General features: G+C 71.4%; 109 protein-coding genes (2 of these 109 only partly in view). 51 read left to right on the top strand and 58 right to left on the bottom strand.

What is annotated here, in order from left to right:
- The 3 genes in view from mftC to mftA are tightly spaced (each overlapping or abutting the next) and all read right to left on the bottom strand, a layout consistent with a single transcriptional unit that may run on beyond the window.
- Positions 1-537: the beginning of a mycofactocin radical SAM maturase gene (gene mftC, locus M8542_RS08560; RefSeq protein WP_257919487.1), read on the bottom strand. The gene continues 630 nt to the left of window position 1, outside the view; the window shows 537 of its 1,167 coding nt (coding positions 1-537); the start codon lies at positions 535-537; the stop codon falls past the left edge of the window.
- Complete coding sequence (mftB, locus tag M8542_RS08555; RefSeq protein WP_257919486.1) at positions 537-830, bottom strand: mycofactocin biosynthesis chaperone MftB; 294 nt, start codon at positions 828-830, stop codon at positions 537-539. Before mftB ends, mftC begins: the two co-directional genes overlap by 1 nt.
- Positions 820-939, bottom strand: a complete 120-nt coding sequence (gene mftA, locus M8542_RS08550; protein WP_257919485.1) for a mycofactocin precursor MftA — start codon at positions 937-939, stop codon at positions 820-822. The genes mftB and mftA overlap by 11 nt, the downstream gene beginning before the upstream one ends.
- Before the next feature lie 99 nt (positions 940-1,038).
- Here mftA and mftR point away from each other — a divergent pair, with 99 nt between their 5' ends.
- The gene (gene mftR / locus M8542_RS08545) at positions 1,039-1,674 is read left to right on the top strand and encodes a mycofactocin system transcriptional regulator MftR (protein ID WP_257919484.1); all 636 of its coding nucleotides are present in this window, start codon (positions 1,039-1,041) and stop codon (positions 1,672-1,674) included.
- Positions 1,675-1,678: 4 nt separating this feature from the next.
- Here the strand turns inward: mftR and M8542_RS08540 are convergent, their stop codons facing one another.
- Entirely contained in the window at positions 1,679-3,286 is a 1,608-nt protein-coding gene (locus tag M8542_RS08540; protein ID WP_257919483.1) for an APC family permease, read from the bottom strand.
- Between the two features lie 95 nt (positions 3,287-3,381).
- Here M8542_RS08540 and M8542_RS08535 point away from each other — a divergent pair, with 95 nt between their 5' ends.
- The gene (locus M8542_RS08535) at positions 3,382-3,765 is read left to right on the top strand and encodes a RidA family protein (RefSeq protein ID WP_257919482.1); all 384 of its coding nucleotides are present in this window, start codon (positions 3,382-3,384) and stop codon (positions 3,763-3,765) included.
- 9 nt (positions 3,766-3,774) lie between these two features.
- Here M8542_RS08535 and M8542_RS08530 read toward each other — a convergent pair whose 3' ends face one another.
- From M8542_RS08530 to M8542_RS08505, 6 genes are read right to left on the bottom strand one after another with little or no spacing between them, the layout of a single operon-like run.
- Complete coding sequence (locus M8542_RS08530) at positions 3,775-4,539, bottom strand: SDR family NAD(P)-dependent oxidoreductase (protein ID WP_257919481.1); 765 nt, start codon at positions 4,537-4,539, stop codon at positions 3,775-3,777.
- Positions 4,536-5,519: an ornithine carbamoyltransferase gene (locus M8542_RS50295; protein ID WP_257919480.1), complete on the bottom strand. Its 984-nt coding sequence runs from the start codon at positions 5,517-5,519 to the stop codon at positions 4,536-4,538. Before M8542_RS50295 ends, M8542_RS08530 begins: the two co-directional genes overlap by 4 nt.
- Positions 5,509-6,825 (bottom strand): APC family permease, encoded by a 1,317-nt coding sequence (locus M8542_RS08520; RefSeq protein ID WP_257919479.1) that lies wholly within the window; start codon positions 6,823-6,825, stop codon positions 5,509-5,511. The genes M8542_RS50295 and M8542_RS08520 overlap by 11 nt, the downstream gene beginning before the upstream one ends.
- 49 nt (positions 6,826-6,874) lie before the next feature.
- Positions 6,875-7,795 carry a methionyl-tRNA formyltransferase gene (locus M8542_RS08515; RefSeq protein WP_257919478.1) on the bottom strand — a complete coding sequence of 307 codons (921 nt, stop codon included), beginning with the start codon at positions 7,793-7,795 and terminating at the stop codon, positions 6,875-6,877.
- Entirely contained in the window at positions 7,792-9,039 is a 1,248-nt protein-coding gene (locus M8542_RS08510; RefSeq protein ID WP_257919477.1) for an argininosuccinate synthase, read from the bottom strand. Before M8542_RS08510 ends, M8542_RS08515 begins: the two co-directional genes overlap by 4 nt.
- Positions 9,036-9,713, bottom strand: a complete 678-nt coding sequence (locus M8542_RS08505; RefSeq protein ID WP_257919476.1) for a HalD/BesD family halogenase — start codon at positions 9,711-9,713, stop codon at positions 9,036-9,038. The genes M8542_RS08510 and M8542_RS08505 overlap by 4 nt, the downstream gene beginning before the upstream one ends.
- Before the next feature lie 238 nt (positions 9,714-9,951).
- Here M8542_RS08505 and M8542_RS08500 point away from each other — a divergent pair, with 238 nt between their 5' ends.
- Positions 9,952-10,134, top strand: coding sequence for a hypothetical protein (locus M8542_RS08500; RefSeq protein ID WP_257919475.1), 183 nt, complete (start codon positions 9,952-9,954; stop codon positions 10,132-10,134).
- A 16-nt stretch (positions 10,135-10,150) separates the two neighbouring features.
- Here M8542_RS08500 and M8542_RS08495 read toward each other — a convergent pair whose 3' ends face one another.
- Complete coding sequence (locus M8542_RS08495) at positions 10,151-10,708, bottom strand: DinB family protein (RefSeq protein WP_257919474.1); 558 nt, start codon at positions 10,706-10,708, stop codon at positions 10,151-10,153.
- A gap of 66 nt (positions 10,709-10,774) precedes the next feature.
- On the opposite strand from M8542_RS08495, the gene M8542_RS08490 reads away from it, so the two are divergent.
- On the top strand, positions 10,775-11,128 hold the full coding sequence (locus M8542_RS08490; RefSeq protein ID WP_257919473.1) for a hypothetical protein: 354 nt from the start codon (positions 10,775-10,777) through the stop codon (positions 11,126-11,128).
- Positions 11,129-11,135: 7 nt separating this feature from the next.
- On the opposite strand, the gene M8542_RS08485 is transcribed toward M8542_RS08490, so the two are convergent.
- Genes M8542_RS08485 through M8542_RS08470 form a run of 4 tightly spaced genes read right to left on the bottom strand, consistent with a single transcriptional unit; the run spans position 11,136 to position 13,927 of the window.
- Positions 11,136-11,552 (bottom strand): VOC family protein, encoded by a 417-nt coding sequence (locus M8542_RS08485; protein ID WP_257919472.1) that lies wholly within the window; start codon positions 11,550-11,552, stop codon positions 11,136-11,138.
- A 56-nt stretch (positions 11,553-11,608) separates the two neighbouring features.
- Complete coding sequence (locus M8542_RS08480) at positions 11,609-11,968, bottom strand: helix-turn-helix domain-containing protein (protein ID WP_257919727.1); 360 nt, start codon at positions 11,966-11,968, stop codon at positions 11,609-11,611.
- 52 nt (positions 11,969-12,020) lie between these two features.
- On the bottom strand, positions 12,021-13,010 hold the full coding sequence (locus tag M8542_RS08475) for an LLM class flavin-dependent oxidoreductase (protein ID WP_257919471.1): 990 nt from the start codon (positions 13,008-13,010) through the stop codon (positions 12,021-12,023).
- Between the two features lie 23 nt (positions 13,011-13,033).
- A complete protein-coding gene (locus tag M8542_RS08470; RefSeq protein WP_257919470.1) occupies positions 13,034-13,927 on the bottom strand; it encodes an SMP-30/gluconolactonase/LRE family protein in 894 nt (297 codons plus the stop codon).
- 103 nt (positions 13,928-14,030) lie between these two features.
- Here M8542_RS08470 and M8542_RS08465 point away from each other — a divergent pair, with 103 nt between their 5' ends.
- The 5 genes from M8542_RS08465 to M8542_RS08445 all read left to right on the top strand — a co-directional run bounded on the left by M8542_RS08465 (position 14,031) and on the right by M8542_RS08445 (position 19,898).
- Positions 14,031-14,708 carry a TetR/AcrR family transcriptional regulator gene (locus tag M8542_RS08465; RefSeq protein ID WP_257919469.1) on the top strand — a complete coding sequence of 226 codons (678 nt, stop codon included), beginning with the start codon at positions 14,031-14,033 and terminating at the stop codon, positions 14,706-14,708.
- A gap of 195 nt (positions 14,709-14,903) precedes the next feature.
- On the top strand, positions 14,904-16,349 hold the full coding sequence (locus M8542_RS08460) for an ArnT family glycosyltransferase (protein ID WP_257919468.1): 1,446 nt from the start codon (positions 14,904-14,906) through the stop codon (positions 16,347-16,349).
- A gap of 106 nt (positions 16,350-16,455) precedes the next feature.
- A complete protein-coding gene (locus M8542_RS08455; RefSeq protein ID WP_257919467.1) occupies positions 16,456-17,991 on the top strand; it encodes an alpha/beta fold hydrolase in 1,536 nt (511 codons plus the stop codon).
- Between the two features lie 102 nt (positions 17,992-18,093).
- Positions 18,094-19,239 (top strand): sensor histidine kinase, encoded by a 1,146-nt coding sequence (locus M8542_RS08450; protein WP_257919466.1) that lies wholly within the window; start codon positions 18,094-18,096, stop codon positions 19,237-19,239.
- Positions 19,236-19,898 carry a response regulator gene (locus M8542_RS08445; protein ID WP_257919465.1) on the top strand — a complete coding sequence of 221 codons (663 nt, stop codon included), beginning with the start codon at positions 19,236-19,238 and terminating at the stop codon, positions 19,896-19,898. Before M8542_RS08450 ends, M8542_RS08445 begins: the two co-directional genes overlap by 4 nt.
- A 313-nt stretch (positions 19,899-20,211) precedes the next feature.
- Here the strand turns inward: M8542_RS08445 and M8542_RS08440 are convergent, their stop codons facing one another.
- Entirely contained in the window at positions 20,212-20,739 is a 528-nt protein-coding gene (locus tag M8542_RS08440; protein ID WP_257919464.1) for a helix-turn-helix domain-containing protein, read from the bottom strand.
- Between the two features lie 59 nt (positions 20,740-20,798).
- Between M8542_RS08440 and M8542_RS08435 the strand changes: the two genes are divergently transcribed.
- Positions 20,799-21,704 carry an alpha/beta hydrolase family protein gene (locus M8542_RS08435; protein WP_257919463.1) on the top strand — a complete coding sequence of 302 codons (906 nt, stop codon included), beginning with the start codon at positions 20,799-20,801 and terminating at the stop codon, positions 21,702-21,704.
- Here M8542_RS08435 and M8542_RS08430 read toward each other — a convergent pair.
- The gene (locus M8542_RS08430) at positions 21,697-22,188 is read right to left on the bottom strand and encodes a hypothetical protein (protein WP_257919462.1); all 492 of its coding nucleotides are present in this window, start codon (positions 22,186-22,188) and stop codon (positions 21,697-21,699) included. The genes M8542_RS08435 and M8542_RS08430 overlap by 8 nt on opposite strands.
- Before the next feature lie 274 nt (positions 22,189-22,462).
- Between M8542_RS08430 and galE the strand changes: the two genes are divergently transcribed.
- Complete coding sequence (gene galE, locus M8542_RS08425; RefSeq protein WP_257919461.1) at positions 22,463-23,422, top strand: UDP-glucose 4-epimerase GalE; 960 nt, start codon at positions 22,463-22,465, stop codon at positions 23,420-23,422.
- A 31-nt stretch (positions 23,423-23,453) separates the two neighbouring features.
- Here the strand turns inward: galE and M8542_RS08420 are convergent, their stop codons facing one another.
- Positions 23,454-24,314, bottom strand: a complete 861-nt coding sequence (locus tag M8542_RS08420) for a LysR family transcriptional regulator (protein ID WP_257919460.1) — start codon at positions 24,312-24,314, stop codon at positions 23,454-23,456.
- Positions 24,315-24,413: 99 nt separating this feature from the next.
- Between M8542_RS08420 and M8542_RS08415 the strand changes: the two genes are divergently transcribed.
- On the top strand, positions 24,414-25,250 hold the full coding sequence (locus tag M8542_RS08415) for a TIGR03620 family F420-dependent LLM class oxidoreductase (protein WP_257919459.1): 837 nt from the start codon (positions 24,414-24,416) through the stop codon (positions 25,248-25,250).
- Here the strand turns inward: M8542_RS08415 and M8542_RS08410 are convergent.
- Positions 25,235-25,972: an SDR family oxidoreductase gene (locus tag M8542_RS08410; protein ID WP_257919458.1), complete on the bottom strand. Its 738-nt coding sequence runs from the start codon at positions 25,970-25,972 to the stop codon at positions 25,235-25,237. The two genes, M8542_RS08415 and M8542_RS08410, sit on opposite strands and share 16 nt — an antisense overlap.
- Positions 25,973-26,056: 84 nt before the next feature.
- Here M8542_RS08410 and M8542_RS08405 point away from each other — a divergent pair, with 84 nt between their 5' ends.
- From M8542_RS08405 to M8542_RS08375, 7 genes are all read left to right on the top strand, one after another.
- Positions 26,057-26,737: a GntR family transcriptional regulator gene (locus M8542_RS08405; RefSeq protein ID WP_257919457.1), complete on the top strand. Its 681-nt coding sequence runs from the start codon at positions 26,057-26,059 to the stop codon at positions 26,735-26,737.
- Between the two features lie 230 nt (positions 26,738-26,967).
- A complete protein-coding gene (locus M8542_RS08400) occupies positions 26,968-27,417 on the top strand; it encodes a MarR family transcriptional regulator (protein WP_257919456.1) in 450 nt (149 codons plus the stop codon).
- Positions 27,418-27,506: 89 nt separating this feature from the next.
- Positions 27,507-28,736 carry a cytochrome P450 gene (locus M8542_RS08395; protein WP_257919455.1) on the top strand — a complete coding sequence of 410 codons (1,230 nt, stop codon included), beginning with the start codon at positions 27,507-27,509 and terminating at the stop codon, positions 28,734-28,736.
- 26 nt (positions 28,737-28,762) lie between these two features.
- On the top strand, positions 28,763-28,954 hold the full coding sequence (locus tag M8542_RS08390) for a ferredoxin (protein ID WP_257919454.1): 192 nt from the start codon (positions 28,763-28,765) through the stop codon (positions 28,952-28,954).
- Entirely contained in the window at positions 28,951-30,126 is a 1,176-nt protein-coding gene (locus M8542_RS08385; protein WP_257919453.1) for an NAD(P)/FAD-dependent oxidoreductase, read from the top strand. The genes M8542_RS08390 and M8542_RS08385 overlap by 4 nt, the downstream gene beginning before the upstream one ends.
- Before the next feature lie 28 nt (positions 30,127-30,154).
- On the top strand, positions 30,155-30,826 hold the full coding sequence (locus M8542_RS08380) for a FadR/GntR family transcriptional regulator (RefSeq protein ID WP_257919452.1): 672 nt from the start codon (positions 30,155-30,157) through the stop codon (positions 30,824-30,826).
- On the top strand, positions 30,823-31,626 hold the full coding sequence (locus M8542_RS08375; RefSeq protein ID WP_257919451.1) for an ABC transporter ATP-binding protein: 804 nt from the start codon (positions 30,823-30,825) through the stop codon (positions 31,624-31,626). The genes M8542_RS08380 and M8542_RS08375 overlap by 4 nt, the downstream gene beginning before the upstream one ends.
- A 206-nt stretch (positions 31,627-31,832) precedes the next feature.
- Here the strand turns inward: M8542_RS08375 and M8542_RS08370 are convergent, their stop codons facing one another.
- A complete protein-coding gene (locus M8542_RS08370) occupies positions 31,833-33,491 on the bottom strand; it encodes a 2-isopropylmalate synthase (protein ID WP_257919450.1) in 1,659 nt (552 codons plus the stop codon).
- 162 nt (positions 33,492-33,653) lie between these two features.
- Between M8542_RS08370 and M8542_RS08365 the strand changes: the two genes are divergently transcribed.
- On the top strand, positions 33,654-34,628 hold the full coding sequence (locus tag M8542_RS08365) for a phosphotransferase family protein (RefSeq protein WP_257919449.1): 975 nt from the start codon (positions 33,654-33,656) through the stop codon (positions 34,626-34,628).
- Here the strand turns inward: M8542_RS08365 and M8542_RS08360 are convergent.
- Positions 34,625-35,518: an SDR family NAD(P)-dependent oxidoreductase gene (locus tag M8542_RS08360; protein WP_257919448.1), complete on the bottom strand. Its 894-nt coding sequence runs from the start codon at positions 35,516-35,518 to the stop codon at positions 34,625-34,627. The genes M8542_RS08365 and M8542_RS08360 overlap by 4 nt on opposite strands.
- Positions 35,519-35,620: 102 nt before the next feature.
- Here M8542_RS08360 and M8542_RS08355 point away from each other — a divergent pair, with 102 nt between their 5' ends.
- The gene (locus M8542_RS08355) at positions 35,621-36,289 is read left to right on the top strand and encodes a TetR/AcrR family transcriptional regulator (protein WP_257919447.1); all 669 of its coding nucleotides are present in this window, start codon (positions 35,621-35,623) and stop codon (positions 36,287-36,289) included.
- Between the two features lies 1 nt (position 36,290).
- Here the strand turns inward: M8542_RS08355 and M8542_RS08350 are convergent, their stop codons facing one another.
- The 8 genes from M8542_RS08350 to M8542_RS08315 all read right to left on the bottom strand — a co-directional run bounded on the left by M8542_RS08350 (position 36,291) and on the right by M8542_RS08315 (position 45,193).
- Positions 36,291-37,901 carry an amidohydrolase gene (locus M8542_RS08350; protein WP_257919446.1) on the bottom strand — a complete coding sequence of 537 codons (1,611 nt, stop codon included), beginning with the start codon at positions 37,899-37,901 and terminating at the stop codon, positions 36,291-36,293.
- Positions 37,898-38,944, bottom strand: coding sequence for an ABC transporter ATP-binding protein (locus M8542_RS08345; protein ID WP_257919445.1), 1,047 nt, complete (start codon positions 38,942-38,944; stop codon positions 37,898-37,900). The genes M8542_RS08350 and M8542_RS08345 overlap by 4 nt, the downstream gene beginning before the upstream one ends.
- Entirely contained in the window at positions 38,934-39,749 is an 816-nt protein-coding gene (locus M8542_RS08340) for an ABC transporter permease (RefSeq protein ID WP_257919444.1), read from the bottom strand. Before M8542_RS08340 ends, M8542_RS08345 begins: the two co-directional genes overlap by 11 nt.
- Positions 39,742-40,614, bottom strand: coding sequence for an ABC transporter permease (locus M8542_RS08335; protein WP_257919443.1), 873 nt, complete (start codon positions 40,612-40,614; stop codon positions 39,742-39,744). The genes M8542_RS08340 and M8542_RS08335 overlap by 8 nt, the downstream gene beginning before the upstream one ends.
- Positions 40,611-41,639: an extracellular solute-binding protein gene (locus M8542_RS08330; RefSeq protein ID WP_257919726.1), complete on the bottom strand. Its 1,029-nt coding sequence runs from the start codon at positions 41,637-41,639 to the stop codon at positions 40,611-40,613. Before M8542_RS08330 ends, M8542_RS08335 begins: the two co-directional genes overlap by 4 nt.
- A gap of 16 nt (positions 41,640-41,655) precedes the next feature.
- Entirely contained in the window at positions 41,656-42,963 is a 1,308-nt protein-coding gene (locus M8542_RS08325; protein WP_257919442.1) for an aminotransferase family protein, read from the bottom strand.
- 18 nt (positions 42,964-42,981) lie between these two features.
- Entirely contained in the window at positions 42,982-44,427 is a 1,446-nt protein-coding gene (locus tag M8542_RS08320) for an NAD-dependent succinate-semialdehyde dehydrogenase (protein WP_257919441.1), read from the bottom strand.
- A 214-nt stretch (positions 44,428-44,641) separates the two neighbouring features.
- Positions 44,642-45,193, bottom strand: coding sequence for a TetR/AcrR family transcriptional regulator (locus M8542_RS08315; RefSeq protein ID WP_257919440.1), 552 nt, complete (start codon positions 45,191-45,193; stop codon positions 44,642-44,644).
- Between the two features lie 223 nt (positions 45,194-45,416).
- Here M8542_RS08315 and M8542_RS08310 point away from each other — a divergent pair, with 223 nt between their 5' ends.
- Positions 45,417-45,890 (top strand): ArsR/SmtB family transcription factor, encoded by a 474-nt coding sequence (locus M8542_RS08310; protein WP_257919439.1) that lies wholly within the window; start codon positions 45,417-45,419, stop codon positions 45,888-45,890.
- A 160-nt stretch (positions 45,891-46,050) separates the two neighbouring features.
- Here M8542_RS08310 and M8542_RS08305 read toward each other — a convergent pair whose 3' ends face one another.
- From M8542_RS08305 to M8542_RS08290, 4 genes are all read right to left on the bottom strand, one after another.
- Entirely contained in the window at positions 46,051-47,253 is a 1,203-nt protein-coding gene (locus M8542_RS08305; protein ID WP_257919725.1) for a L,D-transpeptidase, read from the bottom strand.
- A 74-nt stretch (positions 47,254-47,327) separates the two neighbouring features.
- The gene (locus M8542_RS08300; protein ID WP_257919438.1) at positions 47,328-47,768 is read right to left on the bottom strand and encodes an SRPBCC family protein; all 441 of its coding nucleotides are present in this window, start codon (positions 47,766-47,768) and stop codon (positions 47,328-47,330) included.
- 87 nt (positions 47,769-47,855) lie between these two features.
- Positions 47,856-48,713, bottom strand: a complete 858-nt coding sequence (locus M8542_RS08295; protein ID WP_257919724.1) for a hypothetical protein — start codon at positions 48,711-48,713, stop codon at positions 47,856-47,858.
- Positions 48,714-48,777: 64 nt separating this feature from the next.
- Positions 48,778-50,955, bottom strand: coding sequence for an RICIN domain-containing protein (locus M8542_RS08290; RefSeq protein WP_257919437.1), 2,178 nt, complete (start codon positions 50,953-50,955; stop codon positions 48,778-48,780).
- A gap of 141 nt (positions 50,956-51,096) precedes the next feature.
- Here M8542_RS08290 and M8542_RS08285 point away from each other — a divergent pair, with 141 nt between their 5' ends.
- Positions 51,097-53,067 (top strand): glycoside hydrolase family 31 protein, encoded by a 1,971-nt coding sequence (locus tag M8542_RS08285; protein ID WP_257919436.1) that lies wholly within the window; start codon positions 51,097-51,099, stop codon positions 53,065-53,067.
- A 57-nt stretch (positions 53,068-53,124) separates the two neighbouring features.
- Here M8542_RS08285 and M8542_RS08280 read toward each other — a convergent pair whose 3' ends face one another.
- Genes M8542_RS08280 through M8542_RS08270 form a run of 3 tightly spaced genes read right to left on the bottom strand, consistent with a single transcriptional unit; the run spans position 53,125 to position 56,707 of the window.
- On the bottom strand, positions 53,125-53,478 hold the full coding sequence (locus M8542_RS08280) for a hypothetical protein (protein ID WP_257919435.1): 354 nt from the start codon (positions 53,476-53,478) through the stop codon (positions 53,125-53,127).
- Positions 53,479-53,514: 36 nt separating this feature from the next.
- Positions 53,515-55,767 (bottom strand): ATP-binding cassette domain-containing protein, encoded by a 2,253-nt coding sequence (locus tag M8542_RS08275; RefSeq protein ID WP_257919434.1) that lies wholly within the window; start codon positions 55,765-55,767, stop codon positions 53,515-53,517.
- 49 nt (positions 55,768-55,816) lie between these two features.
- On the bottom strand, positions 55,817-56,707 hold the full coding sequence (locus M8542_RS08270) for a LysR family transcriptional regulator (protein ID WP_257919433.1): 891 nt from the start codon (positions 56,705-56,707) through the stop codon (positions 55,817-55,819).
- Between the two features lie 73 nt (positions 56,708-56,780).
- Here M8542_RS08270 and M8542_RS08265 point away from each other — a divergent pair, with 73 nt between their 5' ends.
- The 6 genes from M8542_RS08265 (at position 56,781) to M8542_RS08240 (ending at position 62,188) form a co-directional block, all read left to right on the top strand.
- Positions 56,781-57,728: a DMT family transporter gene (locus tag M8542_RS08265; RefSeq protein ID WP_257919432.1), complete on the top strand. Its 948-nt coding sequence runs from the start codon at positions 56,781-56,783 to the stop codon at positions 57,726-57,728.
- Positions 57,729-57,937: 209 nt separating this feature from the next.
- Positions 57,938-58,729: a 3-methyl-L-tyrosine peroxygenase-related protein gene (locus M8542_RS08260; RefSeq protein ID WP_257919431.1), complete on the top strand. Its 792-nt coding sequence runs from the start codon at positions 57,938-57,940 to the stop codon at positions 58,727-58,729.
- A gap of 5 nt (positions 58,730-58,734) precedes the next feature.
- The gene (locus M8542_RS08255; RefSeq protein WP_257919430.1) at positions 58,735-59,046 is read left to right on the top strand and encodes a hypothetical protein; all 312 of its coding nucleotides are present in this window, start codon (positions 58,735-58,737) and stop codon (positions 59,044-59,046) included.
- A complete protein-coding gene (locus M8542_RS08250; RefSeq protein WP_257919429.1) occupies positions 59,039-60,520 on the top strand; it encodes a pyridoxal phosphate-dependent decarboxylase family protein in 1,482 nt (493 codons plus the stop codon). The genes M8542_RS08255 and M8542_RS08250 overlap by 8 nt, the downstream gene beginning before the upstream one ends.
- Positions 60,501-61,490 (top strand): cupin domain-containing protein, encoded by a 990-nt coding sequence (locus M8542_RS08245; protein WP_257919428.1) that lies wholly within the window; start codon positions 60,501-60,503, stop codon positions 61,488-61,490. Before M8542_RS08250 ends, M8542_RS08245 begins: the two co-directional genes overlap by 20 nt.
- Entirely contained in the window at positions 61,487-62,188 is a 702-nt protein-coding gene (locus M8542_RS08240; protein ID WP_257919427.1) for a type 1 glutamine amidotransferase domain-containing protein, read from the top strand. Before M8542_RS08245 ends, M8542_RS08240 begins: the two co-directional genes overlap by 4 nt.
- Before the next feature lie 46 nt (positions 62,189-62,234).
- On the opposite strand, the gene M8542_RS08235 is transcribed toward M8542_RS08240, so the two are convergent.
- Complete coding sequence (locus M8542_RS08235) at positions 62,235-63,026, bottom strand: DUF3592 domain-containing protein (RefSeq protein WP_257919426.1); 792 nt, start codon at positions 63,024-63,026, stop codon at positions 62,235-62,237.
- 20 nt (positions 63,027-63,046) lie between these two features.
- On the bottom strand, positions 63,047-67,882 hold the full coding sequence (locus M8542_RS08230; protein WP_257919425.1) for an RHS repeat-associated core domain-containing protein: 4,836 nt from the start codon (positions 67,880-67,882) through the stop codon (positions 63,047-63,049).
- Positions 67,883-68,438: 556 nt separating this feature from the next.
- On the opposite strand from M8542_RS08230, the gene M8542_RS08225 reads away from it, so the two are divergent.
- Both M8542_RS08225 and M8542_RS08220 read left to right on the top strand, forming a co-directional pair.
- Positions 68,439-69,497: a reverse transcriptase family protein gene (locus tag M8542_RS08225; protein WP_443640996.1), complete on the top strand. Its 1,059-nt coding sequence runs from the start codon at positions 68,439-68,441 to the stop codon at positions 69,495-69,497.
- Positions 69,498-69,926: 429 nt separating this feature from the next.
- The gene (locus M8542_RS08220; RefSeq protein WP_257919424.1) at positions 69,927-70,511 is read left to right on the top strand and encodes a hypothetical protein; all 585 of its coding nucleotides are present in this window, start codon (positions 69,927-69,929) and stop codon (positions 70,509-70,511) included.
- Between the two features lie 141 nt (positions 70,512-70,652).
- Here the strand turns inward: M8542_RS08220 and M8542_RS08215 are convergent, their stop codons facing one another.
- From M8542_RS08215 to M8542_RS08195, 5 genes are read right to left on the bottom strand one after another with little or no spacing between them, the layout of a single operon-like run.
- Positions 70,653-71,216 carry an alkaline shock response membrane anchor protein AmaP gene (locus tag M8542_RS08215; protein WP_257919423.1) on the bottom strand — a complete coding sequence of 188 codons (564 nt, stop codon included), beginning with the start codon at positions 71,214-71,216 and terminating at the stop codon, positions 70,653-70,655.
- On the bottom strand, positions 71,213-71,740 hold the full coding sequence (locus M8542_RS08210) for a DUF6286 domain-containing protein (RefSeq protein WP_257919422.1): 528 nt from the start codon (positions 71,738-71,740) through the stop codon (positions 71,213-71,215). The genes M8542_RS08215 and M8542_RS08210 overlap by 4 nt, the downstream gene beginning before the upstream one ends.
- Positions 71,737-72,114 carry an Asp23/Gls24 family envelope stress response protein gene (locus tag M8542_RS08205; protein WP_257919421.1) on the bottom strand — a complete coding sequence of 126 codons (378 nt, stop codon included), beginning with the start codon at positions 72,112-72,114 and terminating at the stop codon, positions 71,737-71,739. Before M8542_RS08205 ends, M8542_RS08210 begins: the two co-directional genes overlap by 4 nt.
- A gap of 6 nt (positions 72,115-72,120) precedes the next feature.
- Complete coding sequence (locus tag M8542_RS08200; protein WP_257919420.1) at positions 72,121-72,297, bottom strand: hypothetical protein; 177 nt, start codon at positions 72,295-72,297, stop codon at positions 72,121-72,123.
- A gap of 26 nt (positions 72,298-72,323) precedes the next feature.
- Positions 72,324-72,785: an Asp23/Gls24 family envelope stress response protein gene (locus M8542_RS08195; RefSeq protein ID WP_257919419.1), complete on the bottom strand. Its 462-nt coding sequence runs from the start codon at positions 72,783-72,785 to the stop codon at positions 72,324-72,326.
- A 795-nt stretch (positions 72,786-73,580) separates the two neighbouring features.
- Here M8542_RS08195 and M8542_RS08190 point away from each other — a divergent pair.
- From M8542_RS08190 to M8542_RS08170, 5 genes are all read left to right on the top strand, one after another.
- The gene (locus M8542_RS08190) at positions 73,581-73,967 is read left to right on the top strand and encodes a hypothetical protein (protein ID WP_257919418.1); all 387 of its coding nucleotides are present in this window, start codon (positions 73,581-73,583) and stop codon (positions 73,965-73,967) included.
- Positions 73,968-74,360: 393 nt separating this feature from the next.
- A complete protein-coding gene (locus M8542_RS08185) occupies positions 74,361-74,990 on the top strand; it encodes a TetR/AcrR family transcriptional regulator (protein WP_257919417.1) in 630 nt (209 codons plus the stop codon).
- 47 nt (positions 74,991-75,037) lie between these two features.
- Positions 75,038-75,589 carry a DinB family protein gene (locus tag M8542_RS08180; RefSeq protein WP_257919416.1) on the top strand — a complete coding sequence of 184 codons (552 nt, stop codon included), beginning with the start codon at positions 75,038-75,040 and terminating at the stop codon, positions 75,587-75,589.
- Entirely contained in the window at positions 75,586-76,665 is a 1,080-nt protein-coding gene (locus M8542_RS08175; protein ID WP_257919415.1) for a winged helix DNA-binding domain-containing protein, read from the top strand. The genes M8542_RS08180 and M8542_RS08175 overlap by 4 nt, the downstream gene beginning before the upstream one ends.
- A 67-nt stretch (positions 76,666-76,732) precedes the next feature.
- Positions 76,733-77,137, top strand: a complete 405-nt coding sequence (locus M8542_RS08170; protein ID WP_257919414.1) for a hypothetical protein — start codon at positions 76,733-76,735, stop codon at positions 77,135-77,137.
- 18 nt (positions 77,138-77,155) lie between these two features.
- Here M8542_RS08170 and M8542_RS08165 read toward each other — a convergent pair whose 3' ends face one another.
- The gene (locus tag M8542_RS08165; protein WP_257919413.1) at positions 77,156-78,112 is read right to left on the bottom strand and encodes a helix-turn-helix transcriptional regulator; all 957 of its coding nucleotides are present in this window, start codon (positions 78,110-78,112) and stop codon (positions 77,156-77,158) included.
- A gap of 100 nt (positions 78,113-78,212) precedes the next feature.
- Here M8542_RS08165 and M8542_RS08160 point away from each other — a divergent pair, with 100 nt between their 5' ends.
- From M8542_RS08160 to M8542_RS08150, 3 genes are read left to right on the top strand one after another with little or no spacing between them, the layout of a single operon-like run.
- A complete protein-coding gene (locus M8542_RS08160; RefSeq protein ID WP_257919412.1) occupies positions 78,213-78,671 on the top strand; it encodes a nucleoside deaminase in 459 nt (152 codons plus the stop codon).
- 37 nt (positions 78,672-78,708) lie between these two features.
- Entirely contained in the window at positions 78,709-79,671 is a 963-nt protein-coding gene (locus tag M8542_RS08155; RefSeq protein ID WP_257919411.1) for an isopenicillin N synthase family dioxygenase, read from the top strand.
- Positions 79,672-79,711: 40 nt separating this feature from the next.
- A complete protein-coding gene (locus tag M8542_RS08150; RefSeq protein ID WP_257919410.1) occupies positions 79,712-80,053 on the top strand; it encodes a S24/S26 family peptidase in 342 nt (113 codons plus the stop codon).
- Here the strand turns inward: M8542_RS08150 and M8542_RS08145 are convergent.
- Positions 80,050-81,312: a GGDEF domain-containing protein gene (locus M8542_RS08145; protein ID WP_257919409.1), complete on the bottom strand. Its 1,263-nt coding sequence runs from the start codon at positions 81,310-81,312 to the stop codon at positions 80,050-80,052. The genes M8542_RS08150 and M8542_RS08145 overlap by 4 nt on opposite strands.
- Positions 81,313-81,538: 226 nt before the next feature.
- Here M8542_RS08145 and M8542_RS08140 point away from each other — a divergent pair, with 226 nt between their 5' ends.
- Complete coding sequence (locus M8542_RS08140) at positions 81,539-82,498, top strand: chitinase (protein WP_257919408.1); 960 nt, start codon at positions 81,539-81,541, stop codon at positions 82,496-82,498.
- Between the two features lie 160 nt (positions 82,499-82,658).
- Entirely contained in the window at positions 82,659-84,029 is a 1,371-nt protein-coding gene (locus M8542_RS08135; RefSeq protein ID WP_257919407.1) for a purine-cytosine permease family protein, read from the top strand.
- On the opposite strand, the gene M8542_RS08130 is transcribed toward M8542_RS08135, so the two are convergent.
- From M8542_RS08130 to M8542_RS08075, 12 genes are all read right to left on the bottom strand, one after another.
- Positions 83,996-84,472, bottom strand: a complete 477-nt coding sequence (locus tag M8542_RS08130) for a hypothetical protein (protein WP_257919406.1) — start codon at positions 84,470-84,472, stop codon at positions 83,996-83,998. The genes M8542_RS08135 and M8542_RS08130 overlap by 34 nt on opposite strands.
- A 124-nt stretch (positions 84,473-84,596) precedes the next feature.
- Positions 84,597-86,378: a murein biosynthesis integral membrane protein MurJ gene (gene murJ / locus M8542_RS08125; RefSeq protein ID WP_257919405.1), complete on the bottom strand. Its 1,782-nt coding sequence runs from the start codon at positions 86,376-86,378 to the stop codon at positions 84,597-84,599.
- A 74-nt stretch (positions 86,379-86,452) separates the two neighbouring features.
- The gene (locus M8542_RS08120; RefSeq protein ID WP_257919404.1) at positions 86,453-86,710 is read right to left on the bottom strand and encodes a hypothetical protein; all 258 of its coding nucleotides are present in this window, start codon (positions 86,708-86,710) and stop codon (positions 86,453-86,455) included.
- Between the two features lie 339 nt (positions 86,711-87,049).
- Positions 87,050-87,655, bottom strand: coding sequence for a TetR/AcrR family transcriptional regulator (locus M8542_RS08115; RefSeq protein WP_257919403.1), 606 nt, complete (start codon positions 87,653-87,655; stop codon positions 87,050-87,052).
- Positions 87,652-88,488: an SDR family oxidoreductase gene (locus M8542_RS08110; protein WP_257919402.1), complete on the bottom strand. Its 837-nt coding sequence runs from the start codon at positions 88,486-88,488 to the stop codon at positions 87,652-87,654. Before M8542_RS08110 ends, M8542_RS08115 begins: the two co-directional genes overlap by 4 nt.
- A 10-nt stretch (positions 88,489-88,498) precedes the next feature.
- Entirely contained in the window at positions 88,499-89,656 is a 1,158-nt protein-coding gene (locus tag M8542_RS08105) for an acyl-CoA dehydrogenase family protein (protein ID WP_257919722.1), read from the bottom strand.
- A gap of 2 nt (positions 89,657-89,658) precedes the next feature.
- The gene (locus M8542_RS08100; protein ID WP_257919401.1) at positions 89,659-91,608 is read right to left on the bottom strand and encodes an acetyl/propionyl/methylcrotonyl-CoA carboxylase subunit alpha; all 1,950 of its coding nucleotides are present in this window, start codon (positions 91,606-91,608) and stop codon (positions 89,659-89,661) included.
- Between the two features lie 7 nt (positions 91,609-91,615).
- Entirely contained in the window at positions 91,616-93,214 is a 1,599-nt protein-coding gene (locus tag M8542_RS08095; RefSeq protein ID WP_257919400.1) for an acyl-CoA carboxylase subunit beta, read from the bottom strand.
- On the bottom strand, positions 93,211-94,359 hold the full coding sequence (locus tag M8542_RS08090) for an acyl-CoA dehydrogenase family protein (RefSeq protein WP_257919399.1): 1,149 nt from the start codon (positions 94,357-94,359) through the stop codon (positions 93,211-93,213). Before M8542_RS08090 ends, M8542_RS08095 begins: the two co-directional genes overlap by 4 nt.
- The gene (locus M8542_RS08085) at positions 94,356-96,044 is read right to left on the bottom strand and encodes an acyclic terpene utilization AtuA family protein (protein ID WP_257919398.1); all 1,689 of its coding nucleotides are present in this window, start codon (positions 96,042-96,044) and stop codon (positions 94,356-94,358) included. The genes M8542_RS08090 and M8542_RS08085 overlap by 4 nt, the downstream gene beginning before the upstream one ends.
- A complete protein-coding gene (locus M8542_RS08080; protein WP_257919397.1) occupies positions 96,041-96,832 on the bottom strand; it encodes a TIGR03084 family metal-binding protein in 792 nt (263 codons plus the stop codon). The genes M8542_RS08085 and M8542_RS08080 overlap by 4 nt, the downstream gene beginning before the upstream one ends.
- A 123-nt stretch (positions 96,833-96,955) precedes the next feature.
- Positions 96,956-100,246, bottom strand: a complete 3,291-nt coding sequence (locus M8542_RS08075) for an NACHT domain-containing protein (RefSeq protein ID WP_257919396.1) — start codon at positions 100,244-100,246, stop codon at positions 96,956-96,958.
- Between the two features lie 186 nt (positions 100,247-100,432).
- Here M8542_RS08075 and M8542_RS08070 point away from each other — a divergent pair, with 186 nt between their 5' ends.
- The 6 genes from M8542_RS08070 to M8542_RS08045 all read left to right on the top strand — a co-directional run bounded on the left by M8542_RS08070 (position 100,433) and on the right by M8542_RS08045 (position 107,572).
- Complete coding sequence (locus M8542_RS08070) at positions 100,433-100,774, top strand: hypothetical protein (protein WP_257919395.1); 342 nt, start codon at positions 100,433-100,435, stop codon at positions 100,772-100,774.
- A gap of 110 nt (positions 100,775-100,884) precedes the next feature.
- Positions 100,885-101,724, top strand: a complete 840-nt coding sequence (locus tag M8542_RS08065; RefSeq protein WP_257919394.1) for an enoyl-CoA hydratase-related protein — start codon at positions 100,885-100,887, stop codon at positions 101,722-101,724.
- Entirely contained in the window at positions 101,721-102,305 is a 585-nt protein-coding gene (locus tag M8542_RS08060) for an acetoacetate decarboxylase family protein (protein ID WP_257919393.1), read from the top strand. Before M8542_RS08065 ends, M8542_RS08060 begins: the two co-directional genes overlap by 4 nt.
- A gap of 226 nt (positions 102,306-102,531) precedes the next feature.
- Complete coding sequence (locus M8542_RS08055) at positions 102,532-105,483, top strand: ribonucleoside-diphosphate reductase subunit alpha (RefSeq protein ID WP_257919392.1); 2,952 nt, start codon at positions 102,532-102,534, stop codon at positions 105,481-105,483.
- A gap of 14 nt (positions 105,484-105,497) precedes the next feature.
- On the top strand, positions 105,498-106,571 hold the full coding sequence (locus M8542_RS08050; RefSeq protein ID WP_257919391.1) for a ribonucleotide-diphosphate reductase subunit beta: 1,074 nt from the start codon (positions 105,498-105,500) through the stop codon (positions 106,569-106,571).
- A 92-nt stretch (positions 106,572-106,663) separates the two neighbouring features.
- Positions 106,664-107,572, top strand: a complete 909-nt coding sequence (locus M8542_RS08045) for an alpha/beta hydrolase (RefSeq protein ID WP_257919390.1) — start codon at positions 106,664-106,666, stop codon at positions 107,570-107,572.
- Here M8542_RS08045 and M8542_RS08040 read toward each other — a convergent pair.
- Entirely contained in the window at positions 107,560-107,961 is a 402-nt protein-coding gene (locus M8542_RS08040) for a pyridoxamine 5'-phosphate oxidase family protein (protein WP_257919389.1), read from the bottom strand. The genes M8542_RS08045 and M8542_RS08040 overlap by 13 nt on opposite strands.
- A 73-nt stretch (positions 107,962-108,034) precedes the next feature.
- On the opposite strand from M8542_RS08040, the gene M8542_RS08035 reads away from it, so the two are divergent.
- The 4 genes from M8542_RS08035 to M8542_RS08020 all read left to right on the top strand — a co-directional run.
- Positions 108,035-108,970, top strand: a complete 936-nt coding sequence (locus tag M8542_RS08035; protein ID WP_257919388.1) for an AraC family transcriptional regulator — start codon at positions 108,035-108,037, stop codon at positions 108,968-108,970.
- A 256-nt stretch (positions 108,971-109,226) separates the two neighbouring features.
- A complete protein-coding gene (locus tag M8542_RS08030; protein ID WP_257919387.1) occupies positions 109,227-110,687 on the top strand; it encodes a cytochrome P450 in 1,461 nt (486 codons plus the stop codon).
- A 226-nt stretch (positions 110,688-110,913) separates the two neighbouring features.
- Positions 110,914-112,734, top strand: a complete 1,821-nt coding sequence (locus M8542_RS08025) for a putative bifunctional diguanylate cyclase/phosphodiesterase (RefSeq protein WP_257919721.1) — start codon at positions 110,914-110,916, stop codon at positions 112,732-112,734.
- A 242-nt stretch (positions 112,735-112,976) separates the two neighbouring features.
- Positions 112,977-113,230 carry the 5' portion of a peroxiredoxin gene (locus tag M8542_RS08020; protein ID WP_257919386.1) on the top strand. Its footprint extends 208 nt past the window's final position, so only the first 254 of its 462 coding nucleotides appear in the window; its start codon is at positions 112,977-112,979; its stop codon lies beyond the right edge, outside the window.

The following is a 113,230-nucleotide window of genomic DNA, read 5'->3' as shown; positions in this document are numbered from 1 at the left end:
GTAGCGGTCGGCGATGGCCTTGAACGCGTCGAGCTGGCCCGCGTTCTGCCGCGTGATCACCACGGAGATCTTGAAGTTCTCGAAGCCAGCGTCGGAAAGGTGCGCCATGGCGCGGATCGCGGTCGCGTAGGAGCCGGGGCCGCGGACGTGGTCGTTGACATCGGCGGTGGCGCCGTCCAGGGAGATCTGGACGTCGACGTAGTCACTGGCGGCCAGCCGGCGTGCCACCTCCGGGGTGATCTTGACGCCGTTGGTGGAGAACTTGACGCCGACGTGGTGCTCGGTGGCGTAGTCGACCAGGTCCCAGAAGTCCGGGCGGACGGTCGGTTCGCCGCCGCCGATGTTGACGTAGAAGACCTGCATGCGCTCGAACTCGTCGATCAGCGCCCGGCACTCCACAGTGGACAGCTCGCGCGGGTCGCGCCGTCCCGAGGACGACAGGCAGTGCACGCAGGACAGGTTGCAGGCGTAGGTCAGTTCCCAGGTCAGGCAGATGGGCGCGTCGAGCCCGTACTGGAATTCGTCCACAAGGGACATCACGGCCTCCTCGGCTGAATCATGTGCGAGCCGGCGAGGGCGGCCAGCGCCGCGCGGTACCGCGGCAGTTCGGCGGCGCCGACCCCGGCTTCGGCGCAGGCGGCCCGTGCGTCCGGCTGTTCGGCCAGCCCGCGGACGACGGCGAGGAGCGTCGGGCTCTTCAGGAAGGACAGCCGGCGGGTGCCGAAGTGGTAGAGCAGGGCACCGAACCGCTCGGGCCGGACGGCGACCCGGTCGTCCAGGCGCCAGGCGGCGTCCAGGTCGAACGGGCCGGCCGCCGGCTCAGTAGACACCGCACATTCCGTCGATCGAGACCTCTTCGACCAGCAGTTCTTCGGCCACCACGGCTTCGTCGGCGGCGGGCTCGGTACGATCGGACGGCTCGACAATTGCGTCGCTCATCGTGACTCCTTTGACACGTGGCGTATTCGGCACGGCGTGTCGAATATCGGCGAGAGTAACGGCACGCCGTGCCGGAAACAAGACGCGGAACGGGTGGTCATGACCGATCGGATCCCCTCGGCCGGCCGCCGCGGCCGGCCGCCGGGCACCAGCGCCCGCGAGCTGGAAGTCGTGGCGCTGCGCCTGTTCAGCGAGCGCGGCTTCCACCGGACGACGGTCGACGACATCGCCGCGGCCGCCGGGGTCAGCCGCCGGACGTTCTTCCGGTACTACGACGCGAAGTCCGACGTGCTGTGGAACGAGTTCGACAACGAGGTCCAGGCGTTGCAGAAGCTGCTCGCCGACGCCCCGGACGAGCTTCCCGTCCTCGACGCGGTGCGCGAAGCGGTGCTGGCGGCCAACCACTACCGGGCCGAGGACGTGCCGGAGCTGCGGATGCGCATGCACCTGATCAACACGGTCACGGAGCTCGGCGCGAGCGCGGTGGTCCACTACGACGCGTGGGAGCGGGCGATCAGCGCGTACGTCGGCCGGCGGACGGGCCAGCCCGCCGACTCGCTGTACCCGCTGGCGGTGGGCCGCTCGGTGCTGGCGGTCTGCCGGGCGGCCTACGAGCGCTGGTCCGCCCGCGCCGACGCCGACCTGACGGTGTACCTGGACGCGGCCCTGCGCGCGCTGGCCGCGGGCTTCACCGACGCTGTGTTCACGGACGAGCCGAAGCCACCGGTCTCCTGAGGCGTCAGGCCGCGGTCTCGGTCAGCACCGCCGCCTGGACCTCCTTCGCCGGCCGGGCCAGGCGGGTCGCCACCGTGAACACCGCCAAGCTGAACGCCACCACCACGGCCAGGTCGAGCCACTCCGGCAGGAGGTTCGTCGCGCCCTCGCCGTAGCGGCCCAGGTAGCCGATCGCCGTCAGGCCGAGCAGCCACGGCGGGATCCACAGCGCCGCGCGGACGTCGAGCGCGGGACGGCGGGCCTGCGGTGTCCGGGCGCGGGTCAGCAGGAACAGCGGCAGCCCCACCGTGATCACCAGCAACAGCTTCGCGATCACGTCGCAGCCCGACCAGTAGATGATCAGGTTCGCCGACACGAACGCGATCCTCGCGGTGAGGCCCGGCATCGGGAGCGCGTACGGCCGCGGGCGCCCGGGGTCGCGGTTCCGCAGCGCCATCAACGCCACCGGGGCGAACGCGTACATGATCGCCGTCGCCGAGGTCATCACGTTGACCAGGGACTGCCAGCTCGGGAACGGCAGGAACGCCGCCTCCCCCACCAGGAACGACAGGCCGACCGCCCACAGCGGCACGCCCGCGCGGTTCAGCTTGCCCAGCTGCCGCGGCAGCATGTCGTTGCGGCCCAAGGCATACGCCAGCCGGGCCGACGTCGCCGTGTACACCAGGCCCGTGCCCGCCGGGGAGATCACCGCGTCGGTGTAGAGCACGTAGACCAGCCAGCCCGCGCCGGCCAGGACCGCGAGTGTCGCATAGGGACCGAACGCGCCTTCGTGGATCGGGTCGCTCCAGCCGGTCGCCAGGTTCGCCGGGGCGACGCTGCCGATGAACGTGATCTCCAGCAGCGTGTAGAGGATCGCGCCCACCAGCATCGCCGTGATCACCGCGCGCGCGATGTCGCGCCGGGGGTGCCGGGCCTCGCCGCCGACCTGGATGGCCTGCTCGAACCCCAGCAACGCGAACACCACGCCGACCGGCAGCGCCGCGAACACGCCATGGGCGCCGTAGGGCGCGAACCCGCCGCCGGCGGTGAAGTTCGACAGGCGGAAGCTCAGCGGCAGCAGCACCGCGATCGTCAGCAACGGCACGGCCGTCTTCAGCAGCACGACGAACGTGTTGCTCTCCGAAACCAGCCGCACGCCGGCGACGTTGAGCACCGTGAACACCGCCATCAGGAACGTGGCCCAGCCGAACCCGCTCGCGGTCAGCGTCCCGTCGGCGTGCAGGAGGTCGAGGTGGCGTTTCACCCAATCGATGTTGTCGAGGTAGGTCAGGCTCGCCTCGACCTCGATCGGCGCGCTCGCCACCGCCTGGATCCAGCCCATCCAGCCGGCGGTGAACCCGGTCAGCGCGCCGAAGGCGAACGCGGGGAACCGCGCGGTGCCACCGGCGACCGGGTAGGCCGCGCCGAGCTCGGCGTGGACGAGCGCGAGCAGCGTCAGCATCCCCGCGGCGAGCACCCAGGAGATCAGCGACGCCGGGCCGGCGACCTGCGCCGCCTTCAGCGCGCCCAGCAGCCAGCCCGAGCCGATGATCGAGCCGAGTGACACGAACGTGAGCCCGTAGAAGCCGATCGTGCGCCGCAAGCCGTCTCGTGGTTCCGCCTGGATGCTCACTCTGGCCGCCTTTCTCCCTGCCCGTGCCCGATTCGGGTGAGCCGGGTTCCGCGCCGTACGCTGACCGCGTTGTCACCGTGTGAAAGGGAACGCTCGTGAGTGCCGAACTCCCGACCATCGACTGCCTGCCGACCGAGGACGGCGCCTACGCCGAGAGCGCCGCGGTCACGGGTGCCGCCCGGACGCTCTACATCAGCGGGCAGATTCCGACCGACCCGGACGGCTCGGCGCCCGCCGACTTCGGCCGGCAGTGCCGCAACGCGTGGGGCCGGGTGCTGGATGTGCTGGCGCGCAACGACATGCGGCCCGAGAACCTGGTCAAGGTGACCACGTTCCTGCGTGATCGCGACGACCGCGACGAGAACCGCCGGGTCCGCCAGGACGTGCTCGGGGCGCACCGCCCCGCCTTGACCGTGGTGGTCGTGGACCTCTACGAGGCCGACTGGCTGGTGGAGATCGAAGCCGTCGCGATGGCGTGACGGACGGGCTCATACCGTGCCGCCCCCGTCCACCGCGACCACCGCGCCGGTCATGAACGACGACCGCGGTCCGGCGAGGAACCCGATGACCGCGGCGATTTCGGCCGGCGTGCCGACCCGCAGCAGCGGCCGGTCGCCCGCCTCGCGCAGGAATTCGCGGTAGCCGACGCCGACCTGCCGGGCCTCGTCCTCGAGCAGCGGGGTCCGGACGTCGCCGGGCGCAACGCAGTTCACCCGGACGAGCGGTGCGTGGTCGAGGGCCATGGCCCGGGTCAGCTGGACCACACCGCCCTTGGCCGCGCAGTAGGCCGCGGCCGCGGCGCCGCCGCGCAGCCCCCACCCGGAGGCGACGTTCACGATCGCCCCGCCGCCGGCGCGGGTCATGTGCGGGATGGCGAGCCGGCAGGTCAGGAACACGGACGTGAGGTTGTCCGCGAGGCAGGCGTGCCAGTCGTCGTCGGACAGCTCCAGCACCGAGCCGCGCCGCACGCTGCCGGCCACGTTGCAGAGGATGTCGAGGCCGGCGAAGCGTTCGACGACTTCGCCGGCCATCCGGGTCACCGCCGCGGAGTCGTCCAGGCGGCACACGAACGCCTCGGCTTCGGCGTCCTGGTCGCGCAGCTGCTTGACGACGGCGGCGGCCGCGTCCTCGTCGCGGTCGACGACCGCCACCCGGGCGCCCTGGGCGGCCAGGTCTTCGCACACCGCGGCGCCGATCCCGCCGCCGCCCCCGGTGACCACCGCGACCCGGCCGCGGACGTCCCCGGTGGTCATCCCTCGCCCCGGGCCCGCTCGGAAAGCAGCCGCGCCAGCAACGCCTTCTGGACGTGCAGCCGGTTTTCGGCCTGCTGGAAGATCCGCGACCGCGGGCCGTCCTTGACGTCGGCGTCGACCTCCTCGCCGCGGTTGCTCGGCATGCAGTCCAGGAACACCGCGTCCGGCCCGGCGCGTTCCATCAGCTCCTCGGTGACGCGCCACCGCGCGGCCAGCCGCGTCCGCGCCTGCCACTCGTCCTGCCCCGCGAGCTCGAACGACTTCCAGCTCTGGACGTAGACGGCGTCGGCGCCGCTCACGGCGCCTTCGAGGTCGGTGCGCGAGACGATCTCCGCCCCGGTGCCGGCGGCGATCCGGGCGGCCTCTTCGGTGAACCGCCGGTCCAGCCCGAAGTGTTCCGGGTGGACGAACGTGAACCGCAGGCCCAGCAGCGCGCCCGCCAGCATCGAGGAGTGCAGCACGCCCGGCGTCTTCTGCCGCGACGAATACGCCCACGTGTAGACGACCCGGCGGCCCGCGAGGTCCGGGCCGAGCAGCTCGCGCAGGGTGAGCAGGTCGCCGAGGACCTGGCACGGGTGTTCGAGGTCGTCGAGCGCGTTGACGACCGGGATGTCCGCGGCGGCGGCCATGGCCTCGAGCCGGCGGTGGCCGCCGCCGTAGTCGTCCATGTCGTACCAGCGGACGACGAGCGCGTCGAGGTAGCGCGCCAGCACGCCGGCGGTGTCCTCGACGGTTTCGCGGTTGGCGAGCCGGAGCTCCTCCACGCCGTAGGTGTGGCTGTCGGCGCCCAGCTGGCTCGCGGCCACCTGGAACGACACCCGCGTGCGGGTGGAGGGCACGTTGAACAGCAGGCCCACGTTCTTGCCCGCCAGGTACCGGGTGGTGTCCTCGCCGGCCTTCATCCGCCGGGCCAGCTCGAGCACGGCGCCGATCCCGTCGGCGCCGAGGTCGGCCATCCCGAGCACGTCCTTACCGGGCACCGGTGTCCTCCTCGGGGATCGGCTCGGGCACCGCGACCACCGGGCGGGTGCGCCGGCGCAGCGCGAACTCGGCGACGAGTGCCACCACGAGCATGATCCCCGCGTACGCCACGCTCATCCCGAAGAACGGCAGCATCACGACCGTGACGGCGACGACGCCCATGGTCACGTACCGGATCGCGCCGGTGCGGATCAACCGCAGCGCCGAGACGAACGCGACGAGGAACACCAGCAGGAACGCCGCCGACGACGCCTTGATCAGCGCCGACTCGTTCGAATCCGTCAGCACGAGCAACGCCACGGCGACGCCGTACCCCGGGATGAGCGCCATCACGGCGTTCACCGGCACGCGCGACTTCGGCGAGACGTGCGCCAGCTTCGCCGGCAGGATTCCCTCGCGCGCCAGCGCGAAGATCACCCGGGACGTGCCGAGGCACCACGCGTTGGTGGTCAGCAGCATGAGCACGCCCGCGACGATCTTGCCGGTGCCGGCGATCTGCGGGCCGATGCCGATGGTGAGCAGCTGAACGAACCCCGTGAGCCCTTCCTCGCTGCCCAGCCCGGCCGGCAGCGAGACCGCGACCGCCAGCGCCATCCCGAAGTACAGGAGCCCGACGCCGGAAACCGCGTAGAGGATGGCTTTCGGGAAGGTGCGGGCCGGTTCGCGGACCTCTTCCGCGACCGGAGCCGCGTTTTCCCAGCCGATGAACCCGAAGAAGCAGATCAGCAACGCCGTCCCGAGCGAAAGCCAGCCGTCGGGCGCGATCGGCGTGAGCCGCGAGACGTCCCCCTTCGGCAGGGTCAGCGCGATCACCAGGACCAGCAGCACCGTCACGGTGCCGAGCACGATCATCTGGACCGTCGTGCTGACCTTCACCCCCAGCAGGTTCAGCGCGATGCAGGCGAGGATGATCCCGCCGCCCACCAGCAGCGAGGCCCGGTTGCTCGCGTCCGGGACGAGTGCGCCGAGCAGGTACCGGCCGGAAGCCAGCCCCAGCACCGGGTTGGCCACCAGCAGGGTGATCAGCAGGAACACCGCGGTGATCCGGCCGAACCGCGGGCCGAACGCCCGGTCGGCGAACTCCGCGACCCCCTTGGCCGTCGGGAACAGCATCGACAGCTTGGCGAAGATCAGCGCGAACGGGTAGCTGTAGACGATCAGCACCGCCCAGGCCACCAGGGACAGCGGCCCGGCGGCCGACCAGGCGAGGGACGGGATCACCAGCACACCCACGCCCATCACCGAGGTGACGTAGTGGGTGGCCAGCGCGCTCGTCCCGAGTGAGCGGTTCAACGTGGTGGGCAAGGTGCTCCTCCGGCGACCTGGTCGTAAGGGTGGTACGGCGGCACGGACGTCACTGCAGCTGGACGCCGAGCCGTTTGAACACGTGGGTGGCCGGTTCGGGTTCCTGCCCGGCCCGCTGGACCTCGAGCAGGACGATCCCGTCGGACCCGTCGGCCCAGCTGGGCCCGCACACGACGGCGACGCCGTCCTGCGCGTACTTCACGACCCGGCCCGGCGTGCCGCGGTAGGACCGCTCGGGCCGGACGGCCCGCTTGACGTAGAGCTTCTCGCCGTCGAGCAGGCACCACGCGTTGCGGAACGGGTCGCTCTGGCCGCGGACCAGGTTGACCAGCCGGGTCGTGGGCTGCGTCCAGTCGATCCGCGTGTCGGCCTCGGTGATGCGGTGGTAGAAGGTCGCGCCGGTGCCGGGCTGGGCCACCGGCTCGACCCCGCGCTCGGCGAGGTCGAGCGCGTCGAGCACCGCGCCGGGGTACTGCCGCAGGAGCTTGACGTAGACATCGCCGGCCGTGTCGTCCTCTTCGATGGGCACGACGACGGTGTGCAGCACCGGCCCGGTGTCCAGCTCGCGTTCCATCACGTGCACGCTCAGGCCGATCTCGCGTTCGCCGTTGCGGATGGCCCAGTTGACCGAGCCGAACCCGGCGTACGTCGGCAGCAGGGCGTCGTGCACGTTGAGCGGGTACCGGGTGGGGATCTCGAGGGTCAGCTCGGGCACGGTCGTCCGCCAGTTGGCGGAGACCAGCACCTCCGGCGCCGCTTCGCGCAACGCCTCCAGCACGTGGCTTTCCCCGGCGTTGCGGGCGAACAACGTCGGCAGGCCGAGCCGCTCGGTGAGCCGCACGACGTGGTCCTCGCCGAGCCCGCCGAAGTCGGGCTCGTGGGTGATGACGACGCCCACGTCGTGCTTTTCGGCCAGCGGCCCGAGGACCGTCGCGCCGATCTCGCCGTAGCCGAGGAACGCCGTTCTCACGAGACCCCCTCGACGGCGGCCAGCTCGCCGGGTTCGACGTCCGCTCCGGCGCGGCTGCCCTGGGCCAGCCGGATGCCGGTGACCCGCAGCCAGCTTTCGGCGTCCGCCTGGTCGAAGGCGGCGTGGTCGTCTTCGAAGGTGGCGAGCCGCACGTCGTAGCGGCTGAACGGCGAGGTGCGGCCGGCGACCTGCAGGCCGCCGCGGTACAGCCGCAGCGTCGCGGTGCCGGTGACCTCGCGCTGGCTGTGGTCGATGGCCGCCTGCAGCATCTCGCGCTCCGGCGCGAACCACAGGCCGCGGTAGACCAGCCGCGCGTACTTCGGGACGAACTCCTCCTTGAGCTGCGCCACTTCCGGGTCGAGCACGAGCGACTCGACCGCGCGGTGGGCGTGCCACAGCAGGGTCGCGGCGGGCGCTTCGTAGATGTTGCGGGTCCGGAACCCGAAGATCCGGTTCTCGACGACGTCGAGCCGGCCGATTCCGTGCCGGGCGCCGACTTCGCCGAGCACGCCCATCAGCGCGCCGGGCGCGAGCCGCTGCCCGTTGACCGAAACCGGGTCGCCCTCCTCGAACCCGATCTCGACGAGCTCGTGCGTGCCCGGCGCGTCCTCGGGGTCGCGGACGCGCTGCAGCAGCCCTGGCGGCGGCGGGATGGCCGGGTCCTCCAGCACCTCGCCCTCGTAGGAGGTGTGCAGCAGGTTCGAGTCGACCGAGACCGGCCGGCTGGGCCCGGCTTCGGCGACCGTGATCGCCTTGGCCGCGGCGTAGGCCAGCAGGTCGGACCGGGACTTGAAGTCCCAGTGCCGCCACGGCGCGATGACGGCCAGCTCGGGCGCCAGCGCGCGGTAGGTGAGGTCGAACCGGATCTGGTCGTTGCCCTTGCCGGTCGCGCCGTGCGCCACCGCGTCCGCGCCGAGCCGGCGGGCGAGCGCGGCCTGGCGGGCCGCGATCAGCGGGCGGCCGATCGACGAGCCCATCAGGTACTGGCCCTCGTACACGGCGTTGGCCCGGGCCATCGGGAACGCGTAGTCGCGGGCGAACTCGTCACGCAGGTCGGCGACGTGCACCTCGGAGGCGCCGTAGCGGTGCGCTTTTTCGGTGGCCTCGGCGACTTCCGCTTCGGTTTGCCCGAGGTTGGCGATGAACGCGACGACCGGGCAGGCGTACTGCTCCTGCAGCCAGACGAGGATGACGGAGGTGTCCAGGCCCCCGGAGTACGCGAGAACGATCTTCGACGGCGTCACTGCCCGCCCTCCCACAACGTGTCCATGGTTCCGTGGTCGATGTCCTTGAGCAGGTCACGCCGCGCGGCGTAGCCCATGTTGATGATCAGCCGCCGCCCGTTGTGCACGGGGTAGACGCGGTGCAGGGTCGTGTCGGTGCGCATGAAGTAGAGGTCGCCCGGGGTCAGTTCGAGGGAGTAGATGGGCTGGTTCACGAACTGGCGGTGCAGCTGCGGGTCGGCCTTGTTCCACGTCGTCCGTGGCACGCACTGCACGAAGCCGCCGTCCTCGAGCGGCGGGCAGTCGATCACCCAGACCAGCGCGAAGGAGTAGTCGTCCCAGTGCCAGCCGTGCGTGTCGCCGTCCTTGACCAATTCGGTGATGACGCACTGTTCGGGCTCATACGGACATTCGAGAACTTCTTCGCCGGCGATTTCGCCGAGGGCGGCGCGGAGTTCGGGCGAACGGTAAACGGTCGGCACCACTTCGCCGTACCGGGCGATTTCGTGCTGGCGGACGTTCCGCATCCGCCGCGGGGTGTCGCCGGTCTGCTCGAAGACCAGGTCACGGCGCACGCCGTGCTCGGTGATCAAGCGCTCGACCTCGGCGGCGACCTGCTGTTTGGTTTCGGGGGACACCAGGAACGGCGCCTTGACGAAACCGAAGTTCAGGAAGTTGTTTCGCGCTCTGAGCAACTGTCGGCGGTCCACGCGCAAATCCACGTGTTCCCCGACATCGGCCAGGAATTCATCGGTGACGAAGGCAGTAGCCATTGCGTTTTCCCCCAACGCGCCTTGCTGTCGATTCACGGCAACGGGACGGACGGGCAAAGCCGGGCCACCCGGTCTCACGACACAGAGATTCCCCCAGCCCCCCGGTCCCCCACGAACTACAGCTTCGAGGAGTTGACCACACAGCCATACCGCTGATCGAGTGAACGGCATTCCCGAAACCGCGTCACCCAGCTCGGACGATTCCGGTCAACTGACAAAAATTGGACGTTTGGTGAACCTCGATGTCACCTGCGAAATGCGTGACAATGCGATCTTATACCATGCGAATCTGCTGCTGAACGCGGGGACGACGACGCCGACATCGGGACAATATTCCACTTGAGGATTTGACCGGTAAATCATTCACGGTCGTCGCGGATATCCGCGCTCAGGCAGTGCTCGATGTCCGCGAGGTGGTGGACGACCTCGTGGGCCGCCTGGCGGACCAGCCAGCGGGCGGTGCGGTGTTCGCCCGGCAGCCGCGTCACGAGACGTGCACCGTCGGCCGGGGTCAGCCGCCCGATTTCTTCGCCGAGCCCGGCAGCACAGGCCGCCAGCTCGGCGCGCACCCCGTCGAGGGAGCGCTCGTTGTAGCGGAACCGGCGGGCACGCAGGTCGTTCAGCATCGGATCGAGCACGGGCCGGTCCTCGGTGCGGGCTCGGTGCACCCGGATCGTGGAAGTCACGCAGACGTCGCGCAGGTGGCAGAGGTACTCCAGCGCCGACCAGCGCTCCGGCGCGGGCCGGCGGCGAAGCTCCCGCGGGGACGCGGCGCCGAGCACGGCGTCCGCCGCTTCGGGCAGCGACCCGATGATCGCGCGGGCGGCGTCGAGCGTGAGCGCGGGGTACGAGAGCCCGCATTCGGCGCAGGTGTGGTCTTCCGCCGCCAGCGGCGGGACGGGCGGTCCATCGGACATGGCCCCATGGTTGCCGGACGCCACGGCGTCCGGCAACCATGCTCGCGGCCGCGTATCGTCCCGGCGGTGACACGAGTGCTGGTCGTCGGGCTCGACCCCGCCAAGCTCGAAGGCTGGGACCCGGAGCCGGTCCAGGCCGCGATCGCCCGCGGCCGGGCCCGGTTCGACGAGCACGGCATCGCGGCCGACTACTGCCTGGTCTCCCCCGGCGAGCACCCCGAACAGGCCATCGCGTCGGCGTTGGCCGGCCACGCCTACGCCTGCGTGGTGATCGGCGGCGGCATCCGGACCCACGAGCCACTGGTCGAGCTCTTCGAGCGGATCCTCGACCTGGTCCGCCGGCAGGCGCCCGCCGCGGCCATCGCGTTCAACAGCAGCCCCGAGGACTGCGTCGACGCGGCGTTGCGGTGGCTGCGCTGAGCGCTTTTCAGGAGCCGGAAAGCGGCTGGCTGAACCGGATGCTGTTGCCGAACGGGTCACGCAGGCCGCAGTCGATGCCGTACGGGCGCTCGGTCGGCTCGTCGGTGAACTCGACGCCCTTGGCCAGCAGCGTCTCGTAGGTCTTGCGGCAGTCGTCGCTTTCGAAGAACAGCGAGCCGCCCATCGCCCCCTTCGTCAGCAGGTCCCGGACCTGGTCCGCGGTCGCCTCGTCCATCCGGGGCGGGCCGGGCTTCTCCAGCAGGATCTCCCGGTCGGGCCGGCCGGGCACGTTGATCGTCAGCCACCGCATGAAGCCAAGGTCGGCGTCGGTGTGGACCTCCAGGCCGAGCTTGCCGACGTAGAAGTCGAGCGCCTCGTCCTGGTCGAGCACGAAGATCTGCGAGATCGTGATTGCGTTGAGCATGGGGGCGACGGTAATGCAGGGGCGTGCCGGGAAGCTTATCCGAAACGATCGTCCGGTCAGTCCCGCGGCCGCAGCCACGCCATGGCGAAACAGGTCGGCACGCCCGCCAGCGGGCCCCGGCGCCGGTAGGCCGTCGGCGACTCGCCGACGATGTCCCGGAACGTCCGGCTGAAGGTCCCGAGGCTGGTGAACCCGACCTCCAGGCAGATGTCGGTGACGCTCCGCTCGCCCGAGCGCAGCAGGAACATCGCGCGCTCCACCCGGCGGCGTTGCAGGTAGCGGTGCGGCGTTTCCCCGAAGGTGGCGCGGAAGGTCCGGCTGAAGTGCGGCACCGAGACGTGCGCGACCCGCGCCAGGGCCGGCACGTCCAGTGGCTTCGCGTAGTCCCGGTCCATGGTGTCGCGGGCACGCAGCATCCGGCGGTTGGTCTCCTCCCCGGCGCGGCTCACGTGCCGATCACACCACAGTTCACCCAGTCGCCGCCGAGAGGAACCGCTCGAGCTCGCCCCGGACGTCGGGCCCGGTCGGCTGGAACACGATCTCCGTGACGCCCTTGGCGGCGACGTCGGCCAGCCGGTCCCGGAGCTCTTCGCGGGTGCCGGTCATGGTCACGTCCCGCAGCATCTTGTGGCCGCCGGCCTGCCAGGCCGCCTGGTCGGCCTCCCCCAGCTCGACGCAGTGCCCGCGGTGCACGGCCAGGTGCCGCTCCGGCGCCGGCGTCCGTTCCACGACTTCGAGCCATTCCGCGCCGCCCGGGAGTTCGCGCACCGCGGCGGGGCCGCCGAACTCGTAGGCGCCGTGGTAGGCCAGCGCCCACCCGGGCCCGGCGGCCTGGCGTGCGTGCTCGGTGTCGGTGGCTTCTCCGTCGTCGAGCACCGTTCCCCAGACGAGGTACGGCACCCACGGGTACTCGGCCGCGAACTCGGGCAGCTGCAGCGTCACGTACAGCCCGTCGCCGAGCTCCCGGGCCACCCGGTGTCCCTTCGGCCCCAGTGCCCCGATCAGCACGGGGACGTCGACGGGCCGGGCGGGGGCGTGGCCGTCGGGGTGCAGCATCCGCATCCGGGCCCCTTCCCACTCGACGACCTCGCCGCGCAGGAGGCCGCGGTAGGCCCGGACGTAGGACTCCATGAAGGACCAGGTGATCGCCCGGTACCCCATGGCGCGGCGGCCGGTGAACCCGGTGCCGAAGGAGACCGCGACGCGGCCGGGCGCCAGCGCGGCGAGGGTGGCGGTCGCCGCGGCGTTGACCATCGGGTGCCGCAGGCTGGGCACCAGCACGCCGGGGCCGAGCCCGATCCGGTCGGTCCGCGCCGCGGCCAGCGCGAGGGTCATCCACACGTCGGGGCTCTGCTGCGGCGTGTCGTAGACCCACGCCCGCGCGTAGCCCAGCTCCTCGGCCACGGCGATGTGGTCCGGGGACTCCAGTGCGGTGGGAAAAGCGCAGGAGACCTCCACGAGACCCCTCCATTCCACTCGGTTCAGGGCAGGCCGGCGTGCGGGACGTCGACGTCGACCGCGAGCAGCTGCGCTTCGCGGACCGGACGGCGTTCGTGTTCGGCGAAGGAAGGTGCGGCGCAGAGATAGAGCGTCCGTCCGTCGTCGCCGCCGAGCATGCAGGCGAAGACGCCGGTGCCGGCGTCGATCTCGTCGAGGATCCGGCCGCCTTCGCCGACCCGGAGCACCCGGTTGTGGACGGCGTCGGCCACCCAGATCGCCCCCTCGGCGTCGGCGCAGATGCCGTCGGGCGCCACTTCGAGGGCCGCGACGGCCTCACCGACGTCTTCGGTCCGGGGAGTTTCCCCGAACTGCGCCCACACGCGCCGTCCGCTCAGCTCGCCGGTTTCGCCGATGTCGAAGGCGGTGAGCCGCCCGGCGAAGGTCTCGGCGACGACCAGCACCCCACCGGGGAGGATCACCATGCCGTTGGGGAACCCGAGGTCCTCGGCGGCGACGGAGACGGTGCCGTCCGGGTCGACGCGGGTGAGCGTGGTGTAGCGCAGCGGCGCGCCGCCCATGAGGTCGAACCCGAAGTTCCCCACCCAGGCGCCGCCACGCTCGTCGACGACCATGTCGTTGAGCACCCCGGAGACCACATCGGACAGATCGGCGTGCTGGTCCAGCCGCCCGGACTCGTCGCGCACGAGCAGCCGGTGGTCCCGCATCGACACGACGAGCAGCCGCCCGTCGGGCAGGAACCCGAGCCCGGAAGGCTGCCCGGGCACCTCGGCGACGACCTCGCTACGACCACGCTCGTCGATCGCGACGACCCGCTCGGTGTAGAAGTCCGAAACCCACAGCCGGCCGTCGTGCCACCGGGGACATTCGAGGTAGGAGAAGCCGTCGAGCACAACGGACGGCGCGGTCTTTCCCATCGCGGCTCTCCTCGGGTCTTCGTCGACGTTCCGTGGATCTGACTGAGCGCCCAGTTACCATGACTCCGGAACGAGGACGTGTCAAGTGGAGGGGAGCCGGGCAATGCCGGAGAAAGAGCGCCGCCGAGGCGGCGGCCGCCACCCGGCGACGGAGTTCGCGACCAAGCTCGGCCCCGAGGCGGTCCCGGACGAGTTCTGGTCGGAGCAGCCGTCCCCGGTGGCCCGCGCGTTGTTGTCGTCGGCGGTGCAGTGCTTCGCCCGCAAGGGTTTCCACGCGACGACAACCCGGGACATCACAGCGGCGGTCGGCCTGAGCCCCGGCTCGCTGTACGTGCACTTCGCCTCGAAGGAGGCGGTGCTGTTCCAGATCGCGAGGACGGGTCACGAGCAGGCGCTAGCGGCATTGACGACCCGACCGGACGACGAAGACCCACGCCGCCACATCCGAAGCTTGGTGGCGGCCCACGTGACATGGCACGCCCGCCACCACACGGTGGCGAGGGTGTGCCAGTACGAACTGGCGGCCCTGGAGCCGGAGCACCTGCAGGAGATCCTGGACCTGAGGCAGCGCTTCTCCACGATGATGCGAACAACAGTGGAGAAAGGAGCCAAGAAAGGAACATTCGACGTCCCCGACATCGACCGATCGGTAAGAGCGATCTTGTCACTGGGCGTGGATTTGGTCCGCTGGTACCGCCTGGACGGAAAGGACTCACCAGAGGCCCTGGGAGAGTCCTACGCAGAACTGGCAACCCGAATGCTGAGCACGCCTTCCGAATAGGACACAGCGCCCAGACCCCCTGCAACCCCGATCCGAAGCCAGAACACGGCCGGCGGCGCCGGGTCAAGGCATCTTTCCCGCCTTGACGCGGTGCTGCCGGCCGTAGTCACAATAAAACTTCGGGGTGCCGGCCAGGACCCCGGGAAGGAAGCCGGAGGTGCCCCCAAACCAGCCAAAAGAGAACCGCCTGATCCAATGGCTGCTGGTCGCAGCACTGCTGGCCGGAATGGCACTGGCCCACCCCTGGGCAAGCTGATCATCGCAACCGGCCTGGCCTTCACCGACACGAAACTCGACCCGGCATTCACCGGCGACCAGACCCAGCTGGGCCGCCACATCCTGTACGAGTCAGGCAACAACCCGAAAACCCTGCTGCTGGCCGCACGACTACCGGTGATCGTCCTGACCCTGCTCTTCGGCCTGGTGACATTCCTCTTCGCCCGCGACCTGACGACCCCGACGGGCGGCCTGACCGCACTGGCGCTGTACACGTTCTCCCCGGACCTCATCGCCCACGGCGCACTGGCAACCCTGGACGTACCGGTAGCGGGCTTCGTACTGACCGCGACCTGGCTGCTGTGGCGAGCCAGAGCCAACCCGGGCCGTTACGTCCCCTTGGCAGGACTGGCCCTGGGCGCAGCGGTGGCCACGAAGATGAGCGCGTTGGCAGCGGTACCGGTACTACTGATCCTGGCCGCACTCGCCACCCAGCACCGCAAAGGTCCGAAAAGGACACTCCGCGCAGCAGCGGCAGTAGCCACGGTAGCCCTGCTGGCGATCGCCGTGGTGTGGGCCGCGTACCTGACCGTGGACCCCCGACTACACTGGACAACCCCACCAGACCTGCGGCCCCAGCAAGGCCTCCGGGCACTCGCCGACGCGCTCCCGCTCCCCCGGCCGTACCTGGACGGCCTACGCGTCCAGTTCGCGCTGGAGGACCGGACCTGGAGCACATTCCTGCTGGGCACCTATCACCCGGGCCCGGTCTGGTACTACCTCCCGACGGCACTGCTGATCAAACTCCCCCTGGGAGCACTGGCACTCGGCACGGCCGGTGCGGCCACGATGCTGACGATCCGCGGCCTGCGCCCGGCGGCACCGTACGTCCTGCTCCCCGCGGTGGTGCTCCTGGCGACAGCGATGACCAGCACCCGCGACCTGGGCGTCCGCTACGCGATCTTCGTCCCGATGTTCCTGGCGGTAGCGGCGGGAACACTTGTCCTCATCCGCTCGAGATGGACGCACCTCGCCGTAGCAGCCCTGGTCGTCTTCGCGGCGATCAGCTCACTACGGACATTCCCCTACTACCTGACGTACTCGAACGAAGCATTCGGCGGCCCATCACGAACCCACCTCAGCCTCCACGACTCGAACGTCGACTGGGGCCAGGACCTGGCCCGGCTGGCCGACCGCTACCCCGGTGAGAAGATCTGGCTGGTCTACAAGGGAAGCGGAGTGCCATCGGCCTACGGGATCACCGCGACCGACCCCCGCGACGTCCCCCCGGCCCAGGTCCACGGACTGCTCGCCGTGTCGGACTCGGCGATCGCCAAAGCGGACGAACGCCTGACGACACTGATCTCGACGAGCACCCCGATCGACGACGTCGGCCACTCCATCACGATCTACCGAAGGCCGTAGTCCCTCGGAAGAGCTACCCCGATTGCTCCCGCCAAGGTGACTGTCCCCACCGCCCCGCGCTCGCTAACTTCGGCGCCGTCAAAGCGAATCCGAAGGGCGGAGCACCATGCACACACCACGAGGCCACCGGCTGGCCGCGGCCTTGGCGGTCACGACACTGACGGTCCTCGGCGTGGCCGCGTGCGACAGCGCGGACGACGAAGACACCCCCGCGGCACTCAGCTGGGCGCCGTGCCCGGCAGCGGCGCCGGGCACGGCGCGGGACCCCAGGCTCACCTGCGCGAAGGTGCGGGTCCCCCTCGACTACGGCCACCAGGACGGCAGGACGATCGACGTCACGATCTCCAAGCTCCCCGCGACCGACCCGGCGAAGCGCCACGGCGTCCTGCTGCTGAACCCCGGCGGTCCGGCCCTGCCGGGTCTCGACACACCGAGCACGATGGCGCCGACGCTGCCGAAGGCCGTCCTGGACGGCTACGACCTGATCGGCTTCGACCCGCGCGGCGTCGGCACGAGCACCCCGCAGAGCTGTGGGCTCGACAACCCCAGCGTCGCCGCCTTGTTCCCCTACCCGGCCGCCGACGGCTCGATCGACGCGAACGTCCAGGCCGCCCGGGACACGGCCGGGAAGTGCGCGGCGAAGGCCGGGAGCGACCTGCGTTACTTCACCACCGCCAACACCGCCCGCGACCTCGACCGCGTCCGGGATGCGTTGGGGGAGGCCAAGATCTCGTACTGGGGCCAGTCCTACGGCACCTACCTCGGGGCAGTCTACAACGCGCTGTACCCGGACAAGGCCGACCACGTGATCCTGGAAGGCAACGTCGACCCGGCCCATGTCTGGGCAGGGGATGCGCAGAGCTGGGGCAAGGGGATGGCCGACCGGTTCCCCGACGCGGCCGCCGTCGCCGCGGCGCAGAACGCCACCCTCGGCCTCGGCGCCACCCCCGAAGCGGTCACCCGGACGTACTTGGCGCTCGCCGACCGGCTCGACCGCCGCCCGGCTCCGGTGCCGGGCACACCGCAGTCGCTGTCCGGGGCGATGCTGCGTGGTGTCACCTACGCCTTGCTGCTGCACAACAACACACTGCCGGTGCTCGCCCAGGTCTGGAAGGCCGCCGCGGACCTCGCCGACGGTCACCTCACCGAAGCCGACGGCCAGGTGGTCAAGCAGGTGTTCGCCGACTCCCCGGCCGCCCCGGGCGTGCCCGCCGACAACCAGGCGACCATGTTCCTGGCGCTCACCTGCGGCGACGCCGAATGGTCCCACGACGTCGGCGGCTACGCGGCGGCCACCGCCGCCGACCGGAAGGCCTGGCCGCTGACCGCGGGCATGCCGGCGAACATCTGGCCGTGCGCGTTCTGGCCGCAGCCGCTCGAAAAGCCGGTGGCCGTGACCGCCGCCGGCCCGCGCAACACGCTGATCCTGCAGAACCGCCGCGACCACGCCACAACGTGGGACTCGGGCACGGGCCTGCGCCGGATCCTGGGCGAGCGCGCGGCTTTCGTCGGCGTCGACAACGGCGGGCACTACGTCTACCACGAAGGTTCGGCCTGCGCCGACACCGCGACCGTGACCTTCCTCGACACCGGCAAGCTGCCGGAGCGGGACCTCGACTGCACCGACGTAGTCCAGCACTGACCGCGCACCACTCTGCCCCCACCGCCCCGGATTCGTGCCCTCGCGGCCGCCCTTTCCCGGGCGGGCCCCCGGAAACGGCCCAGTCTCGCTAGGCTCCCCGCCATGCCGAAGCTGGGCCGTCTCCGGGAGCGTTGGGCGGGCGTCACCCCGGAAGTCCGCGACGGGGCCCTCGCCGCGGCCGTCACCGCCGCCGCGTTCGTGCCGGGCCTCACGATGATCGGCGCCCAGTTCGGCGACCTGCCGCGGCACGACGGCGGGTTCGCGGCGGTCCTGCTGGTGCTTGGGACGACGCTCCCGCTCGCGGTGCGCAGCCGGTGGCCCGCGGCGACCCTCGCGATCATCGCGACCTGCTTCGCGGCGCACGAAGTGCTCGCGTACTCCCCCACCTTCGGCAGCCTCGCGCTGTACTTCGCGCTCTACTCGGCCGGGGCGCGCGAGGAGCGTCTCCGCCGGACGGTGCCCGCCGCGGCGTCGGCGGGGTACGTCGTCTTCGCGGTTCTGGTCGCCCTGCGCGGATCGCCGTCGGACCTGCTGACCTACCTCGTCTACTACGTGGTGCTGGTCCTGTTCTGGGCGCTGGGCGCGCTGGTCCGGCAGCGGCGGCGGCAGGAGGCCGAACGACGGCGGCTCACCGCCCGCGCCGCGGCGGCGGACGAGCGGGCGCGGCTCGCCCGCGAACTGCACGACGTCGTCACCCACCACGTGACGGCGATGGTGGTCCAGGCCGACGCCGCCCAGTACCTTCCCGCCGAGAGCGTCCCCGAAGTCCTCGCCGCCATCACCGGCTCCGGCCGCGACGCCCTCACCGAACTGCGGTTCCTGCTCGGCGTCCTGGAAGCGACCGGCGCGCGCACCCCGGGCCTGAGCGCCCTGCCCGGCCTGGTCGAGCAGCCGGGCCGGGACGTCGAACTGGTCGAAACCGGCGAACGTCCGGCGCTGCCACCGGAAACCGAGCTCACCGCGTACCGGATCGTGCAGGAAGCGCTGACCAACGCGGCCAAGTACGCCGCCGGCCGGCCCGCGACGGTCCGCGTCGACTACGGCGCGGACCGCCTCGAGGTCGAGGTGACGACCCGCGGCCCGGCGACGGCGCCAGGCGCGCTCGGCTCCGGCGGCCGCGGTCTGGCGGGGTTGCGCGACCGGGTCGACGCACTCGGCGGCCGGTTCACGGCCGGCCCGTCGGACGACGGTTTCCGCGTCAGCGCGCGGTTTCCGACGGAGGCCGTCCCGGTGGGCGGCGACCGGTGATCCGCGTGCTGATTTGCGAGGACCAGCAGCTCATCCGCGCGGGGTACGTGGCGGTGCTCGGCGCCCAGCCGGACATGGAGGTGGTGGGCCAGGCCGGGAACGGCCGCGACGCGGTCACCGAAATCGGCCGGCTGCGCCCGGACGTCGTGGTGATGGACATCCAGATGCCGCTGCTGGACGGGATCGAGGTGACCCGCCGCGTCGCCGGCCCCGACGCGGCGACGCCCGCGAAGGTCCTGGTGGTCACGACGTTCAACGTCGGCCAGTACGTCTACGACGCGCTGCGGGCCGGCGCGAGCGGGTTCCTGCTCAAGGACGCGCCGCTGGACGAGCTCGCCGAAGGGGTCCGCACGGTCGCCCGCGGCGAGTCCCTGCTGTCGCCGGCGGTGACCCGGACACTGATCGGCCGTTACGCGGACCGGATCCAGCCGGTGACCCCGGCCGGCGGCCCCCTGGACCGGCTCGCGCCCCGGGAGCTGGAGGTGCTGAAGCTGATCGCGGGTGGGTTGTCGAACGCCGAGATCGCGGCCGAGCTGGTCATCGGCGTGGAGACGGTGAAGACGTACGTTTCGCGGATCCTGACGAAGCTCGATCTGCGGGACCGGGTGCAGGCTGTGGTGCTGGCTTACCGGACCGGGCTGGTCAGCGCGGCGGGCTGAGCCTTGACCGTCGGCGGGCACGCCGACCGGCTCGAGTCGCGGTCCTGGCTTACCGACCGGGTTCGACGGCACCGTCGGCCGAACCCCACATCGCAAACTCACCGCCTGGGCCCAGCCGCGGCCCGACCCCGAACCGGGCTCGCCGGCACCGTCGGCCGAACCCCACATCGCAAACTCACCGCCCGGGCCCAGCCGCGGCCCAACCCCACCAAACCGGCCACGCCGGCACCGCAACCCGAACCCCACACCGCAAACTCACCGCCCGGGCCCCTGCCGCGGTCCCCCCGAACCGGCCTCGCCAGCGCCGCAACCCTCACGCCTCGGCGGGCATGCCGACCAGGCTGATCATCCGCCGGCTGCGCCCATCCCCCGGATCGCGGCCGAGCCGGGCCGTCACCGCCGCATGCACCTCCGCCACCAGCTCCGCCATCTCGGCGTCGGTCAGCCACAGCGCCGCCTGCTGGTAGGTCACGCCGTCGGCCGCCGGGTCGGCCGGCTCCGTCGCGAGGTAGTGGTCGAAGTCGGCCAGCAGCCCGCCGGCGAAGGCCGTGAACGCGCGCCGGTGGTCCTCGGTCGTCATCGCCGCTCGGGCCTCGGGGCCGAGTTCGGCGTGCTGCCACGACACCCGGTAGGTGCGCTCGACCGCGCCGCGGACGCGCTTCTCGTCCAGCACCTCCAGCACGCCCGCGGCCGCCAGCGCCCCGACGTGCCGGTACATCGTCGCCGGCGGGATGTCCGGCAGCCGCTCGCGGAGCTGGGCCGTCGTGGCCGGGTGGCCGTCCAGGAAGGTGCGCAGGATCCGGAGGCGGACCGGGTGCAGCAGCAGGTCGAGCGTCGTCATGGACACATCATTACCTCCTCTGATACTTTTATCAAAACTGATAACAATGGAGGTCGGCGATGATCGAGGCGGAACCCCAGGTGGCGAGGCGGATCGAACTGGCCGCACCGGCGGCGGACGGCGTGGCGCTCGCGGGCACCCTCACCCTGCCCGCCGGGCCCGGCCCGCACCCCGCGGTGCTCTGCCTGCCCGGCTCCGGCAAGCTAGACCGCGACTCCAACACCCCCAAGCTGCGGCTGGACCTGGGCCGTCCGCTGGCCGAAACCCTGGCCCGGCACGGCATCGCGTCCTTCCGCTTCGACCGCCGCGGCGTCGGCGCCACCCCCGGCGACTGGCACACGGTGGGCTTCCTGGACAACCGCGCCGACGCCGCGGCCGCGTTGCAGGCGGTGCGCGAGCACCCGGAAGTGCGCGGACGCGCCGTCGGCGTGCTGGGACACAGCGAAGGCGCGGTCCACGCGATGTGGCTGGCGGCCCACGCGCACCCCGCGGCGGCGGTGCTGCTCGCGGGGTACGCCCGCCGAGGCGAGGCGGCGGTCCGGTGGCAGGGCGCCCGGCTGGCACCGCGCGTGACCCACCCGCTGCTGCGTCGCGTGGGCGCGAAACAGCTGGCCCGGCTATCGGCGACCACGACCGACGCGGCGCGCGTCGGCGGCATCCGCGTCAACGCCAAGTGGTGGCGCGAACAGCTGGCCTACGACCCGCGGCCGGACCTGAGCCGCGTCAACGCCCCGGTCCTGGCGCTCACGGGTGAGAAGGACACCCAAGTCGACCCGGCCGACCTGGACGTGATCGCGAACCTGGTGCCGGGGGCGCAAACCCATCGCATCCCGGACCTGACCCACATCCTCCGGCGCACCGACGGCCCCGGAACGGTGTTCGGCTACCGCAAGCTGCTGCGCCGGCCCGTCGAGGAGGACGTGCTGACCGGTATCGCGCAGTGGCTGGCCGAACGGCTCACTTGACCCGGTACCACTTTCCGTCACGCAGTTCCATGACGGCGTCGTTCAGTTCGGTTTCGATGAGCTCGACGTCGACTTTGACCGCCCCGGTGGGAATCTCGACCCGCGTCGGCGATTCGGTGATGCCGGCCTTGTCCACTTTGGCGCCCCGCATCGCCTTCATTTCGTCCGGGTCGTACATCCCGAACTGGATCTTCATGGACTGTTCGCAGGGTCCGCTGCTGCCACGCGACTCCTCGGCGGCGGGCCGGCCGATTTCGCAGGCCGTGGCGACGTCCCGGTTGCCGATCGCGTGCAGGTAGGTCTCGTACCGCCCGACGGCGTCGTCGCCCACCGGTTCGGTCGTCGGCTGAGCCTTCGAGGTCCCGCCGGATTTCGCCGTCGCGGCCGAGGACGTGGCGGCGCCCGAGCTGTCGCCTCCCCCTGAACAACCCGCGATCAGCAGAGCGACACCGGCGGCGACCAAGGGGAAGGCACGAAAGGACATGGAAGCTCTTTCAAGATCGGGGACAACGCCGGGCCGAGAGTAGCGCCGGCACCAGGCAAGAGTGACACTTTTCCGCAATTTGCCACCGATGAGGCTCCGCTGGGTGTCACCCGAGACGGTGGCGTGGGCCCGCGACGCTGCACTGCCGGCGGTGCGTGGGCCACGACAGCGTTGCGCGTCGTCGACCGCGAGTACCCCGTCCTCATCGTCCCGGGCGGCTGACCGCCGGGCATCGCTAGACTTCCCGCGTCGATCGACGAGGGAGGAACACGCGGTGAGACTGCTGGTCACGGGTGGCGCGGGCTACATCGGGAGCGTGGTGACGCGGGCCCTGCTGGCGTCCGGGCACGAGGTCGAGGTGCTGGACGACCTGTCGACCGGTCACCGCGAGAGCGTTCCGGACAGCGTCGTGTTCCACCGGTTGTCCGTGCACGACGCCGCCCGGGTGCTGACTCCCGAAGCGGGCTTCGACGGGGTTCTGCACTTCGCCGGCCGCATCGAGGTCGCGGAGTCCGTGGCGAGGCCGGATCTCTACTGGGACGTCAACGTGCGTGGCTCCCTCGCCCTGCTGGAGGCGATCCGGACGGCGCGCGTCCCCCGGATGATCTTCTCGTCGACCGGCTCGATGTACCGCGGCGACGGCGACGAGAAGCTCGCCGAGACCGCCCGGGTGGAGCCACGCAATCCTTACGCGGCCAGCAAACTCGTGGTCGACCTGATGCTGGCCGCGGAAGCCACGGCGTTCGGCCTCGGCGCGACGAGCCTGCGCTACTTCAACGCGGCGGGCGCCGTCGGCGCGCTCGGCGAACGGCACGATCCGGAAAGCCACCTCATCCCCATCGTGCTGCAGGTCGCCGCGGGCAAGCGGGAGCGGCTGCAGATGTACGGCACCGACTACCCGACCCCGGACGGCACGTGCGTGCGCGACTACATCCACGTCGCCGACCTGGCCGCGGCGCACGTCCTGGCCCTGGAAGCGATCGAGCCCGGCCGCCACGAGGTCTACAACCTCGGCAACGGCAACGGTTACACCAACATGCAGGTGGTGGCAGCGGCCCGTGAAGTCACCGGGCACCCGATCCCGGTGGTGCTCGCCCCTCGCCGGGACGGCGACGCGGTGATCACCGTCGCGAGCAGCGAGAAGGCGCAGAAGGACCTCGGCTGGCAACCGGCCAAGCCGGACCTGCGTGACATCGTCGCGGACGCCTGGGCCTTCCACACCGGACACCGCTAAGCCACGTCCACTATGGACAGAACAGCCGGGTTCAGTCGCGGAAGGCGGCCACCGCGCACTCCGCGCCACTGCTCGCCTGACCCGGCGCGACGACCACGCTGCCGGCGATCGTGATCGCCGGCTCGAGCGGGATCGAACGAACCCGCGTCGAACGGATCTCGGCGACCTGGTCGGCCGGCAGCACCGTCCAGCTGCGGGGATCCGATCCGACTTCGACGACCGTGTCCTGCACCGTGCCGGTCGGCCGGCCCGCCGCCGGGCAGAGGCCCGTGTCGTGCAACGCCTGGGCCAGCGCGTCGTGCAGGAGCGGGTCGTGTTCGCGGGCGGGGAACCGCAGCGTGTCGCCGGCCAGGTCGGCGAGGGCGACGGTGCGGCGAGCCGCGGCCGGGTGGTGCCGGGACACCACCGCGAACAGGCGCTCGGTCCACGTCGGCAGCACGACGAGCCCGGGCACCGAGCGCACGCCGCGAGTCAGCGCCAGGTCGAGCTCGCCCTGCCGGAGCGCGTTGAGCCGGGCCTCGACGGGGAGGTCGACCAGCACGACGTCGAACTCCGGCGCCCGCTCGCGGAGGGCGTCGATGCCGCGTTCCAAGCGGGCGGTCATGCCCGCGGCGGTGCCGATGCGCACCGTCGTCATGACCTGCTTCGCCGCGATCCGCACCTGGCCGGCCGCGGCCAGCGTGCTGCGTGCCGCCTCGAGCACCCGCTCTCCGGCCTCGGTGAGCCGGACCCGCCGCGGCGACCGGTCGAGAAGACGGACCCCGAGCTCGCGCTCCAGCCGGGCGATCTGCTGGCTGACGGCGGGCTGCGCGATGTGCAGCCGCTCGGCGGCCCGGCCGAAGTGCAGTTCGTCGGCGACGGTGACGAAATAGCGCAACGCGCGCAGCTCCATGAGTTCCCACCCGGCCGGTCTCGACGATAAGGGAAGCTTATCGCAGCACGTCGGAGCTGACGCTGGCCCGCGGCGCCGGCCGGTGGTGAAGTCGTGATCATGACCATCGAACCGGGATCGCTCGGCGCCTACCTGACTGCCGCCGAGGCGACCGCGACGGACGCCGTCGCACTGGAAGAAGCCGGGTACGGCGCGATCTGGCTGGCCGCGTCGCCGGCGGCCGACCTGCTCGTGGCGGAGCGGCTGCTCGACGCCACCGACCGGATCGTGGTGGGCACCAGCGTGCTCAACGTGTGGCAGGCCGACGCGGAAACCATCGCCGCCGCCTACCACCGGATCGCGGCCAAGCACGCCGACCGGCTCCTCATCGGCATCGGCGCCGGGCACCGGGAGGTCGACGCCGGGTACGCGTCGCCGCTGGCGAAGGTCGCGAGCCACCTGGACGTCCTGACCGCGGCCGGCGTCCCCGCCGAGCGCGTGCTGCTGGCCGCGCTCGGCCCCAAGATGCTCCGGCTGGCGGCCGAGCGCGCCGCGGGCACGCTCACGCTCCAGGTGACGCCCGAGCACACCCGCCGCGCCCGGGCGGCGCTCGGCCCGGCCAAGCTGGTGATCCCCGGGCACGGCGTGCTGCTCGACACCGATGTCGAGCGGGCCCGGGAAACCGGCCGGGCCAGGGTGCGGCCCATGCTCGGCATCGCCAACTACGCCAACAACCTCCGGCGGATCGGCTACACCGACAAGGATCTCACCGAGCCGTTCAGCGACCGGCTGGTCGACGCGCTGGTGCTCCACGGCGACGAGGCCGCGGTGGCGGCAGGCGTGCGCGCGGAGCTGGCGGCCGGCGCGAGTCAGGTCGGGCTGCACGCCATGGGTGAAGACCCGATCGGCGTGCTGCGCGCGGTCGCCCGCGAAGCGCGGGTTCAGCGAGCGGTGTAAGCGCCGCCGTTGACGTGGACGACCTGGCCGGTGATGTGCCCGGATCCCTGGCCCGCCAGGAAGAACACCGTGTCCGCGGTCTCGGCGGGGGTGCCGGGCCGCTGGTCGAACGCCACCGAGACCCGCGCCTTGACCCACTCCTCGGTCACCGTGCCCTGGAAGAACTCGGTGTCCACCGTGACACCGGGGGCGACGATGTTGGCGCTGATGCCGCGGCCACCCAGCTTCCGGGCCAGCTCGACGTTCCACGCTTCGAGGGCCGCCTTGGCCGCGCCATAAGACCCGGAGCCCTGCTTCGCCGCGATCGAGCCGATCGTGACGACGCGGGCGCCGTCGGCGAGCCGGGGTGCGAGGGCTTCGGTCGTGAGCACGGCGGTGAGCACGTTGGCGTCGAAGTTCGCGCGCCACGCCGCGGCGATCCCGGCGAGGTCGCCGGGTTCGACCGGCGGCCGTTGCCGGTCGGTGTTGCCGCCGGCGTTGTTGACCAGCACGTCGACCGCGGGCGGCAGCTCCGCCAGCGCGTCGCGGACCGCCCCCGGGTCGGCGGCGTCGAACACCACGTGCCGGACGCCGAGTTCGGCGGCGGTGCCGGCCAGGACGTCGGCGCGGCGGCCGGTGATCGTGACGTCGTCGCCGGCCGCGGCGAAGCGGGCGGCGGTGGCGGCGCCGATGCCGGTGCCGCCTCCGGTGACGACGACGGTGCGGGGCTGAGTTCGAGGCATGGGCCCTTTCTAGAGCCGCGTACTCGATAAGTCAACAGATGTTCGAACATCTAGCCTGACCTCGAAGCTGTGTAAGGTGACCGCATGGCACCACCGGCGGCTTCCAAGACGCGCACCGACGACGTGTACGCCGGGCTGCGCGCCGACATCCTCGGCGGCGTCCTGGCGCCGGGCGAACGACTGAAGTTCCGGCCGCTCTGCGCGCGCTACACCGCCAGCGTGAGCCTGGTCCGCGAAGTGCTGAGCCGGCTCGCCGAGCAGGGACTCGTGCGCGCGAACCCGCAGGTCGGCTTCCAGGTGACCCCGATCTCCGAGACGGACCTGCTGGACCTGACCACCACCCGGGTCGACATCGAAGGCCTGGCGTTGCGCCGAGCCGTCGAGCGCGACGACCTGACGTGGCGGTCGAAGGTCGTCGCGGCGCACTACACGCTGGCGAACACGCTCCGCCGCGACCCGGCCGACCCCGGGCGCGTGACGCCGGACTGGGAAGCCGCGCACGCGCAGTTCCACGACGTGCTGCTCGCCGGCTGCGGCAGCGAGCGCCTCTACGCCATCGCACGGGGCCTGCGCGACAGCGCGAAGCTCTACCGGCGCTGGTCGGAGGCACTCGACGAGCAGGACCGCGAGCGCGACCCGGCGGCGGAGCACGCGGCCATCACCGAACATGCGCTCGCGGGCGACGCGGACCGGGCCGTCGCGGCGCTGGCCGGGCACATCCGCCTGACCACCGACCTGATCTTGAAGGCCCGGCCGGCGAGCTGACCAGGCGTCGCGCCGGAGGAGCCGCCGAGGGAGGATCCCGGCGAGCCGGCGTTCGTCCTGCGCTGTCGGCCGCGCGAGCTAACTACATAGTTAGCCTATCCAAAATTTTGAGACATCTCGGCGGTGTGTCCGGTTTGACCTGCGGCCGTTCCAGTGAACCCACCACACAGCGTGTGATCGACCGCACGGTACGTTAGACAGCAACATAATCCAGTGATACAAGTTGAGGTATGGACGAAACCGCGGACGCGCTGGACGAGATGATCAGCCTCGTCGTCCGCCACCTGAGCGACCGGGCGAGCCTGTCGATGACGGCGCTGGCCTGCCTGGCACGGCTCCACCACGAAGGCGCCCTCCGGCTCACGACGCTCGCGACCGCGGAAGGCGTCAGCCAGCCGTCGATGAGCCAGCTCGTCCAGCGCCTCGAGCGCCAAGGCTTGGTGACCCGGATCAGCGACCCCGAAGACGGCCGCGCCTCCCTCGTCGCGCTCACCGATCCCGGCCGCACGCTGCTCGCCGACCGGCGCCGCGACCGCCACGAACGGCTCGCCGAACTGCTCGCGACCTTGCCCGCCGAGGACGCGGCGACGCTGAGACTGGCGATGAACGTCGCCCTGCCGGTGGTCCGCCGGCTCGTCGACGCGGCTCGCGACCCGAGCCCGGCCACCGCCAAGGCCTGACCGCCACCCGGCTCGCCGGGGGTTCCCGCACGCGCACAGTCGCTCACTGCAGGTAGGCGACCGCCTACCGAAAGTCCGAAGGGAGCACCATGACCACTTCGCTCGAGCCGGACCGGTCGACGCTGCCGGAGTACCCGGCGCCCCGGGCGCGGGGTTGCCCGTTCGACCCCTCCCCCGAGATCCGCGGGCTGCAGCAAACGGCGCCGATCACGCGGATCCGGCTGTGGGACGGCAGCACGCCGTGGCTGGTCACGCGGCACGAAGACGTGCGCGCCCTGCTGGGTGACCGGCGGGTGAGCGCGAACCCGACCCTGCCCGGCTACCCGAGCTCCAGCCCGGGCATGGTCGCCCGGCGCAGCCACGCCCGCACCTTCATCTCCATGGACGACCCGGACCACGCTCGCCTGCGGCGGATGGTGACCGCGCCGTTCGCGGTCAAGCGGATCGAGGCGATGCGCCCGGCCGTCCAGCGGGTCGTGGACGGGCTGCTCGACGACCTGCTGGCCGGGCCGAAACCGGCGGACCTCGTCCAGGCGTACGCGCTGCCGGTGCCGTCGCTGGTCATCTGCGAGCTGCTCGGCGTGCCCTACACCGACCACGACTTCTTCCAGCGCAACAGCCGGCTGCTGGTCAAGCGCGACACCAGCCCCGAGGACTCGGTCGCCGCGCAGCAGCGGCTGGTCGGCTACCTCGACGACCTGATCGCCCGCAAGCTCGCCGAGCCCGCCGACGACCTGCTCTCCGACCTCGCCGAGCAGCGCGTCCGCACCGGCGAGCTGACCCGGCGCGAGGCCGCGGCGATGGGCATGCTGCTGCTGGTGGCCGGGCACGAGACCACGGCGAACATGATCGCCCTCGGCACCGCGGCCCTGCTGCAGCACCCGGACCAGCTGGCGGCGCTGCGCGAAACCGAAGACCCGAAGCTGGTCGCCGGCGCGGTCGAGGAGATGCTGCGCTACCTCACCATCGTCCACATGGGACGCCGCCGCGTCGCGCTCGACGACATCGACCACGGCGGCGTGACGATCCGCGCCGGTGAGGGCATCGTGCTGGCCGGGGAGATCGGCAACCGCGACCCCGAGGTCTTCGCCGACCCCGACAAGCTCGACATCACCCGCGACGCCCGCCGCCACGTCGCGTTCGGCTTCGGCGTGCACCAGTGCCTCGGCCAGCCGCTGGCCCGGGTGGAGCTGCAGGTCGCCTACGCGAGCCTGTTCCGCCGCGTGCCGACGCTCCGGCTGGCCACCAGCGTCGAAGAGCTGCCGTTCAAGCACGACGGCCAGGTGTACGGCGTCTACGAGCTGCCCGTCACCTGGTGACCTGACTGTCCATCGAGGAGGAAATCATGAAGGTGATCGTCGACCAGGAAGCCTGCGTCGCGTCCGGGCAGTGCGTGCTCGCCGCGGACACCGTCTTCGACCAGGACGACGACGGGATCGCCGTGCTGCTCCAGGAAAACCCGTCGGCAGAAGTCGCCGCCGACGTCCGCGAGGCGGCCGCGATCTGCCCGGCGCTGGCCATCCGGATCGAGGAATGAGCACTCGGCACGTGGTCGTGGCCGGGGCGTCCGCCGCCGGCCTGACCACGGCCGAGAACCTGCGCAAACGCGGCTACGCCGGGAAACTGACGCTGGTCGGCGCCGAGCCGCACCTGCCCTACGACCGGCCGCCGCTGTCCAAGCAGATCCTGGCCGGCACGTGGGCGCCCGAACGCGTCCGGCTTCGCGAACCGGACGTCCTGGCCGGGCTCGACGCGACCTTGCTGCTGGGCCACCGGGCGACCGGCCTCGACCTCGCCACGCGGCGGATCTCCCTGGACGACGGCACTCGGCTCGGCTTCGACACCCTGGTCGTCGCCACCGGCGTGACCCCGCGGTCGCTGCCCGGCGCCGACCTCGACGGCGTGCACCGGCTGCGCATCCTCGACGACGCGCTCGCCCTGCGCGCCGGGCTGCTCGCCGGCCCGAAGGTGGTGGTCGTCGGCGCGGGGTTCCTCGGCGCCGAGGTCGCCGCCGTGGCCCGCGCGATGGGGCTGGACGTCACGCTGCTCGACCCGCTCCCGGTGCCGATGCGGCGCCAGTTCGGCGACCGGATCGGCGAGCTGGTCGGCCGGCTGCACCGCGACCACGGCACCCGGCTGCGCTGCGGCACCGGCGTGGCCCGGTTCCTCGGCCGCGGCGGGCGGGTCGTGGGGGTGGAGCTGGCCGACGGGTCCACTGTGGACGCCGACCTGGTGCTCGTCGCCGTCGGCTCGATCCCGGCGACCGGCTGGCTCAAGGGCTCGGGCCTGCCGCTGGGCGACGGCGTCGAGTGCGACGAGTACGGCCAGGCCGCGCCCGGGGTGTACGCGGCGGGCGACGTCGCGTCGTGGCCGAACGGCCACTTCGGCGTCCGGCTGCGGCTGGAGCACCGGATGAACGCGACCGAGCAGGGCATGGCGGTCGCGGCCGCGATCGTCGGCGAGGCGAAGCCCTTCGCACCGGTGCCGTACTTCTGGAGCGACCAGTACGACACGAAGATCCAGGCCTACGGCATCTTCCCCGAAGACGCCCGGGTGAGCGTCCTCGACGGCACGTTCGAAGACCGCAAGTTCGTCGCGGCGTACCTGCGCGACGACACGGTGGTGGGGGTCCTGGGCTGGAACGACCCGCGCGGGACGCGTGCGGCGCGCAAGCTCGTCGCGGACCGCGCGACTCCTCAGATAAGCTGACGACCAAACGTCAGCTCGAGGAGGTCCGGTGCCCCCGGTGCAACGCCGTCCGTTGGCCACGCAGGTGGCGGAAGCGCTGTTGGAGCGCGTCCGCGCCGCCGAGTGGCCGATCGGGCACAAGCTGCCCAGCGAAGCCGCGCTCGCCGCACAGCTGGGCGTCGGACGCTCGACGCTGCGCGAGGCCGTGCGCGAGCTCGCCGCCAAGGGCGTGCTGGACTCCCGGCAGGGCGCGGGTGTCTTCGTCACCGCGCTCGAAGCAGGCGAGGACCGGGACGCGGTGCTGCGCCGGGCGTCCGTGCTCGCCGTCATCGAGGCGCGGGTGGCGATCGAGGCCGAGGCCGCGGCCCTGGCCGCCGAGCGCCGGACACCCGCCGAACTGCGCGCGATCCGGCGGGCGCTCGACGGGCGCGCGTTCCGGGACCAGCCCCTCGAGGAGTACGTCGACGCCGACACGGCGTTCCACCGCACGGTGATCGTCGCCGCGCACAACGACGTGCTCGTGGACCTGTTCGACAGCTTCATCCCGCGCATCCGCAAGGCGATGGTCGACATGCTCCGCGTCCGCCCGCCCGGCACGTCGCACGACACCGACCACGCCGCCCACGCCGACCTCGTGACGGCTATCGCCGACCGCGAAGCGGCCGCGGCGGCCGCGCACAGCCGCGCCCACCTGACGACACTGAAGCGAGCGTTCTCATGAGGCCCGTCCTGGCGCTGTCCGACGTCACGTTCCGCCGGCAGGGCAAGGAAATCCTGCACGGCGTGAGCTTCACGGTGCGGTCCGGCGAGCACTGGGCGCTGCTCGGCCCGAACGGCGCGGGCAAGAGCACGATCCTCGGCTTCTGCGGCGCGGTGACCCACCCGACGACGGGCACGGTGCACGTCCTGGGCGAACGCCTCGGCCGGGTCGAGCTGCAGGCGCTGCGCCGCGCGATCGGGCACGTGAACCCGCGCCACCCGCTGCGGTCGCCGCTGACCGTGCGCGAGGTCGTCCTGACGGGGATCACCGGCAGCGTCGACCTCCCGCCCCGCTGGCGCCCCACCCCCGACGACCTCGTCAAGGCCGACGCGCTCATCCGCGGCCTCGGCCTGACGAGGATGGCGGAGGAGCGCTGGCCGACGTTGTCGCAAGGCGAGCGCGGCCGGGCGCTGGTGGCGCGGGCGCTCAGCTGCGACCCGCGGCTGCTGCTGCTCGACGAGCCCGCCACCGGGCTCGACGTCGCCGCGCGCGAGCAGCTCATCGAAACCCTCGACCTGCTCGGCGAAACCCACCCGGCCGTCGCGTCGATCCTGGTGACCCACCACCTGGAGGAGCTCCCGGCCACGACGACCCACGCCATGCTGGTGGCACACGGCCGGGTCGTCGCGGCCGGCCCGGCCGCCGAGGTCGTCACGACCGAGCACGTCTCGGCGGCCTTCGAGCACCCGATCCAGGTGGGCCGCCACGACGGCCGGTGGGTGGCCCGCGCTGGGCGGCAGGCCGCGGTCGCGGCCCGCTGAGCCGCCATCGGCCCCGCCATCACCGTCCGCCGCGGTCACGGCGACACGACAGCCGATCGGCAGCCCGAGCCGTTCGGCAACCCGCAGTCGCGGACCACTGAGCCATCATCGCCCGCGCCACCACCATCCGCCGCGGTCACGGCGACACGACAGCCGATCGGCAGCCCGAGCCGTTCGGCAACCCGCGGCCCGCTGAGCCGCTGACCTCACCGCACCGGCACCCGATCCGCCGCCTGCCGGTTGGCCGCCGCGACCACGGCCGCGATCGTGGCGGCGGGCACCGAGTCCCCCGTCCCCACCGCCCAAGCGGCTCGCCCGTGGTGGCGGTACTCCAGGAAACTGATCGCCTCGGCAGCGCTCCCCGCCTCGAGGGACTGCTGGGTCAGCGACAGCACGTCGACTCCGTGCCCGGCATCGGCGAGTAGCCCGGTGACCGCCTCGACGGTGCGGCCGGCCGCCGTCGAGGCCGTCGCGAACTCCGCCACCACGACCGGACCGGAGGGCGCGTAGACCTCGTGGAACAACGCCCACAATTGCGCGGCGGTGACCTCCTGCCCACCAAGGTCGGTGTGCCGCTGGACGTGCCGGGCGAAGTCGATCTGCAGGCGGCGGGGCAGCTCGACGCCGTACCCCGTCTCCAGCAGGTGGGCGATGCCGCCCTTCCCGGACTGGCTGTTCACCCGGATGACCGCCTCGTAGCCGCGGCCGAGGTCGGCCGGGTCGACGGGCAGGTACGGCACCCGCCACGCCAGCTCGTGCTCGGGGATCCCACTCGCGGCCGCCCGCGCGCGGTGCTCGGCGAGGCCCTTCCTGATGGCGTCCTGGTGCGTCCCCGAAAACGCCGTGTGCACCAGATCGCCGACGTACGGATGCCGTTCGTGGACCGGGATCCGGTTGCAGTCTTCGACGATCCGGCGGATCTCGTCGATGCCCGAAAAGTCGATCATCGGGTCCACGCCCTGCGCGTGGAGGTTGAGCGCGAGCGTGGCGATGTCCACGTTCCCGGTGCGCTCGCCGTTGCCGAACAGGCAGCCCTCGACGCGTTGCGCGCCGGCGAGCACCGCCAGCTCCGCGCACGCGATCCCGGTGCCGCGGTCGTTGTGCGGGTGCACGGACAGGATCACCGACTCGCGCCGGGCGAGGTTGCGGTGCATGTACTCGATCTGGTCGGCGTACACGTTCGGCGTCGCGATCTCGACGGTCGCCGGCAGGTTGAGGATCACCGGCCGGTCCGGCGCCGCGTCCCACAGCCCGGTCACCGCGTCGCAGATCTCGAGCACGTAGTCCGGCTCGGTCAGGTTGAAGACCTCCGGCGAGAACTCGAACCGCACGTTCGGCAGGTCGCCGGCGAGCGCCAGGACGTCGCGGCCGGCGGCGGTGATCGTCTCCCGCAGCCCGGCGCGGTCCAGGCCGAGCACGACGTCGCGCCACGTCGGCGCGGTCGCGGTGTAGAGGTGGATGACGACGTCGTTGCGCACGCCGCGGATCGACTCCACCGTGCGTTCGATCAGGTCGCGCCGGGCCGGGGTGAACACGACGACGGTGACGTCTTCGGGCGCGAGATCGGTTTCGGCGATCAGACGGACGAAGTCGTAGTCGGTCTGCGAGGCGGACGGGTAGCCGACCTCGATCTCCTTGTAGCCCATGCGCACCAGCAGCTCGAAGAACCGCCGCTTGCGCGCGGGGTCCATCGGCTCGGCGAGGGCCTGGTTGCCGTCCCGCAGGTCGACCGGCACCCACAGCGGCGCGGCGGTCAGCTCGCGGACCGGCCAGCTCCGGCCGGTGAGCGGCACGGCGACCCGGTCGTACACGTTCCGGTAGCGGTGCGAGGGCATCCCCGACGGGCGTTGCTTGTTCCAGGACATGGTTGTGGCTCCTCCGAAGTCCGGCGACGACCGGCGCGCACGACGACCCACGGCGGGGAGCCGGTCGGATCAGACCCCGCCGTGGCGACGAAGAAGCAGCACGTCCCACATCACGATGCCGACCCTAGCGCCTGACAACTCCTCAGACAAGCAGGTGACCTGATGAACCAGGGGTTGGCGCGCGCGACCAGCCCGTGCGACCATCCCCCGGTGCCGGCTCGCGAGCGTGTCGTGGATCCCGACCACCTCGCCCGGTGGTGCCTCGACCACCTCGGCAGCTCACCTGTCGAAGAACTGTTCAGCTCGGGGCACCTTTCCGTCGTCCTCGGGCTCCGGCTGGCGGACGGCCGCGCGGTGGTGGTCAAGGTTCGGCCGCGGTCGCCGCGGGTCGCGGCGTGCGTCGACGTCCAGCGGCGGCTGTTCCAGGCCGGGTACCCGTGCCCCCGGCCGCTCACCGACGCCCTCGCCTTCGGCGACGACGTCGCGACCGCGGAAACCTACGTCCCGGGCGGCGCCGCGCTCCCCGGCGCCGACCGTGCGGCCTCGGTCTTCGCCGAGGCGTTCGCGCGGCTGATCCGGCTGGCGCCCCGGCCGGCCGAAGTGTCCACACTGGACCCGGCACCGTCGTGGGCGGACTGGGACCAGGGCGAGGACAGGCTGTGGCCGACCCCGGAGGAGCGTGCGCTCGACCTCGACGCGGTGCCCGGCGCGGAGTGGATCGACGAGGCCGGCCGCCGGGCCCGCGACCGGCTGCGAGCCGGCGGGTCCGACCCGGTGATCGGCCACTGCGACTGGCTCGCCGGCAACCTGCGCTGGAGCAGCGACGACCTGCTGGTGGTGCACGACTGGGACAGCGTGATCACCGAAAGCGAAGCGGTCCTGGTCGGCTTCGCCGCCGCGCTGTACTCGACCGTCGACCCGGACCGATCGGCCACCGTCGAAGACACCGAACGGTTCCTCGCCGCATATGGCCGCGCACGCGGCCGGCCGCTGGACACCGACGAACGCGAACGCTCGTGGGCGGCGGGCGTCTGGACCCGGGCGTACGACGCCAAGTTCCAGCACGCGGCCGGGCACCCCGTGCTGTCACTGTCCGAAGTAGACGCTCGCGAACGCCTGCGCCGCGCGCACGCCTAGACGGGGAACTTCACGCCCGTCAGCTCCTCGGACACGGCCCAGAGGCGACGCTGCAAGCCGTCGTCGTAGGACTGGGCGCTCGAGGTGACCAGGCGCGGATATCCCCTGGCCTCGAACCGGCCGCCGGGGCCGTAGTACTGGCCGCCGAGGACGGCCGGGTCGGTGGCCGCGCGCAGGGTGGGCAATGCGCCCATCGACGCCTTCTGGGTGATCGCCGGCGCGAGCCAGGTCAGCGGCAGGCGGACGAGCGCCGGGGCGTTGCGGGCGAGCTCGGTGTCGGACGCGCCGGGGTGCGCGGCGACCGCGGCGGTGCTGCCGTGCGCCGCGAGGCGCCGCTGCAGCTCGTAGGTGAAGAGCAGGTTGGCGAGCTTGGCCTGCCCGTACGCGCCGACGCGGCTGTAGGACCGTTCCCACTGCAGGTCGTCGAAGTGGATCGCGGCCCGGATGCGGTGGCCGACGCTGCTGACCGTCACCACCCGGGAGCCGGCCGCCGGCAGCATGAGGTCCAGCAGCAGTCCGGTGAGCGCGAAGTGCCCCAGGTGGTTGGTGCCGAACTGCAGCTCGAAGCCGTCGCGGGTGGTCTGCTTCGGCGTGTACATCACCCCGGCGTTGTTGATCAGCAGGTCGATCCGCGGGAACCGGTCGCGCAACCCGGCCGCCGCGGCGCGGATCGAGTCCAGCGACGCCAGGTCCAGGGCCTGCACGGTGACCTCGCCGCTCATCCGCGCGGCGGCCCGCTTCCCCTTCTCGACGTCGCGCACGGCGAGCACCACGGACGCGCCGCGCTCGGCGAGCACCCGGGCCGTTTCGAAGCCCAGGCCGGTGTTCGCGCCGGTCACCACGGCCACCCGGCCACGCTGCCCGGGAACTTCCTGTTCGGTCCACTTCATGACCTGCTCCTTATGTACCACCAGTACATTACTGCGGTCGAAGATAAGGGACCGACGGTACACTGTCAAGGGACCGGTGGTACCTAAGCTAGGCTGGTGGTCATGACCTTCCAGCGGGCGCGCAGCGAGGAGCAGCGCGAGATCCGGCGCCGGGCGATCCTCGACACGGCCGCGTCGATGCTCGACGAGATGCCGGTGGCCGACGTGAGCCTCAACGAGCTGAGCCGGCGCGCCGGCTTGGCGAAGTCGGCGCTGTCGCGGTACTTCGAGTCACGCGAGGCGGTGCTGCTCGAGCTGCTGGACTACTTCCTGCAGACCTGGCTGGCCGAGCTGCCCGCCGAACTGGCCGCCGGCGTCGACGCGAACCTGCCCGCCGAGCAGCGGGCCGCGCGGCTGGCCGAGACGCTCAGCCGCTCGCTGGCCGACCGGCCCGTGCTGTGCGACCTGTTCGGCGCCCAAGGTGGCGTGCTGGAGCACAACATCACCCTCGAAGTCGCCCTGCGCCACAAGCGAACCTCACTCGAAGCCCTGGCGACCATGACCGATCTGATTCACCGCCATCTGCCCGAACTCGGCGACGGCGCACAGCCGTTCTGCCTGCTCACGATGGTCCTGGCCGGCGCGTTGTCGGCCTACTGCCCGCCGCCGCCCGCCGTCCTCGCGGTCTACGAGGCCGACCCGTCGCTGGCGGTGGTGGGCTCGGACCTGCGCGACGCGCTCCGGCAAGGACTCGGCGCCGCGCTGCTGGGCGTCCTCCCCCGCACCGGCTGAATCACGACGTCACGACACGGCCGCCGAGCACGGTCAACGTCGACCGCAGCCGCAGCAGCTCGGCCGCGGGCACCGTCAACGGATCGCCCTCGAACACCGCCAAGTCCGCCAGCCGGCCGACCGCCAGACTGCCCTTGCGCCGCTCCGCGGACTCCAGCCAAGCCGGGCCCGACGTCCACAGCCGGAACGCCTCTTCGCGGCTGAGGAGATCGGCGTCGGCGGGCCGGGCGAAGCGGTTCGGGACCGGGGCGCCGGTGAACGTCGCCACTCCGCGGCGCCAGTCGGGGTTCGTGACCGGGGCGTCGGAGCTGTCCGCCGTCACCACGCCGGCGTCCAGCAGCGCGCGAGCCCGGAATGCCTGCGCCCAGCGGGTTTCGCCCACGGTGCGCACCATCGACGGCCCGCTGAACGTGCGCATCAGCGAGCTGGTGATCACCCCGGTCCCGGTGCGGGCCAGCCGCTCGTGCACCGCCGGCGTCAGGAACGTCCCGTGGATGAGCACGTGCCGCGCGCCGGGCCACGGGTCCGCGGCCCGGGCGGCCTCGATCGCGTCGACCACGGCGTCGGCCGCGCGGTCGCCGGTCACGTGGATCTGGGCCTGGACGCGGTGGCGATGGGCCAGCGCCACGAGCCGCCGCAGCGAGCGGACGCGGTCCTCGACGCCGTCGCCTTCGGTGACGAGGCCGCCGTGCCCGCCGCCCGGGTAGGCCTGGTGCATCCAGGCGGTGCAGTGGGTCGGGACGCCGTCGGCGAAGAGCTTGATCCCGCCCGCCCGCAGCAGGTCGTCGCCGCCGAACGGGGCGCTCTCCAGGTTGGCGGCCAGGCGCTCGGCGGACGTCGTCGGGGACGGCCAGTCCCAGTGCCGCAACGCGTTCACCCGCACGGTCAGCCGACCGGCGGCGTGCAGGTCGCGGTAGTCCCGCCACAGCTCCGGCGTGACGATCGGGTCGGTCACGCTCGTGACGCCGAGGGCGTTGAGCCGGGCCATCGCGCGGACGATCGCGTCGAGGCGCTCGGCCCGGCCCGGCCGCGGCAGCAGCCGCGCGACGAGGTCCTGCGCGCTTTCCACGAGCAGGCCGGTCGGCTCGCCGTGGTCGTCGCGCCGGATCTCCCCGGCCACCGGATCCGGTGTCGCGGCGGTGATCCCGGCTCGCCGCAGCGCGGCGCTGTTGGCCCACACCGAGTGCGAGGACGCGTGGTGCAGCACCGCCGGCCGGTCCCCGGTGACGCCGTCCAGCCACGCGCGCCCGGGTGCCGCGGCCCCGGAGGCGAACTCGGCGATGGTCGGTTCCCGCCAGCCACGCCCGACGATCCACTCCCCCGCCGGCGCGGTCGCCAGTGCCGCGGCGACGGCGTCGAGGCTCGCCGCGGCCGAGAGGTCGACGCAGAACTCGGGTCCGCTGAGCGCGTGCCACACCAGGTGCAGGTGCGCGTCGTTGATCCCGGGCACCACCGTCCGGCCGGCCAGCTCCACCACCCGGGCCGACGGAGACGCCGCCGCGGTGGCCTCGTCGCCGAGCGCCGCGATCACGCCGTCCCGGACCAGGACCGCGGTCGCGGACCCCTCGGCACCATGAACGATCCCGTTGCGCAGCAGCAGTTCCGCACTCATCCGGCGGCGCTTCCGGCCAGCTCCGGCGTGCTCACCGGATCCGGGACGACGGCCTGGTGCGCCGGGTGCCACGCGACCGCGACCGCCAGCCCGGGCCGGTGGTCGTGGGCCGCGCCGGCCGGCAGGACCGCGCAGCCGCGGGCGCCGTCGCCGTAACGCAGCCAGACCCGGGTGTGGTCGCCGACGTAGACGACGTCGGTGACGGTGGCCCCGGCCCGCTGGTGTCCACTCGGGACCGGATCTGTTCCACTGTGGAGGGTGACGCGCTCCGGGCGCACGATCGTCACCTCGCCCGGTGTCAGGCGCAGCGTGTTCGACTCGCCGATGAACTGGGCGACGAACAGCGTTTCCGGCCGCTCGTAGAGGTCTTCGGGCGTGCCCACCTGCTCGATGCGGCCGTCGTTGAACACCGCGATGCGGTCCGACAGCGTGAGCGCCTCCTGCTGGTCGTGGGTGACGAACAGGAACGTCATGCCCAGCTCCCGGTGCATCCGCGCGATCTCGCGCTGCAGCTGGTCGCGCAGCTTCTTGTCCAGCGCCCCGAGCGGCTCGTCCATCAGCAGCGCCCGGGGCTCGTACACGACCGCCCTGGCCAGCGCGACGCGCTGCTGCTGCCCGCCGGAAAGCTGGCGGGGAAAGCGATCCGCGACCGCGGTGAGGTCGACCATCGCGAGCGCTTCGGCGACCCGCCGGTCGATCTCGGCCCGCGGCCGGCCGCGGCGGGCGAGCCCGAACGCGACGTTGCGGGCCACCGTCATGTGCGGGAACAGCGCGTACTGCTGGAACACCACGCCGAGGTCGCGCCGGTGCGGCTTGAGCCGGGAGATCTCGCGGCCGTCGACGGTGATCGACCCGGCGCTCAGCGGGGTGAACCCGGCGATCATCGACAGCATGGTCGTCTTGCCGGAGCCCGACGGGCCGAGGAACGTCATGAACTCGCCGTCGGCGATGTGCAACGACACGTCGTCGACCGCCGGGCGGCCGACGCCGGGGTAGGCCTTGGTCACGTGCGCGGTGGTGATCCCGCGGGTGTCATCGGTCATGGTGGCTCCGTCGGCGAAGGATCTGGGGCACGAGCAGCAACGCGGTCGTGAACACGACGATCAGGCTGGAGGCCGCGGCGATGGTCGGGTCGATCTCGAGCACGATCGACTCGTACATCTTCACGGGCAGGGTCTTGATGTCCGGGGTCTGCAGGAACAACGCGATGACGACCTCATCGAACGACGTCGCGAACGCGAACACGAACCCGGCGGTGACGCCGGGGGCGATCAGCGGCAGCACCACCGTCCGCAGGGTCTGCCACCGGGTCGCGCCGAGGCTCGCGGCGGCCCGTTCCATCGTCGGGTCGTAGCCGGCGAGGCTGGTCTGCACGGAGGTGATCACGAACGGGATCCCCAGCACGGCGTGCGCGAGCACGAAGCCGAGCATCGTGCCGTTGAGCTGCCAGCGCAGGAACACGCCGTACACCGCGACGGCGACGACGATCCCGGGCAGGATCATCGGGGCCATCAGCACCTGGCGGACGATCGCCCGGCCGCGGAAGCGGGCCCGGTCGAGCCCGAACGCGGCGGCGACGCCGACGACCGTCGCCAGCGCCGCGGCGAGCAGTCCCACTTGGACGGAGTTGGCCAGCGCGGCCAGCCACTGCCCGCTGCCGAAGAACTCGCCGTACCAGCGCAACGACCACCCGTCAGGCGGGAACTGGAACGTCGAACCGGCGCCGAAGCTCATCGGGATCACCACGAGCGTCGGCACGACGAGGACGAACCCGACGAGCACCACCCACACCCGCAGGCCCCAGCCGATGGAGCGCTCGCGGCGAGCGCGCACGAAGGTGTCAGCCACGGTCGGTCCCTCCTGCCGCGCTGGTGGCCACCGGCGCGGCGACGCGGCCGATGACCGCGAGCACGACCAGCGTGACCACCAGCAGGATCGCGCCGAGCGCGCCCGCGCCGGCGAAGTCGAGCAGGTCGTTGACCTGGGTGCCGATGACCTGCGCGGCGAGCGCCTGCTGCGGGGTGCCCAGCAGCGCCGGGGTGATGTAGAAGCCCAGCGACATGATGAACACGACCGAGACGCCGGCGAGCACGCCGGGCCGCGACAGCGGCAGGTAGACGCGCAGGAACGCGACCGGGCCCCGAGCGCCGAGGCTGCGGGCGGCGTGCAGCAGGCCGCGGTCGATGCCGAGCATGGTGTTCTGCAGCGGCAGCACCATGAACGGCAGCATCACCTGCACCATCGCGACGGTCACGCCGGTGACCGAGCCCAGCAGCGCGACGCCGTGGATCCCGATGGCGTCGAAGGCCTTCTCGATGACGCCGCCGCGTTGTTCGAGGACGTACCAGGCGAAGTTGCGGGCCATCACGCTCGTCCAGAACGGCATCAGCACCAGCAGGGTCAGGAAGCCGCGGGCGCGGCGGCCGACCCGGCTCATGGCGTAGGCGTACGGGTAGGCGACCACGAGCGTCGCGACGGTGATGATCGCGGCCGTCCGCAGGGTCCGCAGCACGACCCGGACCTGGACCTCGTCGCCGAGCACGGCGAGGTAGTTGCCGACGCCGAAGTCCGGTTCGGTGAAGCTGCGCCACAGGATGACGGCCAGCGGGAAGCAGAAGAACACGAGCAGGAGCGCGACGGCGGGCAGCAGCAGCCACGAGGCACGGGAGCGGGGCGGGGCGGCGGTGGCCCGGCCCGGGAGCACGGCGGTCATCCGGTCATCCAGTCCGACCAGGTCTTGACGACCCGGGTCCGGTTCGCCGCCCACCACCGGACGTCGCTGAGCACACGCAGGTCCTCCTTGTCCTCGCCCCAGACGTCCAGCGCCCGCGCGGCTTCCGGGTACCGCGGGTCCGCGGCGGTGTTCGCCGGCCCGATGCCCGCCTGCTCGGCGAACGCGGCGGCCTGCGCCGGCCGGGACGCGAAGCGGATGAGGTCCTTCGCCTTCTCCGCCCGGCGGGAGCCCTTCGGCACCACCAGCACGTCCCACGTCACCGGGATCGGCACCCCGGAGACCACTTTCCACTGCGTGGCCCCGGCTTTGAGCAGCGAGTAGGCGCGGGCGCTGACGATCAGCGCGATGTCGGCCTGTCCCCCGGCCATCCGCTGCTGCTGGTCGCCGTAGGTGCTGCTGATGCTCAGCTCCGGGCGGACCCGGTCGTACACCTTCAGCGCGCGGGCGACGTCGAGCGGGTAGAGCCGCTCGCGCGGGACGCCGTCGGCGAGCAGCGCCGCCTCCAGCGTCCCGACGCTCGGGTCACCGCCGTAGATGATCCGCCGGCCGGGAAAACCCTTGGGGTCGAAGAAGTCGGCCAGCTTCGCGGGCGGGTGGTCGCGGTAGACGTCGGCGTTGTACATCAACGTCATGCCGAAGAAGGCGTCCGGGACACCGCACGGTGTCAGCGTGTTCTCGGGGAACGACGCCGCGAGCGGGCCCAGGTCGACCGGCTCGACGAGCGTGCCGCAGGTCTGCGCCGCCACCGAGGCTTCGGTGTCGACGACGTCCCAGGTCACCTTGCCCGCCTCCACCATCGCCTTGAGCTTGGCGGTGCTGGACGGGCCGTCGATGGTGACGGTCGTGCCGGTCTCGGCCGTGTAGGGGTTCAGCCAGGCCGACCGCTGGCCGGCCTGGTAGGCGCCCTGGCCGTAGGAGACGAAGACCAGCGAGTTCTCGCCGCCCTCGGACACGGCGCACCCGGTGGCCAGGAGCAGCACCGCCGCAGACAGCACCCTTGGCATCCGCACGGTCCCTCCCCTAGCCCGCGGCCGCGGCGACGTGCCGGCAAAGGACGTCGGCGAGCGTGTCGAGCTGGTCTTCGGTGATCACCAGCGGCGGCGACAGGACGATGCTGGCGCCGGACGCGCGCACGACGACGCCGTCGGCGCGACAGCCCGCCTGGACTCCGGCGGTCGGCGTGCCCGCGTCGAACTCGATGCCGAGCATCAGCCCGACGCCGCGGACCTCACGCACGTGCGGCAGCCCGGTGAGCGGTTCGAGCCGCTCCCGCAGCCGCCCGCCGAGGACGCGGGCGCGCTCCAGGAGGTTCTCGCGCTCGATGATGTCGATGTTGGCCAGCGCGACCGCCGCCCCGACCGGGTGGCCGTTGTAGGTGAAGCCGTGCAGGAAGGTCGCGCCGTCGGCGAGCGCCAGCACGCGGCGGCCGATCAGCACCGCGCCCATCGGGATGTAGCCGCTGGTGAGGCCCTTCGCGAGGACGACCATGTCCGGCTCGATGCCGAAGTGCTCGCTGCCGAACCAGTGCCCGGTGCGCCCGAACGCCGTCACGATCTCGTCGACGATGAGCAGGATCCCGTGGCGGCGCAGGACTTCCTGCACGCGCGGCCAATAGCCTTCCGGCGGCGGCACCATGCCGCCGACGCCGAGGACGGGCTCGCCGATGAACGCCGCGATGCGGTGCGCGCCGATCTCGGCGATGCGGCGTTCCAGCTCGGCGACGAGCAGGTCGGTCGCCTCGGGACCATGCTCGATGCCGTGCGGCTTGCCGAGCCACTCGACGCCCGGGACGAGTGGCCCGTAGCCGGCGCGCAGGCCGTCGATGCCGGTCGCGGCCAGAGAACCGCCGCCCATGCCGTGGTACCCGCCGGTGCGGGCGAGGATCACGGTGCGCTCGGGCGCGCCGGCGTGGTGGTGGGCCAGCCGCGCGAGCTTGATCGCGGTCTCGTTGCCCTCGGAGCCGCCGTTGGTGAGGAAGACGCGCTCGAGCCCGGCGGGGGCGAGGGACAGCAGCCGGTCGGCGAGCCGGATCGACGGCGCGTTGGAGTAGTCGCCGAAGGACGAATAGAACTCCAGGCGGCCGATCTGCGCGGCGGCGACGGCGGCCAGCTCGGCGCGGCCGTGCCCGACCGGGCACTGCCACAGGCCGCAGGTGCCGTCGATGTACTGCCGTCCCTCGGTGTCCCAGAGCAGCGCGCCCTCACCGCGGTCGAGGACGAGCGGCTCGGCGGGGGCGCCGAGCACGGTGTGCGGGTGGATCAGCCGGCGCCGGTCGAGGTCGGCCAGCTCGGCGGTCGACGGCGCGGGTGCGTCGGTCGTGGTGGTCATCAGGGTCCTTTCGGGGGATCAGAAGCGGAGGGCGACGGCCTTGGCCTCGGTGTAGGCCTCGATGCCTTCGCTGCCGCCTTCGCGGTCCTGGCCGGAGTTCTTCTGCCCGCCGAAGGGCAGTTCCGGGCGGACCGGCGCGGGGTCGTTGACGCCGATGACGCCGAAGTCCAGCCGGTCGAGCACGCGCCAGACGCGGCGCAGGTCGGCGCCGAAGACGTAGGCGGCCAAGCCGTACTCGGTCGCGTTGGCCAGGGCGATGGCTTCGTCGTCGTCCTCGAAGGCCGCGACGGCGAGCACCGGCCCGAAGGTCTCTTCGCGGGAGATCCGCATCTCGGGGGTGACGTCCGCGAGGACGGTGGGCTGGAAGAAGTGCCCGCGCAGCGCGGGATCCGCAGGCTCCCAGCGCGTTCCGCCGACGACGACGCGGGCGCCCTTGCCGAGCGCGTCGGCGACCTGGGCCTCGACCTTGGCCAGACCGGCCGCGTCGATCAGCGGGCCGACGCCGACCCCCTCGGCGTCGCCGCGCCCGACGCGCAGGGCCGCCGTCTTCTTCTCGACCAGCGCGAGCAGGTCGTCGTAGACGCTCCGGTGGACGTACAGGCGGTTGAGCGCGGTGCAGCTCTGACCGGCGTTGAAGAACTTCGCCATGACCAGCGCGGTCGCGGCGGCGTCGAGGTCGGCGTCTTCGAAGACGATCGCGGGCGAGTGCCCGCCCATCTCCAGCGACGTGCGGCGCAGCACGGCGCCGGTGCGCCGCAGCAGGCCCAGGCCGACCTCGGTGGAGCCGGTGAAGCTGACCTTGCGCAGCCGGTCGTCGGCCAGCAGCTCCTCGACCAGCTCGGCGGGGTTCGCCGTCGTCAGGGACTGCAGGACGCCGGCGGGCAGCCCGGTGTCCTGCAGGATCTCCAGCAGCGCGGTGGCGATGAGCGGGGTCTGCTCGGCGGGCTTCGCGAGCACCGGGCACCCGGCGGCCAGGGCGAGGCCGACCTTGCGGATCAGCATGCTGGCCGGGAAGTTCCACGGCGTGATCGCGAGCACCGGGCCGACCGGGCTGCGCAGGACCAGCCCGGGGCCGGCCGCGCTCGAGGGCGTCACCCGGCCGTTCGCGCGGCGTCCCTCTTCGGCGGCCCACTCGAGCATCCGGGCGGCGTTCACCAGCTCGCCCCGGGCCTCGCCCAGCGGCTTGCCGTTCTCCCGGGTGAGCAGCCCGGCCAGCTCGTCGACCCGCGCCCGGATGGTGCCCGCCGCGGCGCGGAGGTGACCGGCGCGGGTCTCGGGGTCCGTGTCGGCCCAGCCCCGGAAGGCCGCGGCGGCGGCGTCGAGAGCGGTGCGCGCGTGCTCGGCGCCGGCGTCCGAGGCGTGGCCGATGACGTCGAGGCTCGCCGGGTCGACGACCTCGAACACCGCCGGGGCCGGGCGCCACCGGCCGTCGATCAGCAGGGTCGCGGCAGCGGGTTCGGACATGGGAAAGCCCTTTCGCGTCAGGTCCTTCGATCGCGTGAATTCGCGTCCCGGGGCGCCGTTTCCGGCCGAGCAGCCCGGGATGAACAGAGCCTGAACCCGAGTGTTGAGTTTGTCAACACCCGATTTTTCGACGGTTCCCGAAAACGCGAAAAGCGACCGCGGCACACCGCTTTCGCGGGTGTGCACGGTCGCTGGTTCCGGCTGCGCGGCGCTGTCAGCCGGTCTCGCGTTTCAGCAGGGAGCGCAACGTGTCGAGCGCCTGGCCGGGGTCGGCTCCGGGGTCCGCGACCTGGTGCAGGAACATGCCGTCCAAGGCGTAGTAGACGAGTGAAACGAGCCCTTCGCCGGGATCGTCGCCGAGATCTTTCGCCACCGCCGCGAAGTAGCTTTCGTAGAGCCGCTGGACCGCGGGACGCAATTCCTGCCGCACCATCGACTCGACGACGAGCCGGTACTGGAAAACCTGGATGTCGGCGCTTTCGGCAAACCGTTTCCGGACACTCGCGCCGTCGGCGAACACCCCGGTCCTGGCCCCGATGAGCCCGTTCTCGGCGCTCTCTTCGAGCACCCAGTCGAGCGAGGACCGCAGCAGGTCGTCGATCGAGGCGAAGTGGTGCTGCACGGCCCCGGTCGTGACCCCGGCGGCCGCGGCGACGGCCCGGTAGGTCAGCCCCCGGATCCCGTCCCGGGCGACGACCTCGACCGCGGCCCGGCGAAGGGCCCGCTTCATCTCACCCGGATCGCGTTGCCCCTTGCGAACGGGCACGCGGGCACCTCCTCTCGTCCGACGTGCGTACATTACAAACGTAATGTTCAGTCGTCAACCGCCTCGGCGCACAGCGCGGCGGAGAACACGCCTCGCCGATGATCCGGCCCTGGTGGTAGCCCTGGACCGCCGGCGGACCGGCGTCACGCGAAGCGTCGGCGAGCCTCGACGCGCTGCTCCGCACGCCCGCGCTCGCCTCCTCTCGGCCCAGGGCGCCGACACGATGCTGAACTCACTGCACCCGGCGCTCACCTGGCGCGACCAGGTCCTCGAAGTCGCCGGCGACCACGTCACCGGCGAGCTGGAGCTCGACGGCCGGGGACTGCGGCTCGTGCCGGCCTACTTCTGCCGGCAGGCCCCGACGCTCCTCGCCGACCCCGGCCTGCCGCCCGTGCTGGTCTACCCCGCCGAAGCCCGCCCGCCGGCGCCGGCGGCTGCCGCCACGCCGGGCGCCGAGGCCGCGCTGGCGGACCTGCTGGGCGCCACCCGTGCCTCGGCCCTGCGCGTCCTCGCCGACGGCTGCACGACGACCGAGCTGGGCCGGCGCGTCGGCATCACGATCTCGGCGGCCAGCTACCACGCTTCGATCCTCCGCTCGTCCGGGCTGGTCACCAGCGAACGGAACGGCACGGCCGTCATCCACCGGCTGACGGTGCTCGGCGCCGACCTGCTCGGCCGCCGCCCGGCCCACTCCTGACCGCGGTCCGCCGACCGAGCGTGGGGCTCCCTCCCCCAGTACCGGAGCCCCACGCGTCGTCCTCCCCCTCGCGCACGTCCCCGTCCCGGTCGCGCACTGAGGTTGACGGACGGCACCCTCTTGTCACAAGCCTTTCGAACCTGGTCCAACCTTCGCGGCCTCAGCCGTGCAGAGCGCTGCCGGCCTGCCAGGCGGTCCAGCTGATGGCCCAGTCACCGTGGCCGTTGTTGATCGACAGCTGCGGGCCGCCCGAATTGGTGACCTCGACGACGTCGCCGGCGTTGAAGTTGTCGAAGAACCACTTGGCGTTCTCGGTGTTCATGTTGAGGCAGCCGTTGGAGACGTTGGCGCTGCCCTGCACGCCGACGGTCTTCAGGTTCTCGTGCAGGTATTCGCCGTCGTTGGAGATCCGGACGTTCCAGTTCTCCGGCGCGCTGTAGTAGCCGGGGTCGCCCTCGCACACCCCGTAGGTGCAGGAGTCCATGATCTTGTGCGCCTCCTTGCCCAGCACAGTGTGGGTGCCGTTGAAGGTCGGCGTCGCGCCCCGCGGCGGGGTGTCGGCGGTCTTGCCCATGCTGGTCGGCGCGGTCTTCACCAGCTGCCCGTTGTGGAACGCCTTGATCTGGTGTGTGCTGCCGTCCGCCTTGGCGATCCAGGAGTCGTGCACCTTGTAGGTCGCCGAGACGTCCTGGCCGCCGTACACGCCGCCGCCGATCGGCGTGCCGAAGGTCGTGGTCTCCAGCTTCACCGTCGACCCGGCCTTCCAGTAGTCCTTGGGCCGGAAGTGCACCTCGCGCTTGCCCACCCAGTACCAGCCACCGACCTGGGCGGGCGAGGACGTCACCTTGAAAGACTTCTCCACCGTGGCCTTGTCGGTGATGTCGTGGTCGAACTTCAGGCCGATGACCAGCCCCACCCCGAAGTCACCTGACGCCGGCTGGAACAGCGCCGGCGTGGCGACCCCGGCCGGCTTGAGCGTGTGCACCTCGCCGCGCTGCTCGGTCGGCGTGCCCGCCTGGTTCACCGCGGTGGCGACCACCTGGTAGGTGGCCGCGTACCGGAGGTGGTCGTCGCTGGTCCAGGTCGTCTTGTCCGGCGAGAGCCCGCCCTTGACGGCGTTGCCGGTCTGCGGGTTGGTGACGGTGACCGCCTGCAGGGTGCCACCGGACGCCTTGACGACGATCGGGTCCTTCGGGCTCAGCTGGTCCCCGCCCTCGAACGCCACCGTCGCGGCCGGCACCCCGGGTGCGCTCGCCGCCGGCCCGGTCGCGCCGATGGCTTGTGCCGTCCCCGCGGCCTCGGTCTGTCCACTGCAGGCGGCCAGCACCAAGCCGGCCAGGCCGAGTCCGGCGATACGGAAGATTCTCACGCTTCCCCAGACGTCCGACCCCACGTCGAAGTTGAGTCACGATTCGATCTCCGGCGGCCGTCGTCGGCTCAGCGAGCTTCGATGACGGTCTTGAACTCCGCGGCTGCCCGCTCGACCTTCTTCTGCGGATCCGCCAGCAACGACGCGACCGCCTCCCCGAGCTTGCCCGCCGGCGGCTCGTAGTCCAGGGCGATCTCCACCCCGGTCCGCCCGTTGCCCTTGTCGTCGAAGCGCACGACGCCGGAGTTCTTCACATCCGGGTCCGCGTCGTCGACAGTGGTCCAGGCGATCTTGTGCGGCGCGGCGTCTTCGACGACGCGAGCCTCCCACTCCACCATCGTCCCCGCGGGACCGTCGACCTTCCACCGCGTCCGCGGCTCACCACCCGCGACGGCTTCGACGGACTTGACGTCGGAAAAGATCTCCGGCAGCCGGGTCAACGGCCGCCACCAGTCGTAACACGCCTGCACGGGGGCATCGACCTCGACGTAGTGCGCGACAGCAGCCATCACAACCTCCTGGGACTTCGGAACACGACGCCGGGCGGCTACCCGTCGCGACCGGAGCGGCAAACGACACCAGGGGGGTGGGGCAGATCATCCTCGCGGTGGTTTCGCACCGCTCGAGTCGGGTACCGCGCGGCGGGAGGCCGCGTAGTGCGCGGTGCCGATCGCCCCGGCGACGGCCAGGACGAAGCCCGCGATGGCCGCGGCCGTGAAGCCGTCGCGGACGCGGTCGCCCAGCGCCACCAGGCCGATGAGCGAGGACACCACCGTGTTGGTGGTGAACGTGATGGCGGTGACGCCGGTCGCTCGGCCGCGTTGCAGCGCGATCGCGAACGCCACGGCCGCGACCAGCCCGTTGGCCATCATGGCCCACAGCGCCGGCTCCGCGACGAGGCGCCAGAGCGGTCCGGACACCTCGAGCGTCCGCGCCGAGACCCCGACCGTGCTGAACCCCAGCCCCGTGCAGAACCCCAGCGCGATCGGCGACCAGCGGCCGGCGCTGCGCTGGGCGGTGAACACGACCGCCGCGAGCACGACCGCAACACCCACCAGCACGAGCTTCCAGCCGGGCGACAGCGGCTCGGCCGCCCCCGGCTCGGCCGACAGCCCGAGCAGGACCAGGCCGGTCGCGCCGACGCCGAGCGCGACCCACCCGGCGCCCGCCAGCCGGACGCCGAGGATCGCGGAGATCGTCGCGGTGACACCGACGCTGAACGCGAGCACCGACTGGACCAGGAACAGCGGCAGCCGGTGCAGTGCGACCGCGGCGAAGACGAACCCGAGCAGGTCCACCGCCACCCCGAGGAAGTAGAGCGGCTGCCGGCGCAGCGCGACCAGGTCCTCCGGCGCGCCCCCGAAGGCGCCGGCCCGCCGGACGCCGGCCGACTCCAGGACGGACCCGCTGCCGGACGCGATAACGGCCAGCGCGGTGAGGAAGTACCCGAGCATCACGACCCGAGTCTGTCAGCCCGGCCTGACCGGCGGCCAAGCAGCTCACCGGGACACCGGCCGCTCAGGCGACCGACCAGTGCTGGAGCGCGGCGCCGGCCGCGGCTCGCTGGGTGACCGCCGCACCATCCGAAGTGGCCGCCGTGGTCAACAGCAGGCCACTGTGGACGGCGGTGAGCGCGTAGGTCCCGTCGGCCTGCCGGGCGGCCTTCCAGTGCTGGTTGGGCCCGCCCGTGCAGGTCCACTGGATCACGGCCGCGCCGGCCGTGGTGGCGCCGCCTTCGACGTCCGCGCACAGGCCGGATTCGGCGTTGCGCAGTTCGTAGGCGCCGTCCGGCTGCGCGGTGAAGGTCCAGCTCTGGTTGGCGCCGCCGTTCGCGGTCCACGTGACCAGCCGCGTGCCCTCGGCCGTGCTGTGGCTCGGGACGTCGAGTGCCTTGCCGCCCACCGCGACGGTGTGCGTGCCGGTGAGGACGGGCGCGGTGCCCACCGCGGTGACGCTCAGCGTCTGCTGCGCCGCGGTGCGTCCGCCGCCGACCGCGGTGCCGGTGGTGTCCGTCCAGTGGCGCACCGGCGTGGTCTCGGCCGGCCGGGCCGCGGACATGCCCAGCACCAGGCCGCTGTAGCGGTTGACGAGGCGGTACGTCCCCGACGCGCCGGGGATGACGAACCACTGCTGCCCCACCCCGGAAGCGGACGTCACCGTCGGCGCGGTCCCCCACGCCCGCGTGGCCGAAGACGTCGACGCGACTCCGAGCAGCCCGCCACTGGCCGCGTTGGTGATGCGGTAGGAGCCGTCGCCGTTGCCGGTGAACGACCACGCCTGCGCGGCGGAGCCGTCACCGGTCGCGACCGACGTCGTCGCGGCACCGCGCTGGGCGAGCACCCGGCCGGCACCGCTGGCGATGCGGTAGGTCTTGGCCGGGTCGAACGGGACGGCCACGCGCGCCGGGTTGTCGATCGAGACGTTCACGTACTCGCCGGAAGCGCCGCCGGAGCACCCGAACGAGCAGTACGCGCGGAAGTTCCTGCCCACGATCGCCGAGCCGGTCCTGTTCACCCCGTCGACGAACCACCGGTACCACGACGCCGTGTGGTAGCCACCCGTGCCGCCGATCGGGTACCACTTCTGCGTGGCCAGGTCGTCGGTGGCGTAGTACTGCTGCGGCGCGTTCCCGCTCTGGTCGACCGCCTGCGGCTCGCCGATGTAGAGGCCGAGGTGGGCGTTGTAGGTGATGTCCATGACGAACAGCGGCGACGTCGCGGGCATCTTGCCCGCCGCGATCTGCTGGTCCGCGGTGCCCACGGTGGCGGGGTCGTACTCCTTCGCCGTCGGCGTGTAGCCGGTGGAGCTGTCCGGGCCGATCGGCACCTGGTTGCTCTCCTTGCCGCCGACGCCGGGCTCGGTCCAGGCGCCGCCGTACCACTTGCGCCACGATCCCGGCGCCATCTTGGCCGACATCGGCGCCCGCGCGACGTGGGAGTAGAAGGCTTTCCAGCCGCCGTTCTTGTCCACCACGCGCGAGCCGTAGAAGACGTAGAAGTAGCCGGACGCGGTGTCGGCGTAGAGCCGCTGGTCGCCGTCGCCGTAGTAGTAGGTCTGGTTCGGGAAGGCGGCGTTGTCCCCGCGTTTCGTGCTGTGCGGCGAGGTGAGCACGTGCGCCTTGATCTTCCAGGTCCGGCCCTGGTCGGTGGACACGGCGTAGTCGATCGCGTCGTAGTGGAGGCCGTCGCCGAAGGGCTGGGGCGTGAACTCGTTGTGCACCAAGCCGTACCAGTCCCCTGTGTCCGGGTCCACCCAGGTGCCGACGAGGTCGCAGAAGTTCTTCTGGGAGTAGCCCGACCCGGCCGGCGGGTTCGTCGCCTCGCCCCCGGTCGGACTGGTGTTGCACCGCTTCGTCGTGTCGTTGTTGCGGTCGGCGGGGTCCGCGGGGTTCACGGCGTCGCTGATGGCGTTCTTCGTGAAGCTGTCGAAGTCCCGGCCGCTGTAGAACTCCCACTCACGCGGCTGCGTGGCCCCGTAGAGCGCGGCGGACTGCTGGAAGTAGAAGGTGCCGTCCTTGTCGAGGTACGGACTGGCCGGCGAGTCGGTCGGGGCCGACCACGCTCCGGTGGACTGGATCGAGACGGTGTAGCCGCCGGTCGGCGGAGCGGCCCCGGCGGGCGCCGTGCTCGCGAACACCACCGCCGTCAAGGCGATGGTGAGCCCGTGGCGTGCTCGGGATGACGAGCCAGGGTGCATCGCGACTCCTCGGTGTCCGCTGGGTCAACCGGCTGCGCAGTGTTCGCAGTCTGCACGAAGATGATTTAAGTTGCAACGTACTTCCGTATTACAATCACTACGACGCAGCAATGAGCAACTTCTTGCACTCTGGAGGCTTGCGTGCATCGACAACTGGCTTGCTTGGCAGCCGGGCTGATCCTCACCGGATCCGTCGCGGCCCCCGCGGCCGCGGACCCGCTTTCGACGATCTCGGTGCCGCCCGGCGCCGGGTCGCCGGGCTACCGGCTCCGCATCGACACCACCCGGCTCGGCCTCACCGTCTCGCGCGGCGGTGAGGAGGTCCTGCGCACCGCGTCCGACGCGTTCACGTTCACCGGCGGCGTGGCGACCCGCGTGCGCTCGCTCTCGCGGGAAGGCGCGACCGTCGTCGCCGAGGCCGACAGCACCGCGGGCCGGCCGGTGACCCTCCGGGTGACCCCGCGCGCCGACCGGTTCGACCTGAGCTGGTCGGTCGGCGGGCTCGCGGCCGGGGACCGGGCAGCCCACTTCGACCTGGCAACGTCCGGGCACTGGTACGGCGGCGGCGAAACCAGTGAGGGCAAGGCCCAGCCGTACCCACTGTCGGCCGGCGTGGTCGACGAACCGGAGTTCTCACCCGCCAGCTACATGATGCAGGAGCCGTACTTCTTCACGTCGAAGTCGGTCGGCTTGTTCGTCCGCACCGCGCAGCCGATGAAGGTCGCGCTGGGCGGCGGGCGCGCCGATCTGACCGTGACGAACTCCGCGGCGTACACGAGCACCGTCTTCGTCGAATCGACCCGCCGCGCGGTCTACGACGACTACGTCGGCGAGGTCGGCAAGCCGGCCAAGAGCGACGCGACCGACGCCGAGTTCGCGAGTCCACTGTGGAACTCGTGGGCCCAGTACTACCGGAACATCGACCAGGACAAGGTCCTCACCTGGGCCCGTGACCTGAAAGCGGCGGGCGTCGCCGGGCACACCGTGCAGCTCGACGACAAGTGGGAGTCCGCCTACGGCAACCTCACCTTCGACGCGAAGACGTTCCCGGACCCGAAGAAGCTGGCCGCCGACATCCACGCGATGGGGCAGAAGTTCGGCCTGTGGACGACGTTCTGGATCAACCTGGACTCGGCGAACTACGCCTACGCCCGCGACCACGGCTACCTGGTGCACGCCAAGGACTCGGCCCAGCCGTGCACGGTGACGTGGTGGAACGGCACCGCCGGCATCATCGACCTCGGCAACCCGCAGGCCCGCGACTGGTACACCGGCAACCTGCGGAAGCTGATGGCGGACTACGGCGTCGACGGCTTCAAGTTCGACACCCGCTTCTTCGACGACCGCTGCGCCACCACGGGCACCCTGACCCCGCAGGACTACCAGAAGCTCGGCGCGGACATGACCGACCAGTTCGACCAGCAGGGCGCGGGCATCCGCACGCACTGGGGCAGCCAGCGCTACGGGTTCGTCATCCGGGCGGTCGACGCGGACACGACCTGGGACGGCCTGCGCACCTCCCTGCGCCGCGCGTCGGCGATCTCGGCCGACGGCTACCCGTTCGTCGAGACGGACATGATCGGCGGCTCGGACAGCCTGCCGCCGCCGTCGCGCGAGGTGCTGGTGCGCTGGGCGCAGGCGGCGTCGCTGATGCCGTTGATGTACGCCTCGACGTCGCCGGTGCAGACGGTCGACACCACGACGGGCCAACCCGTCGTCTACCCGGCTGACACGGCGAAGCTCTACGCCGCCGCGGTCCGCACCCACGCGAAGCTGGCGGGCTACCTGCAGACCCAGGTGCGCCAGGCGGTCGCCGACGGCACCCCGATCATGCGGCCGGTGTACTTCGACTTCCCCGCCGACCACCGGTTCGACACGATCGACGACGAGTGGCTGCTGGGCCCGGCGTTGCTGGCGGCCCCGGTGATCACGGCGGGCACCACGCGCGACGTGGTGCTGCCGCCGGGCCTGTGGTTCGACCCGCACACGAAGCGGGTCGAACCGGGCGGCCGCACACTGCACGGCTACCAGGCACCCCTGGACACGACGCCGATGTTCGTCCGGATCGGCGCCCCGGGCTGGCTCGGCCTCGTGACGGCGCTGACCCACTGACCCGCCGCGGCCGGGGCGCTCCGGCGTCCCGGCCCTCGCGGGTGCATGGCGCCCGGCTCACTTCGAGCCCTCCCGGTGCTCGGCCAGCCCCGAAACAGCGATGTGCGCGTTGTCGACGCACGTCCGCACACCCGCCGACGCCGCGGCCGCACGAACGAGCCACAAGCCCGCAGTCTCCACCGCCGCCGCGGTGTCGCCGCGGAACGGGCCGTCGACCGAAACCACCGCCACCCCCGGCTCGCGAAGCTGCCGGGCCAGGCCGCTGAGCACCTGGTCGATCGCGGCGATCGACGCCGAGATGTTCGCCAGCGCGGCGCCGATCTCGGCCGGTTGGTCCCACGGGCCGCCGACCGCGCGGCGGAGGCTGTCACGGGCCGACGCGGTCGCGGTGGCGAGGGGCGGAACGGTCATCGGATGGCCCTTCATCTCGGCGGGTCGGGCAGGAGGTCAAGCGTCGAGCGCGGCGCGGAAGTACCGGCCGGTCGGCCCGCCGTGCTCGGCGAGCCCCTTCGGCGTTCCCGTGTAGAGCACGTGCCCGCCGTGCTCGCCCGCGCCGGGGCCGAGGTCGACCACCCAGTCCGCGGCCGCGACGACGTGCAGGGAATGCTCGACGACGACCACGGTGCGTCCCTCGTCGACCAGCCTGCCCAGCAGCGTCACCAGCCGTCTCGTGTCGCTGGGGTGCAGGCCCGCCGTGGGTTCGTCCACCAGGAGGTCGTCGTCCGCGGAGTCGAGCTGCCGAGCGAGCTTCAGGCGCTGGCGCTCGCCCCCGGAGAGCGTGTCCAGCGTCCGGCCGCACGCCAGGTGCCCCAGGCCCAGCTCCTCGAGCAACCCCGCCAGGCGGGCCACATCCGGGTGCGGCACGTACCCGGGCAGCGCCGAGACCGGGGTCTCCAGCACTTCGAGCACCGTCCGGCCGGCCAACCGGGGAACGAGTGCCTCGGCCCGGAAGCCGGTCGCGTCGCACTGTTCGCACGGGGTGGCCACGTCCTCCAGGAACGCCAGGTCGGTCCGCCGCACGCCGGTGCCCCGGCAGGCCGGGCAGCCGCCCTCCGACCGCGGGTTGAACATCTTCGGCGGCAGTCCGCCGGCCTCGGCGAACGCCCGCTGCACCGGGTCGGCGAGCCCCAGCCAGGTGCCGACCGTGGACCGCGCCGTCGCGGTGATCTGACTCTGGTCGACGACCGTGAACCGAGGGTGGCGTTCGGCGAGCTCACCGGCCAGGGTCGACTTCCCGGACCCGGCGACGCCGGTGATCGCGGTCAGCACACCGGTCGGCACGTCGACGTCGATGCCGGCGAGCGTGTGCCGGTCCAGCCCGCGCAGCGGCAGCCAGCCGGCGGGCTCCCGCAGCGCGTCCTTCAGCCGGACGCCGGTGCGCAACGCGCGCCCGGTCGTCGTGTCCGCCTTGCGCAGCTTCGCGGGCGTTCCGTGGAAGACCACGTGCCCACCCGCCTCCCCCGCGCCCGGACCGAGGTCGATCACGTGGTCCGCGGCCTCCACCACGGCCTGGTGGTGGTCGACGACCAGCACGGTGTTGCCGTGGTCGCGAAGCCGGCGCAGCACGTCGACCAGGGACGCGACGTCGGCCGGGTGCAGCCCGTCGGTCGGCTCGTCCAGCACGTAGGTCAGGTCCGTGAGGCTCGAGCCGAGGTGCCGCACGAGCTTGAGCCGCTGCGACTCGCCGCCGGACAGCGTGGGTGTGCCGCGGTAGCACTGCAGGTGCCCGAGCCCCAGCGTGATCATCGACTCCAGCCGCAGCCGCAGCTGTTCGACCAGCGGACGGGCCCACGCGTGGTCGACGCTCCCGCAGAACTCCAGCAGGCCCGGCGCGTCCCGGTACCCGAGGTCCACAATGGACACCCCGTGGACGCGGCTTTCGCGGGCCGGCGCCGCCAGCCTGCTGCCGCCGCAGTCCGGGCACGGGCGCTGCGTGGTGACCTCGGCGAGGGCGGCCCGCACCGCCGGGCCCGGCTTGGCTTCGCGTTCCACCAGCAGCCGCCGGATCCGCGGCACCATCGACTGGTACTTGGCGCTGCGCGGGAACCTCGGCAGCGGGTCCGGCGGCCGCTGCGTCTCGCCGTGCAGCAGGAACTGCACCAGCTCCTCGGGCCACTCCCGCAGGGGCAGGTCGTTGTCGAAGAAACCCGAGTAGACATAACGCTTCCAGATCCAGCTGTCCACCGCGAAGCTGGGGAAGACCATCGCGCCGTCGTTGAGCGTGCGGTCGCGGTCGATCATCCGCTCGCCGTCGATGTCGGTCACCGTGCCCAGCCCCGAGCAGGCGGGACACATCCCGGAGGGGTCGTTGAACGAGTACGCCGGCGAGTACCCCGCGGACGGCTCGCCCAGGCGCGAGAACAGCATCCGCAGCATCGTCCACACTTCGGTCGCCGTGCCGACGGTCGAGCGCGAGTTGGTCCCCAGTGGACGCTGGTCCACGACGACCACCGTGGTCAGGCCCTGCAGTGAGCTCGCCTCGGGCCGCGGGTCGTGCGGGAGCTTGGTGCGCACGAACGCGGGCATCGTCGAGTACAGCTGGCGGCGCGACTCGGCCGCGAGCGTGGCGAACGCGAGCGAGGACTTGCCCGACCCGGAAACCCCGGTGACGGCGACGAGACGGTGCTTCGGGATGTCCACGTCCACGTCGGCGAGGTTGTGGGTGCGCACACCCCGGAGGCTGATCACGTTCGACGGCATGAACCGCATCGTAGAACGCGGCGGGCGGGCCGGCCGACCGGTCGCGCGGTCAGTGTCCCGTCAGGGCGGCCACGAAAACGTTGATGTGCAACGGGAGTACCTCCGACTGGGTGACGAGCTCGATGCTGCGCAGCGGCGCCGGATCGGTGTCGACGATCCGGACCCCGACCGGCTCCGGGGGCAGGGAGAGCTCCGGGACGCAGGCCACGGCGAGCCCGTGCGCGACCACCTCCAGCTGCGTGGCGTGGTCGGCGACGGGGAACCCGAGCGCCAGGTCCGCGCCCGCCCGGCGGACGAGCTGCGCCAGCGCCGAGTGCGCGTCCGATCCCGGCGGGCAGCAGGTCCACGTCTCGTCCGCGAGCTCGGTGAACGACACCTTCTCCCGGCCGGCCAGCCGGTGGTTTTCCGGGAGGACCAGCCGCGCGCGCTCGGTGCGGAGGCGGGTGATGTCCACACCGCGCGGCAGGGTCGAAGGCAGGTCGTGCCACGTCTCGGCCACGACGACGTCGAGGCCGTCTTCGTGCAGGGCCCGCAGGTGGTCGGTGGTTTCGCCGTCGCGCAGGGAAACCCGCACCCGCGGGTGCCGGTCGATGAACTCGCGCAGGCGGCCGAGCAGGAAACCCCTGATGACCGAGGAGATCGCGCCGACGCGGACGGTGCCGCGGGGTTCGCCGTCCCGGGCGGCGAGCTCGCGTTCGGCGTGCTCGACCACCCGCGCGACCGTCCGGGCGTGACCGGCCAGCACGTGCCCCGCGTCGGTCAGCCGCAGCCCCCGCCCCTCCCGCTCGACCAGCGCGGACCCCACTTCCGCCTCGAGCCGCCGCAGGTGCTGGGACACGGCGGGCCCGGTCATCCGCAGGCTGCGACCGGCCGCGACGACCGACCCGGTCCGGGCCACCGCGTCGAACACCCGCAGCCGGTCCCACGTCCAGTTGTTCATGTACTCCTGCTTAGCACCATCCGGTAGAAATACGACCTGGACCCGCGGAAGAGCTCCCGGCGACACTGCTTGCGTGGCGACCGACATGCAGCGGAACACGGCCTCCGGAGCGGCGCGGTCCGCGCCCGGCAGCGGCCGGGGCGGCCCGGCCCTGCTCGTACTCGGCGGCGCGGCCTGCCTGTCGGTGTCCGCGGTGCTCGTCAAGGTGGCGGGGGTGGATCCGGCCACCTCGGCGTTCCTGCGCTGCGCGATCGCGTTGCTCGTGCTCGCCCCGCTGGCCTGGCGGGAAAGCCGCCGGCTCGGCGGCCTGTCGCGTCGCGGTGTCGTCGTGGCACTCGTCGCCGGCGCCGCGCTGGGCGCCGACTACGTGCTGTGGACGCGGAGCATCTTCGACGTCGGCGCGGGGATCGCCACGGTGCTGATCAACGTGCAGGTCGTCGTGCTCCCGCTGCTGAGCCTGCTCGTCGACCGGGAGCGCCCGAGCCGGCGGTTCCTCTTCGCCTGCCCGGTCATGCTGGGCGGCATCGTGCTCATCAGCGGGGTGCTCGAATCCGGATCGGCGTCGCCGAACACGCTGCAGGGCACCGTCTTCGGCGTCCTGGCCGGCACGGCGTACGCGGCCTACCTCTACCTGACGCGCCGGCAGGGCCGGGCCGAACCGGGACGCACCGTGACGCCGCTGGCGATCGCGACCGCCGGCGCCGCCGCGACCTCGGCGGCGCTTTCCCCGCTGAGCAGCGGAATCCACCTCACCGGGATCCCGCCGGCCTCCTGGCTGGCGATGGTCGGGCTCGCCGTGCTCGGCCAGGTGTTCGCCTGGTTGCTCATCAACTCCGCTTCCCCGCACCTGCCCGCCAACGCGACGGCGGCGTTGCTGCTGACCCAGCCGGTGGTGACGGTGCTGCTCAGCCTCGTCCTGCTCGCCGAGGTCCCGACCTGGCCGAAGGTCGCCGGGATCGTGCTCGTGCTCGCGTCGGTCGCCGCGGCCAACCGCGTCTGGCCGATTCGCAAAGAGCACTGAAACCTGCGTTTCAACGCCCATTTACCGCCGTGTAATCCCGGCCACATCCCGCCCTTCCGCGCGCTTTTCGCCGGGCAATCATGTCAGTGGTTTACCTCTTTTGGCGGTGCCCGGTCAGCAATCGACTTGATCTACTGGCGAAGCAGCTCACAGGAAATTACGAGCGTCTGAGGGGACCGTTCACCTTGAGCACCGAAAGCAAATCCGATTTGATCGACAGCATCGCGCTGCGCGATGACGCGCGTGCCCCGACCGCCGATCCCGCGGCCGATGTCCGCCACTACGACGACTACTTCCGCATCGACCGCTCCGAGGACCCGGCGGCGTGGTGGGCCGGCGCGCAGCGCGTCGCCCGGCTGGTGGTCGACGACCTGCCCGGCGCCGGGCTGGGTGAGGACCTGCAGGCCGACCTGCTCGCCGGCGTCAGCAGGCTCCTGCTGGCCAGCACCTCGGTGCCGGCGCACAGCGGCACGACGACACCGGCGAAGGTGCCCCCGCACGGCGAGCACGAGACGGCGGCCCGGCGCTGGAAGCTCGGCCACCACCTCTTCCACCACCTGCTCTCCTTGATGAACTCCCACGCGGACGGTCTGGCGGCCGCGCTCGGGCAGCCGGACTGGACCACCGCCCGGTTGCTGGTCGAAGAGCTGACCGTGCACTACGACGCGGCCACCGCAGTCATGCACTACGCGTCGAGCTTCCCGGTCGCGGCCTACGAGGAGACGGTCCGGCCGTCGATGGAGCCGCCGTGGATGCCGCCGGGGTTTTCCGGGGTGTTCAACCGCGAGCACCAAGCCCTGCTGGACAGCCTCACCGGCCTGAAACCCCGGCTGCGCGGCCGGGCCGCGGAACAGGCGATGCCGGCCGAAGCCGCGCGGTCCGCCCGCGCATTGTGGAAAGCGCAGTCCCGCAATCGCCGGGAGCACAAAGCCATCTGCGACAAATTCGTTCCCGGCGGCGGATCGCTGCTGCAACGCCATTTCGACGAAACGAAGGGATGACCCCGATGCCCATCACGGTGATCGAGCACTGGCACCTCAAGCAGGAGTTCGCGGCCAAGGCGTTCGAAGTGATGCAGGAGATGGACGACCTGCTGGAGGACAACGCGCACGGCAGCGCCGGCTGGGCCGGCCACGCGCGGTTCTTCAAGCTCGAAACCGAGCCCGCGCACGTCATGATGATCTACCCCTGGGAGACCCGCGCCGAGCACGAACGGCTGCTGGATTCGGAAGGGCCGCTGCTCGACGACTTCGTTTCCCGCTACTGCGCGCGGGAGCGCGAGGTCGAGTACGCCGAGGAGCTGCCGGTAGATGTCTGACGACACCACGGGTTCACTCGGCGACTGGCCCCCCGGCGACCTGCGCGCGGCCGGGGGCGCCCTGCTCGACCGGCTGGCCGCCCACTTCGAGTCCCTCGACACCCAACGAGTCCGCCCCGAGGACTTGTCCGAACAGCGGATCGCCGCGCCGTTCCGGGGCCGGCTGCCCGACCGCGGCACGGAGTTCGGGGAGCTGCTGGAGCGCACCTGGCGAGACGTGGTCCCCGGCCTCACGCAGTGGAACCACCCCGGGCACCACGCCTACTTCAGCAACAGCTCGTCGGCGGTGGCGATGCTCGGTGAGCTGTTCACCGCCGCCTTCAACGTGAACGTCATGGTGTGGGAGTCGGCGCCCGCGGCCGCGGCCGTCGAACGCCAGACCCTGGACTGGCTCGCGGACTTGTGCGGGCTCGACTGGCCCGGTGCCGACTCGGTGCTCGTCGACGGCGCGTCGCTGGCCACCTGCTACGCCCTCTGCGCGGCACGGGACCGCCTGGGCGGGCACAACTGGCGGGAGCACGGCGCGTCCGGCGCCCCGCGGCTGCGGGTCTACTGCACCGACCAGACCCACAGCTCCGTCGCGAAGGCGGCGATCGCGCTGGGGATCGGCACCCACAACCTCGTGCAGCTGCAGGCCGACGACGGCGTGCTTTCCCCCCACCGCCTGCTCGGCGCCGTGCTCGCCGACAAGGCACGCGGGTTCACCCCGCTCGCGGTGGTCGCGAACCTCGGCACGACCAACGTGGCCGCGATCGACCCGATCGGGGAAATCGCCGAGGTCTGCCGCGCGGAAGACGTCTGGCTGCACGTCGACGCGGCGTACGGCGGGTTCTGGCGCATCGTGCCGTCGGTGGCCGAAGCCCTGCCGTCCCTGGCCGCCGCCGACTCGGTGGTCGCCAACCCGCACAAGGTGCTCTTCTGCCCGATGGAGGCGTCCGCGTTGTTCGTCCGCCACCCCGGCGCGTTGCGGGAGACGTTCTCGCTCGTGCCCGAGTACCTGCGGACCGCCACCGGCGAGGACCGGCTCGACCACATGAACTACTCACTGCAGCTGGGCCGGCAGTTCCGCGCCCTCAAGGTGTGGTGGGTGCTGCAGTCCTTCGGCCGCGAAGGGCTGCGCAGCCGGCTGGAGCACGCGGTGCTCCTGGCGCGGTCGCTCGCCGCGAAGGTCGACGAGCACCCGCGCTGGCGCCAAGCCCACCACTCGCTGCTGCCGTTGGTCACGATGGTCTACGACGACCCGGCGCTCGGCGCGGACGACGGCGACCGCGTGGCCGCCGAGGTGCACCGCCTGGTCAACGCCGAAGGCAGCAGCGCCGTCTCCCACACGAGGTACCAGGGCCGCTACGCGCTGCGCGTCTCCATCGGCAACATCCACACCGCGCGCCGCCACGTCGAGTCGCTCTGGGACTCGATCCGGCGTGCGGAGAAGACCGCGCTGGAAGGAGCCGGCCATGGCCGAGACGACAACTGACCTCGCCGGCTACCACCGGCGCGCCGCGGCGGCCGGGGTCGTCGGGCGCTGGTCCTCGGCCAACGAAAACCTGCCGTGGCGGCCCGAGCCCCGCTCGGTGCCCCAGCACTGGTCCTACGGCCGGCTGCGGACCCTCGCGCTCGAAGCGACCGCGTTCGTCCGAGGCGAAGACGGGGCGCTGCGCGTGCTGACGCTGCTGAACTCCGGCCACCCGGACCGGGAAGCCGCGGCCGGGCACCTGTACTCGGGGTTGCAGGTCCTCGTGCCCGGCGAGGACATGCACAGCCACCGGCACGCACCGACCGCGGTGCGGTTCGTGCACGAGAGCGAAGGCGGCTGGACCGCGGTCGACGGGGAACGGATGCCGGTCGGGCCGGGCGACGTCGTGCTGACCCCGGCCCGCAAGTGGCACGAGCACGGCAACGACGGCCCGGGCCCGGTGGTGTGGCAGGACTGCACCGACGACCCGCTCGTCGGCGCGCTCGCCGCCAGCCACTTCGAGCTGTTCCCGGCCCGCAGCCACCTCGGTCCGCGCCCGGCCGCCGTGGTCGACGGCCACGAACCGGGGGTGCTCGTGCACCGCTGGCCGGACACCCTCGCCGCGTTGGCGAAGCTGGACGATGCCGGCCGCGGCTGGTCCGAGCTGCGGCTGGGCGGCCCGGGCGGCGCCCCGGACCTCGGCCCGACCATCGCCGGACGGTTCCTCGGCGTGGCCCCGGGCCGGTCGACGCCGCCCCGGCGGCACACGGGCGCCGCGGTCCTGATCGTGGCGGCGGGCTCGGTCACGGCGCACGTGGCCGGCACGGAGTTCGCGGCGAGCCGCGGCGACACGGTCGCGGTGCCGTCCTGGGCGCGCTGGTCGATCGAGAACACGAGCACGACCGACGAGCAGGCGGTGGTCTTCGCCTACGACGAATCGCCGCTGCTGCGTGGCGCCGGTCTGCACCGCATCGAGGAGGAGCTGTCATGACGAAGATCGCGATCCTGCTGGCCTCCGCCGGCGAGCTGAAACTGGCCGATGGTACGGGCCGGCCGTGCGGGTTCTGGGCCGAGGAGGTCGTCGGGCCGTGGCAGCTGTTCACCGAGCACGGCGCCGACGTCGTCACGGTCTCCCCCGACGGCCGGCCGGCCCCGGTCGAAGCGGCCAGCCTGGTCCCGGAGTCGGCGTCCTTGAGCCCTCAGGCGTGCGAAGAGCTGGCCGAGTTCCTCGCCGCGCACGCGCTCGAGCTGAAGGAGCCGGAGCCGGCCGATCGCCTCGACCTGACGTCCGTGGCCGGCATCTACGTGCCCGGCGGGTACGCGCCCCTGGCGCAACTGCACGAGCACCCCGCGGTGGCGACGCTGATCGGCCGAGCCCGGCGGGCCGGCATCCCGCTGGCCACGGTGTGCCACGGGACAGCGGCACTGCTTTCGACGCGCGCCGAAGGGCACTCCTGGCCGTTCGCCGGCTTCGCGGTGACGGGGTTCTCCGACGCGGAGGAAGCCACGGTCGGCATGGCCGGGAAGCTGACCTGGACCCTCGAGCAGGCGCTCGAAAAGGCCGGCGCCGGGTATCGGAGTGCTCCGCCGTGGTCGGAGCACGTGCTCGAGGCGCCCGGTCTCATCACCGGCCAGAACCCGGCCTCGAGCATGGGGGTGGCGCGAGCACTGCTCGGAAAGCTCGGCTAGGGAGGAGCATCCGCGGGGCGTGAGCGGCGAGCCGGGTCCAGAGCGCTCAGGGAACGTGTTCGGCGCGGGGCTTCCGCCCGAACGCCGGGACCGCGTACGGGCGGCGAAGATCGCCTCTCGAAAAGAGGACGACCATGTCCGGACCCGAGCCGCCCACCCACGCCGGCCGCTCGGGCTGATGCCTCATACGCGTGCTGCCGTGGCTCGACGTCGAGGCCCGCAACTCGGCCCGGCTGCCGTCGCGGTACTCGACGAGAATGTCCGGCAGGTGCCGGAGCGCGCGGACCGGGTAGTCGGGCTGCACGGTGACCGAAGCCGCCCGCCAGCCGGTCCGCACCACCGCGCGGTGCCGTCGTCGCCACCGCAGCGAAGCGACGAGGGAGAACCCCGCGCACACGAGAACACCCAGCGCGAGGAGCCAGAGCAGGGCCGCTGGACGCGGGTCCACACCGTCTTCCAGCACCGTACGCACCCGCGACAGGTTCGCGGGATCGTAGATCACCGTCAGCGTCCGGCCCTCGATGTAGCGCCGTCCCGAATGCACGGGAACGGTGGCGTAGCGCAGTTCGCCGCGCACGTCGAAGGACAGGCGGATCGCCCTCGGGTCGTCGTCGAACCGCAGCACCGTCCCCGTGGCGCGAACACCGTCCTCGAGGAGCTGACCGGCCGGGCGCTCGTAGGCGATCAGGCCCGCGAACACGCCACCCGCGGCAAGCAGCCACACCACTGCGACGACCAGCGCGCGGCGGCCGAACACGCGCAGCTTCGCCGTGCAAGCAGCCGGATCCGGCGGGCCTTCGTCCCCCTCCGGCGGCAGCCAGGCCGAGTCGCCTTCCACCTGTCGACAGTAACGGCTGCTCAGGGAACCCGCGTCAACGCCCCGCTCATCGTGTCGATGTTCATGTTGCCCGGCATGAGCCGCATCAGCTGGTTGTACTGGCCACTGTTGTTCTGCTGCAGGTACCGGGCCAGCTCCGGGTCCATTTTCAGGTCCGACCGCAGCTCGAGGTGATCACGGACGGATCGCTCGAACTCGTTGGTCGAATTGGGGAGCTTGAGGTTGTCGCTCGTTTTGACCGAATAGTCGATGTGCAGGTCGTCGAAGGCCTTGTTCAGGCGGGAGATCTCCTGCGGGCTGTAGCCGCGAGCCGTCAGGACGTCGTCGTCGGGACGTGCGCGCTTGATCAGGCCCACCGTGTCGTTGGCGTGGAAGAGCTTGGCCTCGAACTGGCCGGACATCGTCGTGTTCGCCTTCTTGCTCAGGGGCGTGAGGTTGGGGGCGTCGCCCGCGCCGCCGAGGCGTTCGGTGTGCATGTGCCCCTTGATCATTTCGCTGTCGCCGAGCAGGTTCTTGAACTCCGGGGTCAGCGTGCCCTTCGCCTTCGCGTCCATGATCTGCGGGACGTCCGTGCAGTTGCCCTTGTCGGTGCCCTTCATGGCGTTGGCGGGATCGGACCCGTCGAGCTTGAGCGGGCCGGTCTCCCGGCCGCCGCCCTGGGACTCGTGCCGTCCGTCGTGCTTCGGGCCCGACGGCTTCTGGTCCCACTCCGGTTTCCCGGAACTGCCGCCCGGCTTGGTCGAGGACGTACGACCCGGCAGGCGCTGCTTCTTGCCGCCGGACGGCGACCCCTGCGTGGCCTGACCGAACTGCTGGGTGCACTTGCGCTTGCGGGTCGAGGGGTCCCGGCCGTAAGCGAGCGGGTTGTTCATGAGGTCGTCGGTCAGCCCCGAAGGATCGGCCGCGCCCAGCGGGTCGGCGACGTAGGTCTGCGGGTTCGGGGCCGGCCGCAGGCCCAGCGGGTCCGGGTTGAGGTACCGCGCGTTGCCGGGGTCGTAGTAGCGGAAGACGTTGAAGTGCAGGCCCGTCTCCGGGTCGTGGTACTGGCCCGGGAACCGCAGCGGCGTCGCCTCGGCGCCCGCCGGGGCGCGCCCCCACAGAGTGGTGGGCAGCAGGGCGCCGCCGCCGTCGGTGCCGACGAGCTCGACCGGCGTGCCCACCGCGTCGGTGACCAGCACCGCCGCCGGACGCGTCGCCCCGTCCGGGCCCGTGAGCACCTGGACGAGCGGGCGGTCGTCGTCGGGGTGGTGGGCCCACGTCAGCGTGGTCGTCGGCACGCCGGCGGTGCTGTGCAGCGCCTCGACCAGGACGATGCCGTCCCAGACGAACTCGACCTGTTCGGCGACGCGGCCGGCCGGGTCCAGCCGTTGCTTGGCCACCCGGCGGTCGAGGGAGTCGTAGACGTAGCGCCAGTTTCCGCCGTCGGGCGTGCGGACGCCGACGAGCTGGTCGTGGGGGTCCCAGGCGAACGTCCAGGTCATGGCGCCCTCGGGGCCGGCGACCGTGCGTGCGGTCATCCGGCCCTGCGCGTCGTGCGCGTACCGCACCGCGCCCGCGGACTGCGGCACGCCGCCCGCGTACCGCCGCGGGCCGGCTTCCGCGCCGGTCCCCACCGACGAGGAGACCAGGTCGCCGAGGACGTCGTAGTGGTACTGCTCGGTGCCGTAAGACGTGTGCACGGCCGTGATCCGGCCCAGCTGATCCCGTTCGTAGCGTGCGGCCCCGGTGGCGTCGGTCCGCTCGGTCACGCCGCCGTCGAGGCCGCGGTGGAAGCGCCGGGAGCCGATCGGTGTCCGTTGCCCGATCAGCCGTCCGTTCGCGTCGAACTCCTGGCCCAGCAGCGTCCGCTCGCGCTCACGCACCTCGGTGAGGTGCCCGGCGGCATCGTGGGCGAGGACCAGCTCGACGCCCGCGACGTCGAGCCGGTCGGTGCCGTCCGTGCCCCGGCTCCAGGCGGCCACCACGCCCGACGGCGTCCGGCGCGTCACCGCGGCGTCGCCGGTGTAGGCGAAGGAAGTGGTCCGCCCGGTCGTGGTCTGGCGCAGCACCCGGCCGGTGTCGTCGTACTCGAGCGTGGTCTCCCCGCCCGGGCCGCTCGCGTGGACGAGGTTGCCGACCGGGTCGTAGCGGTAGGTGTCGGTCCGCGCGGCGGACTCGCGGCGGACCAGGCTGCCGAGCAGGTCGTAGGAGTAGGTGACGCTCTCGCCCGCGGCGTTGGTGCTGCGGACCAGCTGGCCGGCCGTGTCGTACTCGTACCGGCTGACGCGGCCGCCGAAGTCGCGCTGGGCGGTCATGCGCCCTTCGGCGTCGAGGGTGAACTCCCACGTCTGCCCGGCCGGGTTGGTGACCGAGACCTGCCGGAGCTCGGTGTCGTAGCGTCGGAGAGTGCGTGCTCCGGAGGGGTCGGTCGTGGCGGTGACGAGGCCGAACGGGCCGTATTCGGTGGCGGTGACGCGGTTCAGCGGGTCGGTGCGGCGCACGGCCGCGCCCTCGGCGTCCAGAAGCCACTGGTACCGGGCGCCATCGGCCCCGGCCACCGCGTGCAGTTCGCCCTCGACCGACCACGACAGCGTCTCACGGCCGCCGGAAGCCGACCGGACAGTGCGTGGCCTGCCGAACATGTCCCGTTCGCCGGGGGCCACGGGGGCGGCCATCGCCCCGGGCCCGGCGGCGGGTTCGGGATCGTGTTCGGCCGAGCCGCCGAGCACGTCGGCATAGGGGTCGGGCAGCAGCGGAGCGGTGTAGCGGCGCTGCCGCGTCCGGTCGCCGTCGGCGACCGCGATCACCAGCTCGGTCGCGGTCCGGGTCACGATCTCCACGCGGCTGCCGTCCGGGCGCACGACGGTCCGGAGCCGGCCCGACGCGTCGTGTTCGAACTCGGTCCGGCGGCCCAGCGGATCGGTGCGGGTCGCGAGCGTCTGGTACCTGCCCCACGAGAACCGCGTCGTGGCCCCGAGGCGGTCGGTGTCCGCCACCAGGTTGCCCGCTTCGTCGAACTCCAGGATCCGTTGGTGTCCCAGCGAGTCCGTGGTGACGGTGCGGCCGGCCGAGTAGGCCAGCGTGCCCTCGAGGTAGCCGCCCTCGCCGATGGCTCGCACGACCCTGCCCTGCGCGTCGTAAACCTGCCGGTACCAGTGCCCGACGTGGTCGATCCAGCCCAGCAGCCGCCCTTCGCGGTCGTGGGTGTAGTGCGCGGGACGCGGAGAAGAGTTGTGCCGTACGGAAAGGTGGCCGTGCTCGTCGTACTCGTAGCGCGCGACCTGCACCGGCCTGGCCTCGCCCAGCGCCTGGATGCCGCGGAGCCTGCCGTCGGCGACGTGGAGGACGAGCCGGGCGCCCGCCGAGTGCGCGATCGTCGCCGGGACGCCGGCGTCGTCGTAGCCGAGCGAGACCGACTCGCCCTCCTCGGTGCGGATCTCGTGGAGCAGGAGCGTGTCACGCAGCCGCGGGTGCGGCCGGAACCGGCGGGTCCACCCACGGCCGGGATCGGTGAGCGCGAACTCGTCGCCGTCCGCGTGCAGCAGCCGGAGGGGGCCCGCGGCTGCGGTCACCGCGGCCCCGGCACCCGGGACGGGGAACGTCAGCACCATCGCGTCGGCGGAGAAGTACCGGAGCCCGCCGGGCACCCGCTCGAGCCGCTCGTCGACCACCGACGTCCAGGACGGGCCGAACCAGCGACCGTCGCGGTAGGAGGACACGTGGTTGCGGACGACGAGCGCGCCGAGGTCACCGGGCACGAGCAGGTCGGTCTCCGTGACCAGCAGGTCGCCGGTGGCGAGGTCGATGGGGTCGAACCCGGTGCACTTCTTTTCCGGCTCCTTGTTCTTCGCCGGGTCCGAGGTGTTGTCGTGCGGATTGCCCTTGGCACCGGCTGTGTCCACGCCGTCGTTGCCGCCGCCGCTTCCGGAGTTTTCGTGGTTGCCGGGACCGCCCCGGGTTCCGTCCGGTGGCGGGTTCTTGGCCGACGAGCCGTGGTCGCCGGAGGTGTGGGTGCCGTCGCCGCCGGAGTGGTTCCCGCTGTGGTCGCCCGCGGTGCCGGTGGTGTCACCGTCTTTCGGATGCGGCTTGGGCTCGGGCGACGGCTTGGCGGTGATGTCCTTGGGCTTGCCGGCCGGCTTCACCTTGCCGGGCTTGATCTTCCGCAACGCCTTCGCGGCGTCGTCGAACAGCGTGCCGGCCTTCTTCAGCAAGGGCATCAGCGCCTTGAGCGCCTTCACCAGCTTCGTCGTCAGGCTCGCGATCTTCGACGCGGTCTTCGCGACCGCGGCGACCACCTGCGGCACGACCCACGTCAGGCCGATGCCGAGGGTGAAGACCACCTGCAACGCCCAGGAGATCAGGTGCCCGACCAGCTCGGCGATGATGTCGCGCACCAGCGTCCGGACCGCGGCCACGACCTCACCTGCGGTCTTCACCCCGCTGGCGGCGCCTTCGCAGCCCTTCTGCGCGCTGGCGATCAACGTCGAGGTGTCCCGTGCGCGGGTGCGATAGGCGTCGGCGGCCGGGCCGGTCCACCCGCCGAGATCCTTCTTGACCAGGTCGACGAGTTCGGTCGACACGCTTTCGAGTTCTTTGGCGACATTCGTCCACGTCTCGGACTGCGCGGCGATCTCGTCGGCGTTGCCGGTCAGTGCGTTGAGCGCCTCCTTGAGCGGGCCGACGTGCTCGATCAGCCACCCGACACCGGCCGCGAAGATCGCGCCGAAGGGGTCCATGACCGCGGTCAAGGCGTCGAGCGCGGTGCCGACGGCGCCCATCGCCACCGCCGCCCAGTCACCGCTTTCGATCGCGGTCTTCAGGCCGGTCGCGTCCTCCAGCAACGGCACACCGGATACCGCCGTCGTCGAATCCTTCACCGGTGCAACCAACGGATTGCTCACGCTCAGGCCCCCCACCCGCAGAACTCAAGATCACCCCACCTTGCCCCGACTCTAGTGATCCTCGGGATCGTCCGGAGTCCGGCCTGCCCGATCGGGCACCAGGGACATGCTGGAGGGGCAGCGCCTGCTCACACAGAGCTGATCGTCGGTCGCGAGGCTGGGCGGCCCTTGAATGCGGCGGTATCCACGACCGAAATACCCGATGCTTCACGGGTACCGGCTAAACCGCGGCATCACTCGATGCGCTGACGGCGGCCGACCACTTCGGAGTCGCCGTGACGTCCGAAACGCGACCCCACCGCAGATCATCGGCCCGGTCCGGTCACCCCCGGTACGGAAGTTCGAACTCCGGCGACAGCGTGATCATCAAAGAGCTAAGGTGGCGCCGGCGACACGGAGGTGAGCAGGTGAACCCTCACCCACTCCGGGGCAACCCCGGAGAGCACCATGACACGCAGGCATCGCGCCCCGCGCGAACACGGCAAGCTCCGCGTGCAACCCCGCGCGGATGACCGGAGAAAGAGTCACCTCCGTGTCGCCACTCGAGCCGATGCCGGTGTGGCGCTGGCAGGTTGCCCGGTGGACCACCTTCGACGAGTGCGCGGCCGCGCTCGACCTGACCCCGGCCGAGCTGAGCTGGTTCGCCGACGCCCGGCACTGGAACCGCAGGGCAACCGCCACGCTTCGGCACTACCACTACCGGTGGATTCCCACGGCGACGGGCGGCATACGACTCCTGGAACAGCCGAAGCCACGCTTGGCGGAGCTGCAACGGCGGGTCCGTCGGCACGTGCTCGACGCCCTGCCGGTCCACGACGCCGTACACGGGTTTCACCGTGGCCGGTCCGCGTTGACCTGTGCCCTGCCGCACAGCAACCAGGAACTTGTCGTTCGCATGGATCTCGAGGGATTCTTTCCGAGCGTTTCCGCCTTGAGAATCCGCTCGCTGCTCGCGCTCGCCGGCTATCCGCCGGCAGTCGGTGCCGCACTCGCGGGCATCTTGACCACCGCGACGCCGGTCGACGTTCTGGCAGCTGCCCCCGCCGGCCGCCGAGACCGGATCCGGAACCGCCTGCTCGGCAAGCTGGCCGGAAGCCACCTTCCCCAAGGGGCACCGTCCTCCCCCGCGGTGGCCAACCGGGTGACCCACCACCTCGACCGTCGACTGGCCGGTCTTGCCCGTGCCTTGAACGCGAACTACACGCGGTACGCCGACGACCTCGCGTTCTCCGGAGCGGCGAGCCTGGCGGCGCATCGGCTGGTCCCCGGCGTCCGCCGCATCGTCCGCGACGAAGGATTCCGGATCCGCGAGGAGAAGACGTCCATCACCCCGGCCTTCCGGCAACAGCGGATCGCGGGGTTGGTCGTCAACGACGTTCCCGCGGTCGCGCGTGCTGACTACGACGCTCTGCGCGCACTGCTGCACAACTGCGTCCGCCACGGACCGGCCGCACAGAACCGGCACGGCCATCCCGACTTCCGCGCACACCTGCGGGGCCGGATCGCCTGGATCGCCGCGACCAGCCCGGCCCGCTCGGCGAAGCTACGGCAGCTGTTCGATCAGATCACCTGGCCCGCCGACACACAGTAGCGGCGGCTGGCAACGTTTCGCGAACCAATGTCTGGTTCGTTCGGGCGACCTCCTGCGAAGTTGACATCTCAACACTCGAAAACACGATGGACAGCGCGGGGGCTGCGGTGAAGACCGCGATAGTGAACAGGATGTCAAGGTCGGGCGCCACGAGCCAAAAGCCGGGTGAATACTGCGGTTGCCGCACCAGGCGAACGGGAAAGCCCAAGACCGCACGGCACCCGGCGACGACCGGAGCATGGCTGGGAGCTGTTGAGCCCCGGCAAGTCCTGCGCCGGACCGCCGGGATGTAGCGCCAAGTGTGCGGGCGAAGGCCTGCCGTTCGATCCGAGTCGATACTTCGAGAACCCGGGTATTGCAAGTATGCGACGTCGGGCACATACTTGACTCATCCGGGACAGCAAAGTATCGACCAGAAGAGAGGTCGTCTTGATCTTCATCACCTTGAGCGCCGAGCAAGCTCGTGACCCGGAAACCGAAGCCCTCGGGCGAGATCACGTCGGCTATCGAGAGGGCATGACGCCAGCCGAGATGTACCACGCCAATCACGGCACCTGGGTCATCGGGCGCAACCGGCGCCACGAAAGGTACGTCTTGTTCGCCTTCCGCGGCGAAGTCAAGCTGGCCGTCGAGATCCAGCGCATCGAGACCATCATCGTGCGCAGCGAAGGCGACACGCGCGACGACCGGTGCGTCATTCACGGCCGGATTCTCGAGCCCGGCCATCGGGTCCATGACGCCTACGTCGGGAGGCCTTCCCCGCTGGGCGCCGGGCGCAACCCGGTCCGTTACTTCGATTCGCCGCTGGACGAGACACACGCGTGTCGGTGCGGATGCGGGCAGCAGGTGGCCGGGGCAGACTTCCTCATCGGCCACGACCACACTGCGCTGCATGACCGGGTCCGCCAGATCGGCACGGTCGCGGATTTCTTGGATTGGTTCGACATCGTCCGAGGCAACCGCCCGGTTCACGAGCCAGCCGATCTCAACCCAAGTGCCTCAACCTTGCGGTGAACTCGCCGGGCGAAACACCCGGCTCCACAACGGATTCGACTCAGGTCCCACCGATCCGCATTCCGGATGCCGACTGGACTTCCCGGGGCTCGCCCGGGTCAGCCGACGCGAGCGACCCCGTCGGCGACGGTGGAAGCCACCTCAGCTGACCCGCGCACCCGTCGCGGCGGTGAACCTGAGCTCGACGCGCGCGGGCAGCGAGTCGAGGTCCAAGGCCTGGCGTAGCCGCGGAACTCCCTCGGTCCGGATGCGAGTGCGGATGTCCGCCGGGTCACCGTCGTGTTCCACGGAGACGACGATCTCCAGTGCCGGGCCGGCCCGGTTGCCTAGCAGGACGGCGGTCGCGTCGTGCACGCCCTGGTAGGAGCGCACCTCCTCCACGAACGGTTTCGCGGCGGCGGACGACGACAGTTCTGTGCTTCCCGTCGCGGGATCGGTGTCGAACCGCCAGATTCGAGCGCGCGGTCTGCGCGTGAGTTGCGCGGCCAGCCAACGCAAGCCCGCCAGTGCGACGACCAGGCCGGCGACCGCGGCCGCGTACAGCACCCAAGTGGGTGGGAGCGCGGTCCCCGGCACCAGCGGCCGGTCCGGGCCGAGCACCGGCAACCACCCGGAGCGGATCGCGATCGGGAGCAGACCCGCAGCCAGGAGAAGCAACCCCAAGATCGCCAGCAGTACCCGGTTCAACCGTGCTGGGCGGTTCATGACGTGCTCCTCGGGGTGCGCAGGCGAACCCTGACATCGGGCCGGCGGACGGGATCGATCTGGTCCAACCGGGACGCGACCGCGGCCCGGACCGAGTCGGCGATCCCGTCCGGCCGGGTCCGCCGGGTGGTGGCGCGAACGCGGACAGTGCGCCGCCGTAGCTTCAGCCGCACGCTGTCCACCCCGTCGACGCGCGTCGCGGCAGCACGCAGGGTGGCTCCGAAGCTTCGCCTCGACGCACCCGAATCGAGTTCACCGCGTACCGGAAGCACCACCGGCCTGCCCGGCAGGACCGCGGCGGCCAGGAGCAGGAAACCGGCGACGGCGACCACCGCCCCGGCTCCCACGACCAACGGGTCCGCCCAGCGCGACTCGTGCAACCGACGCGCCACGGCGCCGTAGTCGACCCAGACCTCGTGACCGAGGATCATCTGCACCGAAACGACCGCGACGAGCGCACCGGCAGCGGTCAGCGCCAGCGCGGTGATCGTGGCCGGGACGCTCCGTCGAGGCCGGCGCTTCACGACACCCTCCGCACCGGCCGGACCGGACCGTGCAACGCGGTGACCGTGATGTCCACCCGGTCCACGCGCAGCCCGGTCAGCTCTTCGACGCGTCCGCGCAGGTGCGCCCGAGCGTCTTCGGTCGTGCGGGTGACCGAAGACGGGTAAGCGATCGACAGCCGCGCGGCCAGGCGCACCCGGTCACCGTCGAGGTGAGCATCCACTTTGACCGATCGGCCGGCGTCCTCTCCCCCGACGGCAACGCCGAGCACCCGCTCGGCGGCACCGCCCACGTCACCGAGCTCCTGAGCGGCGTGCGCGGCGAGCCGCTCGACCGCCCGCTCCGCCACCGTGAGCTCACCTCGTTCCTCCGGGGGAACCGATGTGGACGTCATCGCGGCTCACCCCCGGTCCCGGCCGGTCAGCCGCGACACGTCGAGCTTGCCGTCGAGGAACCGCCCGGCCACCCAGCCGATCGCGCCGAACACGAGCACGGCCAGGAACGCCGGGAACCCGCCGAACGCGACCGCGAGGCCGAGCGCCAGACCGGTCAGCAGGCCCAGTTGTGTGGCAGTCATGGGAAACCTCCGTCGCCGGGAACCGGTCACTGCACCCGGGCGGGGTCGGGCGTCTGGTCGTCACCCTCGCCGGGCAGGTGCAGGTCCGCGACGCTGATGTTCACCTCGACCACCTCGAGTGCGGTCATCTGTTCGACCCCGGTGATCACATTGCGGCGGATGGACCGGGCGACGTCGGCGATGGCCACTCCGTACTCCACCACGATCTGCAGGTCCACCGCGGCCTGCTTTTCCCCCACCTCGACCGAAACTCCCTGACCGACCGAAGCCGTGGCGCCCGGGATGCGTTCCCGGATCGCGGAGAACGCGCGGGCGGCGCCGCCGCCCAGGGCGTACACGCCGGGCACCTCCCGCGTGGCCAGCCCCGCGATCTTCTGCACCACCGTGTCCGCGATGGTCGTCGTCCCTTGCCCGGTCGCGAGGGCGCCTGTCGTCACCTCGGCCGAAACCGTGCGAGCCGGAGCCTTGGTCGTGGTCGTGTCAGCCATGTCTTCCTCCGCGGGTCTTGTCGGACGCTTTCACCGAGAAGGACCCACGAGTCCGGAAAAGGTCACGACCCCGTTCGTGTGACCTGGCTCTCCCCCCGCTCCCCGGCCGGCTCCCGTCCACTATGGACGCATCTCGAGCGCACGGACCTCTTCCCGGCATCCGTCGGCCGCAGCGCCGCCGCCTGGTCGACAGGCGCGTACAGGCGACCGACCGTCATGGCCGTGGTGCTGGGCCGGCTGAGCGTCAAACCTCCCCGCACCGGTCGACCCGGCCTTCGATCACCCGAAGCACGGACGTCACCGCCCGCCTAGTGCGCCGTCTGGAGGTCCGGTGCCGACCGACCGCCGGCGATGGGACCCAGGACCGGCCCCGAGCGGACCTCACGGTCAGGGTGCCGAGTGACCGACCTGTTCCACCACGGCTTCGATCTTGGCCGTGACTCGGATTTCCCCCGGGTCGGTCAAGTCCGAAACCTCGGTACGGCACGCGTTCACGGGCAGCGCGCCGACGCTTCGACGCCGTGACAGCCGAGAACGGCGAGTCAACATCGGCGCTGCGGCATCGGCCGCGGACACGGCGCACCTCGCGCCGACCGACGCATTCACGGTCTTCCGCGGAATGGGCTGGTCGTCGAGTTGCAGTGCCGGCACCGCCGGCTCGGCTGCCCGCAGCCTTCGGCAACAGGTTCGACATCAGTACGACTAAACCGTCGTGCGGGCCAGGGCGTGGAGGTGGGGCGGAGCGCCAGGCCCCGCGACTGTGGGAACGGAGAGTACCGCGTGAGGACACACATGGTGAAACGTCTGGTCGCACTGGTGGCTCTGGCTGTCGGCGTGCCACTGGTTGCCGCCGGGCCGGCCAGTGCCGCGTATCCGGTGACTTCCTACCCGGCTGCGTACCTCAGCGGCGGCGCCACCGGTGGAGGGGTCATCTGGTACGCGCGGTCGGTCGGCATCCAGGGATGGGTTCAGGACTACGCGTCCGAGGCGGGGTCGTCGACCGTCGCCTACAACTTCTACCAAGGTGACACCTACCTCGGGCAGGCCACCAGGACGACCACCAGTCGCAAGATTCCGATCAATTTCACCCAAGAAGGCCCGCAGGGCGGTATCACCTACGTTCAGGTCCTCATGTGCACCCCGGTCGAGTGCGGCCACGTGGCCGACGTCGTTCGCCCGTGAGTTTCGCCCGGTATCGGCAGTCGCGGTCCGACGACCGGCACGTCACCAAGAACACCTTCGTTCCGTAGCTTCGTCCAGCCCTGGCTCGACAGCACCGCCACGCCAGCGGCTGGGCGTGAGATCGGCCTGTTTCTGCTCGCTGCGACCGGCTACACCGACGACGGCCACCGAGCTCCCACCCCACGGCCGCTCAGTTGCTCCACCGCAAATCCGTTGCCGACCGCCGCGGCGACCGGTCCCGGGCAGATTCCCGCGACGAGCCTGAATACGTCGTTGATGCACGGCTGGCCGGACGCCGGGCTGGATCTCCGGATTCCGCAGGTTAGCGGCCGCTTACAATGAGGGTGACCGGAGCCGGCCAGTCCGGGCCGTGCGGTCTGGGAGGATCACCCGATGACGACGTCGCTGTCGGCCGAACTGTGGCCCGATGTGCAGCCCGAGACCGCGCGGCGGCTGATGCTCGCCGGGGTGGAGGCCTTTGCCCAGCGGGGTTACCACGCCACCACCACGCGCGACATCGCCGGGGCCGCCGGGATGAGCCCTGCCGCTCTCTACGTGCACTTCCCCTCCAAGGCCGCCCTGCTCTTCGCCATCAGCCGGTACGGGCACGAGCAGACCCTCGCCCTCGTCGAGAACGTCGTCGCCAAGGAAACCGATCCCGTTCAGCGGATCCGGCTCATCGTCGAGGACTTCGTGGCCTGGCACGCGCGGCGCCACACCGTCGCCCGGGTCGTCCAGTACGAGCTGCAGGCCCTGCCCGAGCAGGAGTTCGCGGTGGTCGCCGAGCTGCGGCGCCGCATCGAGCGGATCGTGCGCGAGGTCGTCGCGGACGGTGTCGAGGACGGCGTCTTCACCGTCGGCGACCCCCACACCTCGGCGCGCGCGGTGCTCTCCCTCGGCGTCGACGTCGCCCGCTGGTACACCGAGCGGGCCCGGCAGACCCCGGCCGCGCTCGGCAAGGAGTACGGCGAGCTGGTGCTGCGGATGCTCGGCGCCCGGACCGACACCCCGGCCGCGGACTGAGCCAATAGCGGACACTCCCTGTCCGCAACACCTGACAGGGTTGCCCCATGACCGACGAAACCGAACGCACCGACCTCATCGCCGAGCTCGCCGCGGCACGCGCCGCCCTCGTCGCCGCCGCGGACGGCCTCAGCGACGCCCAAGCCGGTGAGCGGCCGACCGCCAGCGCGCTCTGCATCGGCGGGCTGATCAAGCACGTCGCGGCCATGGAGGACAACTGGCTGCGCTTCACCGTCGAGGGCCCGGCCGCCATGAGCTACGCCCTGCCCGACGGCGTGACCTGGGCGGACATCACCAGCGGCACCGCCCGCGAGTACCCGCGGTGGGTCATCGACCACCAGAACCAGTTCGCCATGCAGCCGGGCGAGACCCTGGCCGGCGTGCTCGCGCACTACGAAGACGTCGCGAAGCGCAGTGAAGAGATCATCGCGAAGATCGACCTCTCCACCAAGCACCCGTTGCCGGACGCGCCCTGGAACCGGCCCGGCACCGTCTGGACCGCGCGCCGGGCCGTTCTGCACGTCATCGCCGAAATCGCCCAACACGCCGGGCACGCCGACATCCTGCGGGAGACGCTCGACGGTAAGAAGTCGGCGTGACCGTTCTCGACGCCCGGGCGCTCAACCGCGCCACCCTCGCCCGCCAGCTGCTGCTCGACCGGGCCGACCTGCCCGTGCGGGACGCCGTCGCGCACCTCGCCGGCCTGCAGGCGCAGGAGCCGCAGGAGCCGTTCACCGGGCTGTGGTCACGGCTGCGCGCGTTCGACCCGGCGGCGTTGTCCGGCCTCCTGACCGGTCGGCACGTGGTCCGGACCCACCTCATGCGCCGGACCGTGCACCTGCTCACCGCCGACGACGTCCTCGCGTGGCGGACGCGGTTCGACACCATGCTGCGCCAGCGCGTCCTCGGCACCTACCGCCGCGAGCTCGACGGCGTCGACCTGGACGAGCTCGCGGCCGCGGGGCGCGCGGTGCTGGCGGACGGCGAGCCGCGGTCGATGGGTGAGCTCGCGCGGGCGGTCGCGGACCGGTGGCCGTCGGCCGGGCCGCGGCCACTGGGCGAGATGCTCATCGCGGCGTTGATCCCGGTGGCGCAGCTGCCGCCGCGCGGGGTGTGGCGCACCAAGGGCGGGGTGCGGAACCTGCCGCTCGAGTCGTGGCTGGGCCGCGAGCCCAGCCCGGCGGCCGGCGACGACCGGGCCCTGGTGCGCCGTTACCTGGCGGCGTACGGCCCGGCGGCGACGGCCGACCTGCGTGCGTGGAGTGGCCTGACCGGGCTCCCGGCGACGGTGAAGGCACTGCGCGAGGAGCTGGTGGTCTTCCGCGACGAGCGCGGCCGCGAGCTGCTCGACCTGCCCGGCGCGCCGCTCCCCGACCCGGACACCCCGGCGCCGGTGCGGTTCCTGCCCGCGTTCGACAACGCGATCCTCGGCTACGACGACCGGACCCGCGTCATCGACGACGTCCACCGCGGGCTGTCGGTGGCGGGCGAGCGGGTGGCGCTGGTCGACGGCCGGGTCAGCGCGACCTGGACGGTCGACGACGCCACGGTGGTGGTGCGCCCGCTGCGGCGGCTGAGCAAGCCCGAACGCGCGGACGTCGTCGAGGAAGGGACCGGCTTGGCGAAGTTCCTCTCCGACGGCGAAAGCGACCGCGTATGTATCGAACCGGCCTGATGAAGGTGTTCGGAAGGGGGCAGGGTTGTTCGGCTGGAAGAAGAAGATCAACGCTCTGGACGGTCTGATGGAGCAGCTCAGGCCCGACCTGAGCCGGGAGTCGCTCGGCGTCGGGCCCGGTTTCCCCGGCGTCGCCCCGAACCCGCTCCTGAGCGGTGACGCGCGGAAGCGCAACGCGGAACTGCGCACCGGGGCGCTCGCGCTCGGCGTTCTCGTCGACTGGCGCGAGGTCAACAGCAATCCACGCGTGGTCCTGATGCTCGACGTCGAGACCGCCGACGGCAGCTCGTTCCGCGGTATCGCCGACGAAGACCTCACGATCACCGAGCTCACCCGGCTCGCCCCGGGGCAGACGTTGCCCGTGCGCTACCGGCCGGCCGTCATGGACCACTGCGTCGCCCTCGCCCGGGACGCGGATCCCGCCCGGGTGCGGCAGCTCGCCGACGAGATCGAGCGCCGCAAGCGGGCCTGAACCGAAGCGGGGACAGCCCTAGCCGACCGCCCGCGCGAACCGTTCGGCCACCTCGCGCAGCCGCTCCACCAGGCCCGGCGGCGCTTCCTCCACCACGAAGTCGAAACCCCACTGCGCCAGGTAGTACGGCACGGTGTCCAGGGTGTTCGCCCCGGTCCGCACGCGGCAGCTGTGCTCGTCGACCGGCTCCACCGCGCCGGTCGTCGGCGGGACACGGCCGGACACCTCCGACGCCGGGGCCGCCACCCGCAGCACCAGCTGGTGCTGGTACGGCGCCGACGAGATCTGCCGCGACACGTACGCCGCCAGGTCGTCGGCCGGGGGTTCGCGCGGGGTGAACCGGAAGCTCGCGGCCGGCGTCCCGGTGATCCGGTCGACGCGGAACGTGCGCCAGCCCGCGCGGTCCAGGTCGTAGGCCACCAGGTACCAGCGCCGGCCGGTGTGGACCAGCCGCAGCGGCTCGACCGACCGCTCGGTCTCCGCGCCGGAGCGGTCGCCGTAGGGGAACCGCAGCCGCTCGTGGTCGCGGCACGCCGCCGCGATCGCCGTCAGCACCGACGCGTCGACCGTCGGGCCGGTGCCGGGCATCGAGACCGTCGCCGCGTGCAGCGCGCCCACCCGTGGCCGCAGCCGCGCCGGCAGCACCTGCTCCAGCTTCGCCAGCGCGCGCACCGACGTCTCCTCGATGCCGCTGACCGTGCCGCTCGCCGCCGTGCGCAGGCCCACCGCGACCGCGACGGCCTCGTCGTCGTCCAGCAGCAGCGGCGGCAGCGCGGCGCCCGCGCCGAGCCGGTAGCCCCCGGCCACGCCCGGCGTCGCGTGCACCGGGTAGCCGAGGGAGCGCAGCCGCTCGACGTCGCGCCGGATCGTGCGGACGTCGACCTCGAGCCGCGACGCGAGGTCGGCGCCCGGCCAGTCGCGGCGGGCCTGCAGCAGCGAGAGCAGCCTGAGCAGGCGTTCCGATGTCCCGTACATGAGACGCAGTGTGCCAGACATCGCGGACAGATCCGGTCCGCGATCCACCTGTGCGTGGTGAACACTTGCCACGGACCGCGTCGGGCGGAAAGAGTGACGCATGCCGATCGACCCGCACACCCTGCTCGCCGTCGCCCGCGAAGAAGCCGAGCGGGGCAAGGCCGAGGGCGGCGTGCCGATCGGCGCCGCGCTGTTCGACTCCGCGGGCACCCTGCTGGGCCGCGGGCACAACCGGCGGGTGCAGGACGACGACCCCTCGATGCACGCCGAGACCTCGGCGTTCCGCAACGCCGGGCGCCGCCCGCACTACCGCGACACGATCATGGTCACGACGCTTTCGCCGTGCTGGTACTGCTCCGGGCTCGTCCGTCAGTTCGGGATCGGGCACGTCGTCATCGGCGAGGCGGAGACGTTCCACGGCGGGCACGACTGGCTCGCCGGGCTCGGCGTGGAGATCACCCTGCTCGACGATCCCGCGTGTACCGCCCTGATGACGGAGTTCATCGCGGCGCGCCCGGAGCTGTGGTTCGAGGACATCGGGGTCGAGAGGTCCGAATAGGACAGTGCTGTCCCGACAGTGTTGACGAGGAGCCGGAATGCCGTCATCCGTTCCACTAGTGGACCTTTCGCCGTGGTTCACGGGCACGTCCGAGGGCCGGGCCGAGGTGGCCGGCCAGATCGACAGCGCGCTGCGGGAGTCCGGCTTCCTGCTGGTCACCGGGCACGGCGTGCCGGACGAGCTGCGCCACCGGACCCGGGAGCTGGCGCGGGAGTTCTTCGCGCTGCCCGTGGACGTCAAGCAGCGCTACGCGGTGACGGTCGGCGGCCGCGGCTGGCTGCCGCCCGGTGTCGAGGCCAACGGCTACGCCGAGGGCACCGAGACCCCGCCGGACCTGAAGGAGTCGTACTCGGTGGGCGCGGACACCGCGATCGGCGTCGCGGAGGTCGACGGGTTCTGGTTCCAGCCCAACGTCTGGCCGGCCGAGGTGCCGGAGCTCGCCGAGACGGCGATCGAGTACATGCGCCGGATGCGCGCGCTGTCGGACCACCTGCTGGAGATCTTCGCCGCGGCGCTCGGGCTGGCGGAGAGCCACTTCACGCGCCACACCGGGCATCCGACGTACACGTTCAACATCAACTGGTACCCGCCGATGACGCACGTGGGCGCGCCGGCGCCCGAGCAGTTCCGGATCGGCCCGCACACCGACTTCGGCACGGTGACGGTGCTGGACCGCCAGGCGGGCGTCGGCGGCCTGCAGGTCTACACGGCCGAGGGCGAGTGGGAGGACGCGCCGTTCCACCCGGACGCGTTCACGGTGAACATAGGCGACCTGATGGCCCGCTGGACGGGCGATCGCTGGCGCTCGACCCGCCACCGCGTGCTGCCCCCGGCGGCGTCGGCCCCGGAGGAGGACCTGGTGTCGTTGATCTTCTTCTACGAGACCGACCACGACGCGCGGATCACGTCGCTGGCGCCGCCGCTCGGGAAGGTCAGCTACCCGGAGGTGATCGCGGCGGACTACCTGCGGGAGAAGCTGAACGCGATCACGATGGGTTGATTCGGTGGGCTGATCGGACCGGGCCTGTCACCATCGGCGGATGGGGGCATTGGACGCGGTGGCGGGCCGGGTCGCCGGCGGCGCCTCGGTGACGTTCCGGCCGAGCGGCTCCTCGATGATCCCGCTCATCCGCAGCCGGCAGGAAGTGGTCGTCTCGCCGGTGGATCCGGCGAAGCCGGCGGTGGGCGACATCGTCCTCGCCCGGGTCGCCGGGACGGTCTACCTGCACCTGGTGTCGTCGGTCGATCCGGCCCGGAAGCGGGTGCAGATCAGCAACAACCGAGGCCGCGTCAACGGCTGGACCAGCCAGGACCGGGTCTTCGGCAGCTGCGTCTCGGTCGATGGCGTGCCCCGGCCGCGAATCGCGGGCAAGACGCGTTAGCCCGGCTCCGCGCAGATCGTCCGGTTGCGGCCCGCCGCCTTCGCGCGCAGCACCGCCGCCTCGGCGGCCAAGAGCGTGTCGCCGAGCAGGCCGTCCGCGCAGACCGCCACCCCGATCGACACCGTCACCCCCACGAACTGCGGCCCCTCCCCCGTCGCCTTCAACGCCACCAGCGTCGACGCGATCCGCAGCCTGATCCGCTCCGCGATCGCCATCGCGTCGAAGCGGCCCGTGCCCGGCAGCAGCACCGCGAACTCCTCGCCGCCCGACCGGCCCACCAGGTCGGCCGACCGGACCTCGTCGCGCAGCGTGTCGGCCACCGCGCGGAGCACCGCGTCGCCGATGCGGACGCCGTAGCGGTCGTTGAGCTGGCGGAAGTGGTCCAGATCGAGCAGCAACAGCGCCAGGCCGGGGCCGTGGCGCCCGAGGCGGTCGACCTCGGCGTCCGCGGCGCCGCGCCAGGACGCCGCGGTCAGCACGCCCGTGCCCGGGTCGAGGGTGACATGGTCGCGGCGGCCGCGGCCCAGCCCGCCGCGGTGCAGCACCACCGTCGTGCCCGCCAGCACCGGCACCAACGCCGGCGCGGCTTCGACGGCCCACGCCAGCGGCAACGCGAACGCCGTCATCGCGGCGTCGAACGCGTGGCCCGCGAGCGGGGTGCGGCTCGGCCCGTCGGCAGCGGTGACGAGCGCGGCGTTCACGGCCAGGAACACCACGCCGGCGACGGTCAGCAGGACCACGGTGCGCGGGTCGAGGACCCCGCCGAGCGGCCGGACGCCGGTCGCGGTCAGGAACGCCCCGGCCACCAGACCGGCCAGCGCCGTCGCCGCGGCGCCGAACACCTGCCGGTACGCGGGTCTTCTGCGGACCCGGAACCACTGGTGCAACGCGGAGAGCACGACCAGGGCGACCGCGAGGCCGGGCCGGAGCACCAGCACCCCGGCGAAGATCCACGGCGTGTCGACGCCGGGGCCGAGCAGGGTGTCCTCGCGGTGGCGCTCGACCGGCCGGGCGAGCTCCGCCGACACCAGCATCCCGGCCAGGAGCAGCGCGAACGGCGTCAGCATCGTGGCCAGCGGCGGGAACCGGACGGCGGCGAGGACGACCGCGGCGACGGCGAGCGCGTCGACGACCACGAGGTAGCAGACCTGGCTCCGGCGGGGCAGGCGCCACAGCGCCGAACGGCGCAGAACGAAGGCGGGCAGGAACCGGCCCGGGCGGCGTCCCCCGCCGGCGGCGACCGTGGAATCCCCCACCATTTCGGCAAAGTAGCCGGAATGGGGCGCGGTGTCACTCCGCCTTCAGGGGAATCTCACACCGCCGACGCTGGGAGACCGCTCGCGCACAGTAAGTCATTTTTCCGACCGAAGAGGGTTGACACCCACATTGGTCTAGTCCACTGTGTGATGGCACACAGCGCTCCTCCCGGGATGATCCCGCCGCCTCAAACCGGAGGTGCTCCAACCTGCTCGTTTGGAGGACCCCATGAAATCCATGCGCCGTCTGGTCACGCTCGCACTCGCGGCCGGTGCCGCGATGGCGACGGCGGTCGGGCTCGCTCCGCAGGCCATGGCCGCGGTCGACCCGGTGCTCGCATCCCCGTACCTGTACCAGTGGGGCGGGCAGACCAGCCCGACCGCGGCGATGTCCGCCACCGGCGTGAAAGCGTTTACCCTCGCCTTCATGCTGTCGGACGGCGGCTGCAACCCCAAGTGGGACGGCAGCCGTTCGCTCACCGGCTCGGACAAGACGATGATCCAGAACATCCGCAACGCGGGCGGGGACGTGATCCCCTCCTTCGGCGGCTGGTCCGGCACGAAGCTGGGCTCGAAGTGCACTTCGGCCTCGGCACTGGCGGGCGCGTACCAGAAGGTGATCGACGCCTACGCGCTCAAGGCCATCGACCTCGACATCGAGAACACCGACGAGTTCGAGAACGCGACCGTGCAGGACCGGATCCTCAACGCCGTCAAGCTCACCAAGCAGAAGAACCCGAACCTGCGCGTGGTGATCACGATGGGCACCGAGACCACCGGCCCGAACACCTGGGGCAAGCGCCTCATCAACCAGGCCAAGGCGATCGGCGCGAACGTCGACGTCTGGTCGGTCATGCCGTTCGACTTCTCCAGCGGCGGTGACATGGCCGCGATGACGAAGTCCGCGGTCGACGGGCTGAAGAACCAGCTCAAGACCACGTTCGGCTGGAACGACGACACCGCCTACCGGCACAGCGGCCTCTCCTCGATGAACGGCAAGACCGACAACGCGGGCGAGACCGTCACCGTGGCGAACTTCAACTCCATCCGCGGCTACGCGGCGAGCCACCACCTGGCCCGCTTGACGTTCTGGGCCACCAACCGCGACTGCAGCGGCGGCGGCGAGTGCAGCGGCATCTCGCAGGACAAGTACGCGTTCACGAAGATCGTCGCCGGCTACAACGGCTGACACTGAGCCCGTAGTGGGGCTGTCGAAGACCCTCTCACCGGCATCGGGGCCGGTGAGAGGGTCTTCGCGGGTTTCCGAAGTCACTGCCCGGTGAGCGGGACCCGTTCCGCTCACCGGAAACGGAAACACCGCCGCAACCTCCGTCGCCTACCGTCCTCGCATGACGAGCCACGAAGAACCCGGCTACGGCGACAAGCTGGTGGCCGTCGAGCCCGGCGGCGTCGAGCCGGTCGCCGACGCCGATCGGCACGGCACGCCCCGGCAGCTGGCCTGGACGTGGGCCTCCCCCAACCTCGAGTTCGCCACCGTCTTCGTCGGCGTGCTCGCCGTCAGCGCCTTCGGGCTCTCCTTCACCCGGGCCGCGCTCGCCGCCGTCGTCGGCAACGGGCTCGGCGCGCTCGCCCACGGCGTGCTGTCCGCCCGCGGCCCGCGCTACGGCGTGCCGCAGATGGTGCTCGGGCGGGCCGCGTTCGGCTACCGCGGCAACCTGGTGCCCGCCGCGCTGATGTCGGTGATGGCCGGCGTCGGCTGGTTCGCCGTCAACAGCGTCAGCGGCGCCTTTGCCCTGACCAGCCTCACCGGGCTGCCCACCCTCGCCTGCCTCGTGCTCGTGGTCGCGCTGCAGATCGTCATCGCCTTCTTCGGGCACAACCTCGTCCAGGCCTACGAAAAGTACGTCTTCGTGGTGCTGGCCGTCGTGTTCGCCGTCGCGAGCGTGGTCACCTTCGCGAAAGCCGGGCCCACCACCAACACCGGCAGCACCGGCGGGTTCCTCCTCGCCGTGGGCACCGCGTTCGGCTACACCGCCGGCTGGAACCCGTACGCCGCCGACTACACGCGCTACCTGCCCAAAACCGCGTCGAGACGCGCGATCGGCCTCTACGCCGGCAGTGGTCTGTTCCTTTCCACGACCGTCCTGATGCTCGTCGGCGCCGCCTCGACGACCATCGCCGGCCCGGCCGACGACAACCCCGCGACGGCGTTCACCGGGCACCTCCCCGGCTTCCTCGCCGCCGCGACGCTCCTGGCCATCACACTCGGCGCCGTCGCCGCGAACGTCCTCAACGTCTACTCCGGCGCGCTCGCCTTCCTCGCCCTCGGCGTCCGGCTGCCGCTGGCCTGGCGGCGCGCGGTCGTCGCGCTCGCCTTCGGCACGATCGGGTTCGTGCTGGCCTGGCTGGGACTCTCCGACGCCGGGCACGCCTACGAGAACTTCCTGCTGGTCATCGCCTACTGGATCGGCCCGTGGCTCGGCGTGCTGCTGGCCGATCACCACCTGCGCCGCGGCACGGAGTTCGGCGAGCTGCTCACCGATCGCCGGCACCGCAACCTCGCCGGGTTCGCCGCGTTCCTCGTCGGCCTGGTCGGGTCGGTCGGCCTGTTCGCGAACCAGGCGCTCTACACCGCGCCGATCCCGAAAGCCGTGCCCGCCACCGGCGACCTGACCTTCGCCGCCGGGTTCGTCCTCGCCGCCGGCACCTACCTGCTGCTGCGTCGTCAGCGCACCGGCACGCCGCGCCGGCAGCCGTAGGGGTAGCAGCGGTAGTCCGGTGTGGACGTCGGGAGCGTGACGGTCGTCGTCGGCGACGGCGGCAGGTCGACCGTCACCGTCGGCGTGGGGGTCGGTGTCTTGCGCGCGTGCATCACGACCGGGGACGGCGTCGTCGTCTGCGTCGGCACGGCGATCGCGCTCGACGTCGGGACACCGGTGGCCGGCGGCAGCTGCGGGAACTGCGTGGAGCCCGGGACCTGCTCGGGCCGGGTCGCCAGCGCGAACACCAGCCCGCCCAGCACGACGAGCACCGCCGACGCCAGCGCGATCCGGCCCGCCGCTCCGCGCGGCTCGGGCTCGTCAGCACGCCGGGCCGCCGTCTCGGCCGCGCGCGAGCCGGGTTTGCGCGGCCGGGCTCCGGCCTCCCGCAGCAGTTCGTCGACCGTGACCCGGTCCCGCCGCCTGCGCGCCCTGCGCGTCATGCACGACCTCCCCATCGCTGATCCGGGTGGATCGTAGAAAGCCGCGCCGAAAATGTAAACGTGCTGATCGCAGCGGTCTCGTTACCGTTTCGAGACATCCGGATCGCGCTCCCGGCCGTAGTCGTCAACGAGGCGCGAACCGCCGCAGGAGACCACCCACGCGCCGGGTCACCGGCGTGAACTCGGGGAGCTTGAGGAGCGCCAGCAAGCCGAACGGGACGGCCATCCCGAGCAAGGTCTGGACCGGCAGCTTCACCCACGCGCCGCCGATCGCGCCGAGGGAGCTGGGCACGGCGTAGCCGGCCAGCACCGCCGCGCCGACGCCGAGGGCGCTGGCGGACAAGGTGATCAGCCCGACCCGCAGGGATCGCTTGCTGCGCAGGTGCCCGAGCCGCACCCACAGCCAGACCTGGCCGAGGACGGCGCCGACGACGAAGCCCGCGCCGTTCACGAGCATCACGCCGAGGACGATGTGCTCGCCGTCGAGCAGGCCGCGGCACAGCAGCAGCAACGGGATCTTCACGGCGGTCATCACGAGCATGATCAGCGTGGGCGTGCGGGCGTCCTTCATCGCGTAGAACACGCGCAGCTGCAACATCACGAGTGCGAAGGGCAGCAGCCCGAGCGCGGAGACGGCCAGCGTCTGGCCGAGCCGCTCGGCGTCGTCGAGGGTGCCGCGGCCCCAGGTGAAGATCGCGATGCCGACCGGCGTGCCGACCACCGCCAGCACCGCGGAGATCGGCAGGAACAGGACCGTCGAGATGCGGGAGGCGAGCGAAAGGTCGCCGACGAGCGAGACGGTGTCGCCGTCCGCGGCCGCGCGGCTCATCCGCGGCATCAACGCGGTCAGCAGCGAGACGCCGAGAATGCCGTACGGGAGCTGGAAGAGCAGGGACGCGTAGCTGTAGGCCGTGACGCCGCCGCTGGTCCCGTGGGTCAGCACCCGGGTCGTCACGACGAACCCGACGTGGCTCACCACGACGTAGCCGAGGATCCACGCGGCGAGCCCGCCGAACTCCTTGATCCGCGGGTCGAAGCCCCAGCGCCAGCGGAACCGGAAGCCGGTGCGCAGCAACGCCGGGACGAGCACCACGGCCTGCACGACGATGCCGAGCGTGGTGCCGAGCCCCAGGACCAGCAGCTTCGGGTCGCCCATCCGGACCGGGTCGAGCGTCAGCTCCCCCGGCACGACCGCGAACAGGACGAGCGTGGCGGTGACGACGACGTTGTTCAGCACCGGCGCCCAGGCCGGCGGGCCGAAGACGTTCTGCGCGTTGAGAATCGCCGAGAGCAGCGCGAAGAGGCCGTAGAACAGGATCTGCGGCAGCAGCAGGTACGCCAGGGCGGTGGTGAGGGCCGGGTTGGCGTTCGCTGACGATTTGTCGACGTAGAGGGTGGTGAACAGCGGCGCGATCGCCACCGCGACGGCCGTGCCGACGACCAGCAGCACCAGCCCCATCGTGATCAGCCGCTGCGTGTAGGCGCGGCCGCCGTCCGGGTCGTCCTGGGAGCGGACGAGCAGCGGCACGACGACGCTGGCGAGCACCCCGCCGAAGAGCAGCTCGAAGACGATGTTGGGCAGTGTGTTCGCGACGGTGAAGGAGTCGTTGACGACCCCGGTGCCGACGACCGCGGCGAGCAGCAGCTTAGCGACGAACCCGGTGATCCGGCTGACGGTGGAGGCGACGGCCATCCGGCCGCTCGAACGGGCCAGCGAGGACCCGGCGCCTTCGCCGCGGCCGGCGGTGACCGGCGACGCGGGCGGCCGGGCGACGATCTGGGTGGCGAACTCGTCGTAGGGCCGCCGGGAGAGGTCGAGGTCGCGCGTGGGCCAGTGGGCTCCGCGCAGCTCGCTGGGGAGGTAGACCGTCGCCTCGTCGTCCACCGGTGGTGGGGGTTCCGCCATGGCTCAAGCCTGCCAGGTCGAGCCGAGGCATGGGAGTTCGAACACGCGTTCGAACTCACGACACTGCGTGACGCTCAGGCGGCGGCGGTGATCTCCAGCGCGGCGCGGCCGGCCTCGGTCAGTTCGGCGGGAACGCGACCGGTGGCGCCTTCGGCGGCGGGCTGCAGGTAACCGCCGTGGGCCAGCGCGTGGGCCGTGATCTGATCGCAACAGGCGAATCCGTCGATGAAGAGGTCGGGCTCGCAGCTGCACGACATCTGCGCCCGGCCGGCTGCCACCGCCTTCAGCATCGCCATCGCGCGGTGGGTGAGCTCGACTCCTGAACCGGACACCGGTCTGCCTTCCTCTGAGAACCGCTACTACCAGTCATTCGCCCATTGGGCCGATTGTGTTACTTACGGCACTATGACGCCTGATACCGGGATGAGGTTCCCCGCCACGCCGACAACGCGACGAACGGTGGCTCGGATGCGCCCACAGGTGGTAATGGTCGGGCATCGGGCGGTCGATGGCGGTTCTATCGACTCCGTGAGCGGCAGTCAGCCGTCGGCGAGCCGTACGGGGGCGGACGGGGTGGGCCGGCGTGCAGCCCGAGGCGGCTCAACCGGCTACCACCGCGCAGCTCAGCGGTCGGTGCGCCACAAGCCTGAGCCGCGGCTCAACCGCGTAGCTCAGCGGCTGTCGGCGAGGCGCAGCTCCAGCGTGCGGGCCCATTCGCGCACGATCTGCCGCCGCCGGCGGGTGTCATCGGTGAGAAGGTTCGCCAAGCCGAGCCCGCGCCCCAGGTCGAGGGTGGCCTGGACCAGTTCGCGCACACCCGCGCGGGACTCGTCGACGCCGAGCAGCTCCACCGTCACCCGGTGCGCCTCCCTGCCGACCCGGGCCTCCAACGGCACCAGCACGTCCCGCAGCGCGTCGTCGGTCGCCGCCACCGACCAGAGCTGCAGGGCCGCGCGGAACAGCGGGCCGGTGTAGAGGTTCAGCACCATCTCGACCACGCGCTCGATGCGCGACGCCCCGCTCGGCAGGTCCGCGGCCTGCGCCCGCAGCTCGTCGATCTGCGACTGGCCGAGCAGGTCGACCGCCGCCACCACCAGGTCCTCGCGGGCCGGGAAGTGGTGCTGGGCCGCGCCGCGCGAGACGCCGGCGCGTTCGGCGATCCCGGCCACCGTCACGCCGTGCCAGCCGCGCTCGCCGAAGCTGTCGAGCGCGGCCTCGATCAGCCGCCGCCGTGTGGTGCGGCTGCGTTCCTGCTGGGGTTCGCGGACGCCGGTCAAGCCGGTTCGACCCAGAAGTCGAGCTGGAGGTCCTCTTCCGCCGTGTCGCCGACGCGGTACTTCGCGAAGTCGGTGACGCCCGCGGCCCGCAGCACCTCGTCGTCGAGGAAGAAGTTCCCGGTGACCTCCCGGCTCGGCTTGGTGAGGATCGCGTACGCGGCGTCGGCCATGATCTCCGGCGTCCGGCTGCGGGACGCCAGCTCCGCGCCGACGACGTTGCGGATCGCCGCGGTGTCGATCGTCGTGCGCGGCCACAGCGAGTTGACCGCGACGCCGTCCGCGCGCAGCTCGGCCGCGAGCCCGACGGTCACCAGGCTCATCGAGTACTTCGCGATGCTGTAGGCGAGGTGCCCGGCGGTGAACCACTTCTCGTCGAGGCTGATCGGCGGCGACAGCGTCAGGATGTGGGCGTTCGCGGCGTTCTTCAAGTGCGGAATGGCCAGTTTGGACAGCAGGAACGTGCCGCGTGCGTTGATGTCCTGCATCAGGTCGTAGCGCTTCATGCTGACCTGCTCGGTCGGCGTCAGGTCGATCGCGCTCGCGTTGTTCACCACGATGTCGATGCCGCCGAACTGCTCGACGGTCTTCGCGATGGCCGCGACGACCCCGTCGTCGTCGCGGACGTCGCCGAGGATCGGCAGCGCGTGTCCGCCCGCCTTCTCGATCGCTTCGGCCGCCGTGTAGATCGTGCCGGGCAGCTTCGGGTGCGGCTCGGCCGTCTTGGCCAGCAGCGCGACGTTCGCCCCGTCGGCGGCCGCCCGCAGCGCGATGGCCTCGCCGATGCCGCGGCTGCCGCCGGACATGATGATCGTCTTACCGTCCAAAGCAGACATGGCGACTCTCCTAGTAGGACTTCGGGAGACCGAGGCTGTGCTGGCCGACGAAGTTGAGCACCATCTCGCGGCTGACCGGCGCGATCCGGCCGAGCCGCACCGCCGTGACCAGCGTGCCGAGGCCGTACTCGGTGGCGAGGCCGTTGCCGCCGTGGGTCTGCACGGCCTGGTCGGTCGCCCGGATGGCCACCTCGGCCGCGGCGTACTTGGCCATGTTGGCCGACTCGCCCGCGCCGAAGTCGTCGCCGGAGTCGTAGAGCGACGCCGCCTTCTGCGTCATCAGCTTCGCCAGCTCCAGCTCGATCTTGATCTCGGCCAGCGGGTGCGCGAGGCCTTGGTGGGCGCCGATCGGCGCGCCCCAGACCTGCCGCTCGTTGGCGTAGGAGACGGCCTTGGAAAGCGCGTACCGGGCGATGCCGAGGGAGAACGACGCGCCCATGATGCGTTCCGGATTGAGCCCGGCGAACAGCTGCGCGATGGCCGCGTCCTCCTCGCCGACCAGCGCCTCGGCCGGGAGCTTCACGTCGTCGAGGAACAGCGAGAACTGGTTCTCCGGCGCGACGATGTCCATCGGGATCTTCGTGTACTCGAAGCCCTCGGTGCCGGTCGGCAGGATGAACAGCGCCGGCTTGAGCTTGCCGGTCTTCGAGTCCGCCATGCGGCCGACGACGAGTACCGCGTCGGCCTCGTCGACACCGGAGATGTACACCTTGCGTCCACTGAGGACCCAGCCGTCGCCGTCGCGCTTGGCGGTGGTGGTGATCTTGTGCGAGTTCGACCCGGCGTCCGGCTCGGTGATCGCGAAGACCATCCGCTTGGTGCCGTCGGCGATGCCGGGCAGCCACTGCTTCTTCTGCTCTTCGGTGCCGAAGCGGGAGATCACGGTGCCGCAGATGGCCGGCGAGACGACCATGAGCAGCAGCGGCGAACCCGCGGCGGCCAGCTCTTCGAGGACCGCGGCGAGGTCGGCGATGCCCGCGCCCCCGCCGCCGTACTCCTCGGGGACGTTGACGCCGAGGTAACCGAGGCGCCCGGCCTCGTCCCAGAGTTCGTGCGTCTTCTCGTCGGCACGCGCCTTGCGTGCGTAGTACTCGTGCCCGTACTTGGCGCCGAGTTCGGAGACGGCCTTGCGAAGTGCGATCCGCTCTTCCGGCTCGATGAAGTTCATGGTCATTCCGCTTCTCCCACCACCGCGAGGATCGTGCCCACTTCGACCTGCTGTCCCACTGTCACCGGCAGCTCCGCCACCACGCCGTCGGCGGGGGCGGCGATCCGGTGTTCCATCTTCATCGCTTCGAGCCACAGCAACGGATCGCCCGCCTTGACCGGGTCCCCTGCCTGGACAGCGAGCCGCACGACCGTGCCCGGCATCGGCGCGACGAGCGAGCCCGCCGCGAGAGCCGCGTCCGGGTCGGCGAACCGCGGCTCGGCCTTGAGCGCCACCGACCCGAGCGCGGAGTCCACATAAGACACCCCGTCGTGGCGGGCGACGTCGAACGCGCGCCGCACGCCGGCGACGTCCAGCACGACCCGGCCGGGCTCGCTCGACACCAGCTCCGCGTCGAAGCCTTCGGCCTTGAGCCCGTCGCGGGTCAGCGAGTAGACCACTTCGTACTCGCGATCGGCCACCGTGAAGACCTTGCGCTGCCCGGCCGAGCGCACGTTGCGCCAGCCACTGGGCAGCCGGCTCTGGGTGGTGGCCGACGCGCGATTGCCCGCCGCGTCCGCCAAAGCCGCCGCGAGGGCCGAGAGGCGTTCGGTTTCGGGCGTGGCCAGCGGTGCGGCGAGGGTGTCGAGGCCGTGGCGGTCGAAGAACGCCGTATCGGTCTCCCCCGCCAAGAACGCCTCGTGGCGCAGGATGTTCACCAGGAGGTCGCGGTTGGTGACCACGCCGTGGATCTTCGTCGCGGCCAAGGCCTTCGCGAGCCGCCGGGCGGCTTCGGCGCGGGTGGGCGCCCAGGTGATGACCTTGGCGAGCATCGGGTCGTAGTGGACACCCACCACCGAGCCGGTCTCGAAGCCGGAGTCGAGCCGGAGGCCGGGACCGTGGGTGAACGCACGGTCCACATCGGGCACTTCGAACGTGTGGAGCGTGCCGCTCTGCGGCTGCCAGTTCTCCGCCGGGTCTTCGGCGTAGAGCCGGACCTCGATGGAGTGGCCGACGGTCGGCGGCGGGCCGGCCGGGAGCCGCTCGCCCTCGGCGATCCGCAGCTGCAACGCGACCAGGTCGAGACCGGTGACGTTCTCGGTGACCGGGTGCTCGACCTGCAGCCGGGTGTTCATCTCGAGGAAGTAGAACCGGCCGTCGGGCCCGGCGAGGAACTCGACCGTGCCTGCGCCGACGTAGTCGATCGCCTTGGCGGCCTTGCGCGCGGCGTCGAACAGCTCCTCGCGCATGGCAGCGTCGACCAATGGCGAGGGTGCTTCCTCGACGACCTTCTGGTGCCGGCGCTGGATCGAGCACTCCCGCTCCCCCACCGCCCACACCGTGCCGTGCTGGTCGGCGAGCACCTGGACCTCGATGTGGCGGCCGGTCTCCAGGTAGCGCTCGCAGAACACGGTCGGGTCGCCGAAAGCCGACCCGGCCTCCGCACTCGCGCCTTCCACCGCCTCGGCCAGCTCGTCGAGCGAGCGGACCACGCGCATGCCGCGGCCGCCACCGCCGGCCGACGCCTTGACGAGCAGCGGCAAGTCGTCGGAAGTCACCGACGAGGGGTCCAGTTCGGACAGCACCGGGACCCCGGCGGCGGCCATCAGCCGCTTCGACTCCACTTTGGAGCCCATGGTCTCGATAGCTTCCGGCGGTGGTCCGACCCAGGTGAGCCCGGCGTCGAGCACGGCCCGGGCGAAGGCCGCGTTCTCGGACAGGAAGCCGTAGCCCGGGTGGACGGCGTCGGCGCCGGTGTCGGCCGCGGCCTTCACCAGCAGCTCGGCGCGCAGGTAGGTCTCGGCGGGCGCGTTGCCCGGCAGCCGGACGGCCGCGTCGGCTTCGAGGGTGTGCGGCGCGGCGGCATCGGCGTCGGAGAACACCGCGACCGTGCCGATGCCGGCGTCGCGGCAGGTGCGGAAAACGCGGCGGGCGATCTCGCCGCGGTTGGCGACCAGCAGGTTCTGGATCATCGCTCACTCACATCCGGAAGACGCCGAAGCCCTCGGCGCCCTTCACTGGTCCATTGTGGATCGCGGACAGGCTCAGCCCGAGCACGGTGCGGGTGTCACGCGGGTCGATGATGCCGTCGTCGTAGAGCATGCCGGAGAGGAACATCGGCATCGACTCGGCTTCGATCTGGCCTTCCACCATGGCGCGCATGGCCTTGTCGTGTTCCTCGTTGTACTCCTGGCCGCGGCTCTCGGCCGCCGCGCGGGCCACGATGGACAGCACGCCGGCCAGCTGCGCCGGGCCCATCACCGCGGACTTCGCACTCGGCCACGCGAACAAGAAGCGCGGATCGTAGGCGCGACCGCACATGCCGTAGTGCCCGGCGCCGTAGGACGCTCCCATGAGGACGGACAGGTGCGGCACCTTCGAGTTCGACACGGCGTTGATCATCATCGCGCCGTGCTTGATGATGCCGCTCTGCTCGTACTCCTTGCCGACCATGTAACCGGTGGTGTTGTGCAGGAACACCAGCGGCGTGTGGATCTGGTTGGCCAGCTGGATGAACTGCGCGGCCTTCTGCGACTCCTCGCCGAACAGCACGCCTTGGGCGTTGGCCAGCACGCCGACCGGGTAGCCGTGGATGCTCGCCCAGCCGGTGACCAGCGAAGACCCGTACAACGGCTTGAACTCGTCGAAGTCGGAGCCATCGACGACACGGGCGATGACCTCACGTGGGTCGAACGGAACCTTCAGGTCGGTGGGCACGATGCCGAGCAGGTCCTCGGTGTCGTACAGCGGCTCGGCGTAGTCCGGCTTCGGCGTCGGGCCCTGCTTGGTCCAGTTGAGCCGCTTGACGATGTTGCGGCCCAGGCGGATCGCGTCCTGCTCGTCGACGGCCAGGTAGTCGGCCAGGCCCGAGGTCCGGGCGTGCATCTCGGCGCCCCCGAGCGACTCGTCGTCGGACTCCTCGCCGGTGGCCATCTTGACCAGCGGCGGCCCGCCGAGGAACACCTTGGCGCGTTCCTTGACCATCACGACGTAGTCCGACATGCCCGGCAGGTACGCCCCACCGGCGGTGGAGTTGCCGAAGACCAGCGCGACCGTCGGGCAGCCCGCGGCCGAGGCCCGCGTGATGTCACGGAAGATCCGGCCGCCGGGGATGAAGATCTCCTTCTGCGTCGGCAGGTCCGCGCCACCGGACTCGACGAGGTTGATCGACGGCAGCCGGTTCTGCGCGGCGATGTCCGCGGCCCGGAAGGACTTCTTGGTCGTCCACGGGTTGCTCGCGCCGCCCTTGACCGTCGGGTCGCTGGCCGAGATCAGGCACTCGACGCCTTCGACGACGCCGATGCCGGTGACCAGGCTCGCGCCGACGCGGTAGTCCGTGCCCCAGGCCGCGAGCGGCGAGAGCTCCAGGAACGGCGAGTCCTGGTCGAGCAGCAGCTCGATCCGTTCGCGGGCCAGGAGCTTGCCGCGCTTGCGGTGGCGTTCGACGTACTTCTCGCCACCACCGGCGACGGCCTTGGCCTGCTCGGTGTCGATCTCGGCGAGCTTCTCCAGCATCGCCTCGCGGTTCGCGCCGAACTCGGCGGCCCGCGTGTCCACTGTGGACCTCAAGGTAGTCACGAGGTGTATCCCAATCGCTTCGCGGCCAGGCCGGTGAGGATCTCGGTGGTGCCGCCGCCGATGCCGAGGATCCGGACGTCGCGGTAATGCCGCTCCACTTCGGACTCGCGCATGTAGCCGAGCCCGCCGTGCAGCTGGACGGCCTCGTTGACCACCCACTCGGCGGCCTCGACGGCGGTGTTCTTGGCGAAACAGGCTTCGGCGATGACTTCTTCACCCGAGACGTGCCGGATCGCGGCCTGCCGGGTGTAGACCCGCGCCACGTCCACGCGCCGCGCCATCTCGGTGAGCTTGTGCTGCACGACCTGCCGCGAGATGAGCGGCCGGCCGAACGTCTCGCGCAGCCGGCACCAGTCCAGCGTCAGGTCGAGGGCCCGCTGCGCGTGCGCGTACGCCTGGACGGCCAGCGAAAGCCGTTCGGTGACGAACTGGGTGGCGACCTGCGCGAAGCCACTGTTTTCGGTGCCGATGAGGTTCTCCACCGGCACGCGGACGTCCACGTAGGACAGCTCGGCGGTGTCGGAGCAGAGCCAGCCCATCTTCTCGAGCTTGCGGGAGACGGTGAAGCCGGGCGTCCCGCGTTCGACGACGATCAGCGAGATGCCGTGGGCGCCATCGCCGCCGGTGCGCACGACCGTGGTGACGAAGTCCGCGCGGCAGCCGGAGGTGATGTAGGTCTTGGCGCCGTTGATGACGTACTCGTCGCCCTCGCGGACAGCAGTGGTCCGGATCCCGGCGACGTCCGAACCACCATCGGGCTCGGTGACGGCCAGGGAGCCGATCTTGTCGCCGGCCAGCGTCGGACGCACCCAGCGTTCGATCTGGACGGGGTCGCCGGCTTCGGCGATGTGCGGGACGGCGATGCCGCAGGTGAACAGCGACGCGAACAGCCCGCCGGAACCACCCGCGTAGTGCATCTCCTCGGCGATCACCAAAGCGTCGAGGTAGTTGCCGTCACCGCCGCCGACCTCTTCGGGGAAGCCGACGCCCAGCAGGCCGAGGTCGCCGGCCTTGCGGTGCAGCTCGCGCGGCAGCTCACCGGCCCGCTCCCAGTCGTCGAGGTGCGGCAGGACTTCCTGCTCGACGAACTTGCGGACGGTCTTGCGCAGCTCGGACCGCTCGGGTGTCCGGAACGGATCGGTCACAGGAGCACCTCGGGGATGTCGATCTCGCGGGAGCGCAGCCATTCGCCGAAGGCCTTGGCCTGCGGGTCGAACCGCGCCTGCGACGCGACGCCCTCGCCGAGGATGCCTTCGACGACGAAGTTCATCGCCCACAGGTTGGGCAGCAGGTGACGCGTCACCTGCAGGCCGGCGGTCTCGGGCAGCAGCAGCTTGAACTCGGCCACGGTCAGCCGGTGCACCAGCCAGCGCCAGGCCGCTTCGGAGCGCACCCAGACGCCGAGGTTGGCGTTCCCGCCCTTGTCACCACTGCGGGCCCCGGCGACCGTGCCGAGCGGCACCCGGCGGACCGGGCCGTGGTCCAGGGGCTCGGGCAGCGCGGGCTCGTCCACTTCGGACAGGTCCTGAGTGGACGCCGAAGGAGCTATGTCGACACGCATGCCGTCCGGCAGCACCGCGACGTGCGGGACCCGCCGCGCGTCCACATAGGCCGCGGTGTAGACGCCGTAAGGCGAGGCGTCCGACGGCGGCGCGGTGACGTGGAACCCGGGGTAGCTGGCCAGCGCCAGTTCGACGGCGGCGCCGGTGAACGCGCGCCCGGCCACCTTCGGATCGGCGTCCTTGACGGCGACGTGCAGCAGCGCGCTGGCCGTCTGCTCGGTGTCGGCGTCGGCGTGGTCGGTGCGGGCGAGGGTCCAGCGGACGTCGGCGGGCGGCCGGTCCTTCAAGGACGCTTCGAGCTGTTCCCGCACCAGCGCGGCTTTCGCGTCGATGTCGAGTCCGGTGAGGACGAACGTCGTCTCGTTGCGGAACCCGCCGAGGGTGTTCAGCGCGACCTTCAGCGTCGGCGGCGGAGCTTCCCCGCGGACACCGGAGATGCGGACCCGGTCGGGGCCGTCTTCGGTCAGCGACAGCATGTCGATCCGCGTGGTGACGTCGGGTCCGGCGTAACGCGCGCCGGTGATTTCGTACAGCAGCTGCGCCTTGACCGTGCCGGTGTTCACCACACCACCGGTGCCGGGGTGCTTGGTGATGACGCTGGAGCCGTCGGCCTCGATCTCGGCGATCGGGAAGCCGGGCACGCCCAGGGAGTGCTCGGTGAAGAAGGCGTAGTTGCCGCCGGTGGCCTGGGCGCCGCATTCGATGACGTGCCCGGCGGCGACCGCGCCGGCGAGGGCGTCGAAGTCGTCGCGGGCCCAGCCGTAGTGCGCGGCGGCCGGGCCGACGATCACCGAGGCGTCGGTGACGCGCCCGGTGACGACGACGTCCGCACCGGCGTTCAGGCATTCGACGATGCCCCACGCGCCGAGGTAGGCGTTGGCCGTCAACGGTTTCCCGAGGTCCAGCTCGTCGGCGCGGGCGACGAGATCGTCCCCTTCGACGTGCGCGATCTTGACGTCGAGCCCCAGGCGGCCGGCCAGCTCCCGGAGCGCGTCCGCGAGACCGGCCGGGTTGAGCCCACCCGCGTTGGCGACGATCTTGACGCCCTTTTCACGCGCCAGGCCGAGGTTTTCCTCCATCTGGCGGAGGAACGTCTTGGCGTAGCCGCGGTTGGCGTCCTTCATCCGGTCGCGGCCGAGGATGAGCATGGTCAGCTCGGCGAGGTAGTCGCCGGTGAGGACGTCCAAAGTCCCGCCGGTGAGCATCTCGCGGACGGCGGAAAACCGGTCGCCGTAGAACCCGGAGGCGTTGCCGATGCGGTAGGTCATGCGAACTGCCCCGCCTGCCGGCCGTTCCCGGGTGGGCCCGCGAAGGCCTGCGCGATGGTCAGCCACTCCTCGACGTCGGAGCCGTGCGCGACCAGGTCGGTGTCGGCCGGGTGCCGCCGCTGGGTGACGACGAGGCAGAAGTCGAGCGCGGTGCCGGTGAGCTTCTGTTCGGCGTCTTCGGGGCCGAACGCCCAGGTGGAGCCGTCGGGCGCGGTCAGCTCGACGCGGAACTCCTCGGCCGGCGGCGCGAGGGAGTTGGTCAAGTAGGCGAAGTCGCGGGTGCGGGTGCCGAAGCGGGCGATGTGCCAGATCCGCGCGGTCGGCTCGCGAGTGAGACCGAGGGTGTCGAAGACGTCCTGGCCGTGCGCCCAGGTCTCCATCATGCGCGCGGTGACCATGGAGGCCGCGCTCATCGGCGGGCCGTACCAGGGCAGCTTCTGCCCGTCCGGCACCGCGGCGAGCGCTTCGGCGAGCGCGGCCCGCCCGGAACGCCAGTCTTCGAGGATCTCCCGCGGCGGGCGCTCGGCCCCGGCCGCGGCGCCGTCGTCGACGTAGGTCTCCCCCGCCTTGAGCAGCTCCTCGACCTCGGCCTGCCAGTCCTCCGGGTGGGCGGCCGCGATCAGGGCCTTCCGGTCGGTCCACGCGAGGTGCGCGATCTGGTGCGCGATGGTCCACCCCTCGGCGGGCGTCGCGCGCGCCCAGTCGGACGCGGGCAGGTTCGCCACCACGTCGTCGATCGTCCGTGTCTCCGCGTCGAGATCCCCGAGGATCACGCCGAGGTCCGCCATCCGCCGCCTCCTTGCGTCCTGCGGCCAGCGTCGCACCGGTCGCCGGAAAAATCAAGCACGCCTGATTGTTTCTTGCTTTGACGCGGAGTCGTCAGATGTGACTTTCCGTAGAACTTCTCGGAGCTAGCGCCGCCACAGATAGAAGCGGCGAAGGACGTTGAACGCCCGGCCACGATCAGCTCTCGAAACTCTCCGGTCACGACTCAGATCGTCGATCAAATCGATGATCGTCACCCGATCCAGGTCCATATTGCCGACGGGATCCACCCGGAAGTCTTCGGCGGTGTGCATCCGGACGTCCACAGCGTCCGACAGCCGCACACTCTCGCCGAGCAGAAGCTGCGCGAGCAACTCGGCCGCGTCGGCACGAGCCCCCCCGGCCACGCTCCGGTCACCGATGAAGCCGAGGAGAAGACGGACCGCGGTCGGCTTGTCGATGGATCCCTGCAGGCCCGCGGCGAAGACCCGGGCGCGGTCCCCGAGGGAACGGTCGTCGACCAGCGTCTTCACCGCGTCGACACCTCGGCGGCCGCCGGCTTCGAGCATGATCTCGAGCACCCGAAGTCGTCCGTTGTTGTCAAGCGTCGTATCCCGGACCAGCGACTCGAGCAGGTCCATCGGGTTGTACTCCCCCATGGCAGCCAGCATCTCTACCGCGCCGATACGCAGGTTGTGATCGCTCATGCGCTGCATCGCGATGCGCTCGAGTTCCTTCAACGCGTCCTTGTCCCCTCGTTCCGCCAACGCACCGCCAGCGCGGATCCCGACGTGCGGGTCGACCGAATGGTCCGACGCCAGCCTCGACAACACGCTGTCCGCCTTGGAACCACCGTGCTTGACCAGCGCGCGGACCGCCTCCTCGCGCACATAGATCGGAACGTCGATGGCGCGGGCCAGTCTGTCGAGCAGCTCAATCCCGCGCGCCTCCCCCGCACCGGCCAGAACGCCGGCGGACCAGACTCGCGAGTATCCGCTCATCCTGGTGTCCAGGGCGAGTTCGGCGAACAGCTCCGACGCGAGCGCGGCTTCGAGACCGCGAAGAGTCATGACCGACGCCACCCGTTCGCGGCCGGCCAACGTGGTGTCTCGGGCAAGATCGACGAGCAGACGGGACACGTGGTCCGGATCCAGCGACTCGACCCGCGCCGCAAGAGTGGCCCGCATCCGCGAGCCGATCGATTTGTTCCTCGCTAGTTCGTCCAGCAGCCCGACAGCAACGGCCACGTCGACGTCGAGGTCGACGACGGCCTCCGCCGCCCTGGCTCGGACGGCGGGGTGGAGGTCGTCGTCGCGGGCGATCGAGCGCAGTCGGTCGAGCGCGTCCTCCGCACCGATGGACGCCAGGAGGCGAAGAGCCAGAAAGGCGTTTTCGAATTGTTCCTGATCAGTGCGCACCACTCCGCGAGCACGACGAGGAGGCGCCGAATTCAAGGTACTGCCCAGGACCCAGACCAGATCCATGAGCTTCCTCGCCATCGCCAAGACGACGCTTCGCGGGACGTTGGTGCCGAGGCGGAGCAGAACGGCGATGAACCCGCACCCGGCCAAACCGCCACGATCCACCAGCCTGAGCAGGCAACCGGCGACAGCGTCCTGGACTTCGCCGCACTGGTCGAGGACGAACCCCGTGAACGACGTGTCCACCTCCGGCGGCGGCGTTACGCGGCGGGTGAGGATCCGTTCGACGAGAGGGACGCGACGCTTCCTTCCGAAGAGGGTGGCCAGCGACTCCAGACTGGCCGACGCTGATCGCGTCGCGTGTGTGGCAGCCAGGAACTCCCCGACGGTCTGGTGGAAGAAGGACAGCTCACCGCTGCGCAGGATGATCAAGCCGCTCCGTAGCAACAGACTTTGCAGGTACTCACGCCAAACGCCAGCCGGCACGCGTTTGGGACACGCTGCACCGGGCAGGCCCGAAAAGATGTCCAAGATCGAAGCCGAGCAGCCGCCGTGCATCTCGGCCGCAGACCAGGAGATCAGTTCGGGTAGGCGCTCGAGGGTACGCCAGCCCTCCCCCAGCGCCTCGTCTCCGTAGCGTTCCAAGCCGGCCCGCACCTGGGCTTGGATACCCGACATGTCCGCGCTCTGCATGCGCCGCGTCAGCTGCTCCACATACTTGCGGTAGATCTCGCCGCGACTGGCCGGCAGCGGAGCGTCCGGGTTCGCACCGTGCAGCTGGCAGAGCAACGCCGCCATCAGCGGCGTCCGGGCAAGACCGAACACCCTGGTCCGCCGCACCGCACTCGCGAACCTCTCGGCCACCCGGTCCGGATTCTCGAGTCCGAGCACCCGGAACCAGTCGGCGGACACACGATTCAGATCCGACCAGGTGAACGGTTCCAGCTCGTACACCGGAGCCTGCGCCCCGAGCACCGCGAGCTCCCATTCTGGGAGCGGACGGGTGGCGATGACGAACCGGTACTGGCGCCCACGGCTCCCATCGGAGATCTGGTCCAGTGCGGCCAGGAGGTTCCGGCGGCTTGCCGTGTCGGTGATTTCGTCGAGCCCGTCGACCATTACGAGCCACGGTACGTCTTCGTACGGACATTCCTTGAACAGATCGTCCGGCAGCTTCTCGAGCAGGCCGAAGCTGCCCAACTCTGCGGTCACCGCCTCCGCGAGCGCAGCGGCCAGTGGTTTGCCCGACAAGGCGGCCGCGGATACCAGAATCGGCAGCGAAGTTTCGAGCTCACCCGCTTTCCTCGCCTCCACCGCCCGGATCAAGTGGGTGCGGAAGAGACTGGTCTTGCCCCCGCCAGGGGTGCCGACGACCACGCAGATGCGATCGCTGTCCAAGATCTCTTCGGCGGACATCCGGCCGGACACACGCCGGGGCGGCGGCATGGAAGTCCACGAAGCTCCCTCGCCGACCAGCCCCGATACCGGGCCCGCGAGTTTCCCGGGTCCCGCCGGCCGCGAGCGTGCCGCCCCCGCCCGAACCCGCTGACGGACGTAGACCTCAGTCAGCGGCGGCGTGTTCCCCGGCAGCACGCCCGGGTAAGGGTGCTCTCGAGCCGCCCGGACGGCAGCCGCGATGTAGTCGTCGATCAGGGAGTGGGCCGGACCGCCCGCCGGCTCGGGCTCCGTCCGCGCCCGGCTTTTGGCGGTTCGGTCGGGCTGGGCGGCCTCCAGCAGGTCGGCCCAGTACCGCTCCGCGGGAGCGGTGACGCCGGCCTCCTCGCTCCAAACCCGGGCCAGTGCGAAGACGGCGGCCAAACTGTTGGCCGACGGCGTCTTGGTCTTCGAAAAATCTTCTGCCAGCCAGTCGCTCAGCCGCTGACCTCGAAAATCGGCGACGAGATACGGCGCTTTGCACAAGATCCGTTCGGTTTCATCCTGCGACAACGGGCGGAGTCCGGCTTTGCGGCGCGCGGCGTCGGCCTTTCCCCTAAGAGCGCGCAACTCGTCGTACAAGCGCCGCTCACTCCGCGTAGTGATATCTCCCTCCCCGCCGCCATTCCTCGCCCGCAGCGGGTGAAGTCTCGACCCGAAGCAGCGTGCAGCGTAGCCCACGACCTGCCCGCTTCACCCGTCCGAGGCCCCGACTCGCCGGAATCGACGGATGCTCGCCCTCTGCAACCACATGGCCGAGGAGGGCTCGTGCACAACCGGAAACGCGTACCCGACGAGAACGAGTCGACAGCGAATAAGATCGGCACCACCTCGGGCGAAGAATTGCCCCAGCCTGCCACGAACGCCGGTTCTCCGTTGCTCACCCAAGTGCTCTTCCTTGCCCTCACCGGCGACCGAAAGGCTTTTGTCAGGATCGTTTCGCTCTTCGTCCTGCTAGTGGGCGCGGTGCTGCTCGTCGGCACGGTGCTTCCCTGGATCGCCGCCGCAGTCGGCAGCGGTTCGGCCTGGGCGAGCCTGTGGGTCCGTCGCGGGGCCCGCAACGCCGGGAACAGCTCCGCCGCCGGCACGCCCACCCGAGCGCAGTCGTGAACGAGACCGGCGAAGCCGACCCTTTCGACCTCCACCTCGCCCGCCCCCGGACGCTGCGGACCCACTATTGACATCTTGCCAGTAGTGCCGGACTGCAATAGCTTCGTCGCATGGCCGACTACGCCGAGATCACCTACGCCGTCGCGGACCGGATCGCCACGGTGACGCTGAACCGTCCCGAGGCGCGCAACGGCTACACGATCCGGATGGCCGACGAGCTCGGCGCCGCGATGGACCGCGCCGACCGTGACGAGGACGTCCGCGTGGTCGTGCTGACCGGCGCGGGCAAGGACTTCTGCGTCGGCGCCGACCTCTCCCAGGGTGGTTTCGACTTCGACCCGGCGACCGGCCCGGACGCGGCCTGGCAGGAGCCGGCCGGCCGCTGCTCGAAGCGGATCTTCGCGATGCACAAGCCGGTGATCGCGGCCCTGCACGGCGCGGCGGTCGGCGGCGGCATCACGATCACCCTTTCGTGTGACTACCGCCTGGCCTCCGAGGACTCGCGCTTCGGCTTCGTGTTCACCCGGCGCGGCATCTACCCCGAAGGCGCGTCGGCGTGGTTCCTCCCGCGGCTCGTCGGCATGGGCACGGCCCTCGACTGGATGATCAGCGGGCGTGTGTTCCCCGCCGCCGAAGCTCTCGCGAAAGGCCTGGTGCACCAGGTCTTCCCGGCCGGAACCGTGCTCGAGGAGGCCTACAAGCTCGCGCGCGAGATCGTCGCGACGACGTCGCCGGTGTCGGTCGCGGTGACCCGCCAGCTGCTCTACCGGATGGCGAGCGCCGAGTCGCCGTTCCCGGTGCACGAGCTGGACTCCCGCCTGATCGGCGGGCTGGGCGCGAGCCCGGACGCCGTCGAGGGCGTCATGTCGTTCCTGCAGAAGCGGCCGCCGGAGTTCGGCATGCGCGTCGACAAGGACCTGCCCCCGTACCTCCCCTGGTTGGACGCATGAGCCTCTACCCCCCGCAGCCCTGGACCCTGACGGCCGACGCCCACCTGTCGATCTGGCGGGTCCCGGCGCGCGACGTGCACCCGGCCGCGCTGTCGGTCGCCGGGTACACCACCGTCTTCACCGCGTGGATCGCCTACCGCGAACCCGGGCAGCTCAGCTACCACGAACTGCTCGCCGCCGTCCCGGTCCGCGGCAAACGGACCACGTGCACGATCACGCGGATCTGGGTCGACTCCGAGGTCTCTCTCGCCGGCGGCCGCGAGCTGTGGGCCATCCCGAAGGACCTCGCCGCGCTGCAGTTCACCGACCGCACCTTCACGGCGGCGACGGACGACGACTGGATCGCGACCGCGGCCTTCACCCGGAGGCCGGGCTCGCCGCTCGCGCTCCCCAGCCGCTTCGACGTCCTCCAGGACCGCGACGGCACCGCCGTGCGGACTCCGGTCGGTGCCAAGATCCGGCCCGGGCTCGCCGCGGCCGACTGGAGCGTCAACGCCCGCGGCCCCCTGGGCTACCTGGCCGGCCGCCGTCCGTTCCTGAACCTCGCCCTGCCCGGCAGCGAGCTGGTCTTCGGGGCTTGAACTGCACCTCTGGGTGATCACGTAACCCGCCTGGGTGAGCCCCCGACACGCCATCCCTTGGGTCCCGCGCGGGGACGCACCCCTACATGTAGTCTCTGGTGACCGGCAGGGCCCAGCGACGGGGAGACCGCTGCAGAGTACTGCCGGGCAGCTTTCAAGAAACCGCAGCGCACGGCCTCATGACGCCGTGTGGCGATCGAACGCGCCCGAAAACTTGGAGACACGCATGTCAGTCGAAACCGGTCAGCGGCCCTCGGCCGCCGACACACCCACCGCGATCCGGGTCATCCGGCGGGACGGCAGCGTGTCGCCGTTCGACGCCGGGAAGATCTCGGTCGCGCTGACGAAGGCGTTCCTCGCGGTCGAGGGCGGCGACGCCGCCGCGTCCTCCCGCGTGCACCACGTCGTCGCCGAGCTGACCCAGCAGGTCGAGACCACCCTGCTGCGCCACGCCGGCCCCGAGACCGCCCTCCACATCGAGCAGATCCAGGACATCGTCGAGCTCGCCCTGATGCGCGGCGAGCACCACAAGGTCGCCCGCGCCTACGTCCTCTACCGCGAGGAGCGCAGCAAGGCGCGCGAGGCCACCAAGCCCGCCACCGCCGAAGCCGCGCTGAACGTCAAGGGTGTCGACGGCGTGCTGCGTCCGCTCGACTGGGCGCGCGTGTCCCACGTCGTGGGAGAAGCCGTCGCCGGCCTCGAAGACGTCACCGCCGAGCCGGTGCTGGCCGAGGCCAAGCGCAACCTCTACGACGGCATCAGCGCCGACGAGCTGGCCCTGGCCCAGGTCCTGGCCGCCCGCGTGCTGGTCGAGCAGGAGCCGAACTACTCGTTCGTCTCCGCGCGCCTGCTGCTGGACAAGCTCCGCGGCGAGGCCCTGAGCTACCTGGCGAAGAAGCCGCGTCAGGCCAGCCAGGACGAGATGGCCGTCGAGTACCCCGCGTACTTCCGCGCCTACCTGCGCCGGGCGGTCGAGCTGGAGCTGGTCGACGGCGAGCTGCTGTCCTTCGACCTGGACAAGATCACCGCGGCCATCCACGCCGAGCGCGACCTCGACTTCGGCTTCCTCGGCCTGCAGACCCTCTACGACCGGTACTTCCAGCACCACGAGGGCACCCGTTTCGAGCTGCCGCAGGCGTTCTTCATGCGCGTCGCCATGGGTCTCGCGATCCGCGAGGACGACCGCGAAGCCCGCGCCATCGAGTTCTACGAGCTGCTCTCGACGTTCCACTTCATGGCGTCGACCCCGACGCTGTTCAACTCCGGCACCACCCGCGCGCAGCTGTCGTCCTGCTTCCTGACCACGGTGGACGACGACCTGGACTCGATCTTCCAGGCGTACAAGAACAACGCGCTGCTGGCCAAGTACTCGGGCGGCCTCGGCAACGACTGGACCCCGGTCCGCGGCCTCGGCGCGCACATCAAGGGCACCAACGGCCAGTCGCAGGGTGTCGTGCCGTTCCTCAAGATCGCCAACGACACCGCCGTCGCGGTCAACCAGGGCGGCAAGCGCAAGGGCGCGGCCTGCGCGTACCTCGAGACCTGGCACGTGGACATCGAGGAGTTCCTCGACCTGCGCAAGAACACCGGTGACGACCGCCGGCGCACCCACGACATGAACACCGCGAACTGGGTGCCCGACGAGTTCCTCCGCCGCGTCGAGGCCGACGCGCAGTGGACGCTGTTCTCCCCGAACGAGACCCCGGACCTGCACGACCTCTACGGCAACGAGTTCGCTGCCCGCTACCGCGAGTACGAGGCGATGGCCGAGCGCGGCGAGATCAAGGTGTTCCGCAAGATCCGCGCGGTCGAGCTGTGGCGCCGCATGCTGACCATGCTGTTCGAGACCGGCCACCCGTGGATCACGTTCAAGGACCCGTGCAACCTGCGCTCGCCGCAGCAGCACGTCGGTGTCGTGCACTCGTCCAACCTGTGCACCGAGATCACGCTGAACACCACCACCGACGAGGTCGCGGTCTGCAACCTCGGCTCGGTGAACCTGCTCAAGCACGTCACGCCGGCCGGTTTGGACACCCAGCGCCTCGAGAAGACCGTGCGCACGGCCGTCCGCATGCTGGACAACGTGATCGACATCAACTTCTACACGATCCCGGAGGCGCGCCGCTCCAACCTGCGCCACCGCCCGGTCGGCCTGGGCATCATGGGCTTCCAGGACGCGCTGTTCGAGATCGGCGTCCCGTTCGCCTCCGACGAGGCCGTGAAGTTCGCCGACACCTCGATGGAGCACCTGTCCTACTACGCGATCTCGGCGTCGACCGACCTCGCCGAGGAGCGCGGGCAGTACCAGTCGTTCGAGGGTTCGCTGTGGAGCAAGGGCATCCTGCCGATCGACTCGCTGCAGCTGCTCATCGACGCGCGTCAGGGTGACGGCCTGGACATCGACACCTCGTCCACTTTGGACTGGGCGCCGCTGCGCGAGCGCGTCAAGACCGTCGGCATGCGCAACTCCAACGTGATGGCGATCGCGCCGACCGCGACGATCTCCAACATCTCCGGTGTCGGCCAGTCGATCGAGCCGCTGTTCCAGAACCTGTTCGTCAAGTCGAACATGTCCGGCGACTTCACCGTCGTCAACCCGCACCTGGTCAAGAGCCTCAAGGAGCGCGGGCTCTGGGACGAGGTCATGGTCAGCGACCTCAAGTACTTCGACGGTTCCCTGGGCCAGATCGACCGCGTCCCGGACGACCTGAAGGCGTTGTACGCCACGGCGTTCGAGATCGAGTCGAAGTGGATCGTCGACGCCGGTTCGGTGCGCCAGAAGTGGATCGACCAGGCGCAGTCGCTGAACCTGTACATCGCGGCGCCGAGCGGCCGCAAGCTCGACGAGCTGTACCGCTACGCGTGGCACAAGGGCCTCAAGACCACGTACTACCTGCGGGCGCGATCCGCGACGCACGTGGAGAAGAGCACCCTGCGCGGCACCGACGGCAAGCTGAACGCCGTCTCGGCCACCCCGGCTCCCGCGGCTCCGGCGGCCACCCCGGCCCCCGCGCCGACGCCGGCCCCGGCGCCCAGCCCGTCGCCCTCGGCGGCGGTGCCCGCCGTGCCGGTGACCGCGCCGGAGCCGAAGGAGCTGCCGAAGACCGATGTGGACTTCGTCGCCACCGAAGGCGCCGCCTGCCGCATCGACGACCCCGACTGCGAAGCCTGCCAGTAAGGAACCTCAGGAACATGACCAACGTGGAGACGACGGACGCCACCGGCCTCGGGGAGATCGAGGTCGGCGCCGCCCGGATCGACGTCGACGACAAGCGCATGATCAACGCGCGCGCCGACGTCAACCAGCTGCTGCCCATGAAGTACAAGTGGGCGTGGGAGAAGTACCTGGCCGGCTGCAACAACCACTGGATGCCGACCGAGGTCGCCATGCAGGCCGACATCGCGCTGTGGAAGTCGCCGGACGGCCTCACCGAGGACGAGCGGCAGATGCTCAAGCGCAACCTGGGCTTCTTCGCGACCGCGGAGTCCTTGGTGGCCAACAACATCGTGCTCGCGGTGTACCGGCAGATCACCAACCCCGAGTGCCGCCAGTACCTGTTGCGCCAGGCGTTCGAGGAAGCCGTGCACACGCACACCTTCCAGTACATCTGCGAGAGCCTCGGCCTGGTCGAGGGCGAGCTGTTCAACATGTACCGCGAGGTCCCCTCCATTTCGGAGAAGGACGCGTGGGCGCTGAAGTACACGCAGAACCTGGAGAACCCGGACTTCGAGACCGGGACGCCGGAAGCCGACCAGGCATTCCTGCGTGACCTCGTGGCGTTCTACGTGATCTTCGAGGGCATGTGGTTCTACACCGGCTTCGCGCAGATCCTGTCGCTGGGCCGCCGGAACAAGATGGTCGGCATCGCCGAGCAGTACCAGTACATCCTGCGCGACGAGTCGATCCACCTGAACTTCGGCATCGACTGCATCAACCAGATCAAGATCGAGAACCCGCACCTGTGGACCGAGGAGTTCCAGGCCGAGGTGCGCGGCATGCTGAAGGACGCGTGCGAGCTCGAGGTCAACTACGCGCGCGACACCATGCCGCGCGGGATGCTCGGCCTGTCGGCGCAGCTGTGCGAGCAGTACATGCACTTCATCACCGACCGGCGCGCGCAGCAGATCGGCCTCCAGCCGATCTTCGGCGAGACCGAGAACCCGTTCCCGTGGATGTCCGAGGCGATGGACCTGAAGAAGGAGAAGAACTTCTTCGAGACCCGCGTCATCGAGTACCAGTCGGGCGGCGCGCTCGACTGGGACTGACGTCCCGATCGCGGGTTCCTGCCTGGGAAGGATCCTTCCCAGGCAGGAACCCGCGGCTTTTCCCGGCCACGTCCCGGGTCCACGGTGGAGTCATGACCAAGACCACCGTCACCTTCCCCAGCGCCGGCATCGACCTCGCCGCGCACCTCTACGTCCCCGACGCCGCCGCCCCGCTGCCGGCCTTGGTAGTCGGGCACCCCGGCACCGGCGTCAAAGAACAGACTTCCGGCACCTACGCGCGGCTGATGGCCGAGCGCGGCTTCGTCACGCTGGCCTTCGACGCCGCGTACCAGGGCGAGTCCGGCGGTCTCCCCCGCGGCCTGGAGGACCCGGCCCAGCGGATCGAGGACTTCAAGGCCGCTGTCTCGTTCCTGACCACCCGGCCTGAGGTCGACGCCGGCCGGATCGGGCTGCTCGGCATCTGCGCTTCCGGCGGTTATTCGCTCGCAGCCGCCGCGGGCGACCACCGCGTCAAGGCCGTCGCGACCGTCAGCACCGCCGAGCCGGCGCGTCAGTTCCGCTACGGCGCCGACGGCACCCAGGACCCGGCCGTCTTCCAGGGCCTGCTCGACGCGGCCGCCCAGGCCCGCACCGCCGCCGCCCGCGGCGAGGACCCCGGCGTGCTGACGATGTTCCCTGCTACCGCCGAGGAGGCTGGCGTGCTGGGCGGGCAGCACGGCATCGAGGGCTGGGAGTACTACTGCGGCCAGCGCGGCTTCCACGAGCGCTCGGCGAAGTTCCTGACCTGGGACAGCGTCGACCGGATGGCCGCGAGCGACGTCTTCCACGCCGTGCCGCTGATCGGCCCGCGCCCGGTGCTGCAGATCCTCGGCGAGCGCGCGGCGACCGCGTGGATGGGCCTGGAAGCCCACCGGCGCGCGACCGGGCCCGCGGAGATCCACTGGATCGAGGGCGCGAGCCACGTCGATCTGTACGACAAGCGCGAGTACATCGACCCCGCCGTCGCGAAGCTCGCCGAGTACTTCGGTCAGTACGTGTAGCGGCGCACGGTTTCCGGGTGGATGACCACGCGGAGCTGGTCGGCGGCCAGGATTTCCTTGAGGTCGGCGGCGCGCACCGGGTCGTCGAGGTCCCAGTAGCGGGCGGCCAGGCGCGCGGCGAGGTCGTGGGCACCGTTCTCCTCCATGGAGACGCGGCCGGCGACCGACACCCAGCGTTCCCGCTCCCCCACGGGCGCCGCGACGACGATCGACGCGCGCGGGTCGCGGCGCAGGCGTCGCACCTTGAGCGCGTCCGGTTCGGTGAACAGCTCGACGCCGCCGGCCGTGGCCTCGAACCACACCGGCCGGGGTTCACCCCCGGCGACGGTCAGGAATCCGTGCAGCGGGCGGCGGAGGAAGTCGAGGTCCTCGGGGGTCAGTGCGTCCATGACCCCAGTGAACCGGACCGGCCCGGACGATCCCATAGGTGAAACCCTGGGTTTCCTGTGTCATCGTCTGATCGTGGACGCATTCGGTGACCTACGAGCCCGCGGCTCGCTGTTCGGCAGTTCGAGCCTCGCCGCGCCCTGGGCACTGCACTTCGTCGACGGCGCGCCGCTGACGTTGTGCACCGTCCTCGACGGCGGCGGCTGGATCGTGCCCGAGACCGGCACACCGGAGCCGCTGAACGCCTACGACACGGTGGTCGTGCGCGGGCCCGGCACGTTCAGCTTCGTCGACGAGCTCGGCACCCGGGCCGAGCCGCTCGCGTGCGGCGAGTTCTGCGCGACGCCGGAGGAAGGCGGCGCCCGCCACCGGCGAGGCTGGCACGATCCCGGCCCCGGCACGACGACGTTGATCACCGGCGCCTACCCGCTGCACGGCGAGATCGGCGCTCGCCTCCTGGACGCCCTGCCGGCGGTCCTGCGCGTCGCGGGCGGCGGCACGGGCGACGCGGTGCTGGACCACCTCGCCGCCGAGGTCGCGGTCGACGCACCGGGCCAGCAGGTAGTGCTCGACCGGCTGCTGGACTGGATGCTGGTCTGCACGTTGCGCGAGTGGTTCGACCGCCCGGGCGGCGCACCACCGGCGTGGTGGACGGCGCAGCGCGACCCGGTGGTCGGGCACGCGCTGCGGCTGCTGCACGCCTCGCCGGCGGAGCCGTGGACGGTCGGGTCGTTGGCCGGCCGCACGGGCGTGTCACGGTCGACGCTGGCCAAGCGGTTCACCGAGTTGGTCGGAGAGCCGCCGTTGACCTACCTGACGCATCGGCGGATGGCGCTGGCCGCCGATCTGCTGGCCGAAGGCAAAGCCGTCGCGGAGGTGGCCCGCGCCGTGGGTTACGCCGATCCGTTCGGCTTCAGTGCCGCGTTCAAGCGGGTGCGAGGGAGCAACCCGAGCGACTTCCGCCGTGTGGCGGATGGTGGACCGGCCGCGGCGCCACGCTCGCGGCGGTAGCGGGTTCGCCGCGCCGGCCCGACTGACCTCCGCCACGCTCGCAACCGCACCGGCCCGCCCGACCGCCGCCACCGCGGCGAGCCGGCGTCGTCAACCCGGCCCATCCCCACCGCGCAGCACACTCCCGGCCGCCGGCGCCGCGCACGCCCGATCCCTCAGCCCGCTGAGAAGCCACCCGAAAAGAGGACACCCCAACCTGTTGTCACATCGTCAACAAGGGTGCATCGTGTGAGGGGTAGCCGATCTCAGCGGGGAGATGGTCACTTTGCCGGGCACCGTAAGCCGAGCGGCCGAAGCACTGCGCGAACGCGTTCCGCCGCTCACCGCGCTTCCCCTCCCCCACAAGGTCGACGAACGCTGGCTGCAGTCGCGCTGGCCCGTCAAGGAACTCGCCACCCCGCCCGCCGGCAGCGGGCTCAAGCCCGTCCTGGGCGACGAAGGCCCACCGGTCGTCGGGCACATGCTCGAGATGATGCGCTTCGGGCCCGCCTTCGGCCTGCGCCGCTACGAGCTCTACGGTCCCGTCTCGTGGACCGGCGGCTTCGGGCGCAGGATCGTCGCGCTCTCCGGGCCGGAAGCCACCCAGATCGCGCTCGTCAACAAGGACAAGGCGTTCTCCCAGGAGGGCTGGAAGTTCTTCATCGAGAAGTTCTTCGAACGCGGCCTGATGCTGATGGACTTCGGCGAGCACCACCTGCACCGCCGCATCATGCAGGAGGCCTTCACGCGCCCGCGCCTGGCCGGTTACGTCGGCGAGATGGGCCCGGCGCTGCGCGAAGGCGTCGCGAGCTGGGGCTCGAACGACCGCCCGCGGCTGTACTGGGCGCTCAAGCAGCTGACCCTCGACGTCGCGACCCGCGTCTTCATGGGCATGCGCAGCGGCGACGACGCCCACCGGATCAACCGCGCGTTCGTCAGCTCGGTGCGCGCCGGCACCGCGCTGGTGCGCTACCCGGTGCCCGGCGGGCGCTGGTCGGCCGGGCTGCACGGGCGGAAGGTCCTCGAGCGCTACTTCGGCGAAACCCTGCCCGCCAAGCGGAACTCCGACGGCGACGACCTCTTCACCGCACTCTGCCACGCCACCACCGAAGACGGCGACCGGTTCACCGACACCGACATCGTCAACCACATGATCTTCCTGATGATGGCCGCGCACGACACCACGACCATCACCAGCAGCGCCATGGCCTACTACCTCGCCAAGCACCCGGAGTGGCAGGAGCGCGCCCGCGAGGAGTCCCTGGCCCTGGGCGACGACCTGCTCGACATCGAGGCCATCGACCGGCTCGAGACGCTCGACCTCGTCATGAAGGAGGCGCTGCGGCTCGTCGCGCCGGTGCCGTCGCTGACCCGGCAGACCGTCAAGGACACCGAGGTGCTCGGCCACTACATCCCGGCCGGCACCCTGTGCGGCGTCTCGCCGACGGTCAACCACTTCACGCCGGAGTGCTGGACGAACCCCTTCGAGTTCGACCCCGAGCGCTTCGCCGAGCCGCGCCGCGAGGACAAGTCGCACCGGATGGCGTGGATGCCCTTCGGCGGCGGCGCGCACAAGTGCATCGGCCTCCACTTCGGCAGCCTCGAGGTCAAGTTGCTGATGCACGAAATGCTGCGGGCGCACCGCTGGTCGGTTCCGGAGAGTTACACCGCGAAGTGGGACTACGTCTCGCTGCCGGTGCCCGCCGACGGTCTCCCGGTCCGGCTGACCCCTCGCTGACCCGGGCACGCACACCCGGTGTAACGAAAAGTTACCGCATGTGGAGATTCGTTCACTCGTTCAGCCGGTAGACACCCCGTTACGCGCATGATGGCGTGGCATCGATCGCGGGCGAGGGGTACCTAGTGTGGCTTCATGATCTCCGACACCGCGTCTGAACTGGGCTGACCTGTGCGTGAAGAGGTGGAGTGTGCCTGAGCTCGGTGCCGCGCCGGGACTGCTGGACGTGGCGCGCAGGTGGGCGGCGACCCTGGCCGACACCAAAGGAGTAACACTTCCCCCGGAGGAGCTCGAGAGCCTCGTGCTGGAGATCGCGCACGACGCGGTCGACCACGCCGGCCCGCCGGGGCACGACGGCGCGCTGCACCGGTTCACCGCGCTCTACGCCGCGTCCCCGATGGGGATCGCGCTGGCCGACCCGGACGGCGCCATCGTCGAGGCCAACCTCGCCCTCGGCCAGCTGCTCGGCATCTCGCCGGAGAAGCTGCGCGGCCGGCACCTCGCCGACCTCGGCTCGACCGACCACGACGTCTCGCGGCTCAAGGCCGGGCTCGAGCAGGTCCGCAACGGGCGCGAGCGCTACCGCGAGCGGATGCTGCTCGACCACACCGAAGACGGGCAGCTCTGGACCGACGTCACCCTCGCCCGGCTGCCCGGCGACCGGCCGGGGTCGGTCTACCCGGTGCTGATGGTGTCCGACGTGAACGAGCTGCACCTGCTGCAGGAGCGGCTGCTGCACCAGAACGTGCACGACCCGCTCACCGGGCTGCCCAACGCGTCGTCGTTCACGACCAAGCTCGAAGCCGCGCTCGGCGCGGGCGCCCGCGACGACATCGCGCTCATCTACCTCGACGTCGACGGCTTCAAGGTGATCAACGACGGCCTCGGCGCCGGTGTCGGCGACCAGGTGCTGCGCGGGGTGGCGGGCAAGCTGTCGGCGGTGTTCACCGGCCACCACGACGGGTTCGTCGCGCGGCTGTCCGGCGACGGCTTCGCGGTGCTGCTGCGGGGTGAGCTCACCGGCAGCGAGGTCGTCGGGCTGGTCGAACGGGCCCTGGAGGACCTCAACGAGCCGATCTACCTCGGTGGGCACGGCATCGGCGTGAGCGCCAGCGCGGGCATCGTCGTGCGGGCGGCCGTCGAGGGTGGCGCGGCCGAGCTGCTGCGGGCCGCGGAAATCGCGTTGCACCGGGCCAAGGAGGCCGGCAAGGCGCAGTGGATGCTGTTCGACCCGGAGCTCGACGCCCGCGACCGCGGCCGCTACCAGCTGGGCGCGGTGATCGCGGGCGCGCTGGAGAACGGCGAGTTCTCGCTCGTCTACCAGCCGACGGTGAAGCTCGCCGACCCCGACCGGCTCGCGGCGGTCAACGCCGGGCTGCGGTGGAACCACCCGGAGAAGGGCGAGCTCGACTCCGAGGAGTTCTACCCGCTGGCCCAGACCACGGGGATGACGGTGCCGCTCGGGCGCTGGCTGCTGGCGGAGTCCATGGCGGCGACGGCCCGCTGGCGCACGCGCTTCGGCGAGGCGGCCCCGGACGTGTGCGTGCGCCTGCCCGCGCGGCTGGCCATCGACCCGGACCTGGTGCTGCTGGTCAAGGAGCAGCTGGACAAGCACGAGCTGCCACCCAAGGCACTGCGCCTGTGCACCGACCGCGAGTCGGTGCTCGACACCCACGGCGAGATCCTGGAGTCGTTCAGCGTGCTCGCTGACCTGGGGACGCAGCTGGTACTGACCATCTCCGGCTCGGCGGACCTGGAGCTGATCCCGCGGCACGACCTGCCGATCCGGCACGTGATCCTGTCGGGCCCGGTGGTCGACGCCCTCGACACGGACTCGCCGCCGGAGCCGGCGCTGCGGCACCTGACCCAGCTGATCACGCGGGCCCGCGAGCTGAAGCTGCGCGTCGGCGCCGAGGGCGTCCGCACACACGAGCAGGCGGCGCGCCTGCGCCAGCTGGGCGTGATCGCGGCCCGCGGCCCGTTCGTCCGCGACTCGGCCACGGGCGACGAGGTCGACGAGCTGATCGCCCGCCACCCCGGCGACTGACCCGAGCGCCCCAATGTGGCCTTCGGTGCGTCTGACGCACCGAAGGGCCCCTTGGGTGCGTTGAATAGGCACTGCGGCGCGGAGCGCCTCCGTTGAGGGTGGCGGTGGGGGCATCGGTGGAGCAACCAAGGCCACATTGGGGCGCTTGAGACCGGCGCCGGGCGAAAGTGGACCAAGCCGGTTCCCCGGTGGTTCCGAAGACCCGGCAGGATGGGTTCTGCCGCCGACGAGAAGGGACCTCCATGGACACCGGAGACCTCGCCCCCGACTTCACCCTGCCCGACGACCAGGGCGCCGACCGCAAGCTGTCGGAGTTCCTGGCCACCGGCCCGGTGGTGCTGTTCTTCTACCCCGCCGCCATGACCGGTGGCTGCACCGCCGAAAGCTGCCACTTCCGCGACCTCGCCGCCGAGTTCGCCGAGGTCGGCGCGCACCGGATCGGGATCAGCCCGGACGGCGTCACCAAGCAGCGGCAGTTCTCCGAGGCCAACGGCTT

It is taken from the genome of Amycolatopsis iheyensis, assembly GCF_024703995.1.
Taxonomy (GTDB): domain Bacteria; phylum Actinomycetota; class Actinomycetes; order Mycobacteriales; family Pseudonocardiaceae; genus Amycolatopsis; species Amycolatopsis iheyensis.
The sequence above is the reverse complement of the archived record's forward strand: the minus strand, read 5'-3'. Positions and strand labels throughout refer to the sequence as shown.

Bases quoted from the DNA above. Each gene is read 5' to 3' on its own strand.
- mftA (WP_257919485.1), bottom strand. From the start codon at position 939: ATGAGCGACGCAATTGTCGAGCCGTCCGATCGTACCGAGCCCGCCGCC.
- mftR (WP_257919484.1), top strand. From the start codon at position 1,039: ATGACCGATCGGATCCCCTCGGCCGGCCGCCGCGGCCGGCCGCCGGGC.
- M8542_RS08530 (WP_257919481.1), bottom strand. From the start codon at position 4,539: ATGACCACCGGGGACGTCCGCGGCCGGGTCGCGGTGGTCACCGGGGGC.
- M8542_RS08495 (WP_257919474.1), bottom strand. From the start codon at position 10,708: ATGTCCGATGGACCGCCCGTCCCGCCGCTGGCGGCGGAAGACCACACC.
- M8542_RS08485 (WP_257919472.1), bottom strand. From the start codon at position 11,552: ATGCTCAACGCAATCACGATCTCGCAGATCTTCGTGCTCGACCAGGAC.
- M8542_RS08480 (WP_257919727.1), bottom strand. From the start codon at position 11,968: ATGCTGCGTGCCCGCGACACCATGGACCGGGACTACGCGAAGCCACTG.
- M8542_RS08470 (WP_257919470.1), bottom strand. From the start codon at position 13,927: ATGGGAAAGACCGCGCCGTCCGTTGTGCTCGACGGCTTCTCCTACCTC.
- M8542_RS08465 (WP_257919469.1), top strand. From the start codon at position 14,031: ATGCCGGAGAAAGAGCGCCGCCGAGGCGGCGGCCGCCACCCGGCGACG.
- M8542_RS08460 (WP_257919468.1), top strand. From the start codon at position 14,904: ATGGCTGCTGGTCGCAGCACTGCTGGCCGGAATGGCACTGGCCCACCC.
- M8542_RS08455 (WP_257919467.1), top strand. From the start codon at position 16,456: ATGCACACACCACGAGGCCACCGGCTGGCCGCGGCCTTGGCGGTCACG.
- M8542_RS08450 (WP_257919466.1), top strand. From the start codon at position 18,094: ATGCCGAAGCTGGGCCGTCTCCGGGAGCGTTGGGCGGGCGTCACCCCG.
- M8542_RS08440 (WP_257919464.1), bottom strand. From the start codon at position 20,739: ATGACGACGCTCGACCTGCTGCTGCACCCGGTCCGCCTCCGGATCCTG.
- M8542_RS08435 (WP_257919463.1), top strand. From the start codon at position 20,799: ATGATCGAGGCGGAACCCCAGGTGGCGAGGCGGATCGAACTGGCCGCA.
- M8542_RS08430 (WP_257919462.1), bottom strand. From the start codon at position 22,188: ATGTCCTTTCGTGCCTTCCCCTTGGTCGCCGCCGGTGTCGCTCTGCTG.
- M8542_RS08420 (WP_257919460.1), bottom strand. From the start codon at position 24,314: ATGGAGCTGCGCGCGTTGCGCTATTTCGTCACCGTCGCCGACGAACTG.
- M8542_RS08415 (WP_257919459.1), top strand. From the start codon at position 24,414: ATGACCATCGAACCGGGATCGCTCGGCGCCTACCTGACTGCCGCCGAG.
- M8542_RS08410 (WP_257919458.1), bottom strand. From the start codon at position 25,972: ATGCCTCGAACTCAGCCCCGCACCGTCGTCGTCACCGGAGGCGGCACC.
- M8542_RS08405 (WP_257919457.1), top strand. From the start codon at position 26,057: ATGGCACCACCGGCGGCTTCCAAGACGCGCACCGACGACGTGTACGCC.
- M8542_RS08400 (WP_257919456.1), top strand. From the start codon at position 26,968: ATGGACGAAACCGCGGACGCGCTGGACGAGATGATCAGCCTCGTCGTC.
- M8542_RS08395 (WP_257919455.1), top strand. From the start codon at position 27,507: ATGACCACTTCGCTCGAGCCGGACCGGTCGACGCTGCCGGAGTACCCG.
- M8542_RS08390 (WP_257919454.1), top strand. From the start codon at position 28,763: ATGAAGGTGATCGTCGACCAGGAAGCCTGCGTCGCGTCCGGGCAGTGC.
- M8542_RS08385 (WP_257919453.1), top strand. From the start codon at position 28,951: ATGAGCACTCGGCACGTGGTCGTGGCCGGGGCGTCCGCCGCCGGCCTG.
- M8542_RS08375 (WP_257919451.1), top strand. From the start codon at position 30,823: ATGAGGCCCGTCCTGGCGCTGTCCGACGTCACGTTCCGCCGGCAGGGC.
- M8542_RS08370 (WP_257919450.1), bottom strand. From the start codon at position 33,491: ATGTCCTGGAACAAGCAACGCCCGTCGGGGATGCCCTCGCACCGCTAC.
- M8542_RS08365 (WP_257919449.1), top strand. From the start codon at position 33,654: ATGAACCAGGGGTTGGCGCGCGCGACCAGCCCGTGCGACCATCCCCCG.
- M8542_RS08360 (WP_257919448.1), bottom strand. From the start codon at position 35,518: ATGAAGTGGACCGAACAGGAAGTTCCCGGGCAGCGTGGCCGGGTGGCC.
- M8542_RS08355 (WP_257919447.1), top strand. From the start codon at position 35,621: ATGACCTTCCAGCGGGCGCGCAGCGAGGAGCAGCGCGAGATCCGGCGC.
- M8542_RS08350 (WP_257919446.1), bottom strand. From the start codon at position 37,901: ATGAGTGCGGAACTGCTGCTGCGCAACGGGATCGTTCATGGTGCCGAG.
- M8542_RS08345 (WP_257919445.1), bottom strand. From the start codon at position 38,944: ATGACCGATGACACCCGCGGGATCACCACCGCGCACGTGACCAAGGCC.
- M8542_RS08335 (WP_257919443.1), bottom strand. From the start codon at position 40,614: ATGACCGCCGTGCTCCCGGGCCGGGCCACCGCCGCCCCGCCCCGCTCC.
- M8542_RS08330 (WP_257919726.1), bottom strand. From the start codon at position 41,639: ATGCCAAGGGTGCTGTCTGCGGCGGTGCTGCTCCTGGCCACCGGGTGC.
- M8542_RS08325 (WP_257919442.1), bottom strand. From the start codon at position 42,963: ATGACCACCACGACCGACGCACCCGCGCCGTCGACCGCCGAGCTGGCC.
- M8542_RS08320 (WP_257919441.1), bottom strand. From the start codon at position 44,427: ATGTCCGAACCCGCTGCCGCGACCCTGCTGATCGACGGCCGGTGGCGC.
- M8542_RS08310 (WP_257919439.1), top strand. From the start codon at position 45,417: ATGCTGAACTCACTGCACCCGGCGCTCACCTGGCGCGACCAGGTCCTC.
- M8542_RS08300 (WP_257919438.1), bottom strand. From the start codon at position 47,768: ATGGCTGCTGTCGCGCACTACGTCGAGGTCGATGCCCCCGTGCAGGCG.
- M8542_RS08295 (WP_257919724.1), bottom strand. From the start codon at position 48,713: ATGCTCGGGTACTTCCTCACCGCGCTGGCCGTTATCGCGTCCGGCAGC.
- M8542_RS08290 (WP_257919437.1), bottom strand. From the start codon at position 50,955: ATGCACCCTGGCTCGTCATCCCGAGCACGCCACGGGCTCACCATCGCC.
- M8542_RS08280 (WP_257919435.1), bottom strand. From the start codon at position 53,478: ATGACCGTTCCGCCCCTCGCCACCGCGACCGCGTCGGCCCGTGACAGC.
- M8542_RS08275 (WP_257919434.1), bottom strand. From the start codon at position 55,767: ATGCCGTCGAACGTGATCAGCCTCCGGGGTGTGCGCACCCACAACCTC.
- M8542_RS08270 (WP_257919433.1), bottom strand. From the start codon at position 56,707: ATGAACAACTGGACGTGGGACCGGCTGCGGGTGTTCGACGCGGTGGCC.
- M8542_RS08255 (WP_257919430.1), top strand. From the start codon at position 58,735: ATGCCCATCACGGTGATCGAGCACTGGCACCTCAAGCAGGAGTTCGCG.
- M8542_RS08250 (WP_257919429.1), top strand. From the start codon at position 59,039: ATGTCTGACGACACCACGGGTTCACTCGGCGACTGGCCCCCCGGCGAC.
- M8542_RS08245 (WP_257919428.1), top strand. From the start codon at position 60,501: ATGGCCGAGACGACAACTGACCTCGCCGGCTACCACCGGCGCGCCGCG.
- M8542_RS08240 (WP_257919427.1), top strand. From the start codon at position 61,487: ATGACGAAGATCGCGATCCTGCTGGCCTCCGCCGGCGAGCTGAAACTG.
- M8542_RS08215 (WP_257919423.1), bottom strand. From the start codon at position 71,216: ATGAACCGCCCAGCACGGTTGAACCGGGTACTGCTGGCGATCTTGGGG.
- M8542_RS08205 (WP_257919421.1), bottom strand. From the start codon at position 72,114: ATGACGTCCACATCGGTTCCCCCGGAGGAACGAGGTGAGCTCACGGTG.
- M8542_RS08200 (WP_257919420.1), bottom strand. From the start codon at position 72,297: ATGACTGCCACACAACTGGGCCTGCTGACCGGTCTGGCGCTCGGCCTC.
- M8542_RS08195 (WP_257919419.1), bottom strand. From the start codon at position 72,785: ATGGCTGACACGACCACGACCAAGGCTCCGGCTCGCACGGTTTCGGCC.
- M8542_RS08185 (WP_257919417.1), top strand. From the start codon at position 74,361: ATGACGACGTCGCTGTCGGCCGAACTGTGGCCCGATGTGCAGCCCGAG.
- M8542_RS08180 (WP_257919416.1), top strand. From the start codon at position 75,038: ATGACCGACGAAACCGAACGCACCGACCTCATCGCCGAGCTCGCCGCG.
- M8542_RS08170 (WP_257919414.1), top strand. From the start codon at position 76,733: ATGGAGCAGCTCAGGCCCGACCTGAGCCGGGAGTCGCTCGGCGTCGGG.
- M8542_RS08165 (WP_257919413.1), bottom strand. From the start codon at position 78,112: ATGTACGGGACATCGGAACGCCTGCTCAGGCTGCTCTCGCTGCTGCAG.
- M8542_RS08160 (WP_257919412.1), top strand. From the start codon at position 78,213: ATGCCGATCGACCCGCACACCCTGCTCGCCGTCGCCCGCGAAGAAGCC.
- M8542_RS08155 (WP_257919411.1), top strand. From the start codon at position 78,709: ATGCCGTCATCCGTTCCACTAGTGGACCTTTCGCCGTGGTTCACGGGC.
- M8542_RS08150 (WP_257919410.1), top strand. From the start codon at position 79,712: ATGGGGGCATTGGACGCGGTGGCGGGCCGGGTCGCCGGCGGCGCCTCG.
- M8542_RS08145 (WP_257919409.1), bottom strand. From the start codon at position 81,312: ATGGTGGGGGATTCCACGGTCGCCGCCGGCGGGGGACGCCGCCCGGGC.
- M8542_RS08140 (WP_257919408.1), top strand. From the start codon at position 81,539: ATGAAATCCATGCGCCGTCTGGTCACGCTCGCACTCGCGGCCGGTGCC.
- M8542_RS08135 (WP_257919407.1), top strand. From the start codon at position 82,659: ATGACGAGCCACGAAGAACCCGGCTACGGCGACAAGCTGGTGGCCGTC.
- M8542_RS08130 (WP_257919406.1), bottom strand. From the start codon at position 84,472: ATGACGCGCAGGGCGCGCAGGCGGCGGGACCGGGTCACGGTCGACGAA.
- murJ (WP_257919405.1), bottom strand. From the start codon at position 86,378: ATGGCGGAACCCCCACCACCGGTGGACGACGAGGCGACGGTCTACCTC.
- M8542_RS08110 (WP_257919402.1), bottom strand. From the start codon at position 88,488: ATGTCTGCTTTGGACGGTAAGACGATCATCATGTCCGGCGGCAGCCGC.
- M8542_RS08105 (WP_257919722.1), bottom strand. From the start codon at position 89,656: ATGAACTTCATCGAGCCGGAAGAGCGGATCGCACTTCGCAAGGCCGTC.
- M8542_RS08100 (WP_257919401.1), bottom strand. From the start codon at position 91,608: ATGATCCAGAACCTGCTGGTCGCCAACCGCGGCGAGATCGCCCGCCGC.
- M8542_RS08085 (WP_257919398.1), bottom strand. From the start codon at position 96,044: ATGACCTACCGCATCGGCAACGCCTCCGGGTTCTACGGCGACCGGTTT.
- M8542_RS08080 (WP_257919397.1), bottom strand. From the start codon at position 96,832: ATGGCGGACCTCGGCGTGATCCTCGGGGATCTCGACGCGGAGACACGG.
- M8542_RS08065 (WP_257919394.1), top strand. From the start codon at position 100,885: ATGGCCGACTACGCCGAGATCACCTACGCCGTCGCGGACCGGATCGCC.
- M8542_RS08060 (WP_257919393.1), top strand. From the start codon at position 101,721: ATGAGCCTCTACCCCCCGCAGCCCTGGACCCTGACGGCCGACGCCCAC.
- M8542_RS08055 (WP_257919392.1), top strand. From the start codon at position 102,532: ATGTCAGTCGAAACCGGTCAGCGGCCCTCGGCCGCCGACACACCCACC.
- M8542_RS08050 (WP_257919391.1), top strand. From the start codon at position 105,498: ATGACCAACGTGGAGACGACGGACGCCACCGGCCTCGGGGAGATCGAG.
- M8542_RS08045 (WP_257919390.1), top strand. From the start codon at position 106,664: ATGACCAAGACCACCGTCACCTTCCCCAGCGCCGGCATCGACCTCGCC.
- M8542_RS08040 (WP_257919389.1), bottom strand. From the start codon at position 107,961: ATGGACGCACTGACCCCCGAGGACCTCGACTTCCTCCGCCGCCCGCTG.
- M8542_RS08030 (WP_257919387.1), top strand. From the start codon at position 109,227: ATGGTCACTTTGCCGGGCACCGTAAGCCGAGCGGCCGAAGCACTGCGC.